The sequence below is a fragment of the Sphingobium sp. TomTYG75 genome (assembly GCF_054771635.1).
Genome location: NZ_BSRE01000001.1, coordinates 681,589 through 790,989 on the forward strand (window position 1 = coordinate 681,589; position 109,401 = coordinate 790,989).

Annotated in this window: 130 protein-coding genes, 1 tRNA gene and 5 pseudogenes (1 of these 136 only partly in view); 82 read left to right on the forward strand and 54 right to left on the reverse strand. The window is 58.9% G+C overall.

All coding sequences use genetic code 11. The annotated features are described in order from the left end of the window. The 5 genes from ACYU81_RS03265 to ACYU81_RS03285 form a co-directional block, all read left to right on the forward strand. Positions 1–868: the 3' portion of a protein kinase domain-containing protein gene (locus ACYU81_RS03265; RefSeq protein WP_460986322.1), read on the forward strand. It extends 833 nt beyond the left edge of the window; the window shows 868 of its 1,701 coding nt (coding positions 834–1,701); its start codon lies beyond the left edge, outside the window; the stop codon is at positions 866–868. Continuing rightward, the gene (locus tag ACYU81_RS03270; protein WP_460986323.1) at positions 868–1,878 is read left to right on the forward strand and encodes a type VI secretion system-associated FHA domain protein; all 1,011 of its coding nucleotides are present in this window, start codon (positions 868–870) and stop codon (positions 1,876–1,878) included. Before ACYU81_RS03265 ends, ACYU81_RS03270 begins: the two co-directional genes overlap by 1 nt. Then, complete coding sequence (locus ACYU81_RS03275; RefSeq protein WP_460986324.1) at positions 1,875–2,612, forward strand: PP2C family protein-serine/threonine phosphatase; 738 nt, start codon at positions 1,875–1,877, stop codon at positions 2,610–2,612. The genes ACYU81_RS03270 and ACYU81_RS03275 overlap by 4 nt, the downstream gene beginning before the upstream one ends. 534 nt (positions 2,613–3,146) lie before the next feature. Further along, the gene (locus ACYU81_RS03280) at positions 3,147–3,548 is read left to right on the forward strand and encodes a transposase (RefSeq protein WP_449473693.1); all 402 of its coding nucleotides are present in this window, start codon (positions 3,147–3,149) and stop codon (positions 3,546–3,548) included. 48 nt (positions 3,549–3,596) lie between these two features. Then, on the forward strand, positions 3,597–4,634 hold the full coding sequence (locus ACYU81_RS03285) for a tyrosine-type recombinase/integrase (protein ID WP_460986325.1): 1,038 nt from the start codon (positions 3,597–3,599) through the stop codon (positions 4,632–4,634). A 95-nt stretch (positions 4,635–4,729) separates the two neighbouring features. Here the strand turns inward: ACYU81_RS03285 and ACYU81_RS03290 are convergent, their stop codons facing one another. The 4 genes from ACYU81_RS03290 to ACYU81_RS03305 all read right to left on the reverse strand — a co-directional run bounded on the left by ACYU81_RS03290 (position 4,730) and on the right by ACYU81_RS03305 (position 7,880). Further along, positions 4,730–5,017: a HigA family addiction module antitoxin gene (locus ACYU81_RS03290; protein WP_449473697.1), complete on the reverse strand. Its 288-nt coding sequence runs from the start codon at positions 5,015–5,017 to the stop codon at positions 4,730–4,732. 13 nt (positions 5,018–5,030) lie between these two features. Continuing rightward, positions 5,031–5,282 (reverse strand): type II toxin-antitoxin system RelE/ParE family toxin, encoded by a 252-nt coding sequence (locus ACYU81_RS03295; protein ID WP_460986326.1) that lies wholly within the window; start codon positions 5,280–5,282, stop codon positions 5,031–5,033. Between the two features lie 62 nt (positions 5,283–5,344). After that, the gene (locus tag ACYU81_RS03300; RefSeq protein ID WP_460986327.1) at positions 5,345–6,856 is read right to left on the reverse strand and encodes an ArnT family glycosyltransferase; all 1,512 of its coding nucleotides are present in this window, start codon (positions 6,854–6,856) and stop codon (positions 5,345–5,347) included. A 103-nt stretch (positions 6,857–6,959) separates the two neighbouring features. Further along, positions 6,960–7,880 carry a class I SAM-dependent methyltransferase gene (locus ACYU81_RS03305; protein ID WP_460986328.1) on the reverse strand — a complete coding sequence of 307 codons (921 nt, stop codon included), beginning with the start codon at positions 7,878–7,880 and terminating at the stop codon, positions 6,960–6,962. A gap of 60 nt (positions 7,881–7,940) precedes the next feature. On the opposite strand from ACYU81_RS03305, the gene ACYU81_RS03310 reads away from it, so the two are divergent. The 9 genes from ACYU81_RS03310 to ACYU81_RS03350 are packed head-to-tail and all read left to right on the forward strand — an operon-like array spanning position 7,941 to position 17,326. After that, positions 7,941–8,789, forward strand: a complete 849-nt coding sequence (locus ACYU81_RS03310) for a transketolase (RefSeq protein WP_460986329.1) — start codon at positions 7,941–7,943, stop codon at positions 8,787–8,789. Next, entirely contained in the window at positions 8,782–9,645 is an 864-nt protein-coding gene (locus ACYU81_RS03315) for a transketolase family protein (RefSeq protein WP_460986330.1), read from the forward strand. The genes ACYU81_RS03310 and ACYU81_RS03315 overlap by 8 nt, the downstream gene beginning before the upstream one ends. A 37-nt stretch (positions 9,646–9,682) precedes the next feature. Then, positions 9,683–10,459, forward strand: coding sequence for a glucose-1-phosphate cytidylyltransferase (gene rfbF / locus ACYU81_RS03320; protein WP_460986331.1), 777 nt, complete (start codon positions 9,683–9,685; stop codon positions 10,457–10,459). After that, positions 10,441–11,535 carry a CDP-glucose 4,6-dehydratase gene (rfbG, locus tag ACYU81_RS03325; protein WP_460986332.1) on the forward strand — a complete coding sequence of 365 codons (1,095 nt, stop codon included), beginning with the start codon at positions 10,441–10,443 and terminating at the stop codon, positions 11,533–11,535. The genes rfbF and rfbG overlap by 19 nt, the downstream gene beginning before the upstream one ends. Then, positions 11,532–12,446, forward strand: a complete 915-nt coding sequence (locus ACYU81_RS03330; RefSeq protein ID WP_460986333.1) for an NAD-dependent epimerase/dehydratase family protein — start codon at positions 11,532–11,534, stop codon at positions 12,444–12,446. Before rfbG ends, ACYU81_RS03330 begins: the two co-directional genes overlap by 4 nt. Next, on the forward strand, positions 12,443–12,829 hold the full coding sequence (locus ACYU81_RS03335; RefSeq protein ID WP_460986334.1) for a GtrA family protein: 387 nt from the start codon (positions 12,443–12,445) through the stop codon (positions 12,827–12,829). The genes ACYU81_RS03330 and ACYU81_RS03335 overlap by 4 nt, the downstream gene beginning before the upstream one ends. Further along, complete coding sequence (locus ACYU81_RS03340; protein WP_460986335.1) at positions 12,826–13,842, forward strand: glycosyltransferase family 2 protein; 1,017 nt, start codon at positions 12,826–12,828, stop codon at positions 13,840–13,842. Before ACYU81_RS03335 ends, ACYU81_RS03340 begins: the two co-directional genes overlap by 4 nt. Then, positions 13,839–15,383: a hypothetical protein gene (locus tag ACYU81_RS03345; RefSeq protein WP_460986336.1), complete on the forward strand. Its 1,545-nt coding sequence runs from the start codon at positions 13,839–13,841 to the stop codon at positions 15,381–15,383. Before ACYU81_RS03340 ends, ACYU81_RS03345 begins: the two co-directional genes overlap by 4 nt. Continuing rightward, positions 15,383–17,326: a hypothetical protein gene (locus ACYU81_RS03350; RefSeq protein ID WP_460986338.1), complete on the forward strand. Its 1,944-nt coding sequence runs from the start codon at positions 15,383–15,385 to the stop codon at positions 17,324–17,326. Before ACYU81_RS03345 ends, ACYU81_RS03350 begins: the two co-directional genes overlap by 1 nt. Positions 17,327–17,578: 252 nt before the next feature. Here ACYU81_RS03350 and rlxS read toward each other — a convergent pair whose 3' ends face one another. The 6 genes from rlxS to ACYU81_RS03380 all read right to left on the reverse strand — a co-directional run bounded on the left by rlxS (position 17,579) and on the right by ACYU81_RS03380 (position 22,247). Continuing rightward, positions 17,579–19,543 (reverse strand): relaxase/mobilization nuclease RlxS, encoded by a 1,965-nt coding sequence (gene rlxS / locus ACYU81_RS03355; protein ID WP_460986339.1) that lies wholly within the window; start codon positions 19,541–19,543, stop codon positions 17,579–17,581. A gap of 251 nt (positions 19,544–19,794) precedes the next feature. Then, positions 19,795–20,154 (reverse strand): hypothetical protein, encoded by a 360-nt coding sequence (locus ACYU81_RS03360; protein WP_460986340.1) that lies wholly within the window; start codon positions 20,152–20,154, stop codon positions 19,795–19,797. A 232-nt stretch (positions 20,155–20,386) separates the two neighbouring features. Next, complete coding sequence (locus ACYU81_RS03365) at positions 20,387–20,992, reverse strand: lytic transglycosylase domain-containing protein (protein WP_460986341.1); 606 nt, start codon at positions 20,990–20,992, stop codon at positions 20,387–20,389. Next, a complete protein-coding gene (locus ACYU81_RS03370; protein WP_460986342.1) occupies positions 20,980–21,561 on the reverse strand; it encodes a S26 family signal peptidase in 582 nt (193 codons plus the stop codon). The genes ACYU81_RS03365 and ACYU81_RS03370 overlap by 13 nt, the downstream gene beginning before the upstream one ends. Further along, entirely contained in the window at positions 21,558–21,788 is a 231-nt protein-coding gene (locus ACYU81_RS03375) for a helix-turn-helix domain-containing protein (RefSeq protein WP_460986343.1), read from the reverse strand. The genes ACYU81_RS03370 and ACYU81_RS03375 overlap by 4 nt, the downstream gene beginning before the upstream one ends. 159 nt (positions 21,789–21,947) lie before the next feature. Further along, positions 21,948–22,247 carry a DUF736 domain-containing protein gene (locus tag ACYU81_RS03380; RefSeq protein ID WP_460986344.1) on the reverse strand — a complete coding sequence of 100 codons (300 nt, stop codon included), beginning with the start codon at positions 22,245–22,247 and terminating at the stop codon, positions 21,948–21,950. 646 nt (positions 22,248–22,893) lie between these two features. Here ACYU81_RS03380 and ACYU81_RS03385 point away from each other — a divergent pair. Genes ACYU81_RS03385 through ACYU81_RS03410 form a run of 6 tightly spaced genes read left to right on the forward strand, consistent with a single transcriptional unit; the run spans position 22,894 to position 33,222 of the window. Beyond that, positions 22,894–23,244 carry a hypothetical protein gene (locus tag ACYU81_RS03385; protein WP_460986345.1) on the forward strand — a complete coding sequence of 117 codons (351 nt, stop codon included), beginning with the start codon at positions 22,894–22,896 and terminating at the stop codon, positions 23,242–23,244. Further along, positions 23,244–23,954, forward strand: coding sequence for a cellulose synthase operon protein YhjQ/BcsQ (locus tag ACYU81_RS03390; RefSeq protein WP_460986346.1), 711 nt, complete (start codon positions 23,244–23,246; stop codon positions 23,952–23,954). Before ACYU81_RS03385 ends, ACYU81_RS03390 begins: the two co-directional genes overlap by 1 nt. After that, positions 23,951–28,306, forward strand: a complete 4,356-nt coding sequence (bcsA, locus tag ACYU81_RS03395; RefSeq protein ID WP_460986347.1) for a UDP-forming cellulose synthase catalytic subunit — start codon at positions 23,951–23,953, stop codon at positions 28,304–28,306. Before ACYU81_RS03390 ends, bcsA begins: the two co-directional genes overlap by 4 nt. A 14-nt stretch (positions 28,307–28,320) precedes the next feature. Then, the gene (locus ACYU81_RS03400) at positions 28,321–31,770 is read left to right on the forward strand and encodes a cellulose biosynthesis protein BcsC (RefSeq protein WP_460986348.1); all 3,450 of its coding nucleotides are present in this window, start codon (positions 28,321–28,323) and stop codon (positions 31,768–31,770) included. Further along, positions 31,767–32,231, forward strand: coding sequence for a cellulose biosynthesis protein BcsD (bcsD, locus tag ACYU81_RS03405; protein WP_460986349.1), 465 nt, complete (start codon positions 31,767–31,769; stop codon positions 32,229–32,231). The genes ACYU81_RS03400 and bcsD overlap by 4 nt, the downstream gene beginning before the upstream one ends. Continuing rightward, positions 32,221–33,222, forward strand: coding sequence for a glycosyl hydrolase family 8 (locus ACYU81_RS03410; protein ID WP_460986350.1), 1,002 nt, complete (start codon positions 32,221–32,223; stop codon positions 33,220–33,222). The genes bcsD and ACYU81_RS03410 overlap by 11 nt, the downstream gene beginning before the upstream one ends. A gap of 7 nt (positions 33,223–33,229) precedes the next feature. Here the strand turns inward: ACYU81_RS03410 and ACYU81_RS03415 are convergent, their stop codons facing one another. Both ACYU81_RS03415 and ACYU81_RS03420 read right to left on the reverse strand, forming a co-directional pair. Next, a complete protein-coding gene (locus tag ACYU81_RS03415; RefSeq protein ID WP_460986351.1) occupies positions 33,230–34,618 on the reverse strand; it encodes a diguanylate cyclase domain-containing protein in 1,389 nt (462 codons plus the stop codon). 129 nt (positions 34,619–34,747) lie between these two features. After that, the gene (locus ACYU81_RS03420) at positions 34,748–35,080 is read right to left on the reverse strand and encodes a hypothetical protein (RefSeq protein WP_460986352.1); all 333 of its coding nucleotides are present in this window, start codon (positions 35,078–35,080) and stop codon (positions 34,748–34,750) included. On the opposite strand from ACYU81_RS03420, the pseudogene trbF reads away from it, so the two are divergent. The 6 genes and pseudogenes from trbF to ACYU81_RS03450 all read left to right on the forward strand — a co-directional run bounded on the left by trbF (position 34,990) and on the right by ACYU81_RS03450 (position 39,183). Next, a pseudogene (gene trbF / locus ACYU81_RS03425) lies at positions 34,990–35,835 on the forward strand (conjugal transfer protein TrbF). The gene ACYU81_RS03420 and the pseudogene trbF sit on opposite strands and share 91 nt — an antisense overlap. Continuing rightward, on the forward strand, positions 35,832–36,680 hold the full coding sequence (trbG, locus tag ACYU81_RS03430; RefSeq protein WP_460986353.1) for a P-type conjugative transfer protein TrbG: 849 nt from the start codon (positions 35,832–35,834) through the stop codon (positions 36,678–36,680). The pseudogene trbF and the gene trbG overlap by 4 nt, the downstream one beginning before the upstream one ends. Continuing rightward, complete coding sequence (locus tag ACYU81_RS03435; protein WP_460986354.1) at positions 36,677–37,846, forward strand: TraB/TrbI/VirB10 family type IV secretion system protein; 1,170 nt, start codon at positions 36,677–36,679, stop codon at positions 37,844–37,846. The genes trbG and ACYU81_RS03435 overlap by 4 nt, the downstream gene beginning before the upstream one ends. A gap of 2 nt (positions 37,847–37,848) precedes the next feature. Beyond that, a complete protein-coding gene (locus ACYU81_RS03440) occupies positions 37,849–38,079 on the forward strand; it encodes a DUF2274 domain-containing protein (RefSeq protein ID WP_460986355.1) in 231 nt (76 codons plus the stop codon). 459 nt (positions 38,080–38,538) lie between these two features. Continuing rightward, a complete protein-coding gene (locus tag ACYU81_RS03445; protein ID WP_460986356.1) occupies positions 38,539–38,805 on the forward strand; it encodes a hypothetical protein in 267 nt (88 codons plus the stop codon). Between the two features lie 304 nt (positions 38,806–39,109). Continuing rightward, positions 39,110–39,183 (forward strand) — tRNA-Gly (locus tag ACYU81_RS03450). A gap of 24 nt (positions 39,184–39,207) precedes the next feature. Here ACYU81_RS03450 and ACYU81_RS03455 read toward each other — a convergent pair. From ACYU81_RS03455 to ACYU81_RS03575, 25 genes are all read right to left on the reverse strand, one after another. Beyond that, positions 39,208–40,428 (reverse strand): hypothetical protein, encoded by a 1,221-nt coding sequence (locus tag ACYU81_RS03455; protein WP_460986357.1) that lies wholly within the window; start codon positions 40,426–40,428, stop codon positions 39,208–39,210. Between the two features lie 152 nt (positions 40,429–40,580). After that, complete coding sequence (locus tag ACYU81_RS03460; RefSeq protein ID WP_460986358.1) at positions 40,581–40,772, reverse strand: hypothetical protein; 192 nt, start codon at positions 40,770–40,772, stop codon at positions 40,581–40,583. Next, positions 40,769–41,257 carry an HNH endonuclease signature motif containing protein gene (locus ACYU81_RS03465; protein WP_460986359.1) on the reverse strand — a complete coding sequence of 163 codons (489 nt, stop codon included), beginning with the start codon at positions 41,255–41,257 and terminating at the stop codon, positions 40,769–40,771. Before ACYU81_RS03465 ends, ACYU81_RS03460 begins: the two co-directional genes overlap by 4 nt. Next, a complete protein-coding gene (locus tag ACYU81_RS03470; RefSeq protein WP_460986360.1) occupies positions 41,247–41,561 on the reverse strand; it encodes a hypothetical protein in 315 nt (104 codons plus the stop codon). The genes ACYU81_RS03465 and ACYU81_RS03470 overlap by 11 nt, the downstream gene beginning before the upstream one ends. After that, positions 41,558–41,743: a hypothetical protein gene (locus ACYU81_RS03475; protein WP_460986361.1), complete on the reverse strand. Its 186-nt coding sequence runs from the start codon at positions 41,741–41,743 to the stop codon at positions 41,558–41,560. The genes ACYU81_RS03470 and ACYU81_RS03475 overlap by 4 nt, the downstream gene beginning before the upstream one ends. Further along, positions 41,740–41,988: a hypothetical protein gene (locus tag ACYU81_RS03480; RefSeq protein WP_460986362.1), complete on the reverse strand. Its 249-nt coding sequence runs from the start codon at positions 41,986–41,988 to the stop codon at positions 41,740–41,742. Before ACYU81_RS03480 ends, ACYU81_RS03475 begins: the two co-directional genes overlap by 4 nt. After that, positions 41,985–42,794, reverse strand: a complete 810-nt coding sequence (locus ACYU81_RS03485; RefSeq protein ID WP_460986363.1) for a hypothetical protein — start codon at positions 42,792–42,794, stop codon at positions 41,985–41,987. The genes ACYU81_RS03480 and ACYU81_RS03485 overlap by 4 nt, the downstream gene beginning before the upstream one ends. Before the next feature lie 282 nt (positions 42,795–43,076). After that, the gene (locus ACYU81_RS03490; RefSeq protein WP_460986364.1) at positions 43,077–43,289 is read right to left on the reverse strand and encodes a hypothetical protein; all 213 of its coding nucleotides are present in this window, start codon (positions 43,287–43,289) and stop codon (positions 43,077–43,079) included. Between the two features lie 67 nt (positions 43,290–43,356). Then, positions 43,357–43,560, reverse strand: coding sequence for a hypothetical protein (locus tag ACYU81_RS03495; protein WP_460986365.1), 204 nt, complete (start codon positions 43,558–43,560; stop codon positions 43,357–43,359). Next, complete coding sequence (locus ACYU81_RS03500) at positions 43,560–43,850, reverse strand: hypothetical protein (protein ID WP_460986366.1); 291 nt, start codon at positions 43,848–43,850, stop codon at positions 43,560–43,562. Before ACYU81_RS03500 ends, ACYU81_RS03495 begins: the two co-directional genes overlap by 1 nt. 13 nt (positions 43,851–43,863) lie before the next feature. Then, on the reverse strand, positions 43,864–44,262 hold the full coding sequence (locus tag ACYU81_RS03505) for a recombination protein NinB (RefSeq protein ID WP_460986367.1): 399 nt from the start codon (positions 44,260–44,262) through the stop codon (positions 43,864–43,866). Next, complete coding sequence (locus tag ACYU81_RS03510; RefSeq protein WP_460986368.1) at positions 44,255–44,593, reverse strand: DUF968 domain-containing protein; 339 nt, start codon at positions 44,591–44,593, stop codon at positions 44,255–44,257. Before ACYU81_RS03510 ends, ACYU81_RS03505 begins: the two co-directional genes overlap by 8 nt. After that, complete coding sequence (locus ACYU81_RS03515; protein ID WP_460986369.1) at positions 44,593–44,973, reverse strand: single-stranded DNA-binding protein; 381 nt, start codon at positions 44,971–44,973, stop codon at positions 44,593–44,595. The genes ACYU81_RS03510 and ACYU81_RS03515 overlap by 1 nt, the downstream gene beginning before the upstream one ends. Next, complete coding sequence (locus ACYU81_RS03520) at positions 44,970–45,593, reverse strand: RAD52 family DNA repair protein (RefSeq protein ID WP_460986370.1); 624 nt, start codon at positions 45,591–45,593, stop codon at positions 44,970–44,972. Before ACYU81_RS03520 ends, ACYU81_RS03515 begins: the two co-directional genes overlap by 4 nt. Continuing rightward, positions 45,590–46,225 (reverse strand): HNH endonuclease, encoded by a 636-nt coding sequence (locus tag ACYU81_RS03525; protein WP_460986371.1) that lies wholly within the window; start codon positions 46,223–46,225, stop codon positions 45,590–45,592. Before ACYU81_RS03525 ends, ACYU81_RS03520 begins: the two co-directional genes overlap by 4 nt. After that, positions 46,215–46,964: a hypothetical protein gene (locus ACYU81_RS03530; protein WP_460986372.1), complete on the reverse strand. Its 750-nt coding sequence runs from the start codon at positions 46,962–46,964 to the stop codon at positions 46,215–46,217. The genes ACYU81_RS03525 and ACYU81_RS03530 overlap by 11 nt, the downstream gene beginning before the upstream one ends. Further along, positions 46,951–47,133 (reverse strand): hypothetical protein, encoded by a 183-nt coding sequence (locus tag ACYU81_RS03535; RefSeq protein WP_460986373.1) that lies wholly within the window; start codon positions 47,131–47,133, stop codon positions 46,951–46,953. The genes ACYU81_RS03530 and ACYU81_RS03535 overlap by 14 nt, the downstream gene beginning before the upstream one ends. After that, the gene (locus tag ACYU81_RS03540; RefSeq protein WP_460986374.1) at positions 47,130–47,330 is read right to left on the reverse strand and encodes a hypothetical protein; all 201 of its coding nucleotides are present in this window, start codon (positions 47,328–47,330) and stop codon (positions 47,130–47,132) included. Before ACYU81_RS03540 ends, ACYU81_RS03535 begins: the two co-directional genes overlap by 4 nt. Then, positions 47,330–47,482, reverse strand: a complete 153-nt coding sequence (locus ACYU81_RS03545) for a hypothetical protein (RefSeq protein WP_460986375.1) — start codon at positions 47,480–47,482, stop codon at positions 47,330–47,332. Before ACYU81_RS03545 ends, ACYU81_RS03540 begins: the two co-directional genes overlap by 1 nt. Positions 47,483–47,642: 160 nt before the next feature. Beyond that, positions 47,643–47,843, reverse strand: a complete 201-nt coding sequence (locus ACYU81_RS03550) for a hypothetical protein (RefSeq protein WP_460986376.1) — start codon at positions 47,841–47,843, stop codon at positions 47,643–47,645. Beyond that, positions 47,840–48,280, reverse strand: a complete 441-nt coding sequence (locus ACYU81_RS03555; RefSeq protein WP_460986377.1) for a hypothetical protein — start codon at positions 48,278–48,280, stop codon at positions 47,840–47,842. The genes ACYU81_RS03550 and ACYU81_RS03555 overlap by 4 nt, the downstream gene beginning before the upstream one ends. A gap of 60 nt (positions 48,281–48,340) precedes the next feature. Continuing rightward, complete coding sequence (locus tag ACYU81_RS03560) at positions 48,341–49,153, reverse strand: hypothetical protein (protein ID WP_460986378.1); 813 nt, start codon at positions 49,151–49,153, stop codon at positions 48,341–48,343. Between the two features lie 370 nt (positions 49,154–49,523). Next, positions 49,524–49,991, reverse strand: a complete 468-nt coding sequence (locus ACYU81_RS03565) for a hypothetical protein (protein WP_460986379.1) — start codon at positions 49,989–49,991, stop codon at positions 49,524–49,526. 384 nt (positions 49,992–50,375) lie between these two features. Further along, positions 50,376–50,606 (reverse strand): hypothetical protein, encoded by a 231-nt coding sequence (locus ACYU81_RS03570; RefSeq protein WP_460986380.1) that lies wholly within the window; start codon positions 50,604–50,606, stop codon positions 50,376–50,378. Between the two features lie 8 nt (positions 50,607–50,614). Then, positions 50,615–51,277, reverse strand: a complete 663-nt coding sequence (locus tag ACYU81_RS03575; protein WP_460988103.1) for a LexA family protein — start codon at positions 51,275–51,277, stop codon at positions 50,615–50,617. A gap of 39 nt (positions 51,278–51,316) precedes the next feature. On the opposite strand from ACYU81_RS03575, the gene ACYU81_RS03580 reads away from it, so the two are divergent. The 16 genes from ACYU81_RS03580 to ACYU81_RS03655 all read left to right on the forward strand — a co-directional run bounded on the left by ACYU81_RS03580 (position 51,317) and on the right by ACYU81_RS03655 (position 58,306). Then, complete coding sequence (locus tag ACYU81_RS03580; RefSeq protein WP_460986381.1) at positions 51,317–51,559, forward strand: carph-isopro domain-containing protein; 243 nt, start codon at positions 51,317–51,319, stop codon at positions 51,557–51,559. Further along, complete coding sequence (locus ACYU81_RS03585) at positions 51,556–52,119, forward strand: GIY-YIG nuclease family protein (RefSeq protein WP_460986382.1); 564 nt, start codon at positions 51,556–51,558, stop codon at positions 52,117–52,119. Before ACYU81_RS03580 ends, ACYU81_RS03585 begins: the two co-directional genes overlap by 4 nt. Then, positions 52,116–52,244 (forward strand): hypothetical protein, encoded by a 129-nt coding sequence (locus ACYU81_RS03590; RefSeq protein WP_460986383.1) that lies wholly within the window; start codon positions 52,116–52,118, stop codon positions 52,242–52,244. The genes ACYU81_RS03585 and ACYU81_RS03590 overlap by 4 nt, the downstream gene beginning before the upstream one ends. 3 nt (positions 52,245–52,247) lie before the next feature. Continuing rightward, positions 52,248–52,478: a hypothetical protein gene (locus ACYU81_RS03595; protein ID WP_460986384.1), complete on the forward strand. Its 231-nt coding sequence runs from the start codon at positions 52,248–52,250 to the stop codon at positions 52,476–52,478. Further along, on the forward strand, positions 52,478–52,936 hold the full coding sequence (locus ACYU81_RS03600; protein ID WP_460986385.1) for a hypothetical protein: 459 nt from the start codon (positions 52,478–52,480) through the stop codon (positions 52,934–52,936). The genes ACYU81_RS03595 and ACYU81_RS03600 overlap by 1 nt, the downstream gene beginning before the upstream one ends. Then, positions 52,936–53,325, forward strand: coding sequence for a hypothetical protein (locus ACYU81_RS03605; RefSeq protein WP_460986386.1), 390 nt, complete (start codon positions 52,936–52,938; stop codon positions 53,323–53,325). Before ACYU81_RS03600 ends, ACYU81_RS03605 begins: the two co-directional genes overlap by 1 nt. 124 nt (positions 53,326–53,449) lie before the next feature. After that, positions 53,450–53,704, forward strand: coding sequence for a DUF2312 domain-containing protein (locus ACYU81_RS03610; protein WP_460986387.1), 255 nt, complete (start codon positions 53,450–53,452; stop codon positions 53,702–53,704). Next, complete coding sequence (locus ACYU81_RS03615) at positions 53,704–54,105, forward strand: RusA family crossover junction endodeoxyribonuclease (protein WP_460986388.1); 402 nt, start codon at positions 53,704–53,706, stop codon at positions 54,103–54,105. The genes ACYU81_RS03610 and ACYU81_RS03615 overlap by 1 nt, the downstream gene beginning before the upstream one ends. Beyond that, on the forward strand, positions 54,102–54,260 hold the full coding sequence (locus ACYU81_RS03620) for a hypothetical protein (protein WP_460986389.1): 159 nt from the start codon (positions 54,102–54,104) through the stop codon (positions 54,258–54,260). Before ACYU81_RS03615 ends, ACYU81_RS03620 begins: the two co-directional genes overlap by 4 nt. Next, positions 54,257–54,430, forward strand: a complete 174-nt coding sequence (locus ACYU81_RS03625; RefSeq protein ID WP_460986390.1) for a zinc finger domain-containing protein — start codon at positions 54,257–54,259, stop codon at positions 54,428–54,430. The genes ACYU81_RS03620 and ACYU81_RS03625 overlap by 4 nt, the downstream gene beginning before the upstream one ends. After that, entirely contained in the window at positions 54,427–55,230 is an 804-nt protein-coding gene (locus ACYU81_RS03630) for a hypothetical protein (protein WP_460986391.1), read from the forward strand. Before ACYU81_RS03625 ends, ACYU81_RS03630 begins: the two co-directional genes overlap by 4 nt. Then, complete coding sequence (locus ACYU81_RS03635; protein ID WP_460986392.1) at positions 55,196–55,927, forward strand: hypothetical protein; 732 nt, start codon at positions 55,196–55,198, stop codon at positions 55,925–55,927. The genes ACYU81_RS03630 and ACYU81_RS03635 overlap by 35 nt, the downstream gene beginning before the upstream one ends. Positions 55,928–56,006: 79 nt before the next feature. Then, positions 56,007–56,591: a hypothetical protein gene (locus ACYU81_RS03640; RefSeq protein ID WP_460986393.1), complete on the forward strand. Its 585-nt coding sequence runs from the start codon at positions 56,007–56,009 to the stop codon at positions 56,589–56,591. A 444-nt stretch (positions 56,592–57,035) separates the two neighbouring features. Continuing rightward, a complete protein-coding gene (locus tag ACYU81_RS03645) occupies positions 57,036–57,368 on the forward strand; it encodes a hypothetical protein (RefSeq protein ID WP_460986394.1) in 333 nt (110 codons plus the stop codon). Further along, the gene (locus tag ACYU81_RS03650; RefSeq protein WP_460986395.1) at positions 57,365–57,637 is read left to right on the forward strand and encodes a hypothetical protein; all 273 of its coding nucleotides are present in this window, start codon (positions 57,365–57,367) and stop codon (positions 57,635–57,637) included. The genes ACYU81_RS03645 and ACYU81_RS03650 overlap by 4 nt, the downstream gene beginning before the upstream one ends. A 120-nt stretch (positions 57,638–57,757) precedes the next feature. Next, a complete protein-coding gene (locus ACYU81_RS03655) occupies positions 57,758–58,306 on the forward strand; it encodes a hypothetical protein (protein WP_460986396.1) in 549 nt (182 codons plus the stop codon). 224 nt (positions 58,307–58,530) lie between these two features. Here the strand turns inward: ACYU81_RS03655 and ACYU81_RS03660 are convergent, their stop codons facing one another. After that, positions 58,531–58,875, reverse strand: coding sequence for a hypothetical protein (locus tag ACYU81_RS03660; RefSeq protein ID WP_460986397.1), 345 nt, complete (start codon positions 58,873–58,875; stop codon positions 58,531–58,533). On the opposite strand from ACYU81_RS03660, the gene ACYU81_RS03665 reads away from it, so the two are divergent. The 20 genes from ACYU81_RS03665 to ACYU81_RS03760 all read left to right on the forward strand — a co-directional run bounded on the left by ACYU81_RS03665 (position 58,850) and on the right by ACYU81_RS03760 (position 75,891). Further along, on the forward strand, positions 58,850–60,328 hold the full coding sequence (locus tag ACYU81_RS03665; RefSeq protein WP_460986398.1) for a terminase large subunit domain-containing protein: 1,479 nt from the start codon (positions 58,850–58,852) through the stop codon (positions 60,326–60,328). The two genes, ACYU81_RS03660 and ACYU81_RS03665, sit on opposite strands and share 26 nt — an antisense overlap. Then, positions 60,325–62,151, forward strand: coding sequence for a portal protein (locus ACYU81_RS03670; protein WP_460986399.1), 1,827 nt, complete (start codon positions 60,325–60,327; stop codon positions 62,149–62,151). Before ACYU81_RS03665 ends, ACYU81_RS03670 begins: the two co-directional genes overlap by 4 nt. 98 nt (positions 62,152–62,249) lie before the next feature. Next, positions 62,250–63,035, forward strand: a complete 786-nt coding sequence (locus ACYU81_RS03675) for a hypothetical protein (RefSeq protein ID WP_460986400.1) — start codon at positions 62,250–62,252, stop codon at positions 63,033–63,035. A gap of 51 nt (positions 63,036–63,086) precedes the next feature. After that, positions 63,087–64,130 carry a phage capsid family protein gene (locus ACYU81_RS03680; RefSeq protein WP_460986401.1) on the forward strand — a complete coding sequence of 348 codons (1,044 nt, stop codon included), beginning with the start codon at positions 63,087–63,089 and terminating at the stop codon, positions 64,128–64,130. A 53-nt stretch (positions 64,131–64,183) separates the two neighbouring features. Continuing rightward, on the forward strand, positions 64,184–64,360 hold the full coding sequence (locus ACYU81_RS03685) for a hypothetical protein (protein ID WP_460986402.1): 177 nt from the start codon (positions 64,184–64,186) through the stop codon (positions 64,358–64,360). Then, positions 64,350–64,955, forward strand: coding sequence for a phage adaptor protein (locus tag ACYU81_RS03690; RefSeq protein WP_460986403.1), 606 nt, complete (start codon positions 64,350–64,352; stop codon positions 64,953–64,955). Before ACYU81_RS03685 ends, ACYU81_RS03690 begins: the two co-directional genes overlap by 11 nt. After that, on the forward strand, positions 64,955–65,113 hold the full coding sequence (locus tag ACYU81_RS03695; RefSeq protein WP_460986404.1) for a hypothetical protein: 159 nt from the start codon (positions 64,955–64,957) through the stop codon (positions 65,111–65,113). The genes ACYU81_RS03690 and ACYU81_RS03695 overlap by 1 nt, the downstream gene beginning before the upstream one ends. After that, entirely contained in the window at positions 65,110–66,516 is a 1,407-nt protein-coding gene (locus ACYU81_RS03700; RefSeq protein WP_460986405.1) for a hypothetical protein, read from the forward strand. Before ACYU81_RS03695 ends, ACYU81_RS03700 begins: the two co-directional genes overlap by 4 nt. Further along, complete coding sequence (locus tag ACYU81_RS03705) at positions 66,513–66,713, forward strand: hypothetical protein (protein ID WP_460986406.1); 201 nt, start codon at positions 66,513–66,515, stop codon at positions 66,711–66,713. Before ACYU81_RS03700 ends, ACYU81_RS03705 begins: the two co-directional genes overlap by 4 nt. Next, positions 66,710–67,072, forward strand: coding sequence for a hypothetical protein (locus tag ACYU81_RS03710; RefSeq protein ID WP_460986407.1), 363 nt, complete (start codon positions 66,710–66,712; stop codon positions 67,070–67,072). The genes ACYU81_RS03705 and ACYU81_RS03710 overlap by 4 nt, the downstream gene beginning before the upstream one ends. A gap of 91 nt (positions 67,073–67,163) precedes the next feature. Continuing rightward, the gene (locus tag ACYU81_RS03715) at positions 67,164–67,754 is read left to right on the forward strand and encodes a hypothetical protein (RefSeq protein WP_460986408.1); all 591 of its coding nucleotides are present in this window, start codon (positions 67,164–67,166) and stop codon (positions 67,752–67,754) included. Beyond that, positions 67,754–68,743: a hypothetical protein gene (locus ACYU81_RS03720; RefSeq protein WP_460986409.1), complete on the forward strand. Its 990-nt coding sequence runs from the start codon at positions 67,754–67,756 to the stop codon at positions 68,741–68,743. The genes ACYU81_RS03715 and ACYU81_RS03720 overlap by 1 nt, the downstream gene beginning before the upstream one ends. Before the next feature lie 92 nt (positions 68,744–68,835). Next, the gene (locus tag ACYU81_RS03725; RefSeq protein WP_460986410.1) at positions 68,836–69,387 is read left to right on the forward strand and encodes a hypothetical protein; all 552 of its coding nucleotides are present in this window, start codon (positions 68,836–68,838) and stop codon (positions 69,385–69,387) included. A 3-nt stretch (positions 69,388–69,390) separates the two neighbouring features. Next, positions 69,391–71,001: a hypothetical protein gene (locus ACYU81_RS03730; RefSeq protein ID WP_460986411.1), complete on the forward strand. Its 1,611-nt coding sequence runs from the start codon at positions 69,391–69,393 to the stop codon at positions 70,999–71,001. Between the two features lie 197 nt (positions 71,002–71,198). After that, on the forward strand, positions 71,199–71,831 hold the full coding sequence (locus tag ACYU81_RS03735) for a gp53-like domain-containing protein (protein WP_460986412.1): 633 nt from the start codon (positions 71,199–71,201) through the stop codon (positions 71,829–71,831). Positions 71,832–71,887: 56 nt separating this feature from the next. Beyond that, positions 71,888–74,332, forward strand: coding sequence for a hypothetical protein (locus ACYU81_RS03740; protein ID WP_460986413.1), 2,445 nt, complete (start codon positions 71,888–71,890; stop codon positions 74,330–74,332). 169 nt (positions 74,333–74,501) lie between these two features. Continuing rightward, positions 74,502–74,696: a hypothetical protein gene (locus tag ACYU81_RS03745; protein ID WP_460986414.1), complete on the forward strand. Its 195-nt coding sequence runs from the start codon at positions 74,502–74,504 to the stop codon at positions 74,694–74,696. Next, positions 74,693–74,896, forward strand: coding sequence for a DUF7940 domain-containing protein (locus ACYU81_RS03750; protein WP_460986415.1), 204 nt, complete (start codon positions 74,693–74,695; stop codon positions 74,894–74,896). The genes ACYU81_RS03745 and ACYU81_RS03750 overlap by 4 nt, the downstream gene beginning before the upstream one ends. Next, a complete protein-coding gene (locus ACYU81_RS03755; RefSeq protein ID WP_460986416.1) occupies positions 74,889–75,350 on the forward strand; it encodes a lysozyme in 462 nt (153 codons plus the stop codon). Before ACYU81_RS03750 ends, ACYU81_RS03755 begins: the two co-directional genes overlap by 8 nt. A 52-nt stretch (positions 75,351–75,402) precedes the next feature. Next, positions 75,403–75,891: a hypothetical protein gene (locus ACYU81_RS03760; RefSeq protein ID WP_460986417.1), complete on the forward strand. Its 489-nt coding sequence runs from the start codon at positions 75,403–75,405 to the stop codon at positions 75,889–75,891. A 158-nt stretch (positions 75,892–76,049) separates the two neighbouring features. Here the strand turns inward: ACYU81_RS03760 and ACYU81_RS03765 are convergent, their stop codons facing one another. From ACYU81_RS03765 to ACYU81_RS03780, 4 genes are all read right to left on the reverse strand, one after another. After that, entirely contained in the window at positions 76,050–76,331 is a 282-nt protein-coding gene (locus tag ACYU81_RS03765) for a hypothetical protein (protein ID WP_460986418.1), read from the reverse strand. Positions 76,332–76,702: 371 nt separating this feature from the next. After that, positions 76,703–76,858, reverse strand: a complete 156-nt coding sequence (locus ACYU81_RS03770) for a hypothetical protein (RefSeq protein WP_460986419.1) — start codon at positions 76,856–76,858, stop codon at positions 76,703–76,705. Positions 76,859–77,116: 258 nt separating this feature from the next. Continuing rightward, the gene (locus tag ACYU81_RS03775; protein ID WP_460986421.1) at positions 77,117–77,434 is read right to left on the reverse strand and encodes a hypothetical protein; all 318 of its coding nucleotides are present in this window, start codon (positions 77,432–77,434) and stop codon (positions 77,117–77,119) included. A gap of 942 nt (positions 77,435–78,376) precedes the next feature. Then, positions 78,377–79,390 carry an IS110 family RNA-guided transposase gene (locus ACYU81_RS03780; RefSeq protein ID WP_449470744.1) on the reverse strand — a complete coding sequence of 338 codons (1,014 nt, stop codon included), beginning with the start codon at positions 79,388–79,390 and terminating at the stop codon, positions 78,377–78,379. A 103-nt stretch (positions 79,391–79,493) separates the two neighbouring features. Here ACYU81_RS03780 and ACYU81_RS03785 point away from each other — a divergent pair. Further along, positions 79,494–79,754 (forward strand): annotated as a pseudogene (locus ACYU81_RS03785) (IS5/IS1182 family transposase); the annotation flags it as partial. A gap of 131 nt (positions 79,755–79,885) precedes the next feature. Here the strand turns inward: ACYU81_RS03785 and ACYU81_RS03790 are convergent. Further along, positions 79,886–80,087 (reverse strand): annotated as a pseudogene (locus ACYU81_RS03790) (transposase); the annotation flags it as partial. Positions 80,088–80,204: 117 nt separating this feature from the next. Between ACYU81_RS03790 and ACYU81_RS03795 the strand changes: the two are divergent. Continuing rightward, complete coding sequence (locus ACYU81_RS03795; RefSeq protein WP_460986422.1) at positions 80,205–81,062, forward strand: sulfotransferase family 2 domain-containing protein; 858 nt, start codon at positions 80,205–80,207, stop codon at positions 81,060–81,062. A 198-nt stretch (positions 81,063–81,260) separates the two neighbouring features. After that, entirely contained in the window at positions 81,261–81,923 is a 663-nt protein-coding gene (locus ACYU81_RS03800) for an ABC transporter ATP-binding protein (RefSeq protein WP_460986423.1), read from the forward strand. Positions 81,924–81,970: 47 nt separating this feature from the next. Here ACYU81_RS03800 and ACYU81_RS03805 read toward each other — a convergent pair whose 3' ends face one another. Further along, entirely contained in the window at positions 81,971–82,783 is an 813-nt protein-coding gene (locus ACYU81_RS03805) for an ABC transporter permease (RefSeq protein WP_460986424.1), read from the reverse strand. 144 nt (positions 82,784–82,927) lie between these two features. Between ACYU81_RS03805 and ACYU81_RS03810 the strand changes: the two genes are divergently transcribed. The 5 genes from ACYU81_RS03810 to ACYU81_RS03830 are packed head-to-tail and all read left to right on the forward strand — an operon-like array spanning position 82,928 to position 88,392. Then, positions 82,928–83,869, forward strand: coding sequence for a glycosyltransferase family 2 protein (locus ACYU81_RS03810; protein ID WP_460986425.1), 942 nt, complete (start codon positions 82,928–82,930; stop codon positions 83,867–83,869). An 8-nt stretch (positions 83,870–83,877) separates the two neighbouring features. Then, a complete protein-coding gene (locus tag ACYU81_RS03815) occupies positions 83,878–84,960 on the forward strand; it encodes a glycosyltransferase (RefSeq protein WP_460986426.1) in 1,083 nt (360 codons plus the stop codon). Continuing rightward, a complete protein-coding gene (locus tag ACYU81_RS03820) occupies positions 84,957–85,793 on the forward strand; it encodes a hypothetical protein (protein ID WP_460986427.1) in 837 nt (278 codons plus the stop codon). Before ACYU81_RS03815 ends, ACYU81_RS03820 begins: the two co-directional genes overlap by 4 nt. Beyond that, positions 85,790–88,009 carry a glycosyltransferase gene (locus ACYU81_RS03825; protein ID WP_460986428.1) on the forward strand — a complete coding sequence of 740 codons (2,220 nt, stop codon included), beginning with the start codon at positions 85,790–85,792 and terminating at the stop codon, positions 88,007–88,009. The genes ACYU81_RS03820 and ACYU81_RS03825 overlap by 4 nt, the downstream gene beginning before the upstream one ends. After that, a complete protein-coding gene (locus ACYU81_RS03830; protein ID WP_460986429.1) occupies positions 88,006–88,392 on the forward strand; it encodes a hypothetical protein in 387 nt (128 codons plus the stop codon). The genes ACYU81_RS03825 and ACYU81_RS03830 overlap by 4 nt, the downstream gene beginning before the upstream one ends. A gap of 158 nt (positions 88,393–88,550) precedes the next feature. On the opposite strand, the gene ACYU81_RS03835 is transcribed toward ACYU81_RS03830, so the two are convergent. From ACYU81_RS03835 to ACYU81_RS03875, 9 genes and pseudogenes are all read right to left on the reverse strand, one after another. Continuing rightward, positions 88,551–88,937, reverse strand: a complete 387-nt coding sequence (locus ACYU81_RS03835; RefSeq protein WP_460986430.1) for a transposase — start codon at positions 88,935–88,937, stop codon at positions 88,551–88,553. Between the two features lie 28 nt (positions 88,938–88,965). Further along, positions 88,966–89,205: a transposase domain-containing protein gene (locus tag ACYU81_RS03840; protein WP_460988104.1), complete on the reverse strand. Its 240-nt coding sequence runs from the start codon at positions 89,203–89,205 to the stop codon at positions 88,966–88,968. After that, a pseudogene (locus ACYU81_RS03845) lies at positions 89,203–89,624 on the reverse strand (IS66 family transposase); the annotation flags it as partial. The gene ACYU81_RS03840 and the pseudogene ACYU81_RS03845, both read right to left, overlap by 3 nt. 137 nt (positions 89,625–89,761) lie before the next feature. Then, positions 89,762–90,376, reverse strand: a pseudogene (locus ACYU81_RS03850) (IS66 family transposase); the annotation flags it as partial. A 204-nt stretch (positions 90,377–90,580) separates the two neighbouring features. Next, positions 90,581–90,928, reverse strand: a complete 348-nt coding sequence (gene tnpB / locus ACYU81_RS03855; protein ID WP_460986431.1) for an IS66 family insertion sequence element accessory protein TnpB — start codon at positions 90,926–90,928, stop codon at positions 90,581–90,583. Then, positions 90,925–91,308, reverse strand: a complete 384-nt coding sequence (tnpA, locus tag ACYU81_RS03860; RefSeq protein ID WP_460986432.1) for an IS66-like element accessory protein TnpA — start codon at positions 91,306–91,308, stop codon at positions 90,925–90,927. Before tnpA ends, tnpB begins: the two co-directional genes overlap by 4 nt. Positions 91,309–91,746: 438 nt before the next feature. After that, positions 91,747–92,616: a class I mannose-6-phosphate isomerase gene (locus tag ACYU81_RS03865; protein ID WP_460986433.1), complete on the reverse strand. Its 870-nt coding sequence runs from the start codon at positions 92,614–92,616 to the stop codon at positions 91,747–91,749. A gap of 134 nt (positions 92,617–92,750) precedes the next feature. Further along, a complete protein-coding gene (locus ACYU81_RS03870) occupies positions 92,751–93,920 on the reverse strand; it encodes a lipopolysaccharide biosynthesis protein (protein ID WP_460986434.1) in 1,170 nt (389 codons plus the stop codon). A 154-nt stretch (positions 93,921–94,074) separates the two neighbouring features. Next, complete coding sequence (locus ACYU81_RS03875) at positions 94,075–95,238, reverse strand: hypothetical protein (RefSeq protein ID WP_460986435.1); 1,164 nt, start codon at positions 95,236–95,238, stop codon at positions 94,075–94,077. A 269-nt stretch (positions 95,239–95,507) separates the two neighbouring features. Here ACYU81_RS03875 and ACYU81_RS03880 point away from each other — a divergent pair, with 269 nt between their 5' ends. From ACYU81_RS03880 to ACYU81_RS03915, 8 genes are all read left to right on the forward strand, one after another. After that, positions 95,508–96,494, forward strand: coding sequence for a methyltransferase domain-containing protein (locus tag ACYU81_RS03880; protein WP_460986436.1), 987 nt, complete (start codon positions 95,508–95,510; stop codon positions 96,492–96,494). A 192-nt stretch (positions 96,495–96,686) separates the two neighbouring features. Then, a complete protein-coding gene (locus ACYU81_RS03885) occupies positions 96,687–97,247 on the forward strand; it encodes an SIS domain-containing protein (RefSeq protein ID WP_460986437.1) in 561 nt (186 codons plus the stop codon). A gap of 18 nt (positions 97,248–97,265) precedes the next feature. Then, entirely contained in the window at positions 97,266–98,246 is a 981-nt protein-coding gene (locus tag ACYU81_RS03890) for an NAD-dependent epimerase/dehydratase family protein (protein ID WP_460986438.1), read from the forward strand. Continuing rightward, positions 98,243–99,598 (forward strand): HAD-IIIA family hydrolase, encoded by a 1,356-nt coding sequence (locus ACYU81_RS03895; protein WP_460986439.1) that lies wholly within the window; start codon positions 98,243–98,245, stop codon positions 99,596–99,598. Before ACYU81_RS03890 ends, ACYU81_RS03895 begins: the two co-directional genes overlap by 4 nt. Positions 99,599–99,621: 23 nt before the next feature. Further along, entirely contained in the window at positions 99,622–100,575 is a 954-nt protein-coding gene (locus ACYU81_RS03900; protein ID WP_460986440.1) for a GHMP family kinase ATP-binding protein, read from the forward strand. A 40-nt stretch (positions 100,576–100,615) separates the two neighbouring features. After that, positions 100,616–101,311: a hypothetical protein gene (locus ACYU81_RS03905; protein WP_460986441.1), complete on the forward strand. Its 696-nt coding sequence runs from the start codon at positions 100,616–100,618 to the stop codon at positions 101,309–101,311. A gap of 130 nt (positions 101,312–101,441) precedes the next feature. Beyond that, positions 101,442–102,782 (forward strand): glycosyltransferase, encoded by a 1,341-nt coding sequence (locus ACYU81_RS03910; RefSeq protein WP_460986442.1) that lies wholly within the window; start codon positions 101,442–101,444, stop codon positions 102,780–102,782. Next, positions 102,779–103,678, forward strand: a complete 900-nt coding sequence (locus ACYU81_RS03915) for a glycosyltransferase (protein WP_460986443.1) — start codon at positions 102,779–102,781, stop codon at positions 103,676–103,678. The genes ACYU81_RS03910 and ACYU81_RS03915 overlap by 4 nt, the downstream gene beginning before the upstream one ends. Before the next feature lie 135 nt (positions 103,679–103,813). Here ACYU81_RS03915 and ACYU81_RS03920 read toward each other — a convergent pair whose 3' ends face one another. Further along, positions 103,814–104,674: an FkbM family methyltransferase gene (locus ACYU81_RS03920; protein ID WP_460986444.1), complete on the reverse strand. Its 861-nt coding sequence runs from the start codon at positions 104,672–104,674 to the stop codon at positions 103,814–103,816. A 201-nt stretch (positions 104,675–104,875) separates the two neighbouring features. On the opposite strand from ACYU81_RS03920, the gene ACYU81_RS03925 reads away from it, so the two are divergent. From ACYU81_RS03925 to ACYU81_RS03940, 4 genes are all read left to right on the forward strand, one after another. After that, positions 104,876–106,216 carry a glycosyltransferase gene (locus ACYU81_RS03925; protein WP_460986445.1) on the forward strand — a complete coding sequence of 447 codons (1,341 nt, stop codon included), beginning with the start codon at positions 104,876–104,878 and terminating at the stop codon, positions 106,214–106,216. Continuing rightward, on the forward strand, positions 106,213–106,698 hold the full coding sequence (locus tag ACYU81_RS03930) for a tetratricopeptide repeat protein (RefSeq protein ID WP_460986446.1): 486 nt from the start codon (positions 106,213–106,215) through the stop codon (positions 106,696–106,698). Before ACYU81_RS03925 ends, ACYU81_RS03930 begins: the two co-directional genes overlap by 4 nt. A gap of 254 nt (positions 106,699–106,952) precedes the next feature. Beyond that, on the forward strand, positions 106,953–108,014 hold the full coding sequence (locus ACYU81_RS03935; protein ID WP_460986447.1) for a polysaccharide biosynthesis/export family protein: 1,062 nt from the start codon (positions 106,953–106,955) through the stop codon (positions 108,012–108,014). A 55-nt stretch (positions 108,015–108,069) separates the two neighbouring features. Continuing rightward, positions 108,070–109,362 (forward strand): glycosyltransferase family 4 protein, encoded by a 1,293-nt coding sequence (locus tag ACYU81_RS03940; RefSeq protein ID WP_460986448.1) that lies wholly within the window; start codon positions 108,070–108,072, stop codon positions 109,360–109,362. Positions 109,363–109,401: the final 39 nt, after the last annotated feature.

Consider the following 109,401-nt stretch of genomic DNA (forward strand, 5'->3'; position numbering starts at 1 on the left):
GGCGACCGGCGATCTGGGCCAACGCCAGGAAGGATGGATGCAGCGCTACCGCATGCCGCTCCTGCTTGCCGCGTCGGTGCTGCTGGCAGTCGGGACCGGGGTAAACTTCGTGGTGCAACGGGAAAAGATGGTCATGCAGGACATGGCCCTAACCTCCGGCTCGTCCATCGCATCCTTCGTCGCCCGCAACGCGGCACTCCATGTGGCGGAAAATGCGGGTCGCCCCGCCGCTCAGCAGGATTGGGCGCCTTTGCAGGCATTCGCCGTGGCCGCCGCCAGCGACCCCAGCCTGCGCCAGCTCGTCATCGCCGACGAACGCAACATCATCCGCGCGTCCAGCAACTCCCGGCTGCTCGGCACCCGCTACCAACAGACGGCATCGGCCGAAGCGCCATTGCCTACCATCGCAGGCTCTGCGGTGACCCAGACACAGGGGGGCATCCGCTTCGTGCAGCCGGTACGCTATGCAGGGGTTCCGTTCGGCAAGGTGGATGTTGTAATCGAACGCGGCCCTCTCGATCAGGCGCAGCGCACCGCCAGCCTGCTCTTCGCCGGGTTCGCGGTCTTCGTGACGCTGGTCCTTGGCATATGCAGCGCGGCCAGCGTGCGCATCTGGAGCCGTCCGCTCCGTAGGCTGCAACGGGCGCTCGAGGATGTTACGGCTGGCAACCTGTCCTTCCGCATCTCGCACCGGCGCAAGGATGAAATTGGCGATCTGTTCGACGCGATGAACCGCATGGTCGCGTCCATGGCTGACCGGCAGAATTATGTCGCCACCGCCCTCGCTGACGCGGAGCATGCGATGCTGATGACCCGGATCGATCCTGTCGTGGCGGCCGATCCTGCCGGATTGAAAAGGAAGAGCTGATGTACATCTTCCGATTGTTCGACAAGGATGACGCGCTCACGCCGGTCGATGCCCGCTTTCTCACCGACGGCGTCCTCACTGTCGGACGCGACCCTGCTTCCGATTGGGTGATGATCGATCCCGACCGGGAAATTTCGCGATCGCATCTGACCATGCGGGTCGAAAATGGACGGCTTCTGCTTCATTGCACTGGTACGAACGGCGTCTTCGATGCCGCGACCGAGGATCGCTTGCCCATCGGCGAGGATATTCCGCTCACCTTGCCCCAGTCCATTCTGCTCGGCCGCTACCGCCTTGCCGCCGATTATGCGCCGCAAGCGTCTGCCGCCGGTTCTCCTGAAAACGGCACTCTTCTGATGATGCCGCCGCTCGGTCATTGCATCGACGTGCCCAGTGACTGGACCGATGCCCCAAATGTGGCACCGATCACGGCAGGCACTATGTTCGAAGCCTTTTGCGAAGGCGCAGGCATAGAGGCGGCACAATTTGGCGCCGAAGACCCGGCCGAAATCCTGCGGCGCGCAGGCGCCGTCTATCGCCAGATGGTGCTCGGCGTCGGCGATCTGCTTGCCGAACGGGATCGCGTGCGCGGCCAGTATCAGCTTGCCCAGACCATCATCACCAGCGCAGACAATAATCCGTTCAAATGGGCACCGACCCAGCGGCTGGCGATCGACCTGCTGCTCGCGAGCGAAGCGAGTTTCCTCTCAGGTCCAGACGCGCTCAACGCGTCCTTTCGCGATATCAAAAAGCATCTGGTCGCAACGTTCCGCGGATTTCAGCAAAGCCTAACCGCCGCCATCGACAGCTTTCACCCAGCCACTATCGTTTCTGCCACCCAAGGGCAGAGTTCACTGCTCAAGGGCCGCGCCACGCTCTGTTGGGAGGAAGCGTGTCGGCGTCATGCGGCTTTGGCTGCCGAGTTGACCGGCGAGTCAGGCGTCCTCAACGACGCCTTCGTCGCGGCATATGGCGAAACCAGCGCGCAGCAGCAAGGGCCCGACATATGAGCCCCCTGCACGCCATGGGCGGTCGCCTGCCCAACGACTCTTCCCGCCGCTCTTTCGCGCGCACTCATATCGGCAAGGTCCGGCTGCTCAACGAAGATCGCTATCTTGAAGCGCCGGAACACGGTCTCTGGGCGGTCGCGGACGGCATGGGAGGGCATGATGCAGGCGATGTTGCCGCGACAATGACCGTTCGCGCCCTCGCCGCCCTGTGCCAAAGCCCCACGCCGCTGGATACCGACGCCATTAGCCGGGCGCTACGATACGTCAACGCCGACATCCACGCACATATGACACAGCGTGGCCTGCGCGGCGGGTGCACCATCGCCGCGCTTTGGCTGAGCCAAGCCCATGCGCATATCTTTTGGGCGGGCGATAGCCGCGTCTATCGCTCTCGCAACGGCCATCTTGAACGGCTGACGCGCGACCACAGCGTGGTGCAGCAATTACTCGATGCGGGCGCGCTCAGTGCCGAACAGGCTGCGCGTCACCCGCAGACCAACGTTATCACACGCGCGCTCGGCGTGGATGAAGGGGTAGATATTGATCTATCCACCACGGACATACGCTCCGGAGATCGATTCCTCCTCTGTTCCGACGGCATCACAGGCGAACTGGATGATACGCAGCTTGCCGGATTTATGCGCGAGCAGCCTGCAGAAATCATGAAGATGATCATGACCGCCGCCCTGGCAGCAGGCGGCCGCGACAATCTAACGCTGATTATGGTGGGTTAGGGTGGGGTGAGTACCATTCTTCCATGACATCAATCTGACGATATCAACTGTCGCATTTTCGTACCATCTTACCTTGGCCCAAGCCCAAGACACATTGTTCCGCATTGCCCGACACACCTCATGGGGCATGACCAGACGCGGGCTCCGCTGCTGCGACGAGATCGAACTGCTACGCAGGAGCGGCTGCGTCCTAGCGCCTGCCACTTGCTTTAGGATGCAGTGTTTCAATATTGCCTCTCTCAACCCTGCCCTGCCCCGCCACACAGCTTGAAAGCTGTCCTTCGGACATGACAGGGTGGCTGAACGGCTACAAAGGTTCGTGGAGGCGGAGGCCCCACCTGCGCTGGATCGGATACTCCGCGTCGCAATCAGGTCGCGCCAAGGAATCTCCTCGACTGCAATGTCCAACATTTTCGTTTCACCCGTCGTCAAGCCGTATCGCTCCGGTGAGGGCCGCCTTGTGGCGATCGCCTGATATTTTGACATAGCACCGGTGCAAGCGCCGGTGTTCGCACCGATACTAAGGACGGTGCGATGAGCCAGATCACGGTAATTTCGGGGCCCGAGCGGCGCCGGGTGTGGAGCGACGAACAGAAGCGGCAGCTGGTGGCGGCGATTGCGGCTCCTGGGGCGAACGTGGCGGAGATTGCCCGCCGTGCGGATCTGCGGCCGAACCAGATTTACAGGTGGCGGCGGCAGATTTTGGGGCTGCAAAACGGTGCTGTGCCACGGCAGAGCAGGCAGTCTTGTCAGCAAGCAAAAGACGACACGCAGCCTCCGCCCCCCATAGAGCCCGCGATCCTCCGAAACAGACACAAGCCCCTTCGGGTCTCGCGACACTCTGCACCAGCCCGGCATAGCCACCGCCGTGCATGCACCGGAATGCGCCAGACCTTCACGAAACATGGCGTGCCCCACGTTCAGGAATGCGGATAAAATCCGTGCGGGGAAGGCGCAAAATCACATGCGACTGGAAAAGATCACATGCTCTCAATCCGTACCCGTGGAAAGAAAGGCATATACTACATCCGAGGCTCGGTTTCGCTTGGCGACAAGCATATCGAGGTCCAGGAGTTTAGCCTCAGGACAACCGATCGCGATGCGGCGGCCCATCTGATGGCGGAACATGAAACGAAGCTGCGCCACCAGCTCATGTTCGGTCCCGCTGCGCTTGTCGCTCAGGGAACCATCGCCGATGCCTTCGACAGCTATCTGTCAAAGGCCAAGCCTCCTTGCGCATCCGACATCCTGCGCATCGGCAAACTGAATGGCATCATCGGCGACTTCAGCCTGCGCGAACCCAAGCAGGCGTGGGAGCATTTTCGCCGCGCTTACCTGACCGGCCATGATCCGGGCGGTCAGGACCGCTACCGCTCGGTGTTTCAGGCAGCGATCAATGTCCATTACGATCTGCACGATCTTCCGCCGCTGCGGATCAAGGCAATCCCGTTCAACAATGAGCGGGTGCGCTTCCTTAGCAAGGAAGACCGAGACCGGCTGATCGCCGCCTATTCCCCTCACATCCAGCCGATCATCACTTTGCTGGCTTTCCAGGGTCCGCGGATCCAGACGGCATTGCAGATCCCGTGGGGCGTCGATGGAGTGGACATGAAGGAAAGATCCATCCGGCTCAACCACAGCAAAAACGCGGTCATCAAATCGGTGCCAATGCATTCCCGCGTGTTCGATGTGCTCCACCCGATCTGGGAAAAACGAGGACAGCCGACACAGGGCCATGTCTTCCTCAACCGGTTTGGCAAGCCTTATTCGGACACGCGCAAGGCGAATATCCCCGGCGGCAACCCGATCAGGAACCAGCATGCGACCGCCTGCACGCGCGCGGGGATCGAGGATTTCACCGTCCATGACTGGCGCCACCATTGGGCGTCCCACTGCGTGATGGCCGGGATAGACCTCATCACCATCATGAACATGGGCGGCTGGAAGTCACTGCGGATGGTCCAGCGCTATTCCAGCGTCAGCGTGGATCATATGTGGGGCTGCATCAATAATCTGAGCTGAAGGGAGCGGCCAAAAGGTAGAATCGGCGGCGAGAACCGACTCCACTTTTTCGCTTCACGCTGAAAAAAGCCCGCTCGGGACGGCGTGATAAAAGGTCAGGCTGCAAGCAGCGGCTGTATTTCCTTTATGTCCGCGGCGTCCGTCACCAGCAGGTCATGATGCGCCTGAAGGTTTAGCCAGAACGCAGCGGTCGTGCCCAGCGCCCGCGCCAGCCGCATAGCGGTATCAATGGTGACGGAAGTCTCCTCCGCACATAGGCGCTCGGTCCGCGTGCGGGGTACATGGATATGCTTTGCCAGCTTTCCCGCGCTAATACCCATTTCCTCCAAAAATTCATGCTTAAGGATTTCGCCGGGATGGACCGGCACTTGCAGCATGGTCATGAGCGTTCTCCTTTCAATGGTAGTCCACAATTTCAGCACTTTCCGGGCCATTGTCGAACCAAGTGAAACAGATACGCCACTGGTCATTGATCCGAATCGAATGTTGCCCTGCTTTGTCGCCGGAAAGAGCTTTTAATCGGTTGGCTGGTGGAGCACGGAGATCATCCAGCTTTATAGCAGCTTCCAACATAGCGACTTTGCGGACAGCAACCCGAAACAAATCGGAAGGGAAGCCCTTGCCCGCCTTACCAATTCCCTGCGGCACTGGATTTGGGTCACGGCAGCGGTAACCGAAATGTCAGACGAGTTCCCATTCACTTGGCCTGTTTAGGCATCCTTCCGACTTACTACACAGCCATCCTTCTCAACCACAATTGTCGTCAGTCGAGCCTTGAGGATCGGCGCAATCTCTGGATGACAGGTCGCGACAATCGTACCGGAGGGTGTGGAATCCAGACTATGCAGGTTGCCAGCCTGCTTCACAACACGCCCGCTTTCACTGGCGACCATCATATAGTAGCGCAGTTCAGGTGCATAATGGGGATCGTCGGGGATACTCCAGCCAGGCTCGATCGCCAGCACCGGCGCACGTTCGTGGGAAAGCGCTTCCAAAAGAGCGCCGTAGCGCGAACGGGGATAATGTTCACGTTCGAACAGCAATGTGTGATCAACATGAACTGCCCGCGCCACCCCAAATGTGAGCAGCAATGCTGACACTGTCGTGGCCAGCCAAAGCCTTTGCCGTGGTGCTGCTCCAGATTTAACTTGTGCACGTAAACGGCCAAGAATGGCGTGAACGGCAAGTGCGGTCGCGATGGCGATGAATGGGTATGCCGGCAGATAATAATGGCTGAGTTTTGTGCTCGTCATCGTGATTACGACAAGTTGCGCAAGGGCGATACACAAGGAAAAGATCAGAGCGAGGCGTACCCGTCCCTTTGCAACCGGCAACGCGAAGGGAGAAAGCAAAGCCGCCACGCCAAGGCTAAACAGTCCGCTGAAGAACGTGCCATCGACATAATACCAAGGCGGTCCGGCATGGTCATCCAGCGCCTCTTTGAAACGGCCGCTGACATCATTGTAAATCATGGCGTTCAGATAGCCAGGATTGGCCCGCTCGCGCAGGACTAGGAATAGCAGAATAGGAACGACCGCGAGGACTGCCCCAATGAGATAGTCTGAATTCTTGATCACCTTCTGGAAACGACGGGTAACCAACAAATAGAGCAGGAACCCGGCACCTGGAACTGCGCCTGCCACCGCTTTGGTCATGAGAGCGCCGGCCCCCATAATGCCAGCCAGCAGCAGCCAGACTCGAGGGGGACGCGATCGATGCGCTGCAAAAAAGAGCAGCATCAAATAACCAGTCGTAAAGAAGGTCAGCAGGGCGTCGTAATCCGCTGTTCGCGCGCCATGTTCTCCAAAAAAACTGATGCTTGCTGCAAGCGCGATGCCGCCAAAGGCGGCTATCATCGCAGAAGACGTGATCCGTTGCAGAAAAAGCATGACCAGCAAAACCGTGCCAATCGAGCTGAGGACGGATGGAAGCCGAAGCGCAAACTCCGCGCTTCCGAACAAAGCCATACTGCCCGTCATGAGCCAGACGAGCAGGGGCGGCTTGGTATTCCACAGATCCTGGTGGTAGTCATAGGTTGTCACCAGACTGAGACCACTATGCCGCATCTCCATGGCGCTGATGATGATGCGCCCTTCATCCCAGATAATCACCGGGATTGGTCTGCCTACGAGGTAAAAGAATATTGCGAATGTCGTGAGCAGCGCCGCTAAAAATCGCACATTCCATAACCACCGAGCGTTGATCCGGCTTCCGATCATCATCTTAAGCCCCACTAAAATCTGAAGATAAAGGAAGGAACCAGTCTAGCGAAAATCCTACAAACCACCGGGCCGCAAAAGATTGCCGAACCAAATAAGCTGGGGCTCAGGAACGCTTGAACCCCCAACTCATAAAATTGCCGACATTCACGGAGAGCCGCCGACGGTCCAGCCAGGAGCCGCGCAGCATCTGGGTGAGCACGCCCTTCAGTCCATCGGGCATCGGCACAAGCCGCAGCCAGTAGCTTGGGCGATAGCTGTTCCAGAAGCTCGTACCGCCGACATCGCCATAACCGTTGATCTGTAGGAGACGACGCGCGCTTTCCGCCGAGAAGAGCTGCATATGCTCAATATCGACGATGGGTGACCGTCGCCCCAGCAGGCGGTTGAGCATCCCGCGGCGGTCATGTGTGACTCCGACGAACACACCTCCCGGTTTCAGCAAGCGATAAGCCGAAGCTACAAGCGCGCCTGGGTCCTGCACATGCTCCAGTGTCATGAAGCAGCAGATGAGGTCGAAGCTGTCGGCAGCGAAATCCTCTTCTTCGAAAATGCCTTCGCGGATCCATGCCCTACGGTGTGCCGGTGCGGCAGCGATGGCGGCCTTGGATGGCTCTACCCCTACCAGTTCGGAAAAGTCGGCATTTTCAAGCCGTTCCAGAAAGGCTGCGGTTCCGGTCCCAATTTCCAGCGCAGCCCCCCGCCCCTTCAATCTTTCAAGCACCGGCCTTAGCGCGCGCGCATAGGCGTCGGCAGCGTCTTCAGCCTCGTCGGCGCTGTCATAATCAGCCTCGTGATAGCTCGCCGCCAACGAGGCGACGGTCGGCGGACGATCCACATAGGCCAGATCACATGATCGGCAGCGCACCATGGCGTGGCTCATATATTCCGGTACCTTGCGCGACGCGAAGCTCGACGCACTGACCCGGCTCTCGTCCCGCGTATCCGACAGAAAGGGTTCGGCCTGTTCGGGCCCGGCTCCACAGAGAGGGCAGTGGCGAGCGGCAACGATGGGTTCGTAATTCATGCAATCTGCCTAGTGCATCTTGGTTGAGCAAATGTTAACCATATCGGGGGAATGTGGGGCATGAAAGAAGCACAGCTGATTGCGGCGCGACCGTTTGAAACACTAACCCTGGCCGCGCGCATTCGTGGTCAGGCCCTGCGCATGGTCACGCGCGCTAAAGCATCTCATATCGGATCTGCCCTCTCGATCGCCGATATCATGGCAGTGCTCTACGGCAGAGCCTTGCACGTCCATCCGGCAGCCCCAAATCACCCGGAGCGCGACCGCTTCATCCTGTCGAAGGGCCATGCCTGTGTCGCGGTTTATGCCGCGCTGGCCGAAACCGGCTTCATCGATCCCGCGCTGCTTGAAACATACGGCACCGACGGATCGATGCTGATGGCGCATATCAGCCACAAGGTGCCGGGCGCTGAGTTTTCCACCGGTGCGCTGGGGCACGGCCTTCCGTTCGGGACCGGCAAGGCGCTTGCCGCCAAGCGTCGAGGAGAGGCCTGGCGCACGGTCGTTCTTACTAGCGACGGGGAATGGGGCGAAGGAAGCAACTGGGAAGCGGCGCTGTTTGCTGCGCATCATGGCCTCGACAACCTCATCTGCATCCTCGACTATAACAAGCTGCAGAGCCTGCGGTCAGTGGATGAAACGCTGCGGCTCGAACCGCTGCATTCGAAGTTCGAAGCGTTTGGCTGGGCCGTACAGGAAGTCGATGGGCACGATCATGAGGCGCTCACCGCTGCACTGGAGGGGCCACCGTGGGCGGTTGGCAAGCCGATGATGCTCATCTGCCATACCATCAAGGGCAAGGGCGTCAGCTTCATGGAGAACAAGGTGGAATGGCATTATCGCAACCCCACCCCCGAGCTACTGGAAGCGGCGCTGGCCGAAATCGAAGGGGAGAATGGCCGTGCGTGACGCCTTCATCGATGAGCTGACGACGCTCGCCGCGACGCACGACAATATCGCCCTCATCGTCGGCGACCTTGGCTTCAACGTGATCGAGCCCTTTGCTGATCGCTTCCCCGACCGTTTCCTCAATGCGGGCGTCGCGGAACAGAATATGACCGGCCTCGCCGCCGGCATGGCGAGCGAGGGCTATCACGTCTTTACCTATTCGATCGCTAATTTCCCGACCTTCCGCTGCGCCGAGCAGATCCGCAACGACGTCGATCATCATCGTCTGCCCGTGACGGTAGTAGCTGTCGGTGGAGGCGTATCCTATGGCGCGCTCGGCTATTCCCACCATGCCGTTCAGGACTATGCACTGATGCGCGCCATGCCCAACATGACAATCGCCGCACCCGGCGACCCGTTGGAGACGCGGGCATGCCTTCGTTGGCTGATCGACAATCCGAGGCCTTCCTATTTGCGGCTCGGCAAGGCTGGAGAGCCACGCTTCCACGACGGCATCCCCGAAATTGCGCCTGGGCGCTGGGTCAAGGTGCGTGACGGCGGCGAAGGCTCCGTTCTGCTCTCGACCGGCGCGGCTCTGGGCGCGGCCATCGGGCGGGCAGATGGCCGGGCCGTGTGGTCCCTTCCGCTGTGGAGCATGGCCGCGAAGGCGGACCAGCCTGCCCAGATCGCGCAGCATGCCCGCGTCACGACGCTGGAAGATCATCTCGTGGACGGCGGCTTTGGTTCATGGTTGATGGAATCGGTGGCGGGCACGGCTGCCGCCGCCTGCATCGAGCCGATCGCCCTGTCTGCGGAAATCTGCGACCTGGTGGCCAGCCAGTCCGCGCTCAATCGGATTGGCGGACTCGCTGCATAACTCTTTTTTAACTACGCCTGTTCATAGGATTTGACCCATGAAAGCGATCATCCTTGCAGGGGGCCTAGGCACCCGCCTCGCCGAAGAAACATCGGTCCGGCCCAAGCCCATGGTGGAAATCGGCGGCAAGCCGATCCTGTGGCACATCATGAAAATCTATGCCCAGCATGGCGTGGATGAGTTCATCGTGTGCCTCGGCTACAGGGGTTACATGATCAAGGAATATTTCTTCAACTACGCCCTCCACATGTCGGATGTGACGATCGACCTGCGGCGAGGCACGACCGACGTGCATCGCAACGCATGCGAGGATTGGAAGATTTCCCTGATCGACACTGGTGCGGAGACCATGACGGGCGGGCGGTTGCGTCAGGCGATGCAATATCTCGGCGATGACGAGGATTTCTGCCTGACCTATGGCGATGGCGTCAGCGATCTCAACGTCGGCGCGGCTATCGATTTCCATCGCTCGCATGGGCGCAAGGCGACCGTGACGGCGGTGCGTCCCGCCAGCCGCTATGGTCAGCTTGACCTCGAAGGGGACCGCGTCGCGGCCTTCGCTGAAAAGCCTCTGGATGAAGGCGGCTGGATCAATGGCGGCTTTTTCGTGCTTAATCGCTCCATCGGAAATTACCTGAGCAATTCCGACAGCTGCGTTTGGGAGCGCGAGCCACTGGAGCGTCTGGCGTCGGATGGCGAGCTCCGCTCCTTCTTCCACGATGGCTTTTGGCAGCCGATGGATACATTGCGCGACCGACAGATGCTTGAAGGCATGTGGGAACGGCAAGAGGCCCCATGGAAAACCTGGCACTAGAGCGCGCCAGCGCGGCGGCGCTTACGCCGAACGCCCGCTTCTGGGCTGGGCGACGGGTGCTCGTGACCGGCCATACCGGCTTCAAGGGGAGCTGGCTGCTTGGCCTGCTCAATATATTCGGTGCTCGCGTCACAGGCCTTTCGCTAGGGCCCGACACCACGCCCGCCATGTTCGACCTGATCGGCGGCGCTGACCTTTGCGATCATCATATCGCGGACATTCGCGATGCAGCCGCTGTTGAGACAATCATCACTCAAGCCGAGCCGGAGATCGTCCTGCATCTCGCCGCGCAGCCGCTGGTGCGCGCATCCTATGCCGATCCACTCGCCACTTATCAGACCAATGTCATGGGCACCGCCCATGTACTGGAGGCATGTCGCAAAACGCCGTCCATTCGCACGATCGTCTCCGTCACGACCGACAAATGCTATGCCAATGACGGCCGCATCGAAGGCTACCGCGAAGATGCGCCGCTCGGTGGCCATGACCCTTATTCCAACAGCAAGGCCTGCGCCGAACTGGTGAGCGCATGCTGGCGCGACAGCTTCCTTGCAGAGCGGGGCACTGGTCTCGCCACTGCTCGCGCCGGTAACGTCATTGGCGGCGGCGACTGGTCGGCCGACCGGCTGGTGCCGGATGCAATCCGTGCCTTCTCGGCGGGGCTAACGCTGGAGATCCGCAATCCGGAAGCCGTGCGCCCTTGGCAGCATGTGCTCGAGCCACTGGCGGGCTACCTGCTGTTGGCCGAAGCGCTGACCGACGATCCCGTCCGCTTCGCGCGGGGTTGGAATTTTGGCCCGGCGCCCGCCGACATGGCAAAGGTCCGCGACGTCATCGATCTTCTGGGCCGTCATTGGGGTGTAGCTCAGCCTTGGGCGGCGCAGCCCGGCGATCATCCGCACGAAGCTGCGATGCTGACGCTCGATTCCTCTGCCGCTGCTGGAGCGCTCGGTTGGCGGCCGCGCCTTACGCTTGATCGAGCACTCGCGCTGACAGCGGCCTGGTATCGCGCTGAGGACAAGCGCGCCATCACTCGCGCGCAGGCAGAGGCTTTCCTCGCCATGGCGCCAGCATGAGCCGGATATTCGTCACTGGTGCAAGTGGCTTCGTAGGCGCCGCCGTCGCCGATCTGGCCGCCCGCGAGGGCCATCAGGTCACGGCATTGGTGCGTAATCCCTCGTCTCCGCGCGCGGTGTCGTGGGCGGGGCGCTGTGAGATCGCCGTCGCCGACTTGTCCAATCGCGATGCCGTTCGCGCTGTGCTGTCAGAGGCGCGCCCCGATTACGTCATCCATTCTGCGTGGGAGGGCGTGGGCGGTCCCAATCGCGCCGGGGACATTCAGATCGATAATATCCGCACGACAGTCGATCTGCTCGACAGCGCTATCGCGGCAGGCACCCGTCGCTTCATCGGTATCGGCAGCCAGGCGGAATATGGCAGGCATGATCGTCGGATCGACGAAAACGCCGCAACTCAGCCCTTCCTCCTCTACGGTGCGGCCAAACTTTCCGCCTGCCATCTGACGCGCCAACGCGCAAGCGAGGCGGGCATTGGCTTCGCCTGGCTACGTCTCTTTTCGCCCTATGGTCCCGGCGACAATCCCAATTGGCTGATCCCGTCAGTGGCGGCCCAGATCCTTGCGGGCCAGGCGCCGCGCACCAGTGTGGGCACGCAAAAATGGGATTATCTGCACATCGCCGATTGCGCGCAGGGCATATTGGCGGCCGCCGTGACGGAGAGCGCGCAAGGGGTGTTCAACCTGTCGAGCGGTCGCGCGGTTACAGTCCGGTCGATCGTCGAGCGTATTCGCGACCTTGCCTGCCCCGGCCTTCCGCTGACCTTCGGCGAGATTCCCTTTGGCCCCAATCAAATCATGCATCTGGAAGGGGATTGCAGCCGCCTGACCGCCGCGACCAGCTGGACCCCCCACATCATGATCGAGGATGGTCTTGTCAGCGTGGTCGATTTCCTGAGGGAGGCCGCATGAACATGCCCGCCCTTGATCGCCGTTTCATCAGCTTCCTCGTCGCGGGCGGGATCAACACGCTGTTCGGCTACAGCGTCTACAGCGCCCAAGTGCTGATGGGCATCAAGCCTCACGTAGCGGTGACGGTCAGCACGATTGCAGGCGTCCTCTTCAACTTCCTGACGACGAGCGCCGTATTCCGCTCGCGTCAACTGCGCCGACTGCCGCGCTTCCTCATCGTTTACGGCTTCATGCTCAGCCTCAACATCCTGTTGCTCGAGGTTGCCATGCGTGCGGGCTTTGGACCGCTGCTCGCACAGGCCCTCGTCCTGCCGATCTTCACCCTAACATTCCTCGCCATGCGCCGCTTCGTGTTCGCGGCCTCGCCGGAGCAGACCTCATGAAGACAATCTCCATCGTGACGCCCTGCTTCAACGAGGCCGACAATGTCGAAGCGTGCCGCGATGCCGTCGCCGCGCTGTTCGCACCCGGCGCACCGCTGGCGGGCTACGCGCGTGAGCATATCTTCGCCGACAATGACAGCAGCGACGGTACGCAGGACATCCTGCGTCTGTTGGCGGCCAGCGACCCTTCGATGAAGGTCATCCTGAACGCACGCAATTACGGCCCCTTCCGCTCCAATTTCAATGCGCTTCGCGCCGCGACGGGCGATGCCATCGTCGTTTTCCTGCCCGCAGACCTTCAAGACCCGGCGGAAATGATCCCGGAGTTCGTAAAGCTGTGGGAAGGTGGTGTGGAAGTCGTGGCGGGCGCCCGCGTTAACCGTCAGGAAAGCCTCGCGCTTCGTACCTGCCGCGCGATCTTCTATCGCACAGTACGCAGTTTCAGTGACATCGACATCCCGGTGAATGTCGGCGAATTCCAGCTTCTTGACCGCAAGGTATGGGAAGCGGTCGTCAGCCATGACGATCACTATCCCTATATCCGCGGCATCATCGCTTCCGTGGGCTTCCGTCGCGTCATCGTACCCTATACTTGGGCCGCACGGCGATCGGGCATCTCCAAAAACAACCTGCCGCGATTGATTGACCAGGCACTGAACGGCATTTTCAGCTTCACCAATGTGCCGATGCGCCTGTGCACCTTCGCCGGTATCACCATGGCGCTGCTCTGCATGCTCTACGCGACGGCTTCGGTCTGCCTCTATTTCATCTGGCCCAATCTTGCCCCGCGCGGGATGATGACGCTGATCGTCGCCCTCTTCTTCCTGTCGGGCATTCAACTTGCCTTCATGGGGATATTGGGCGAATATGTGACGTCGATCCATGCGCAGGTTCGCAAACGGCCATTGGTCGTAGAGCGTGAACGACTCAATATGGAAGCTGTGTCGATGGACGCGGCTGCCGGCAACTCGGTGCACGACCTGCAGCAGCAAATCGGCGTGGAGGCTGCGTGACGCTGTCGCCAGCGCTGACGTCGGCGGCCAATCCCGGACGTTCTACATCAACAATATCCGTTCCGCTTCGCGCACTGGCGGCGATGCTCATTGCCTTGCTCGGCTTGGACAACGTGCTGCTCTTGGGCTTTCTCGGCCAGCCGTCCCTGCTGGTGACGGCGCTAGCTGTTGGTGGGCCAGCGCTACTTGGATTCCTGGCTTACCGAGCGACGCCAGGCGAGTGCCGCATCGACTTATCGACCGTCCTGATCTGTCTCCTGGTCGCTGCTATCCTACTGATGCTCGGCGGAGAAGGACGCCTCTTCTACGCTCCCACCGACTGGCAGGTTCGCGATGCGGTACTCGCCGACATGGGGAAGCATCGGTGGCCCTTCGATTACTGGCTGGAAGGCCGATCGCAAATATTGCGCGCGCCCATCGGCATGTATTTTCTCCCCGCTCTGCTCGGCGGTGCAAGTCAGGTCGCCCGCGACTGGATTTTGCTGACGCAGAACTGCGTGGTGCTCGGCCTTCTGTTCGCGCTTGGCTCAGTCCTGTTTCAAGGGCGCCGCGCACGGTGGATTGCCCTCACCATCTTTGTGGCGTTCAGCGGTCTCGACATTCTGGGCAGTCTCATCGAGCAATGGGCCACCGGCCATACGCGGTGGGACCATATCGAAGATTGGGCCGCAGGTTTTCAATATAGCGCCCATATCACTCAATTATTCTGGGTCCCGCAGCACGCTCTTGCTGGCTGGGCTGTCGCTCTCACCTATCTCCTGTGGCGCAGAAATCTTGTTCCGATCGGGATATTCGGCGCAACCTTGCCGCTCGTAGCATTATGGTCGCCGCTCATCCTGTTTGGGGCCGCACCTTTTGCGCTTTTCGCAGGGCTGCGGACAATTAGTTCTCGTTCGTGGAACCGGCTCGACCTATCGCTCTGCCTGATCGCGACCGCCATCGCAGTTCCGGCTCTTCTTTATCTGGTGACGGATTCGACGAGCGTGGGAGGCGGTCTGCGCCCTCCCAATGTGATCCTTTATATCGTGATCATGCTGCTGGAGGTTGTGCCTTTTCTCCTGCCGACCCTTTTCGACCGCAACAATCGCGTCGATCGGACGAGCCTCGCCATTGTGGCTGTATGCCTTTTCCTGATGCCAAATTGGGCCATCGGCATGTTCAACGATTTTCAAACCCGCGCATCCATCGTACCGCTGGCGATCCTGGCGGTGGCCTATGCCGACTGGGCAACGCGGATTGTAGGCTTGCGCGAGAAACTTAGCTTTTGCGTAATCATCGTCCTCGGCTCGGTAACCGGGGTTGTAGGCATTGCGAATGCCCTCCGCTTCGCCCCATCTCCAATACCACGTTGTTCGGTGACGGGCGTATGGGAACGCCAATCAACATTGCATTCTTCATACAGTTCTTATTTCGCGCCTAGTGGCTCGATACCCTTCAGGGTGATGCCCGTCGATCGCGTGAGATCCGTCGAGCGGGATCGATGCTGGGACCGCCCATGGCATACACCGGGGCCGCCCTTCCTCAAAGTGCAGGGCCGCTGATGACTTCATCGATAATGACATTGTCTGTATATGCGGCGCTGCTGTTTGCTGTGCTGCTGACGCCCTATTCAGCGTCGGCCTTTAGTTCGCAGGCAGATCGACAGCGCAGTGTGGAGTTGGCCAGTTGTGCGCTGCTCCTGATGGCAGCGTTAGCTTTAACGGCGTTCCGGCACGGGGCTTTCCCACTGATGGGCATATTTGTCCTGATCCCGCTTTTCGGCCTCGGGACCGTGGCACTTTTAGGCGGCATGACGGCCGTCCTACTCTTCGCCACCACCATCTGGTGGACGCAATCGTCTATATTCGGGTTCATCCCAACGATGATCGCCGCCCCGCTTGCTGTGGGAGCCGGCTTTCTGCCGCGCTGGAAACCACACGCTGTCGCGACGCAATCGGGACTGCTCCCAACGATGCTGCTATGCGGGGTCATCGGCATCGGCGCCGGGCTTCTGACCGCACCTTTCGAGTCGGCGGACACCATCTACCTCGCCTGGCATCATTGGGGCGCCTACCTGGCGCCGGTGGAAGCATGGCGAGGCGGTGGCGTGCCCTACCGGGATTTCCCAATACAATATGGGCTAGGGCCTACGGTCACTCTGATGGCAAGCTGCGGCCAGGATTGCTGGCGCGGCATGTATGAGGTGACCGTCGCCGCCAACGCTCTCTATTTTGCAACTCTTGCAGGAATCGTGATCGTCCTGACCGCGCGATCATCTATGGGCGTGCGCTGGCTGGCGCTACTGGCGATGTTTTGCGCAGCTTTCATGTGGACTGGCTTTCCGAGCAATTTCGCCGGGCCGGTGATCACGCCTTCAGTCGCCGGACTACGGTTCCTGTCAATTTCCACGCTGCTACTTCACATACTCTATGCCGAACAACGCAAAGTCCGCCGCGACTGGATCGGGCATACCATCTGGTTGATCGACCTCTTCTGGTCGCCTGAAGCGGCATTCTTCGGAACCTTGATCTGGTGGCCATATCTGGCATTGCGCGATGCCACCGCAGCAGATGGACGGCGCGGGGCAATCATTGCTCTCGTTCGAGGGGCCGTCCGAGGCGTGGCAGCTTTGGCGGCCGGAATCTGCGTCCTTGCGCTTACCCTCTGGCTGCTATCCGCCAAGGCGATCTCGTTGGAGGATTTCTTCGCCTATGTGCAGCATCCCCCAGGGGCGCTGCCCGTCAATCCTGTCGGGACTATCTGGATCGCGCTTGCGGCACTTGCGCTTGGCATCGCCGTGCTGGCGCGACAGGGCCTGTCAGGCAGGGCTCGCTCCCTCTATGCCTGCTTACTGGGTTTCCTGGCAGCGGGCACGTATTATATCAGCCGCAGTCACGACAATAACGTCCTCAACCTGTTCCCATTGTTGATTCCGGTGCTACTTGCCACTCTCGCCAATCTCAACAATGTCGGCGACACGGCGCGACGTTTCGGACGCGCCTTCATCCACACCTTACTCATCGCCATGGTCGCTTTCACAGTCACCTTCGACTTTAGACCTTGGCGAGAAGGCGCCTCCCGGGCCGGGGCGCTACATCTCGGACCATACCGGCTGATTGCGCGCTTTACCCCCGAAGCAAATGATCGCCCCGCGATATTGTCCGCTGATGCAATCGCTGGCCTGCGCTATCTCCGGGATCAGAAAGCCGAGGCTATCGCCCTATTCGATCACAACTACCTGATGGTTCGCTCCTCAGGTAGGGCATGGACCAGCGTGAACAACCTCGCCAACTTTGTGCCGCTGCCCCAGGCATCCATTGAACATTACATCCGCCGAAGCGCGGCTGCTTACCGTCGGCCCGGGTGGATTCTGGCAGACGCCGATCATCGGCATTGGGTGAACGCCTTCCGGGTGGCTTATGACGTGCAGCGAGAACAGTCGTTCGGCAGTTACCGGGCATATTATCTCGTGCCGCGCAGCACGGCAGCTACCAAGCCGCTTTAAGCCCATTTATCTTGGTTCGCGCTTGCTGCAGTGCACGTTTAAACTTCTATAGATGCGGCGTCACGATACGCATAAAGCAGCACCTCCGCTTACGCTTGCCATGGTAAGGAAGTCTTTCGCTACGGGTATATTAGTCGATTCTGGCCTTGAGCGGCTGCTCCGAGCCGTGACGGACGCGTGAATATTGGGTTTCCCATCTCATCTCTAATACCCGATCAATCCGCCAGTTCGGGAGTTCCATCCGCTATGGCGTCAGCTAATTGCAGGCCCCGATCGCCCCCGCCCGAACTGCCAGCTAATCCCGTCCGATCGCATGATCCCCGTAGCCGTCCTTCCAATGTTGCGTTCCAATACGTTTCGCCATGGCACAAGCGTGAAATCCCGCGCACGCTCGACCACCGCATACGGCCCATTCTCAAGGTCCAAACGCCGCCCAATGACACCCTCAACGCGCTCGCCCACATTGATCGACTCAAATCGCTTGCCAAGTTCTTTGCCAAGCCTGTCGACAACATCCCGAAGCTCGCGCAAGCGCAGTGCCTCCAATGCGCCGCGCCGCAACTGGAAAACCAGCCCATCGCCGTCGGCCAATTGCTGTTCGACGAGCCACTGACGCCTGGCCGACATTGCGTCGCGCACTTCGCGACCAAAGCCGACATCGCGAACCGCGCTCGGCGTACCTGATGCCAGTTCGCGATCGAGCCAGGTCGGCGCCTCCTTTGTCGGCAGGTCGGCGACAGGTGTTCGCGAGAGGATCAATACCGCCACAGGCCGGTCACGTTTCTGCCGCTGGGCATAGACCTCGGCACGGGCGAGGTGATCGTCGGGAATGACCCAACTCCCATCCTCTGATCGCTCCGGCCCGGCCCCCGCCCGCCGCATAGCTTCCAGCCGCCGGACATGGCTCGCGGCATAGGCCTCGCTCGCCTGAGCATCATGCGCCAAGTGAAGATCGACCGAATAGCGTCCACCGTGGGCGCGAGCGACAGCATCGACGGTACGATCCGCCTGCATCACGCTCGCCCTCGCCGGCTTTATCCGCACGGTCGCATTCTCTTGAACCGACGGCACGCCATCGCCCCGGCCAATGTCTATATAATGGACCCGGCCATCGACACCGTCGAGCATCGCATAATGACGGTCGCGATGCTCGTCGGAGAAGCCTCTATGGATCAATCGCCCGACAATCGGCTCGCGAAGCTCGGTCGTCACCATCTCTTCGACACCCGAGCGATCAAGGCGGAGTGCCGTCAACTCGCGCTGCATGAGGCGGATGATGTCGCCGCGCTCTCCCATGCGCCGCAGCGTGTCCTCCATTTCATCGACCAGCTGATAGCGCCCGCCGCCGATATCTTCGGCAAGTTCCATCGCCTTCAATTTGCGAAGCCGGCCGGCCGCCACCGATTGCTGGAAAGGGTCGTTGTCGGCGGGCGATACGATCCGATCGGCATCCATCCGCCGCAGCAGGCGACGATCGATCGCGGTCAACCGCTCCTGATTGACGTCGTGACGCAGGCGGGCCTCGATTTCGTGATCGGTTCGCGGCCCCAGGTCGAGCGTCACCAGTTCGGACGCGCGCTCGCGCAGGCCGTGTGAAATATATTCGCGGGCGATGATGAGATTATCGCCGCGATCATCGATGCCGCGCAGCACGATATGCGTGTGCGGTCGCTCGGTGTTGAAGTGATCCACCGCGACCCAGTCTAGCTTTGTGCCGAGGTCCTGTTCGACCTGCGTCATCAGTCGACGAACATAGAGCTTGAGGTCGGGATATTCGGCGCCGTCCTCGGCCGAGACGATGAAACGGAACTGGTGCCGGTCGCCGGCCGTGCGCTTGAGGAAATCGTCGCTGCTCGCGCAGTCGGTCGCCGGGCCGTAAAGCTCACCAGGCAAGCCCTCGCGCGTGACGCCATCGCGCTGGATGTAGCGCATATGGGCTTGGGCTGCCTGGCCAGCCTTGCCACCGAGCCGGATGAGGCTCGCCTTCACCACCGCGCGGCGGCCACGGAAACCGCCCAACCTGTCGCGACTGGCGAGAAGCCGTCCCTTGCTCGCGCCCCGGCCGATACGGCTGCCGTCAAAGCGCCGCGACCTTTTGCCTGTCTTGTTACCAGCCAGCCGCGTCGCCGCGAGGATGCGCCCGCCATATTTGACGGTGCGCTTGCCATCATTGCCCCGCATCCTGCCGAGCCTGGGCGTGAGGTCATCGTCAGACATGGTAACGCCGCCCCATCTCGCGGATTCGACCAGAAACTGGCGGATTACCGCCGTTCCCGCCCGTCCTGTCTCCCGAAGTCAGGGCGCGGCTTCGTGAAAAAAGGATGTGCAGACAAACACTTAAGCCGGGTCGCGAGACACTGCCTTTATCTTGTTTCCCCTTATCCCCTAGCGCCACCCATTTTCGGCTCGAAAATAGGGGAGAGACGACGCCGGTCCGACGCCGCCTCTTCCTGACGATCATGCTGCCGTCAACGCGCATCGGCCATTGCCTTCCGAGCAATATCGCGACTGTGGCAAATGCGCTTCGCAATCGTTCCATGCGGCATTCCCTCGCCATCCACGAGGATGATGGCCATGAACCAGCGGCCAGCCAGCCGACCCCAGATCGCGATCCGGTCGAGCTCCAGATCATCCTCGCCAAGGCCCTCATAGGAGCCCAGCCAACGCTCCTCGCCGCGCGCGTCCCAGAGGAAATCGCTCTCCTCCGCTTCCAGGAAGCGTTGCGCCAGTGCTTCTCCCGCACTGCGTCCCAGCTCGATTTCAAGTTCTGCTACCAGCGTTGCTACGACGCTGTCCGACGCCGTTCCGATACCCTGAACCATGCCCATGTTGACCTCCTTGCGCTTCGTCCTCACCATCGAGAACGGCGTCCGGGAGACGGGTGGCGGGGCGGCTGTCAGGGCCGCGGCGCGAAGCGCGGCGCCGCGAAGCGGACGTGGGGGGAACCGATTTGCGCAGCAAATTGGGGGGCGCCCGCGGGCCTTGATAGGCGCTCCGCCACCCGTCATGCTGGGTCTGTCGAGACGAGCCTCCACCCTCTCCTGGACATGCGACATCACCTCAATTCCCCTGCGACAGAGCGACAAAGATCGGGCTTGGCGATGGTGCGGCGGCGGCCGATGCCAATGCGCCGCCCTTTTGTATGGCGAACAGCGGCTCGACCGGTGGTGAGGCCGTCGCACTGACCACGCCAATCTGCCGCTCCGGCGCCACGCTTGCGAGATAGCCGATGGTCTCGCCTGGCAGCGGCCGACCGCCCGCAAGATGTTCGGCATAACGCCCAGGCCCGGCATTATAGGCGGCGAACAGGCCCGGATATCCGAACCGGTCGTACATTAGTCGCAAGTAAAAGGTGCCGGCAAGGATGTTGTCGCGGGGCTCGTCGGGATCGTTGCCAAGTCCGAGCCGGACGCGCATTTCCGTCCAGGTTGCAGGCATGAGTTGCATCAGTCCCATGGCGCCAGCGGAAGAGCGGATCGGGCGGCCGTTCCAGCGGGTCTGCCCACCGCTTTCGGCGCGCATGACCCGCTCGATCCAGGCGCTGGGGATGCCGAACCGCAGCGATGCCTCGCGGATATAAGGCTGCCATATGGCGACCGATTCAGCTTTGGCAGGCGTCGCTAGGGCGACCGCCAGCAGGATGATGGCGCGTTTCAACGGCGCCACAGGAGCGTCGCCTTCCCGATCACATCGTCGCCATCGGTCGGCCCGAAATAGCGGCCGTCGAAAGAGGCCGGACTGTCCATCAGTAGGAAAAGCTGTCGTCCCCGCAGCACCATGCAACCGCTCCACCAGGGCATCGGGAGACCAGCGGCATCAGCTGCACGGCGGCTCGCAATCCATCGCCCGTTGAGAAAGATGTCCTCGGCCAGCGCGCAGACCTTATCGCCCGCATAGGCCACGGCGCGCTTCACCAACGGCACGTTCATCGGGAGGTAGCGACGGGACGCAGCGAGCAGCCGATAGTGCTTGGGCACGCGAGCGATGACCATGTCACCCGGCTCCACCACGGCGCCGGGTTCTACCCTGTAGAGTCCGATCGGCGCGCTGGCGCTCGTATTCCAGACGAGGCGCGGCGTGGACGGAAGCGCGGCGGAAAGGAGGGGGATGAGAGTGCCAGCACCAACGCACAAGATGCGCCCGCGCAATCGAACGTGCCTCCGCTTTTCCGTCCGCAAGGTCTCACCCCAGGCAAGCAGCGGCGCATCGGCGGCAGGGCTTCGACGGCCGCTCACGCGCGCAGCTCCCGCGCCGAATGCTCGGCGGACCAGCTGTCCAGGTCATCGATATGATATTGGACGAAACGGCAATGGCGGCGGAAGACCGGCCCCTTGCCGTCGCGGCGCAGGCGTTTGAGCAGACGGCTCGAGATCTTGAGATAGGCAGCCGCCTGGTCTGTATTGAGGAAGGGCGAGCCGCGTTTCGCGCGGTTCGCACGGGCAATGTCATCGTCGCTGTCCATGGGGCGCACTCCTGTCTGTCGGGATCGCAACGGCGCGATCGCGGCACCCAGGATGCGGACAGGGACATCCCGGCATCAGTGTCGAAAACCACTCTCACACTTTCGACACCCGGGGAGAAAAGAGGCTCCGCGCCGAATCTGGCGCGGAACCTCGTCATGTCAGCGGGACCAGATGAGCTTGTGCTCGCCCTCGTCGCCCTGGGTGAGGGTCGCGTAGATGGGCGCGGGGAAGGACGGATCGTCGAGCTTGAGGCTCAGATATTCCGCGCCGGTCTCGCGCGCCGCCTTGGTCCAGCCCGCGCCGAACTCGACGCCACCGGCGCTGACGCGATGGTCCGGAGCCTTGTCATGCTCGCGCTCGACGGGCCGGATCGTGGCCTTGACGCGAAGGATGAGGGTGCGGATTTCGCCATTGTAGACGCCATCCTCGTTGCGGGTGAAGCTGCCGATCTGTGCCATGGAAAGTCTCCTTCTGCTTGCTCGAATGCCGCCCCATGCGGCCTCGATGGCAGTCGATGAGGTGATGGCACGGCGCCGCGCACCCCTGGGCCGAAGCGCCAGCGAAGGACGGCCGGAGCCGGTTTTCTTGCCTCGCGAGGAAGCCCGCAAGGGCGGGGAAGAAAGCCGACAAAGCCGTTGCGCGGACAAGCCGTGCCGGCGCCAGACCTGCCATGAAAGAGAGGCCGGTGCGGCATTGCCACCAGCACGCGAGGATCTTTGGACAGGATCGGAACGCAGGATTTCGCCCAGCGACGATCGATATCGGAGGCGATATCCAAGCCCTCCTTGACTCGGATGCCCCGGCTCTCCCCTAGCGCTCGACGAGCTTCCGGTTCAGCAACAGGACGGTCGCACAGGCCGGGCGACCATATTTGCCGGTGCCGCACACGTGGTCATGATGACGACGTCAGCGTCCGCTGGAGCAGACAGTTCACAAACAAGGCACTCCTGCCTGAGCGCCATTGTTCTACAATTGTACAGATAATCTTTAAATCGACAGAGTGGCCCGAATATTTAGTTGACCTTATTCATATTCCCCGCTTGATCGCAAAGGCCTTTTTAACCAACGATATATATCGCACGAAGGCATCAAAGGGGATTCTTTATGCGATCAGACGCCGCCAACCTGCTCGCCCGGCTCGGGCGCAGGGATTTCAGATACCGTGAATTCACCGACAATTTTGCGGATATGGAGCTCTGGCCCATATTCGAAGCCCTGCTGACAGACGATCGCGTTGTAGGCAAACCCGTTTCCGCGCTCGCAGCCCGCAGCGTCGAAGATGTGCTTCCCACAGTCAAGGCGGCACCAGCAAAACCGGCAGTGTCACAGTCGGACGCAGGTATTTTCGGCGGCTATTCTTCCAGTCGACAGAATACATCCTCAGACGAAACGAAAAACGACCTGCGGTCCTTTTTCCAGCGCATCTCCGACAATGATGAAGGGGGCCGCGCCTGATGCCCCTGATCCTCTGTCATTCCCCCAAAGGCGGAACCGGAACGAGTTTCATCGCGGCTCATCTCTCGATGCATCTCGCGCGGAAGGGGCATGATGTCGCCGCAATCGATTTTACCTATCAGGACACGCTCAAGCTGTTTTTCGGCCTGCTTCCAACGCAGGCACTTGCCGAATTTCATGGCGGTGGATCCGCCCTTGCAGTCGCGGGAGTAGAGCTTTTCTCCGCTTACCGCCTCAGCAGGGAGCCTGATTTCATCGAGGCGCTCCGTCATGGCAAATCGCCGTTCCGCTCGGGCAAGGTCTACGTTGCCGACGTTGCGGCGGGTGATCGGGAAACCAAGGATCTTTTGCTCCCACATACGGACCTGCATGTCTGCACGCTGCTACCGCAACCTGTCTCCCTTGCGGCGCTCAGCAAGGTACAGGCGGGTGTTCCTACCATCGAGTTGAGTAGTACCGCCTTCATCCTCAACCAGCTGGATGACACGCACCGCTTCTCGCGGCACACGCATATTTTCCTGCGCGAACTGGTCGGCGACCGGCTCGTGGGTACGGTGAGGCGAGACGAGGCCGTGAACGAGGCGGCCGCCATGTTCGAACCGATCAGCAAATATGCTCCCGCCAGTGCAGCTCTGGCCGATATCCGGGCAGTCGCCCAGCATATCGAGGCCAGGCTGGGGCTTAACGCCAATGCGGAACAGCTGTCATGAAGCTGCTGTCCTCGCCTATCGCCAAATGGGGCATCACAGTTTTCGCGGCCCTGCTGGTTCTGCTGGTTATCGGCGTGCCGCTGGACCTCCAGGCCCAATGGCTATTCAGTGGCATTACGATTGGCGGTGCGTTGATACTCGGCCGATCCCGCACGCGGAAAGCGACGCTTGCGCTCGGCCTCCTGTCGATCCTGGTGTCTACCCGTTACATGTTCTGGCGTACGACGCAGACGCTGGAATTCGGCACACCGCTGGAATTCCTGCTTGGCGCAGGCCTTTACCTCGCGGAAATCTACGCCTGGATCATCCTGCTGCTTGGCTTCCTGCAGACCAGCTGGCCGCTTCATCGCCCGGTCGTAGAGCTTCAGGGGGAACCTTCGCAATGGCCCACGATCGACGTCTTCATCCCAACCTATAATGAAAGTCTCGCCATCGTGCGTAACACGGTGTTCGCGGCGCTGGACATGGACTATCCCGCTGATCGCTTCAGGGTTTTCATTCTGGACGATGGTCGCCGACCCGAATTCCGCGCCTTTGCCCGGCAGGTCGGCTGCGGATATCTGACCCGGCCTGACAATCTGCACGCCAAGGCAGGCAATCTGAATGCCGCCATGAAGAAGACTGCGGGCGAACTGATAGCTGTGTTCGACTGCGACCATGTACCGACACGCGCTTTCCTGCAAATGACGGCCGGCTGGTTCCAGAAAGACTCCAGGCTCGCTCTCATGCAGACGCCGCACCATTTCTATTCCCCCGATCCGGCGCAGCGCAACCTGCGTACAGTAGAGGACCTCCCCGGTGAGGGAGACCTGTTTTATGGCAGTGTCCAGCAGGGTAACGATCTGTGGAACGCGGCCTTCTTTTGCGGTTCCTGCGCCATTATCAGGCGTGAGGCGCTCATGGAGACCAATGGGTTCGCTGGTGAAACAGTGACTGAGGATGCTCATACGGCGCTCAAGCTCCAGCGCATGGGGTGGAACACTGCCTTCATCAGTGCCCGCCTCTCCGCCGGTCTCGCGACCGAACGTCTGGTGCTGCATATCGGCCAGCGCATACGATGGGCACGCGGGATGACCCAGATCCTGCGGATCGAAAATCCACTGCTGGGGCCAGGCCTCAAATGGCAGCAACGGCTCTGTTATCTGAATGCGATGCTGCATTTCCAGTTTCCGCTGCCGCGCATCGTGTTCCTGACGAGTCCGCTCGCCTATCTCATCTTCGGGCAGAACATCATCCACGCCTCTGCATCGCTGATTTTCGCTTATGCAGCGCCCCACCTTTACTGTTCGATGGTCTCGGGTGCACGGTCGCAAGGCGGTGACCGGCGCCCGTTCTGGGGCGAAATCTATGAAACGATCCTTGCCTTCCATCTGGTGCCGGCAACTGTCTTCACGCTGTTCAATCCCCGCAAGGGCAAGTTCAACGTCACCGACAAGGGAAGCCTTCTGGATCGCACCTATTTCGATCTGGGGACGGTGAAACCTCACTTGCTCTGTATCGCGCTGATGCTCTTTGGCATCGCACTGGGCGCGGTGAAGCTGATTTTCTTTCCGCACCTTTTCAACATCCAGGCCGATACCCTGTTGTTGAACGGAGCATGGGCGCTATTCAGCCTCATTATCCTGCTGGCCGCTGTGTCCGTCGCTCGGGAGACAAAGCAGGCGCGCGAATTCATTCGCATCGAAACTCAGGTTCCGGTCACCATCTATGTCCAGGATGGGCATGTTTTTGATGCCGTCACAATCGACCTGTCGATGGGCGGCGCCGCCATACGCCTGCCGCAGGACATATCTTTGCGCGACCGGGTCGTCACGCACATCTCGCTGCCCATGGGTGACGAGAAGCTGACATTACCTGTCGATACCATTCGAATTGAACATGGGGAGGCGTTTCTGCGTTTTCAGCCGCTTGATATGACGCTGTCCCGGCATCTTGTCCGGGCCATTCTCGGCCGTGCCGATGCCTGGGAACCGGTCGCCCCGCAACCTCCGGTCTCTGGCCTCAGGTCCTTGTGGGACATCATCGTCGTCGATCTTACGACACTCAAACGGCTGTTTCGTCTGAACAGGACCGAACGCCGGAATGTGAAGCGCACGGCTGCAATGACCGGGTTAAAGGCTTCCGCCATCCTGCTGGCGACCGGCGCTCTCATGAGCGGCACACCGCAAGCGGCCAAAGCTGCTCCGACTCCCGCTCCCGCCGCAAGCGTGAGCACGGCGTCAGCGAGTGGAACCCGGCAGCAGCGGCTGACCTTCCGCGATCTTCAGGTAAAGTCGCCCATCCGCCTCGAAGGCACGAGGGGCGAAATCGGCATTCCTTTCGGCATGCGGCGTAGCGACGTGGTGACGAACGCCACATTGAGGCTGAGTCTGGCCTGGTCGCCGGCCATGATCGGCGACCTCAGCCAGTTGGTCGTCTTGCTGAACGGCGAGGTTGTGCAGGTGGTCCCGCTTCGCTCCAGTGATGCACGAGGGCAGATTCTGAACATCCCGGTCAACCCCGCACTGTTCCTGCCGGGCGACAACCGCCTCAACCTGCGCCTGCTCGGACATTACACGCGCGATTGCGAGGACCCGTTCCATAGTTCGCTATGGGCCAACATCAGCAATGTCCGCTCCTGGTTTGACCTTAGCGTCCAGAGCCTGCCGCTCACGCCCGACCTGTCACGTCTGCCAAGTCCCTTTTTCGACCGGAACGACAATCTGCCTCTCCGCCTACCCTTCGTATTCGCTGGCAGGCCCAGCAACGGCGAACTGGAAGCAGCCGCCAGCGCGGCGTCATGGTTTGGGGGACTGGCAAGCTATCGCGGCTTTTCATTCAAACCGATGTTCAATCAGCTTCCCCAGGGAAATGCCGTTGTCTTCCTGTTGGGCAATCGGCCCGTGGGGGGCGTAACCATGCAGGTCCGCGGGCCATCGGTTGCCGTCATCCGGAACCCGCGCGACACCTTTGGCAACCTCCTCCTAATCATGGGCCGCAACACGCAGGAACTGAAGCTTGCGGCGGCGGCCGTGGCCAGCGGGCGCGGAGTATTCGGCGGCTCACAGATGGCATTCGACAATGTGCGCATCCCTGCACATGGCCGTTATTCTGCTCCGCGCTGGATCAACACGAACCGGCCCGTCCGTCTGGGCGAGCTCACCGACGCTTATGCCTTGCAAGGTCTGGGGCTGCCGCCCGGGCCGCTCAGCGCGCGCTTCCGCATCGCGCCCGACCTTTTCTTCTGGCCTCGTCAGGGCGGCAGGCTGGACCTGCAATATCGTTACCCGACAGCAGACTGGCTGGACAAGCGGGGATCACGCCTCGATGTGTCGATCAACAATCAGTATCTGCGCACGCTGCCCCTCGCCGGTGGCGATTTGTGGGACCAGGTCTTTCGCGGTCGCGGGCCATCATCGCAGGACAGCAAGGCTTCGCTCGTGCTGCCGCGTTATAATCTGTTCGGCCAGAATGAGTTGGTGTTCGACTATAATCTGATCCTGGCGAACAAGAAGAAGTGCGAAGGCACATTGCCGGAAAATGTCCGCGTCAGCATCAGCCCGACCAGCACAATCGACTTCAGCCATGCCTATCATGCGCTGCAGATGCCCGACCTCGCGACGTTCGCGGGGGCGGGCTATCCCTTCACGATCCGGCCCGATCTGGCGGAAACGGCCGTTATAATGCCGCACGGGGCCACTGCTAGCACCATCGAGGCATTTTTGGCCATGATGGGCCGCTTTGCTGACTCGACCGGCCTCCCCGCTACCCGCGTCACGGTGATGGACAGGATCGACCCGATCGCCTTGGAGGGGAAGGACATATTGATAATTGGCGCCAGCAGTGTCGCGGGGTCGGGCCAATTGTTCGGCAACGCCCCGGTTCGCTTCAGCGATGGCGCACTCCAGGTGGCTGAGCGATCTCCATTCCAGAACGCCCAGAATTTCTTCTCGCTGGGCGACCGATCGAATCCTGAAGAAGCACAGCAGATCATCTATAACGCACACGGCTTTTCCGGCATTGTGGGCTTCCGCTCCCCGTTCGACAGCGACCGCAGTGTAGTCGCTTTGCTCGCGGACGACCCTAATGCCTTGCCGCAGCTGGTGAACGGCATGGCCGATACGAAGATCAATGCACAGATCCAGGGTGACCTTGCCGTCACCGATGGTGAAGGTATGACCAGCTTCGCGGTCGGACCTACCTATTGGGTGGGCTCCCTGCCCATCTGGATGCGTATCGCCTACTGGTTCAGCCTGCGACCGATCCTCATGGCGGCCAGCGGCCTGCTGCTGGCATTGCTTCTCGCAGGCCCTGCATATCTCTATTTCAATTCACAGGCCAAACGCCGCCTCGAAGGGGCTGACGAGGCATGACCGGAGCGATAACGATGCGAAAATTCCTTGTCGCTGCCCTGCTTGCATCAACCGTCACGCCCACCATCGCCGTTGCGGAGGTGCCCGGTGTCGCCGCGCTGATTCAACAGGGCCGCTATTGGCGGGCGAAGGGGCGAAATGACTTGGCAGACCAGGCCTTTCGCAGGGCGTTGGTACTCGATCCTGTCAATAGCGAAGCGAGACACGGGCTGAGTGGCGCGCAATCGCGCCCCGCCAGGCCCCCAGCGGCAAAAACCGGGGCCAAACTAGGGTCCCGACCTGCCCCGGAATTGACACGACCGGCGCAGGCCGCGCGATCCGCCCCGCCCCGCCCTGCCCCAGCCGACCGCGGCGGCGACGCCCGCGCCGCGGGTTTCAGGGCTTTGGACAAGGGTAATCTGGGCGAAGCCGCGACATCTTTCGAACGAGCCCTTGGCCGCAACAGCAACGATGCCGACGCGCTAGGCGGCCTCGGAATCGTACGACTGCGTCAGAACCGTTTTGCAGAGGCCCGCGACCTGCTTGAACAGGCTTCACGCCGGGGGACGCCGTCCAAATGGGTTGAGGCTCTCGCCTCATCGCGCTTCTATGCCGATTTGGGTGAAGCCCAGGCGGCCCTGTCCGAAGGACGGCTCGGGGAAGCGCAGGCAAAAGCCGAAGGGTTGGTCAGGTCTGGCTTTTCCGATCGACAGCCTGCTTTTGAGCTGCTCGCCAATATATACGAGCGGCAGGGGCGCTATGCCGATGCCGCAGATATTTTGAGACAGGCATCGGGCAGTGCTGGAAGTGAACAGTCCGAGCTTCGACTGAAGAGCCGGGCGGCACGCGGACGGGCGCTCGCTGCAATCGAGCGCGGTGACGAAGTCACTGCCGAACAGGAGTTTCAATCCGGCCTGCTCCTCGATCAAAATGATCCCTGGATCCGGTATGAATATGCGCATTTCATGATCGACCGCGGTCGGGTGTCAGACGCTGACGCCTTGTTGCGGTCACTATCGTCCTCATCCAGCCCGGACGCACTCTACGCAGCGGCTCTCCTCAATAATTCGCTCAAGCGCTTCAGCGCGGCCGAAGCATTGGTCGATCGCATCCCCGACGATCAGCGCACCTCGCAGATGCGGAACTTCGCCATGGGGTTGAAGGCGGATCAGGCCATCCAGAGGGCGCGGGATATCGGCGCGATGGGCCGTCAGGCCGAAGCACGCGCCGCACTGAATCAGTTAAGCGGAACGGCAGGATTGCCCGCGGCCAAACAAGCGGCGATCGCCGACGCGCTGTATGATCTGGGCGATACGAGCGGTGCAGCTCAACTCGCGGAGCAAGCGCTTTCCGGTGAGATCAGCGATGTAGAAGGCTATGAGCCTATTGTTCGCGTACTTGCCAAGACAGGACGGGATGACCTCGCCGCAGCTGCGCTGCAACGCGCCAGTCAGCTCGCTGGCGCGTCCACCGATGGTCAGCGCACACTCGCTCGTATCAACGGAGGCATGGCGGCGGCGCAGGCAGACCGGCTCAGGCTGGCGCAGCAATATGCACCTGCTTTCGACCTGCTCCAATCCGCCTGGAATGCAGCACCGGGAAATCGCGAAGTCCTGTCAGCGCTTGCGCGGCTTTATCAATCAGGTGGCATGCCGGCCCGTGCTGCCCAAAGCTATCAACTGATCCTGGCGCAGTCACCCAGGGATCGTGAAGCACAGCTGGGCCTGATCGAAACGGCGGGTGCTGCGGGTGACCGGGCGCTTGCCGCTCAAGCGGTCGAACGCGCGATCCAAACTTGGCCGGACGACCATGAAGTCTACATGGCCGCCGCGCGGATGGAACAGGCACGCGGGAATGAAAGCGGGGCAGTCCGCTATCTAAAACGCGCTCGGGAAATCTATGCCCGGCAGATGGGCGGCAGCAATGTCCAACTGACAGCCAGCAACCCCTTCGGAAGTATCGGTGGGACAAATGGCAACATGGGTAGCAATCCATTCCGTTCGCAGGCGTTTGCGCCCGCCCCTCCACCGGTCAATCCCTTTGCACTTGAAGGCGGCGCACGCCTGCCTTCCTATCAGGCCGCACCGGGCTATGCGGCAACTACGCCCCTGCCTGCAGGTGCTGCTGCGATCGGCGTTCCGGCAGCTTTTGACAATAATGGCTACGCCTCCAGCGCTCCGACGATGGCGCAAGGCGGAGTCATGGGAGATCCTGTCCTTGCCCGACTGGAATCCGACATCCGCAAGCTAGCGGGCGAGAGTGGTCCACGGGCCGACGTCGAAACCGGATACCGTCAACGTTCCGGCGAACCGGGGCTGAGCGAGCTGAAGGAAATCACCGGATCGGCAAGCATATCGACAGGCGTCGGTAATGGCCGCCTTTCGGTAAAGGCGGAGGCAGTGGTACTGGATGCCGGGCCACCCAGCGCGTCGGGCGCGGCACGCTTTGGCGGCAATGGAATAGCGGAGGCGGCAGCGATCGCCGGCCAGGTCGCCTCGCGCAATATCGGCGTTGATGCGCAACACGCTGCGGGCGTCGCCCTGTCGGCATCCTACAAGAGCCCGCTGGTGGAGCTGGAAGCCGGTGTTACTCCGCTTGGCTTCGGCAATACGAGAGCGACCTGGCGCGCTGCGGTCACGCCACGCTTTTCCTCCACGGCGTCGGCGAAGCTATGGTTTGAACGGCAGCCGGTAAAAGACAGCATCATTTCCTATGCAGGCGCCCGTAACCCGACGACCGATGCCAGGCTGGTCGAGGCGACAAGCGCGATCGTCATGGCCGCAGGCGCGCGCGACCCTGTAACCGGGCAGCGACTGCTGGATGTCCCCGGACTTTTCGGCCCCTACGGCATGGGAGAGCGATGGGGACAGGTCATGAAGACGGGCGGCGGCCTGTCCTTCAGCTACGACCGCAACGGCAACGGCTTTTATGGCGACGGCAGCTTTCACCGCTACCGCGGTGAAAATGTCCGTCGCAACTACGGCATCCAGCTGAACGCGGGCGGCTATATGCGTTTCTATCAGGGTGACAATTCATCCCTGACTGGCGGCATCAACGTCAATTATCAGGATTTTGATAACAACCAGAATTTCTTCACTTATGGCCATGGCGGCTATTTCAGCCCGCAAAGCTTCATCAGCGTCAGTTTCCCCGTGCGTTACGCCTATGACGACAGCCGTTGGGAAGTGAGGGGGAATTTCGCCCCAGGTTATCAAAGCTACGATCAGGAAGCCGCGAACCTCTATCCTACCAGCGACGCCGCGCAGGGGCTGCTTAACAATCTGAAACTCCTGAACAGTGATGTGCGTTCAACCTACGACGCCATCAGCAAAACCGGCTTTGCCCTCTCTGCCGACAGCGCCATTTACTATCGCGTAAGCCCTTCCATGCGAGTGGGGGGACAAATGGGAATCAATACGTTCGGCAACTATGATGAATTCCGGTCCTTGATCGGCATTCGCCAATCACTTGGAGGTGGGCAGTGAATAACGCCACGCGGCAACTGATGCCGGTTGGCAGTGCCTCGGCCGATCCAAAGGGCCTGGCGCTGCTCGTCGCTATGATTGCCGCCGAGATAGGGAGCACGGCGACGCCTGCTCAGGCCCATAACTTTTACCTGGCCGTCGGGCGGAAACTCGCCGCTGCAGAGCCGATGGAAGACGCAGCCGATCTGACCTTATTGGCGACACGCGTCAACAAGCTTTGGTCGGCGCTTGACTGGGGTCATGTCATTTTCTGCATGGAAGAGGAAGGCATAGCTATCCGGCATCAGGGCCTGCCACCTGCACTGGATGGCGATGTCGAAGGGCTGTGGGCTGAGATCATCTCTGCGGTGCTCGAAGGCGCTTATGACAGCTGGTTCCGGACACTCGGCAGCGGCGCGGCGCTGATGACCCGGCGGGTAGATTTCAATGGCGGCACACTGGATCTATGGCATGGCCGTTGATCGAAGGTTTTTTTCGCTTACTGCTTTGGCGGCGCTGACCATATCCTGCGCCAGAGCTGGCGGGCGACCGCCGTTGTCGAACAGCTTGTGGCCCCGTTTCAAATCCGCCTTCCTCGATCCGTCCGGCCGCGTCCTGGACAACGGCAATGGGGGAATCAGTCACAGCGAAGGCCAGGGCTATGGTCTATGGCTGGCGCTGACTGCGAATGATCGTGACGCCTTCGAGAAAATGCACCGTTGGACCGAAGCCACCCTCGCCAGGCGCGACGTGGCGCTCTACTCCTGGCGATACGATCCGCGCCAGGAAAATCCGGTGGCAGATCGTAACAATGCAACAGATGGCGACATCTTCATCGCCTGGGCTCTGGGCCGTGCAGGTGAACAGTGGCAGGACGCCGCTCTGACTGCACGAGCCGAGGAAATCAGGGCAGCCATTCTCTCTCATCTGGTCATCGAGCGATTTGGTCGGCGCCTTCTCCTGCCCGGCATCGACGGCTTTTCCTCACCCAATGTCGTGACGGTCAACCCCTCCTATTTCGTCTGGCCGGCATTCGACCAGTTCCGGCGGCTGGATGGTGAAGCCGTCTGGGGAGACGTGATCCGCGACAGTGAAAAGCTGCTGGCAGCGGCGCGCTTTGGCCGGCGCCGCCTACCCACGGACTGGATCGATGTAACCGCGAACGCGGCGATCGCGCCTGCGGCAGCCAAGCCGCCCCGGTTCGGCTTCGACGCTGTACGCCTGCCTCTTTATGCACAGGCGGGAGGCAGGCAGCAGCTGGTCAGGCCGATCATTGATTGTTGGCGGGGCTACGTCCGTGCTGGACGAGCCATTCCCGCCTGGATCGACATTCAAACGGGACAAGAGGCCGACTTCGCGCTCTCACCTGGGGGCATGACGATCGCCAACCGCGCGCTTGGAATGCCTGCGTCCCTGCCGTTGTCGACCGATTATTATGCAGCAGCGCTGCAGATGCTGTCGCAGTCACTTTGATGTTTTTCTACGCCACCGCCCGCCCAGCATTAGACACGTCCTCTGGCGTACAGAAATATAACTGGGCCTTGCCGCCTCGTTTGGAGCGGTAGAGCGCGGCGTCCGCACAGGCTGTCAGATGCTCAAGATCGAGCCCGTGACGAGGCGCCATCGCAATGCCGACGCTCACGGAAATCCGGATCTGCTCATCCATCAGCAGATAAGGCTCACTCAGTTGCCTGATAATACGGCGGCCGAGCATCTCTGCTTCGCTCTCATGCTGAACGCCTTCCTGGACGACAATGAATTCGTCACCGCCGATGCGTGCGACCGTGTCCACCGAGCGAACGATTGAGCGCAGCCGGGTAGAAACCTCGCGTAAAACGGCGTCACCCATGGGGTGGCCATAGCGGTCGTTGATAAGCTTAAAGCCATCAAGGTCGAGGAAATGGACGGCGAGTTGACTGTTTTCAAACGCAGCGGTGCTCATACTGTTCTGGAAACGCTCTCTCAGGAGCAGCCGGTTAGGCAGTCCGGTCAGCGCATCCTGCCGCACGAGATCAGCCAAATCATGTTTTGTCGTGAGATGCTCAACGTCCGATCGATACAGATGACGAACCGACTCAAGGCTGAGCAGCGTCACGACGGTGACCAGCAGCGCCTCTATCACGAAATATTCCGCGTGCATCGCACCGGCATCGCCAGCCCGAGCGTGCAAGGCAAGGGCGACGACAGTTGGGACAGTCGCAAGCAGCAGGCTGGTCACGCAAATGCGTGGCCTGCCACCTATCCGTGACACGAGCCCGGCGCCGAACGTAAAAATGAGGCTGACGACGACAAGATGGTTGAGCGGAATATGTGTACCGAGCACAGTCGCGCTAAGCGCGCCCAACAACCCAGCGAAAATGTAGCTTCCTGCTGCATAACGCCGTTCCCATTGCTTCACGCGATCGATGGTCAGGGTCGTTCCACACGCTTCCCGCTGATAGGCGGTGATGACGGCCAGGCGCGCGATTGTCACTACCACTGCAATCGCGGTTATAAACCCGATCGTGGCATCGTGATGTTCTATGAAAATTGTTGTTCCCGCCACACCGAATAGGACACCCATGCCGGCGATGGGCAGGCGCATGGCGAAGAGGGACTGCACGAGTTCGCAGTAGACAGCATCCGGGATTGGCAGGGTCATGAGCCGGTTGGAGAATGTCAGGACCCCTCTTCTCATCTTCACCATCCAGTCTGGCATCATCGTAAACCGTGTCAAATCCTGCTCCCGGCAAAAGAAGGGCTCACCACCCAACGCTCCAAAGCCGTAAAAAATGTCAAAACCCGCTTGACGGATCAGCCCATTTTTTTGAGCTTTTATCTTCTTTAGCGACAATGACGCAGTCGGACCAAATCCAAATCCGCCAGTCACTATGGCGCTGGCAAGCTGGTTCCATGCTCCACCCCCGCCAGCCTCCCAGCTCGTTCCGCTATCACCCACGCGACGCGCGATTTTTGGCCCGTTGGCGGGCGGAAGGTTCGCACCTCCCGCCCTACAGCTTCATGCGGCTTCTGCGAACGACTCCCCGCCCGCATCGGCTGTTGTCGTGGCAACAAGATCGCGTGCGGCAACGACTTTGCCATGGGCCGCAACTGTGCCCACCCCACCCCGTTCGGTGTAGGCGCTCGGTGGAAAAGCCATCCAGCGCGGCACCCAGCGCTCGACCTTGGCGCGCCCATCCGCCCCCGACAGATGGTCGGCAATGATCTGCTTCAAGGTCTTGACCTTCTCTTGGCCATTGGCTGTCGCGACCGTCTCGCCCGCGACCTCCGCGACCATATGGCCGAGCAGTTCACGGTCGCGCAGCAGGGAAAAGAGCGCCTTGTCGGCCACCCGAGACACCCTACCAGCGCGCGGGCCAGCTCTGAGACGAGCGGATCGGATCGGCCCGGGTCCAGGCGCGCAACTGGCGGCTGATAGCATTTGGCTGCCTGTTCCTGACTGCGGGCACCTCGGCGGCGCTTGCCTGGCAGTCGCTGCAGAGCCGGGTCGTCCCCTATGTCGTCGAGGTCGACCGGCTCGGCGAGGCTCGCGCGGTGCGGGCCGCCGATGTGGAGTATAGACCGACCGACCCGCAGGTCGCGTGGCACCTCGCGCGTTTCATCACCAACATCCGCTCGGTGTCGCTGGATCCCGTGCTGATGCGCCGGGACTGGCTCGAGGCCTATGATTTTGCGACAAGGCGCGGCGCGCAGTTTCTCGGTGAATATGCGCGCGCGGCCTCCCCCTTCGCCCATGTCGGCGAGCGAACCGTGTCGGTCCAGGTCACCAGCGTCGTGCGTGCCTCCGAAAGGTCGTTCCAGGTCAAATGGACCGAGAGTGTTTACGAGAGGGGCGCGCAGTCCGGGACTAGCCGCTGGACCGCGATCCTGACGATTACGACCAAGGCGCCCGCCAATGCCGACATGCTGCGAAGAAACCCGCTCGGCATCTATGTCGATGCGATCGACTGGAGCCGCGAACTCGACAGTGACACCAGGCCCGCGGCGCCACGGCCACCTCTCCGGTCCAGCCAATCCCTCGACTCGCCATTCCCGCCAGCACTGGCCTCATCCGCCATCCCAAACAGCCAGGAGTCCCAGCCATGAAGACCTGCTCCATCCTCCTGTCCGCCGTCATCCTTGCCGCCTCGCCGGCCGATGCGCAGACGGTATCTTCCCCCCTACAGAGCGTCGCCTCGGCCAATCGCAAGGCGACGGCTGAGCCGGCTACCCAGGGCTTCATCAATGCTATCCAGGTCTATCCCTTCGCCGACGGTGCTATCTTCCAAGCCTATGCGGCGCCCGGCTCCGTTACGGACATTGCCTTGCAGCCAGGCGAGACGCTGGTCGCGGTCGCCAGCGGCGACACGACGCGCTGGGTGATTGGCGACACCACTTCCGGAGGGGAGGGCAGCGGTGACGGCGAGGCCAAGCGCACGCACATCCTCGTGAAGCCTTTCTCCGCCGGGCTCACGAACAACCTCGTCATCATGACCAGCCGCCGGACCTATCATCTGCGCCTTGCAAGCACGGCCGCGACGGCGATGGCAGGCATAAGCTGGACCTACCCGCAGGATGACCTCATCGCATTGAAGCGGCAGTCAGACGCCGCGCGCGCCGCAGCTCCCGTCGCCTCCGGCCTCAACGTCGCGCAGCTTCATTTCGACTATGCGATTTCGGGCGACCGACCGCGGTGGCGGCCATTGCGCGCCTTCGACGATGGCCGCCAGACCTATATCGAATTTCCACCGACGCTCGCCCAGGGCGATGCGCCGCCCCTCTTTCTCCTTAGCCCGGACGGCAAGGCTGAACTCGTCAACTACCGCCTGCACGAGCGCTATTATGTCGTCGATCGGCTGTTCGACGCGGCGGAACTACGGCTGGGCCTTAAAAAGCAGGAGATCGTGCGCATCACCCGCATCGAGAACCGCAAGCGCGGGAAGGGCGCATGACCGCGGCCGACACGCCCGTCCAGCCAATTCCGCCACCAACAAAGGTCGATCCGGAGACCCTGGTCCTGCGGACGCAACCGATGAAAGCGATCCGTTTCCGCCGCGGCGCCATCATAGGCATTGCGGCCCTGGGATCGGCCAGCCTGATAGGTGTCGCGTGGATGGCCCTCAAGCCCCAGGTGTTCCGGCAAGTGGCCCAGGAGAGCGAGCTTTCCAAGCCATCGGCGGACCCGGGCGATGCGCTGTCCGGCTTTCCGGCAGGCTATGGCGATGCCCCAAGACTGGGACCGCCCCTCCCGGGCGATCTCGGGCGGCCCATCCTGCGCGCCCGGCAACAGCATATGGACGCCGACGATGCATCGGGCGGCGGTCGTTCCACCGCTGACGCTGCAGAAGCCGCGAGGCTCGCAAAGCTGGCGGAACTGAAGGCAGCTCGAGAGTCTGCCATTCTCGTCCAGATGCCGGCAATGCCACCCGCAGGCGTTGCACCGGATACCGGGACGCCGGCAGTTCCCCAGGATCGCAAGGCGGCATTCGCGGGATGTGCCGCTACTGGCAGCGACCTGAACACATCCGTGTTGGCGCCGCCACCATCACCCTATCTCCTGGCGGCTGGGAGCATCATTCCCGGGGGCCTGATCACTGGCCTCAGCTCCGACCGGCCTGGGCTCGTCATGGCGCAGGTGACGCAGAATGTATTCGACAGCGCCACCGGTCAGATCCTGCTCGTGCCGCAGGGCGCCCGTCTCGTCGGAAAATATGACAGCGTCGTCGCCTTTGGCCAGCGACGCGCGCTCGTGATCTGGCAGCGGCTCATGCTGCCGGATGGAAGTTCGCTCCGCCTCGACAATTTTCCGGCAACCGACGCGGCTGGGTATGCGGGGCTTGCCGACAAGGTGGATTTCCATAGCTGGTCGCTGCTCAAGGGCGTCGCGATCGCAACCCTTCTTGGCGTTGGTTCAGAACTGACGATCGACGGCGAAAGCGACTTCGTCGAGGGGATCCGCCAATCAACGCAGCAGAGCGTATCGCGCGCCGGTGACCAGATCACATCGCGCGACCTCGACATCCAGCCGACAATCACGGTGCGGCCCGGAACGCCGGTAGGCCTGCTCGTTAGCCGCGACCTCATCCTAGCACCGTGGCGCGGGTCTATAGGAGAATAGGCATGGCAGAGCTGAAACTGGCCAAGCTGCCCGATAGGACGCCGGTCAAGCTGGCGATCACGATCACGCCGGACCTTCAGAATGCCCTGCGCGACTATGCCGCGATCTACGCGCAGGCCTATGGCACCAAGGAGCCGGTGGTCGAACTCATACCCGCGATGCTGGCTGCCTTCCTGGAGAGCGATCGCAACTTCATCAGAGCCCGTGGCGCCGCGGTGCGGGAACTGGGATGAAAGATAAAAAGGTAAGGCCGCCTGCTGGGCTGAGGACGGCATCGCCCATCGATTGCGCGTCCTCGCAGAAGCACTCACCTCTCCAGCTCGGGCGTATGAGCCCAATCGATGAAGACCATGACGAGGCGCAAATGCAGCGGCTCGCTATTAGCGAAGGGGCCGCTCTTTTAAGCCCGAACGACATCCTCTCACGGCTCAACATGACGAGCGCGGAGCCAGCAAAATGGATGCGACGGACGTTTAAAAAGTACCGAGTGCCTTACGTTCACTTATGTGGCCAGGTCCGCGCGACGGAGGCGCAATATCAGTTGCTATTGGGAAGAGTAAGCTGTTCTCCATCGGCCGAAGTGGGGAGACCTGTATCCACTACATCCAAGGTTGAGTTGCGGAAGGCGACGAAGACTTCGGCATCAAGGCGTTCGGTTCACGAACGCGTGACGCAGATGCTGCGTCGAACTGATGGAGGAACCTAAGCTCGATGCGGGATCAGCTGTTGGTTTGCGCCTCACCGCCCGCCGCGAATATTGCGGACGCCATAAAATGTTGTTTGTCGAAGCGAAGGACAATCCGCCCTGCAATATCCCATCAGCCGACAATCTCGATTGGGTGAAGTTGATGTCTTTCATGAACATTGACAGCGCTCATCTCGGTGCGCAGCTCCAACATCAAACCTGCTCTGCAAGTGCGGCGTCCACCATCAGCCGCCGCCCTCTTCTTCGGCGCTAACAGCAGGTTTGGCGGAGAGAGCAGCAGCCAAAGCGGATCGTGGGCCTCAGGCTGCGTTTCTAAAGCACATGGTGCGATGGCTACGGAATATTGCTAGCATCATCAACAATCAACATCTCGCCATTCCCCAATCGCGCAATTGAAAGGCACCAAGGATGTCAGGGAACTTTAGGGTGCCTAATGGACTATGGCGAGCAGCATCATACGGCTGGGCGGCGTGTTTTGCAGACCTGAGCGCGTAATGGATACCCCGTTTTTATGTTGACGGATGCCTCATATTAGTGGCAGGGCGCGAGGCCTGCGGGCGGGTATAGCTCAATGGTAGAGCACTAGCCTTCCAAGCTTGTGATGCGGGTTCGATCCCCGCTACCCGCTCCACCGCAGATTTTAGCCATTTCTTCCTCATTTTACCAGCGCCAAATTGGGGATTTCTGCGGTAACTTTGCGGTAGAACGCGCCGGGAGCAAGGGCCTCGATTTCATCGATCACGGCTTCGGTTGCCGCTAAAGCCAGCCCCAGATTGGCGGGGTCGGGGATTGCGTAAATATCGCTGATGGCAAACGCGGAGTGGCCGAGCATAATTTCCCCCTGCCGCCAGTTCGCCTCGCCAATACGGCGGCGCACGATGGTAGCGATTGAACGGCGGATCAACTTTGGTCCTGCCTGCCCATTGCTCGGCAATCCTAGCGCCGCGCGCATCCTGTCCCATGATGACCTTATAGTCGCGGCTTGTATCCAGTTCTCGCCCATGGCGTCGAGATGCCCGATCATTTGCCTGACAACCGGCACCATCGGAAGGCGCTTGTTTGTTCGCTGTCGGCGGGTTGGGTTCAGGTCGATAACGCGCGGGCCGGGGTGCCACTGGTCGTGCTTGATCGCCAGCACGGTTTCAGGGCGCGCCCATGTCGCAACAGCCATGCGGAGATAGGCCAGTAGCGTTGCGCGGTCTTTCACGCGCAGATCGCGCAGGACTTGCGATTTCTCTTGCGGGTGCAGGCAATAGTTGAACATGCGAGCAAGGTCAGCCACATCCACCCGGAATGTCGGCGTGCGGGCTACATCGATTTGCTGGCGCGCTTTGAACGCGGCTTTTTGACCTGGCGTCGCATTGATCGCGGCGGCGAATTGCATAACGCTGCCTTCGACATGGGCAAGCGACCGTTCGCGCAGCACCTTGCCTTTGGGTGACATGACCGGGCGGGCCAGCGCCCATGTGCGGAAACGGTCGATCCAACCCTCGTCAACTTCGGCGCAGACAGTATCCGCCTTGGTTTCTGCCAGATAATCTATGACATGCGATAGCCGGTGTCGGGCGGCCTCGTGCCCTGCCCGCCCCTCCAAAAGCAGGAGGTAATCGGCTATAGCGGTGGTTGCGAGCGGCGACTTTTCATGGTCCCATGGCCGGTGGCAGGTCGGGCAAATGCGGCGACCAGAATGTGTGAGATAGAGGCGGTCAAGCGCTATCCTGCCTTGCCCGACATCTGCCGTGCGCGCGCTAGTGCTTCGCTCGCGCTTTCGCTCGGTGTCGTACCAGACGATTTCAAGGTTGGCGCGCCCCTCCCGTCGATAGAGGGCATATTCGCCCCGTTGATAGAGCGGCTTCTGGCGTGTCGTGCGCGGCATTGGTTCCTCTGATATTCTGCGGCCGCCTTCTTCAGGGTGTCATAGGCGCCGCTTGAAACTAGCAGGTCCAGGTCATCGGGTGAAAGCTGGATGCCCTTGTGCTGGTCGATGCGCCTGGAGAGGCGACGGTCTAAATCTGGCAGCAGTCCCATCTACCCCTCCTGATCGCCGTGGAGGGCGGAGGCGCACCCGGCATAGATCGCGTCAGCCAGAGCGATTGCAGCCCTTTTATCCATGACGATTAGCTCCTCGCTGCCGTCCGGCGCTATCTGCTTGATGTAGACCAGATTACCGCAAGTCAGTTCGACGCTCGCGTAATTTCCGCCGTCTATTGTGCGTCTCATCCCCTCGGCTCCTCGATAGTGGAAAGTGCGGCTCTTTTCCCGGCTCTATATTGTCTAAGCCACGCGCTCTGGCATGGGCGACAAATCCGCCTCCCCTTCCTATTTGTTCGGGTGTTCTTTTCATTGTATGGATGGCCAGCTTTGCATTGCTCCTGCTTTGCATTTTGCGCAGGAGCGCCCGTGCCGCGCAGACTGTTCACGCCCGATGTTACTGCTTCCAGATGGTGAGGGTTTACACAGCATGGGTTACGGCAAAGATGGTCAATAACCATTCCTTCCGGAATCGGTCCTTTGTGGATTATGTATGACACTCGGTGCGCCCTTATATTCTTATTCATGATCGAGAAATTGCCATAGCCGCTTATCGAGCTACGATGCTGCGGCTTCTCTCGATACCGCGTCCATTCCCAGCAATCATCGTTGCCGCGCTTGTCCACAGCCTTCCAAAAGCGCGCCTCATCTGATGGTGAAATATTAGTCATCATCGACCTCTCCCTCTACCGGGATGGGTGCGGCTACAGTTTCTGGCGGGGTGGATATGGCATCCAGCAAGTCACAGGCGAATTCGTAGGACATGGAGACGTTGCCGCCAATGCCTTCCGGGCCAAGCGCTTCAATTGAGTGGCGCAGGCGTTCGGCTATATCGCTCACCCTACCATGCGATGGGGTGCGGGAGAGGATGGCGGCCAATTCGGAAGCGAACGTGTCCCGGTTTTCGGTGGGATACCAGATGATACAGAGCCGTTCCTCGATCAGGCTCATGATCTTTTCCAACTCATGGGTCATCATTCACCTCTCTTTGGCTGCTTGGTGGCTCGCCATTCCCAAATGCCCAGCGCCAAGGTTGCAGGGCCTAAAACTCCGCCCATCAGCCACGATGGAACGCCGTCGATGGGGTCGTTGCGATTCAATCGCCAAGCGCCAATCAGGCCGACTGCGAACCACACGAGAAAAGCAATCTGCTCACTCATGCCCCTTCCCCTTGTGCGGTGGACAGGAATGCCCGCGTGTCATGGAACGGCGATTGCCCTTGCTGGCCGCACGACCATTCCACCCAGCATTTCAGCAGCGCCAGGGCATCCGCAGGGGCAGGCTTGGCCGGGGGTGATGCTGGCTGGGGCGCGCCTAACTCGTCGGACCGCACGAAGGTGTCGCACAATTCAGTGGCGTTCGCTTTGGGTAGCCCGCAGTCGCGGCAAACCAGTTCCTCGCTCACGCCCCCTTCTCCATCTGCCCGCTATTGGAGAGGGCGAATACCTCCCACGCCAAATCGCGGACCCACTGATCCATGCCGTGAGGGATACGCTTTTCGATCAGTATAGTTACCGCCTCCCGCAACGCTGCGTCCGGTGCGCTTGGGGTAACGATCCCGTCGACCAGATAGCGCACCATCGCTTCGGCTTGCGTATAGTCGAACAGGTTCGTCCCTGTGGGCTGGTTACGGTATTCGTTTCGCTGGCCGGGGTTGCCGATCGGATTAAAACCGATCCCGCCATCCGGATTAAAATTGTCAGGCAGCTTCCAGCCAAGGAAGCGGTTGACCATGTGCTTGATCTGGTCGTCGGTCATTGTAGGTTCTCCGGTGGAAGGCGCAGCGGCCTTGTGCTTTTCCCAAGCGGCATCAATCATCGCTTGCTCATCGGCGGTTAGGTCGCCTTCCCATTCTTCGTCCGGTGCGCTTGGGGTGGGTAACGGGAGGGCGGCTATGATCTCATCGGCTTTGGCGCGCAGTTCTATGGCGAGCCACGAAGCATATTCGGCTTGGAAGCAATATTCAGCAGCCATGTCCTCGCTGCACGTTTCACTCCGAAACAGCGACATGGGCGCCTCGCTCTCCGCCACCTTCGCACAAGCCTCCACAATAGCCCGCGCATCGGTGGCAGCGGTCGCAACCGTAGTGGAGGCAAGGGCTTCCTTGGCGATAATCGCGATGCCCGCGAGCGCGGTGTGATCGGTTATATCGCTGCGGAAGCAGTTCGCCTTGATCTGCTCCAGCGCCTCTCTCAGCTTATCGTTCGTCATTGCTCTATATCCTTGGGTTCGCGCTGGCAGGGGACAAGTCCGGCCATGTCAGAGCGGCAAGCGGGACATTCGCACTCGTCCGTAACAAGGCGCTCATCATTGCGGTGGCGGGCTTTGTAGCGCTCGTATGCATCGTCCAGGCGGTCGAGGAAGCTCATTCGGTGGGCACCTTTTCCCAACCTTTAGGCGTCTGGCGCCATTCTCCAGGGCGATGCACGGTGCGCTCTATCTGCTTCCAGTCGCGGCTTTGACGGCAGCGTTCACGCTCGGATTGGCGGGGGTTCATGCGCCCAACACTGGATTGCCCAGCGCCTCCTCTTCAGCCAACGTCCGCACAAATTCCAAGCGATAGATGCCGGCGCCGACTGCCTGCGATTTGGGAAGCTCAAACGTCCAAGTGATCGTGTCACCCTTGAACATGTCGCGGTTCTCGTCGGCCATGTTCTGATGCGGGTAGAAGTCGGCGGTCACCGATTTGGCTAGTATCTCTGCCATCGGGAAATTCCTTTCCCCTGCCCTTTTCTCTCCGCTGGGCAGGGATTGGCTGCGGTGCCGTTGGGGGTTAGGCTGCTCGTTCGCGGATTTGCCCGCTGTCGATCGCCTTCTGAAACTGGCCTTCGATCCGCCTCGTGATTGCCGATCTTGTGGACTGCGGAATGTAGCCGTGCAGGAACAGCAGAGAGGCGGCAGCATCGAGGCGTTGCGCCCATGTCTGATCGGTCCAATCGATTGCAGGCCCGATCAGCTTTTCAATCGGCATGGCCATCACGCCGCCCTCCTCTGCTTCCGCCTGTCCCGTGCCGCTCGCCACTTCTCCGCATCAGCCTTGTTCGCCTCTGCTTCGGCGCGGGCGGTGGCGAGGTCGCCAAGCGCATGGTTCAACCGGTTCTGAAGGCTGTTGGCGTGGGCGTTGCGATCTATAACCGCTTCACGGTGGCGCCTGATGATCCGCTCCTGCTCTTCATGGCGCGCCGCATAATTGGCAACGATCCGCTCATGCTCGGCCTTGCTGACCATCTCTTCCTTCGGCTTCCGCCAGTTTGTGAATAATGACATGGTGGTTGATCCCCTATGCTGCGGCGGTGATTTCGTCTGACAGCGGGATTTCCTTCTCCGCTGCGAACGAAAAGATTGCTTCTATGAGGTCGGAAAATTCAGCCTTGCCGAGACGCGAGGATTTGTAGCCCATCGGCACAACTCCACTGCCGTCCAGCGTCGGCTCAAAGGTGCATTTGAACCCGGCTTCATGCATAAACAGCGCCTTCCAGGTGTCGGTATCCAGCAACCGGCCATCGGGCTTTGCGCGGCTGATCTGGCTCAACAGGCTCCACATGAGCGCGTTCTGGTCCTGCGTGCGCTTGGCCTCCTTGATGTTGAGGATCGCGCCTTGCGGGGCTTGCTCAATCAGCTGGTGGGCTTGCGCCCGCTTGAACGGGCTGTTCAGTATGACGGTTTGCCCGCTAGCCATTGCGCTTTGCCTCCATGATCTCCATCCGGCGCGGCGAGGCTTGGGCGAATTCTTCCGCCAGCGTCCGCATGTTGATGCTGTGAAACCGCTCGAATGATTGCTCACCCATCTGGTGCTGCCGTGCGTGGCATTCATGGCAGAGTGAGATGGTCCAAAAGTCGCTTGGCTTCTGACCCATGCCCGCGCCGGTCCCGATCCGCACATGCGCTACCTCGATCGCAGCGGTGGACCCGCAAGCGCAGCACGCATGATTGCGAACGAAGCTGCAATGGGCTTGTGAACGCCACCGGCTAGAACGCTTGGCGGGTTTCGGAATCCGGCGCGGAAGCATCAGAAAGGCACCTCATCGTCCAGCGGTTCGTCGCGGTAGGACTGCTGGTTGCCGCCGCCGCTTGACCGCTGGCCCCCATCTGCCTGCCGCCCGCCCTGCAACGTCACATGATCGGCGCGGCACTGGAGATAGGTCTTGCCGTCATGCTCGCGGGTGCCAACTTCGCCGACGACCGTAACTTTCGTGCCCTTAACGAGCAGTTCGGCCAGCTTGTCCGCGCCCTTCCCCCAACGGGTCACATCCCACCATGTGGTCTGCTTGTTATCGCCGTATCCGGTGTTGACGGCGACCGAGAAGGAACAAAGTGTCTGCCCGCTCTGCGTCGTCTTGAACGTAGCGTCTTTCCCGGTTGTCCCTGCGAGGGTGATAATCTGTGTCATGCTGCTTCTTTCTGTGCGTTCTGCGCAATGCGCTTCTGAAGATTGCGAAGGGTTGCCTCCCCCTGCGCGGCTGTCAGCTCATCGAGAGCGGAAACCTTGAAGCCCTCGACAATGGACTGGACGCTTACGCCGGATGGTCCGATTGCCTGCTTGATCGCGGCCAACGTGGCTTCGGTGATGGTGGGCGGCGGCGCATCCTGCACATTGCTCTGCGTCTTGTCGTAAAGAGCCAGGCCGAATGGATTGCCGAAGGTCATGAAGGCGCGTTTCATCGCGTCGGTCTCAGCTTCCTTCAGCGCGCTCTCGTGCGCCTGCCCAACGTCTTTATCGATACCCTGCCCAAAGCCGGAACCCTCCCGGACGAGATTGCCGACGGTGATCCGAACGCGGGCCAGATAGTCCACGCGCATCTTGCCGTTCACGTCGCGGGGCTCGCCAAGCTGGCGCAGTTCGATCGTTTCCCGCTGCCAGCCATCGAAACCGAATATCCGATTAGCCTCCGCAATTGCGTGCCAACCTTCGATATACGAGACTTGGGAGCCGCCTTGCTGGCGCTTGGCAACATGGTCGCGGTTGAGCGGCGCACTGAGGGCCGCGTTCTGTTCAGGGGTGAATGTCATGCGACGTGCTTCCATTTTGTACGGTTGACGATGCGCTCTATGGTGGACGGGCTGACCGAGTAATCGCGACTGATACGGCGGCAGGAATCCCCTTGTTCGGCGCGAAGTCTGATCAGGCGAACATCAACCTCCGACACTTTAGCTGAAGGATGCGCCTCGCCGCACGGCAGTGGGTTTCTATCCGGCTTGGCCGCATAGACGGCGCGATGTTTAGCCAGGACAGCTTCGCGATTGCGTTCATAAGCCGCCTTCGAGCGCAGCCGGTCGCACACTAAGCACTGGTTCATGCCCTCTGGTGTTTTTCGCCCGTGTTCAGCAAAAGGATGCCCGCGTTTGCAATGGGTCTTTGGCTTTGATCCAGTTATCCCTCGGCGGGTGTTCTCTCCGCTTGTTACTGGTTCTAGATGTTCTGGGTTCACGCAGTCGCGAACGCGGCATAGATGGTCTATGAGTAGGCCGTCCGGAATAGGACCGACAAACGCCTCATAGGCCAAGCGATGCGAGCGACCCTTCCGCTTTTCGAAGCAGCCCATCCCGTAGCCGTCGCGGTCAAGTGTCAGTTGCCAATGCCAGCAACCGTTTCCGTCCATAGACACACGTTCCATTATGTATTTTTGGAAGTCAGGCCGCACGGCGGTGCTCCTTCACGCTCACACCTGGGATCGCACGTTTGCCGGAATGAACGTCCTTGTTTGCCTGCTCCAGCAGCCAAGCCTTCAGCAATTCCGGCTGCGCCTGCTTGTAGTGCTTCAGCGCCTCCACCGGATCGACCAGTTCGGCAATCCAGTAGGACCGCAACCCGATGGCCCGACCTCCGCCTGACGCATGGGCCTTCGCCTTGTCGGCCTTGTTCGCGGCGCGCTCGGCAGCGTCGGCTTCCTTGCGGGCCAGTTCGACACGTTCGATCGCTTCCAGGTTGGCGGACGCGGCTTCACGTTCTGCCTTCAGCGCGGCTTGGCGTTTTGCTTCCGCCTCCTGCCGCGCCTTCTCGGCTTCGGCGCGCTGATCAGCTTCCAGTTTCTCCAACCACGGAACCAGCGCCTTCTTGGCCGTGTCGATAATCAGGGCGCACTTGCCCTTTTTGTCGTCTGTCAGCGGGGTCCATTTTGCCTGGACAGCCGCCTTGCCTTCATCGAAGGGTTTGGCCTCCGCCTTACGCATCGCGTCGGCATCGTTGCGAGCCTTGCGGGCTTCATCGATCAGCTTGCCAACAATGTCGGCGGTCGCCTGATTTTCGATTGGCTCGCCATCAAGAAAGCCTTGGGCGGTTTCCATCAGGTCAAGAATATGGATTTGCATCGCCTCAAACGGGTTCGGCTCCGGAGGATTGTTTCCTCCAATCACCGCACGTGGATTTTCAGTGATGTCCATGAAAAACCTCCCGGTTGCGGGCGTCACGAAGTTCGCCGCGTAGGATTTCGTTCTCTTGCCGGAGCAAGTCGTTCTCAGCTTCGAGCCAGTAGCGTTCGTCAAGCCAGCGTTCGTAACCGGCCCACAGATCGCTTTCGGCCCCAGCGGTAACCGCCTGATGCGCACTCATTGCAGCACCTCGGCCAGATCGCGGGGGTTTATGTCCAACTGCTCCAAGGCGAGCATGAGGCGGTTCTTCCGGCCTTCCGATGCCCAATAGAGGTCATCAGCCATGTGATCGTCATCTATGCGGGCTTCAGCGCGCAGTTTGGCGATTTTGTCTGCTATGATGGCGTCGGCCATGAGTTGGGGTAGATCGGTCTGCATCAGTCGATCCTTTTCAATTCCGGCCGCTGCGTCCGCATGGCCTTGTCGATCAGCACGAAGTCTTTGGCGGCTTGGCGGGCATAATGCGGGGCCATCCAGCTATAGGTGGCGGGGTCGGCACCATCGGGCCGCTTGATGCGCTCGGCTTTCATGGCTGGGCCTTGGCGCGGTGGGCGGCCCGCTTTTCATTGCGAGCGCGGATGGCGCAGTCGGCATGTTGCGTCCGCCAGCGCCCAACGCTGCGCTCAAAGTGGCCTGCACCAGCTTCGACGGTCTTGCCGCAGCGGTAGCAGGGGCCAGCGTATTGGTTCCTCACGAGACCAGCCCACCCATAACGCAGCCCATCAGGAAGCAGCAGGCCAGCGTGACGATGTTCTGCCAGTCAGAGGGTGTAATCACCGGCTGCGGCTTGTTGCGCTCCGCTTCGTTGCGCTCGAATTGCGCCACATCGGCGTAAACGTCATCCCATGCCTCGGTAGCGGCGTTGCTGTTCAGGGTGCGGGGGCGGGTCATGATGACGCTCCCGTGGCTTTGATGGCATTGGGACCGACGATGCGCTTTACGCCATTGGGAGAAATGACCGGCAAGCCAGCCTCGCGAGCAGCCTTCAAAGCGCCCGAATACTGCTTCGCCCCTTCCGGCTTATCGAACTGCCAGTCGCCAAGCGTCAGCAGCACATCGACGACCTTAACAGCCGCCGCAGTATCGCCATCAACGGCAGCGATAGCGTATCCAGTTGGGATGTGATGGATAACCCAAACGTCCTCTCCGGCCAGATATGCCAAGTCCATGCCGAACGGGTGCTTGATATAGCCGGGGATCAGCTTCCCGCCCTCGGTGGTCGCGGTCAGAATTGCGCCAGCGGTCCATTCAACGTTCTGACCATGGCCAGCTATGTCTTTGGAGAATTGCCCCCCCGTCTGCCCATCTGATTTCTGAAGAGCGGTCATGCTCGTCTCCTTGAAACTGATTTCATCCTCGGCGCGGAACTGGCCCGCGCTCCGGTTAAATTAGGCTGTGACAGCGCACATGCGGGTGATCAGAGCGGAAGCCGATGCCTGCAATTCAGTGACGGTTGGTTTGATGGCGTCCCATGCGGCGTCCCATGCGGCGTCCCATGCGGCGGCCCCTGCGGCGGCCCGTGCGGCGTCCCCTGCGGCGGCCCCTGCGGCGGCCCGTGCGGCGTCCCCTGCGGCGGCCCGTGCGGCGTCCCATGCGGCGTCCCCTGCGGCGTCCCATGCGGCGGCCCGTGCGGCGTCCCCTGCGGCGTCCCCTGCGGCGGCCCGTGCGGCGGCCCGTGCGGCGTCCCCTGCGGCGGCCCGTGCGGCGGCCCGTGCGGCGGCCCCTGCGGCGTCCCGTGCGGCGGCCGCATCCTTCCTGATGGCCTTCAGAGGCTCCATGATCGGAGGAAAGCCAGCGGTGGAGGTAATCTCCGGCAGTTTGGCGAGCGTGTCAGCCTGATCATTCAGGCCAGCCAGACGCAGCCATGCCGGGGTGTGAACACGGATCAGCCAGTCCGTTGCCATGATGGCGCGGCGCTGCTCAACTTCTGGCGTGGAGCGGGTGCCGACTGTCTTGGTGATCAGCGGCAGGATGAGACGGTTACGGTCCTCGTCGTTCAGCGTGTCGTTCCAAGACACCATGAAGGCGGTGATGACGGGGCAGGCGCAAGCCGGATGGTCTGACCATGGTTCGCCGGTGATGTAGGCAACCGCTTCCATGGCACAGTGAGCATCAGCGTTCGCATCATGTGCGCCGCTCGACAGGCCGCGCTCCATGACCTTGGCCAGCCTTGTTTCGTCTATGGTGACGACTTCACTCATGCTCTGTAGCTCCCTCGCTTGTTGCGATGCCCTGGTGTCGGGCTGTGGGAGTGTTCTATGCGATTATCGCACGTCTAGCAACAGCATTATTTCGATTATCGCATTTTATTTAAGTTTGGGCCGAGGGCGTTTGCGTTCGGTGGCGCGAATCGCACGCCGAATCAGCACACAAAAAAGCCCCACCTCCGCATGGGAGGCAGGGCCAGGTTGGGTCGCACTACAGGCTAAGCCTGCGCGGGCAAAATGCCATCGAGCGAGTGATTCGCCTTGTTAAAATCGGACATGCCCCGCATCCGGGGAGGCGAGGCTGGGCAAAATAAAACCCCGCCGGGTTAGGGCGGGGTGATAGGCGCTTGGAGTGCGGAGACCTTTAACTGGCTGCGAGATAGCCAAGCTTCGACAGAATCGTCATGGCCGCAACGGTTAGGCTTGCTCCGATCGCTAAGGCCGAAACGATGAAGCCCTTGCCAGCCTTGGAAACCTTTAGAACCGCGACGTCTGTCTTGAGCGTGCCTACGTCCGTCCTGACCGATTTCATGTCAACCTTGATGTCTTTCACATCGTCCACGAGCGTGGAAAGGGTGGTTGAGATTACCTTCAACTCGCCCATGAACTGCGCAAACTTAGATTCCGTACGCGCCTCTACGGCTTCCAGCTTGGCGTTCAGGATCTGCTCTGTGACTTCCATCGGCTTCCCTGCTGATGCTTGGCGCACCTCATGTGGAGGCTGCGGCATAGTTGATGCGCCGCCCTGAGTATATGCCATTCCTTGAGAAATGGTAGACCCAGCAAGGGCGAAGGTCACGCCTATGCGCGTTGCAGAGGTCTTAGGCGGCATTCTCTTCAACCGTCATGAGCTTGGACAGGATGTCGGCGAAGTCGCTATCTTCTTCAGGCGCTGATTCGGGGTCTATGCTTTTCTTTGCTGGTGGCTTGCCCATTCCGCGCTATTTCCCCCTCGTAACTTTCGCGAAGTGCCTTGCCCACCGAGCGCCATGCGCCGTTTACACTTGCGTCAATCTGCCGCGCGCGCTGATATTTCGCGCCCCCAAAGAAACATACTGGCGCGGCAAAGCCTTCCACGAAACTTCGCAGAAAGGCATGGCTGCGATATGTCTTCTTTGCCATGTGCCGTCCTTTGTTAGATGCGGCCATGATAGGCCGACTTCGTAAACGATTTACGCTATATGGGGTTGCAAGCGCAATAGAGAACCATTCTCACCTACCCCATCCCCCTACAAAACACCGTCACCGCTGGGGTGATGCTGCCGAATATACTGGTCGCGCCATGCTTGGCTGGCACCGGGTAGTGATCCACGCGCTCGACGGTCAGGATCAGAATATCGTCGCCGTTCGGGAGGTGTAGCCGGTCGCCATGCTGCGGGATTGCGGCAAGCTGGTGATAGCCATAGGCCGTGTCGTCATCGACCACGATGCTGGCGAGGATGGTCATTGGCGCGATTATCGCAGTTTTTCTGCTTTCCAGATGATGCGACCGATCACCTGAACGTGGTCTCTGCCAAGGTGGATCACGTTATGCGCTGGGTTAGATGAGCATGGCTCAAGCCGCGCCGGGTTGCTGCGAAACACCTTGACGGTCGATTCGCCGTTCCCGTTTCGCATGAGATAAAGCCCGCGCTCGACCAGATCCAAGTCGGTCGGATCGACAATGATGTGCGCGCCGTTCGGGGCAATCAAATCAATGCTATCGCCGTCAACCAGAACGACAAACGCTTCCGCTGGGACCATGGGATCGGGACAGGGCATATGGGATAATGGCTGCTCTATAGCTTCCTGCCAAGCCCCTGCTGATGCTTGGCCGATCACCGGCAACGTCCTGATAACAGGGGAGCCGATAGCGTCAATGTGGAGCAGCATCGCAAGCACCTGGGCTTCGTTAGCCTTGAGCGCGCGCTTTCCGGTAAGCAGCTTTGAAACGGCAGATGCGTCGATCCCCAAGGCGCGGGCAACATCGCCCTGCTTGAGACCCATCTCTGCCATGCGCTGCCTGATAAGCTCCATATCCATACTCTCAATGAGCCGAAACTTCGCCCGAAAACAAACTCTACTTTCGCACTCACTGACTGCGCCCCCGCAAATATTTCTGCCTTTATCGCATATCATAGCTTGCAAGTCCCGTGCGATAATCGCATAACAGCGAATATGGCAAACACTATAAAGAGTATCTTCGAGCAAATAGGGGGGGCCACGAAAGTGGCGCGCCTGCTGGACGCTCCGGTGACAACCGTGTGGGCTTGGCAAAGGGCTGGACGCATCCCGCCTTCACGCCTTGCCCATCTGCGCCTTGCCGCAAAGGCGAATGGGCTGGAAGTCCCTGCGCTGGCGGCCATGGGTGGCGACCTCGATCAGGGCCGCGCGAAGAAGCGCAAGGCGGCCACGGCATGAGCGAGCGCACCGTCTATTTCATCAAGCCGATAGGTATGGATGGCCCGATCAAGATCGGATGCAGCCGCTCGCCGGACGGTCGCTGTGAGGCGTTGGCCAACTGGTCGCCTTTTGCGCTTGAGGTTGTCGCTGAAATAAAAGGCGGCTTTGATCTTGAGCGCCGCTTCCACGCCGCATTCGCCGCCACGCATGAGCGGCGCGAGTGGTTTGCTTCCTCGCCGGAATTGAGCGCGGCCATCGTCGCCATCAACGCGGGAACGTTTAATATATCGACGCTTCCCGGCCCCGCATTCTTGGCGCACAAAAACAAAGGGCGGTCGCCCACCCGGACGCCGACGCAGCGCAGGGCCTTGAGCCTTAGCCTTCGCACCACTCATCTTGAGCGCCGGTCTGGGCATGAATCCCGCATAAGGACAACCGGAATAGTCCAGTGCGGAGATGCGCTCGCCATCTCGTATGTGGAGGCATTTCTGTCCGACCCAATCCGGTGGGGCGTCCCAATGCCGTACCTGTGGGCGCGTGAGGCCGCAAAGAAATTTGCGAAGGCCAGCGCAGCATGAGCGCCCGCATCCGTCGCAAGTGGCAACCGTTCTTCTGGCCCCACTTCGCCATCAGCCTGATCCGCCTCTGGTGGTTCAATCGCAAAGCCCGCAAGGCTCGCGCGCGTCGTTTGGCGGAGGGCTGATCTATGCCGGGGGCGGATCACACGGAAAAGGACGGGGCGAGCCGTGAAGCCCGCCCCGCCAGGTTCGCCACTGGCAGCGGGTCGCTGACTGCCAATGACGTAACCACCAAAATCCGCGCGCTGTTCGATGCCATGGGCGGCAAGCCGATGATCGTCCGCTTTACCGACGACCGGGCTGCTGTCCTTTCGGCGCACACGCTTGAGTTCATCCCCGTTCATGAGAGGCAGTTCTAATGGTGCGACGCAACCAAGTCTGTCGTTACGAGCCAGTATCGAAAGACAAGTTTAAAACGAAGTTGGCCGCCGCCTGGGGCCGCGTCTGGCCGACCATCGGCAAGGGCGTGATGGCCGATCGCATGTCATCGGACACCAAGACGATAGACCGCGCTGTGACGGCTGCGAACCTTCCTGAGGCGCACACGATCTTCAACAGCCTGTGCGCCGATCCGACCGCGCTTGATGAAGTACTGGCGGAGTACGGCTTCAAGCTGGTGCCGCTACACACCGACGCGGCCAACGATTTCGATACGCTGGCCGACGCCGCCGACCTTCACGACGAGCATATGAACGCCATGCGCGATGGCGTCCGCAACCACACGGAAACGCTGCGCATTGCTGACAAGGCCCGTCCTGTTGTCCGCAAGTATCAAGCAATTATCAGCGAGGCTGAACGCCTCCGGGCTGGCGCATAATGGACATACAGACCGCATCGGCCGACTTCGACAAGAAGTTGCTTGCCCACCTCACCAACATGATCGGCAAGCCCACGCCCACAAGCCGGGAGCTTGCGGCGGCCCTTGATGTCGGCCGTGGCACGATCGAAGCGAGCTTCTACCGCCTGGTCAGGCAGGGCCTCGTTTCTGCCAGCGGGACCGGCAATTATCGCACGATCAGCATTAAGGGCGTCGGCGATACCCTGCCCCGCTTGAGCAAGGCGGATCGCGTTGCGGCGAACGTCGAGTTTGAGCCGGTGCGGATCGAGGCGACTTCCTGCCCAAGGTGCGGTGCTAGGAATTGCCAGCGTCATAGCGCCGCTTTCCTGACCACCAGCGTCATTCCGGCATGGAGGGCGGTGACATGATCCGCCTCATCCGCCAGTGGGCCGCGCGCCGTCGCCTCGCCCAGCTTCGCAAAGCCAACATCGCCCGCCTTCAGGCCGCACCTAAGCGGGATTGCTGGGGCAGGTTCATTAAGGGAAAGACCGCATGAGCGACAACATTGCTGCCGACAAATTGCGCCTTCACGTTGAAGCGATCGAGCGCTTGGAATCTGAAGAGAAGGGCCTGAAGGACGACAAGCGCGACCGCTACCTCACACTGAAGAGTGAAGGCTTCGATCCCAAGGTCGTCCGCAAGCTCGTCGCCATGCGCAAGAAAGACCCGAACGACCGGACCACCGAAGAGGCCGTGCTGGCTACCTACATGGCCGCGCTCAATATGCAGACGGGCTTCGACTTCTGATGCTCGCCTTCACCGTCCCCGGCCCACCAGTGGCGAAAGGTCGCGCCCGCGTCGGCATGATCGCTGGCAAGGCGCGCATGTTCACTCCTTCCGCCACTGTGGCATATGAGGGCCTGATCGCCCTCGCCGCTGAAAAGGCAATGGATGGTGCCGAGCCCTATCTAGGCCCGGTCAGCCTGTCGGTGACGGCGACGTTCGCGATCCCGGCAAGCTGGACCGGCAAGAAGAAGGCTGCCGCCCTATGGCACACTGGCCGCCCTGATGGAGACAATCTCCTGAAGGCGGTTGGTGACGGCCTCAACGGCATAGCTTTCAAGGATGACAGCCAGGTCGCATCGGCCCGGATCATCAAATGCTACGGCGCGGTTCCCGGCCTCACTGTCGAAGTGGAGGCACTATGAGCCGCTACTCAGGCCAAGCCTACCTCTCCCCCTCTAGCGGGATAGATGATCGCGGCGTCTCTGACATGCCTGAGCGCGTCAGGGCTGCTCGTGATGGGTCCAACCGTCTGCTGGCTGCGATGCTGCGCTATTATGAGCGGAGGCGGGCTGCGTGAGCCGGAATATCCAGCCCATGAAGGACAGCCGCCGCCGTGCCGCCGTGCATGTCATGTGTCCGACCTGCGGCTCGCTGCCGGGGTTCCTCTGCCATGGCACGCGCAACAATGTTCGATCAGCCATCCATCGCGACCGCTACGCAGCGGCTAAGGGGGAATTGCCAGCGTGACAGGCTACTTCCTCATGCATCGCGGTTGGCAGGAAAATCCCATCTTCGATCGGGAGGAATACTCGCGCCGTGACGCATGGGTGTGGCTGATTGAGAACGCCACGTGGAAGCCATCACGCACACGCGTCAAGGGTGAGATGATTGACCTTGACCGGGGCGAACTGTGCTTCGCTCAGCGGTTCCTTGCCGAGAAATGGCAGTGGTCCAAGAGCCGCGTTGACCGCTTTCTCAAGCTGCTTGCTGCTGAAGGCATGATCGAAGTGCGATCGAAAAACGGGGCAACGTCGGACCATGCAGCGGGGCAAGGTCAAAGCATCATAAGCGTATGTAATTACGACAAATATCAAGCGCCGGAAGGATTGGACCGGGGCAACGACGAGCCGGATAGCGGGGCAACGCCGGGGCAACAGCGGACCAAAGAAGAAACAGGGAAACATACTTCGGAAGATAAATCTTCCTCAGTGGTGATGTTAGCGCGCCCGACCAATTCAAAAGGCTCTCGCATTCCTGCCAACTGGCAGCCGTCCCCACTGCCCGCAACCGTTGCAGCCCTGACGGCCCAGTGGCCACCTGGCCGGGAGGAGCGGGAGCTTGAGGGCTTCCGGGATTACTGGGTGACGCGGATGAAAGACGCGGCCCGAAGCAACTGGGACAAGGTTTGGCACAACCGGATCCGCGATCAGCACGACAGAATTTTGAGGGAAAACCGCAATGGGACAGGAAATTACAATCCAGCAGGGCGGCCAAGTGTCTCCGACGCTCTCCATGCCGCGCGCAGTCGCCTCGGCTATAACGGATAACCGCTTCAGCCTGCGGGAATGGACGACCGCAACCGGGCTGTCCCGCCTGAGCGATGACGACAAGCTGCGGATCCCGACGCTGGCCGACCGGGCGCAGGAAACCCTAACGCCGGTCAATCACGGATGGCTCGAAAAGCGGCTCTCCACGATGTATCTGGCGATGGCCCACGACCGCGACCCGGACAAGGCGACGGCTTGGCTGCACGAGTTCATCCGCCTGCTGGCCGATCTGCCGCAGGACATAGTGGCCCACTCGGTTGATGAGGCGGTCAAGAAGTCCGAACGCGGCTTCCTGCCGAGCATCGGGGCTATCCGTGCCATTGCGGATCCTATGGTTGAGGAACGGCAGCAAAAGGTTCGCCGGTTGCGCATGATGGCTGACGCAATCCTTGCTCCCAAGGTCCAGATTGAACAGCAGCCGTTCGAGCGTTGCCCCGGCGATGAAGCGACGAAGATCATGGATGACGCCGGAATTAGCCGCGTGGATCCAGTGAAGCCGCGCCCGATCAGTGCCGACCGCCTGAGAGGGCCGAAGTCCATAACGGTTGAGGATTATGTGCAGCTTGGCCTGACGCGGGCAGCGGCAGAAGCGGCAGTCGCGGAAATTCGGAAAGCTGGACCGGAAGCAGAGCCTAAGCGCGCCCGTCCATCCGGATCCATTGGCTCGCATCTGCCCAGCATTGAGGCAGGCGCATGACCCGTATGGAAAGAACATGGGGGAGGATGGCGTGAGCGGTTCCGTCGCTGAAGAGCGGATCAGGGCGAAGGCGGAAGCGTTGCTGCGCCAATTGTTCCCTGACGCCCGCATCATCCATGAGTTGGTTTTGCGCCAAGGCGGGGTGCGGATCGACATTGCGGCGGTTCGGCCCGGATACATTGCGGCACTAGAAATTAAATCGGAGCGTGACGTTCTTACCCGGCTACCGAACCAAGTGAAGGCCGCAATGGAAGTTACCGACCTGTTTGGGGTCTGTGTCGCGGCGAAACATGCGGACAAGATCGGCAAGTTCTATGATGACGGCGCGAAGGTGAAACTACCTTGGGGCGCTCAACTTCTGGTAGAGGCGGATAACGGTTTCGATCTAAAACCATATGATGCTTTTCACCATGAAGGCGGCTGGCGTCACCGGGTAGGCCCCCGCCTATGCAATCCGGCTGATCGCCTTGAGATGCTTTGGGCTGAAGAACTGAAGCTGATTTCACAAAGGCCGAAACTGTCGCGTCAACCCGCGAAGACGCACATCTGCGAGTCAATGACAGGACGGCAAATTCGGGAGGCGGTTTGTGCGACCCTCCGCGCCAGACCATTTCCACGCGCAGACCCGGCGATACCGTTCCCCGCGTTGGTTCAGGCAGCATGACATGCACACCCAACATAACAAGGGCCGCAACCCCTACGAGGGCAACGACAGCCCTCCGCTCATCGACGTCAAATACCGCTCAGGCGTCATTGCCCGCTGCGTCCGTCCAGATCAGCGACGGTGGAAGCCATGGCCTACGGGGCCGGATGCTTGGGATATTATCAGTTTCCAGCTTTCGACGGGCAAAGATTACGAACTCATATTTCCAGCATGAAGGGATCAACTGATGGAACGGTTCAAGGAGCGTCTTGCAATCAGGATCGCTTGGCTGATGCCGCGTTGGCTAGTGATGTGGTGCGCAATCCGCGTCGGCGCCCACGCAACAACCGGCCAATGGGGAAGCCAGGTTGTCCCTGACCTGAAGTTCATGGATGCGCTCCAACGCTGGGATCACAAGCCATGCTCGCATTTGGAGATGACCGGCGCATCACAAGGAGGTGAGGAATGAGCTTGTTTAGCGACCGTTCATGGCAAGAGCATTTAGCTGGCATCCGCAACAAAACCCCCTCCCGGGACTTCACGCCATGCGAGCGGACGGTGAGGATGTGCATTGAGGCGATCGTAGTGAACGCCGCCCCTAAACAAATGATGGACAGCGTTTATTCAGGCGCACTCTCTGACGCGAAAGGTGCCCTGCAAGCCCTCCTGCCCGACCCTGCAAAGACGCTGGTGGAGAAGTGGGAGGAAACCGGCTGTCATATCCCCAAAGGGCGCACAGCTTATGAAGCCTTCGCGCAATTTCTCATCGACACCGGCAGGATCAGGAGCGGGGAATGAGTGGCGGTGTGGGAGGAATGTTCTCGCCTGCATGGTTCCGCGCGCTGATCATCATTGCACAAAAGATCATGCCTGGTGTGAAGCGCGACCACCCCAACGATGACCAGACGTGGCTTTTGGCAAAGGCGCTGTCTCAGGCCTACAGCATCCAGAAGCGGGAAGCGGACGAGCGCAAGGAGCAGGCCGCGCAACGGCGGGAAAGCGAAAGCCAATCCCGGCGCCGAATAGAATCCGGCATATCAACCGGCAAAAGCGGCGATGGAGATTAGGGGAATGAATATGCCCAACACTGCGATTTAAGCCACCACCAGGCAACGATGCGGAAATTTTGGATTAGGCCATAGGGCCGGGTTTGGAAATGGCCTCACGGGGCGGAATGGGGATTGAGCATGGCAAGGCGCAATAAGCAACTGATCGATAACCGTGGCAGATTGCAACGCATTCTTGATGCGGAGGCAGCGGCCAATGACGCGGCACCTGTCGTCAACCCGTTCACAGCCATCCACGGGAATTACAAGGTGCTGTCGAAATATGGGGATGCACGAAAGGCCATGGTCAATCGCGGTGGAACGCCGGTAGCACGCTGGATCGAAAGCGGGGCGTTGTCCGATAGCCAGATGGCCGCGATCAATCATTGCGAACGGCTATGGGGCAAGCTGAACGGCAAGAGCCTCACGCAAGACCTCAACAAGATCAGCGGCATCGGTGGCGGCGATGGCTGGGCAGAACAGGAGGCGTTGGACGACCTCAAGCGCATCAAGGGTTATTTCCCGATGAAATGGTGGACGGTGTTTGAATGTGTCTGCCGTTTCGATGAGCCTGCGGGGTTCGCGGGATCGGCACTGACAGCCCTGCGCAACGACCAGGTGGCAGCGGCGAGAACGACCGTGCAGTTCGTGGCGGACATTATCGCGATGAATGAGCGATTGAGCTACTAGGCTATTGACGCCATCCCCCTCGCAAGCTATGCAAATGATCAATGGGTCGTATTGCGACCGACGAAGGGCTGGCTCTAACGGGTTGGCCCTTTTCGCATTTCCAGCATTGTGGAGGAGCGCGTACTCCTTGTCCCGACAATGGCGGCGGGATCAATGGCAATGCTGCGTGGGAACACGTCAACGCCGTCGCGCTCCGGGGCTGGAAGTGCCCTCATTGACAGCGGTTAAGCATCGCAGCGCCATATTATATTAGCGGAGTTTTCCTCATGCCCGAAAAAACGGGAGAGAAACGCGCAAACATGCCACCCGTCGAACATCAGTTCAAACCGGGTAATTCTGGCCGCCCGAAAGGCGCGCGAAACAAGTTGGGTGAAGACTTTATCAAAGCGCTTCAGGAGGACTTTGAGGCGCACGGTGTTAAAGCCGTCCAGTCTGTCCGCACGGAGAAGCCTGACCAATATTTGAAGGTCATTGCCAGCCTGTTGCCGAAGGAACATCGGATCAGTGTCGATGACCAGTTTAGCGAGATGACGGATGACGAGCTTGCAGAGCGCATCCGCCAGCTTCACGCCACAATCGCTCCGTTCCTCGATAGCGGAACTGGAGGCGTTGACGAAGCTGGCGAAAGCGCGGCAGTCGCGAACATCGCTACTCGCGTTCACTGAGTTCACCAACCCGGCTTATGCAAGGGCCAGGCATCACGCGCTGATAGCGTCCAAACTGGAGGCGGTTGAGCGCGGCGAGATAGATCGGCTGATGATCTTCATGCCGCCTCGCCACGGCAAGTCAGAACTGGCGTCCAAGCGTTTCCCGGCATGGTGTTTGGGGCGCGATCCAAAGCGGCAGATTATCGCAGCGAGTTATAACAGCGACCTCGCCAACGACTTCGGGCGCAATGTCCGCAACATCGTGGCAGAGCCTGAATTTGGACAGGTGTTCCCATCGGTAAGCCTCGCACCTGATAGTCAGGCGGCGAACCGGATGAACACGAACCATGGTGGCGCTTATGTTGCTGCTGGCGTTGGAACAGCGGTAACGGGTCGCGGCGCGCATATCGCACTGATCGATGACCCGTTGAAGGATCGTGAGGAAGCTGACAGCGAGCGTCGGCGCGAACTGGTTTGGGACTGGTATCGTTCCACGCTGTTTACGCGGTTGATGCCGGGTGGCGCTATCGTGCTGATCCAGACGCGCTGGCATGAGGACGACTTGGCCGGTCGTTTGCTGGAGCAGGATGGTAGGATTGAGGATGGTGGCCAGTGGCACGTCCTTGAATTGCCAGCGATCGATGAGGAAGGTTTGGCCCTTTGGCCGGAATGGTATCCGGTGCCAGTGCTGGAGCGGATCAAGGCTACGGTCGGCGCGCGTGAGTGGTCCGCCCTCTACCAGCAAAGGCCACAGCCCGATGAAGGAACATACTTCCGAAGGGAATGGTTCGCAGAGTGGGATACCCTCCCGGCTGTTCGATATTATGGGACAAGCGACTACGCTGTCACGGACGGAGGTGGTGACTTCACGGTCCACTGTGTTTGGGCCATTGGTCCTGACGGAAACGTCTATCGAGTGGAACGATGGTCCGGTCAGACTTCGAGTGACGTATGGATCGAGCGAAAGCTTGATCTGATCGCAAAATACAAACCGCTGGCGTGGTTTGGCGAGGGTGGCGTGATCCAGAAGGCCGTTGAGCCAATGCTCAAGCGACGTATGCGGGAGCGCAACGTCTACTGCCGCATTGAATGGCTCTCCAGTGTGGCCGACAAGCCGACGCGGGCTAGATCGTTTCAGGCGATGGCAGCCAGTGGGCGCGTCAAGTTCGAGAAGGGCGCGGATCTCAGTGAGTTCCTGGTGTTCCCCGCTGGCAAGCATGACGATGAAGTTGACACGGCATCGCTGATTGGTCGGGCAATCGATCAGGCGCACCCGGCAATTGTTAAAGAAGAACAACCCAAGAAACAGCGCGACCGTTGGGACGCCGCTTTCGCCCGTGATGAAGGGGATGAGGATTCATGGAAAGTGGCATGACCGCTGAACATGACGTGCGCCCCTTTGTGCGCCGTTTCGAGGAAGCTGAGAACAGCGGGAGTGATGCGCGGGAAGCCTCCGAGCGCGACCGTGATTATTATGACGGCAAGCAGCTTACTGATACCGAGATCAAAGCGCTCAAGAAGCGCGGGCAACCGCCTGTCGTGTTCAACCGCATCCAGCGCAAGGTCAATTACCTCAAGGGCCTAGAAGCGCAGATGCGCAAAGACCCTAAAGCGTTCCCGCGCGAGCCCGGTGATGATGGATCGGCGCAGGCAGCAACCGACGCCCTGCGCTATGTCTGTGATGATCAGGATTGGGACGCTAAACGCTCGGATGCGTTTGAGAATATCATAGTCGAAGGCACGGCTGCCGTCTTTGTGGGCCTGGCGCAGGCGCGTGATGCAATTGATCCGGCTATCGTGCAGATCCCTTGGGACCGCTTCTACTTTGACCCCTATTCACGCCGTGTGGATTTCTCAGACGCGTCTTACATGGGCATCGTCACATGGATGGACATGGACGAGGCAAAGCGCAAATTTCCGGGCCGTGATGACTATATCGACGCGACATGGAGTCAGGCGCAGGCGAGCCAGACTTATGACGATCGGCCCAAGTGGAATATCTGGGCCGATTATGGCCGCAAGCGCGTTCGGGTAAACGAGGAATATTATCTCGAGGGCGGGCAATGGACCTATTGTGTTTACACGCAATCGGGATTCCTGGTGGACCCGCAGGCATCGCCCTATCTCGACGTTGACGGTCAACCGGAATGTCCAATCAAGGCGACCAGCGCCTATGTGGACCGCGATAACAACCGCTACGGCGAAGTGCGGGCGATGATCAGCCCGCAGGACGAGGTGAACAAGCGCCGGTCGAAGGGCTTGCACCTGATCAATTCGCGGCAGACCCGCATCAGCCGATCGTCGGGGATGAGCGCATCGGAGGTGAAGCGGGAGCTTGCCAAGCCTGATGGCGTGATCTTCGGCGAACAGGGCGATATCGAAGTATTGCAGACCGGCGACATGGCTGCGGCTAACTTTCAGATGTTGCAGGAAGCCAAGGCAGAGATTGACTTGCTCGGGCCTAACGCTGCCCTTGCGGGCAAGAATGAAAATGACGCATCGGGCCGCGCGCTACTGGCGCAGCAGCAGGGCGGCATGATTGAGGTGGCCTTGCTGATGGACCGGCTGCGGCAACTGTCATTGGCTGTCTATCGCACGGTTTGGGCGCGTATCAAGCAGGCATGGAAGGGCCCGCGCTGGCTGCGGGTCACGGCAGACGACCGCAATCTGCGCTTCGTGGGCCTTAATACGCCCCGCTCGATGCTCGACGTTGCCAAGGAGCGCCTGGGCGATGATCCGCAGGCGGAGCAGAAGCTGGCGCTACTCGCAAGCGATCCAATGGCGCAGATGCCCGTCGATATTCAGAACAATGTCGCGGAAATGGACATCGATATCGTCATTGACGAGGGCATGGACACGCCGACTGTTCAGGCGGAGCAGTTCGACATGCTGACCAAGATGCTGCCGAGTATGGCGCAGTTACCGCCTGACGCGGTGGAACTGCTGATCACGGCATCGTCGCTGCGGGATAAGGACAAGCTGCTGGCTGTCGTCGAGAAGATGAAGCAGCAGGCAGCGCAACCCGACCCGGCGCAGCAGGCCGCGCAACAGTTGCAGATGGCTGATGCGCAAGCTGAGATTGAAAAGAAGCGCTCTGAGGCGGTCGAGAACATAGCCAGCGCCGAAGCGAAGCGCGCGGGCATTGTTACCGACATGGTAGGTACGCAACAGCAGGCCACCGAACCGCTGGGATACTGAGGCAAAAGAAATTGCTGACCGTCCTCGCAAGGGGATGGTTCGCCATGCGTGCCGCCGACGCTGACGGGCGACTTCAAAGGGACGACGCCTAACGGTCGATGCGGGACGACGCCGAAGCGGTCGAATGTGAGGGCATCATGGAAAACGGGACACCACTGGACGATATTCTGGGCAGCGAAAACGAACTGCAGATCGAGCAAAGCCAGGAAGGGCAACTGCGCGACGAGCAGGGACGGTTTGTAGCACCAGAGACGGGCGAACCGCAGGAAACTGCACCGCAGGAGGGGCCGCCGCCTTCCGAACCAGAGCAGTCTCATATCCCGATAGCAGCCCTCAAGGACGAACGGGCCAAGCGCCAGGCAATCGAAGAGAATAACCGACAACTTGCCGAACGCTTGCAGCAGTATGACGCCTATTTTGCCCAGCAGGCCCAAGGCCAGCAGCAGGACCAGGACCCGCTGGAGATTATTGCCCAGCAGGTCATGAGCCGGTTGCAGCCTCAAACCGAAATGCAAATGCTGACCATGCGTGTGGATATGGCCGAACAGGTCGCGCGCACGAAATGGGCCGACTATGATGAGAAGGTCGAGCATTTCAAGGAAGCGGTGAAATCCAACCCCTTCCTCCTTCAGGAGCTTAAGGCATCGGCGAATCCGGCAGAATATGCCTACACCGCTGCCAATCGCATCCTGGAGGCCAAGAGCTACGGAGAAGCGGGACCGTCGCGTGAAGCGATGGAAGCGAAAATCCGGCAGGAACTCATGGCGGAACTCGGCCTAGACAAGCCCCAAGTCCCTACCTCTCTGGTTACATCGCAGTCGAGAGGAACGCGCGCGGCTCCTGCATTCGCAGGACCAACGCCGCTCGATCAAATCCTCGGCTGAACACCTCTCCCGCGTCGTGAGACGCCATAGCCCTTAGATGGATTTTTCACCATGACTCTGACTACCACGACCGCCAACCTGAAAGAACAGGTATGGGATAATGACTTCTTCACCTCCTATGTCCGCGCCAACCGCTTCAAGCGCTACATGGGATCGTCGGAAAACTCGATCATCCAGCTCAAGGAGCAGCTTGGCTCCAAGGCCGGTGACCGCATCCACCTTGCGCTGATTTCCGAACTGACCGGCGCAGGACAGACCGGCAACGGCCTGCTGGAAGGCAACGAAGAAGCGCTGGGGCAGTATGAATTCCCCATCGCCGTCTCGACCATCCGCCACGCTGTCGCCGTCACCGACAATGAGCAGCAGTATACCGGCATCGAATTGCGCGATGCTGGCCGTGAACAGCTCAAGAACTGGGCAATGAAGAAGCTGCGCAATGACATCATCACCGCGCTGGGGTCCAAGACCGGCGCGGCTTATGGCTCGGCATCGGAAGCCGTCAAGGATGCGTGGCTGGCCGCCAACGCTGATCGCGTCATGTTCGGCGACGGTTCGGTCGGCGGCTTCACTGACCACTCGGCTGACCTCGCCCTTGTGACCGCTTCGATGAAGCTGACCAAGGAAGTGGTTTCCAAGGCCAAGGGCAAGGCTGAAGTCGCTTCGCCGATCATCCGTCCGGTTACGGTCGGTGAGGACAGTGAAAACTACGTGATGTTCGTCGGCTCTGGCGCTTTCCGCGACCTCAAGACGGACCTCGCAACCAGCCTCCAGAATGCGCAGGAGCGCGGCGACGGCAACCCGCTGTGGCGTGACGGTGACCTGATGTGGGATGGCGTTGTCATCCGTAAAATTCAGGAAATCGCCACCATCGGCACGGTCGGCGCAACGTCTGCCCGCCTGGAACCCTACTTCCTGTGCGGCGCGCAGGCATTGGGCGTTGCATGGGCCAAGCGCACCAAGACGACCACGGACGTTCGCGACTATGGCTTCGTCAAGGGTGTGGGCATCCACGAAATGCGTGGCGTCGAGAAGGTCGTGTTCAACAGCAAGGACCACGGCGTTTTCAGCGGCTATGTCGGCGCCCTGGCCGTCTGAGCGAATGGAGGGGAGGGTTAACGCCCTCCCCTTTCCTTTAAGGAGGTGACGCCATGCTGCTGAAGTTCATCGGCGAATATACCAACGGGCGCAAGACGATCACGCTCTTTGGCCACACCTTCGATGGCCACCGCGCCGAAGCGGTTGGCGCTGATGTTTTTGAGCGCCTGAAAGACCATCCTGAATTTGAGGTTGTCGCTTCTCGGAAGAAGAAAACCGATGGCGATTGACAGCTACGATACACTGGTCGCGGCCATTGTGGACCGGATGAACGACGCGGCGATGGAAAGCTATGCGCCAGAGTTCATCCAACTGGCCGAGGCATCCTTTAACCGCCGCCTCAACACCCTGGATATGGAAGGCTCGGCAACGATCACCGCCGACGCCTCTATCCCGGTTCCGTCTGATTACAACGGAGCCATGTCGCTGCGGATCGACGATTACGCACCGCTAGCCCAGCTTTCCGCCGATGACTTCCAGACCAAGTGGGCCGAAGCCAATCCGGGCCGACCGATGAATTTCGGCATATTCGGCGGGCAAATCAACCTCGGCCCCGCGCCGGACACGACCTACACGGTCACGATGACCTATTTGCGGCGGCTGACCCCGCTGACGGCGACCGCGACCACAAACTGGCTGCTGGAGCAAAACCCGGACCTGTATCTCTACGCCTCGCTTGTGGAAGCTGAAACACGCGGCTGGAACAATGAGCAGGCCGTGATGATGAATAGCAAGGTCGAGGGTATCCTTGCGGAAATCAACATGAACGACGCGCGCAGGCGCCGGGGTAATCTCACTGATACGGTTGAGGGGATCTATTTCTGATGCCCTGGGTCGCCGTAAACCCCGCAGCGCAGCAATGGGCGCTCACCGCGAACGAGCGCACCTATTACGCCTCCTATTACGCCGTCGATGATTATGTCGAGGACGAGGAGTGGACGCTGGCGCAAGAGGCCAGCAACGTCTGGGTGCCAGTGTCGTGAAGTTAGGCCCTTGGCTCCCCGATCAGCCCAACTATGGCCACGACGGCCTTGTCCATGCGCGCAATGTCTTTGCCACGCCCTTGGGCTACGAGCCGGTCAAAGCCTATTCAGCGATCACCACGGCGCTTGCTTCCACCTATCAGGGCGGGCGGGCGTTCATCGGCATAGACGGCACTGTGGCGCTACTGGCTGGCACGGCGGCGGGGCTGTATCGCTGGACCGGCACCGCTTGGGACTTGGAACATAGCGACACATTCACCAACCCATGGCAGTTCGCGCAGTTCGGCGACAAGGTAATCGGCGTGCAGGGCGCGGAGCCTGTTGAATATGACATTGCGGCGGGAACGGCTGGGCTGTTGGGCGGCACGCCTCCGAACGGCAAGTTCATTACCACGGTTAAGGATTTTGTCGTCATTTCCGGCGTGGATAGCGCCAACTCGACGGTTTACTGGTCTGCGATCAACAATAGCGAAAGCTGGACGCCGGGAACGGATCAGTCGGACTTCCAGGTCATCCCCGATGGCGGCGAAGTCACCGGCCTTGCGGGCGGCGAATATCTGCTGATCTTCCAGCGCGATCAAATCTGGCGCGGGCAATATGTCGGCGTTCCCTTCATCTTCCAGTTCGACAAGATCAGTCAGGGCGTGGGTTGCATCGCCCCCAAGAGCATCGTTCAGGTGGGGCGGACGGTCTATTTCGTCAGCCAGCGCGGCTTCATGGCGTTCACTGACGGCGATATAAAGATGATCGGCGCTAACAAGGTGGATACGACCTTCTTTGCGCAATACTCCGTTGCCGACATTGAAAGCAGCGTATCGGTCGCGGTCGATCCCATCCGCAAGCTGGTCATCTGGGCCATGCCGCGACGTCTGTGGTGCTACAATTGGGAACTGGACCGCTGGACCGACATTGAAGGCAGCTTTTTTGCCGTCTCGACCGGGGCGGCGGCAAGCTACACGCTGGACGATATTGACGCGCTTTATCCTGGTGGGATCGAGACGGTTCCGGGCAGCTTTGACGACCCTATATGGCAGGGTGGCGACCCCTTCCTGCTGATCGCGGCGGACGATGGCACATTGGGCAGCTTCGGCGCATCCACGACGCTGGAGGCGCTTATATCGCCCGCATTGATGGACATAGGCAAGGGCCGGGACATTCGCATCCGCTCGGTGCGGCTGGATACGGATGCGGTTTCAGGCGTGCGGCTGGAGATTGAGGCAAGAAAGCGGCTGGGCGACAGTTCGACCGTCTATCTGAGCAACAGCATCCGCGCCAATGGCGACATGCCGATACGGGCTTCGGGACGTTACGTGCAACCGCGTCTGATCTTTCAGGAGGATGCGGAATGGTCCTTCATCAATGGTTTTGATTTCGTGCAGGCAGCGGCGGGAGGCAGGCAATGAGCGTTCCCTCCGTCTGGGGCAACATGGCCGACTGGATGCGCATGGTGGCGCGGGATTTGAACCCGCTCACGCAAGGCTATCTGTTTATCCAGTTGGATGACGCCCCAGCCAGCCCGACCGAAGGCTTTGTCTATTACGATCGCACGCTGCACAAGGCGCGCTGCTATGACGGCACAAGCTGGCAGAATTTCTGGTGATGCCGCCCCGCTACCTCCGCTTCCGTGAACAGTTCGCGGAGGTGCTGGATGAGAGAACGCACAGCATCGAGTGGCTCGACGCTCAGGTTTATTCGGGCCTCATGGCCTGCTGGGGCAATGACAAAGCCTGCCTCCTGACCTCCATCAAGCAATTCCCGACCGGCGCTTTCGAGGTGCATGTCGAGGTGGCGGCGGGGGATTTGGACACGCTGCGAAGTGAAGTCATCAAGGACGTGGAAGCGTGGGCTGCGAAGATCGGCGCGCTTTGGACAACGATTGAAAGCCGCCTTGCATGGATGCGGCTCATGAAAGCGGACGGATACCACGTCCATCAAGTCACATTGCGGAAGGTAGCGTAAGATGGGCCTATCAGGCGGCAGCAGCAGCACGTCCTTGAGCGGAAGCGCGCAAAAATGGGCGACCCCTTTCGCAAAAACAGGCGCGTCGAGCGTGCAGGACGTTTTTAACCAGCAGCAGCCCGGCCTCGCCGCCATCACTAATACGGTGCAGGGAACCATCCCCGGCCTATCCGGCAATCAGGCGGGCTGGAACCCGGCTGTCGGCCAATCTCAGGGCTATTATGGCGATGTGCTGGCGGGCAAGTATCTGGACCCGTCCACTAATCCGGCGCTCCAAGGCATGATCGACAAGACGGGCCGTGACGTAACCAATCAGGTCAATTCGCAGTTCTCACTGGCGGGGCGTTACGGCTCTGACGCTCATGGCGGCGCATTGACGCGGGGATTGGCTGACGCTGAGAACAACTTGCTTTATCAGAATTACGGTGCTGAACGCGCCAATCAGGGGCAGGCGGCAGGCGCGGTCAACGATGCCAGCAATCAATCGCTGGCGGCGCTGCTACAGGCTGCGGGCGTGGGCGCTGAGTTGCCATATACCGGCACGAACAACCTTTCGTCGGCATTGTCCGCGCTGTTTGGCGGTGGGACGCAGACCAGCAAGACGAGTGGCGGCATCGGTGGCATATTGGGCGGCGTCGGCGGGCTTTTGTCGGGCGGTGGCGCGCTGGGTATGCGTGCGTAATGGGCTTCGGGGACTGGCTCGCGCAGGGCGGCTTTCAAGTCACCGGCGGAAAGCGCGATCCTAACAGCAGGCTTGGCCGCGCCAACCCGAAATCATGGCACAATCAGGGCGCTCTCTACGATCAGGGATACGGCGCTTTCGACGTTCGCCCACGCAAAGACATGACGTTCGACCAGTTCCGCCAAAAGGCTGAGGCCGACGGCTGGAACGTCCGCGAAGCCATAGATGAAGTCAAAAACCCCTCGCGTCACGCTACCGGCCCGCATTGGCACATGGCCGTTGACGGCAGAAAGGAACAGCAGCCCATGGCGACCAGCCTATCCAGCCTGATGCAGAATAACCCGGCAGCCATGTCCCCGCGTCAGTTTTTGCAGCGGCCAATGGAAGACCCGCAGATGCAGTTGTCCCAAGCGCCATCTTTGGCCTCCTATCTGCAAGCGCCGTTGACCAATGAAGCAATCCAGCCCGCGCAGATGCCCAATCCGTCCGCTGGCTTTGTCGATATGGCCCCCCTCCCCGGCGTGAAGCCCTCCACCTTCGGGCGTGGCGGCAAGGGTTGGGAGATCATGGGAATCATCGGTGACGCGCTACAGGCGGCGGGCGGTGGACGGCCCACATTCATGCCCGCACAGATGGAACAACAGCAGCTTGAGACGCAAGGGCGGCAGCGGTTGGCTGAGAGGCAGGCGGATCGACAGGCCGCGCTTCAGGACTGGATGTATCAGCAGCAGTATAAGGCGACCAATCCGGGGCCGGAAGAACTGCCGGGGGACGCCAAGTTGCTCAACTGGTATAGCAGCCTTCCCGACGCGAAAAAAGCGCAATACGCCGCGTTCAAGGACGTGCAAAGCCCCCTCGCGGTTTCCGGCCCTGATGGCAGGGTTACTCGCGTCCCGCGCGGCTTTGGTAGCCCGCAAGCCCAAACGCAAAACATCGATGGCCGCAACTTCGTGAACGTGAACGGCCAGTGGATGGAGGTAACGGAATAATGGCGCTTCGTCCCGTAAGTGACCCTTCCCTTTTGGCGCGCCTGAATGGCGGGTCACCTAAGCCCGTGCAGATCTCTGGCCCAGACCCAAAGTTGCCCGGACAGGTGCAGGGGCAAGGCCTTAATAACCGCCAGACGCAGCAGGAAATCGAACGGCAGGGACAGTTGACCCCGTGGCAAATCCGCGCGACCAAGGCGCAGGCGTTGAAGGCTGAGAGGGACTTGGCGGAGAAACCATCTGGCGATCCCCGCACCCCTCGCCTCCAGGCGCTTCAAGCCCAGCTTGAAAGGGTCGCGCAGCTTTACAAGACGGGACCGGGCGCGACTAAGGGCCTGTCCGGCCTGATGGACTATGCGCCTACCCCGGCCAATAAGCAGTTCGACACGGCGGCGGCTGGCCTTGGTGAATTGGGAATGTCGGCCTTTCGCGTCCCCGGCATGGGTTCGCAGTCCGACGCTGAATTGAAGGCGTTTATCAGCGCCAACACCCCATCTTCATCTGATTACGACGCCTCGATTGAGGAAAAGATGAGGAACATCCGCAATCGGCTAAACCATGAGATGCGCGGTGCGATGCCGCAGCGGCAGGCAGGCGGCGGAAAGCAGCAACCCAAGGTCATCGACTTTAACGATCTGCCGGAGTAGCTGATGCCTGATGTTCGCCTGCCCGATGGCACTATCGTTCGCAATGTTCCCGAAGGAACGACGCGCGCCCAGCTTATGGCCCGCGTTGGTAAGGCGCAGCCCAAGCAAGACAACCGCCCGACATCTTTCTGGCGGGGTGTTGGTGAAGGGATCATGGAACCGCTCAATAATGCGGCCCGCGCTCTGGAATATGGGCTGGACAAGGTTGGTCTTGCCGAACCACTGCAACAGGCTGGGGCCGCGCTTGGCATGGCTCCATCGGTTGACGCGGCGGAAGCCACGCAGCGCAGGAACGCGGCAACCGCCCCTACCCGTGGCTCAGGAATGGGCCGCTTTGTCGGCAATGTCGCTGGCACTCTCCCGACCGCAGCAATCCCAGGCGGCATTCTGGCGCAAGGGGCGGCTTCCGGCGCGCTACTGACAAAGGGGCGTGATCCATCCACCATCGCGCGTGACGCCCTGATCGGCGCTATTGCTGGCAAGGTTGGCGACAAGGCTATGAAGGGCGCGGCTGCGGCTGTCAGCCCTCGCGTTGCGCCTGCTGTCCAAAGGCTGAAGGCTGCGGGCGTTCGCCTGACGCCGGGGCAGATTTTGGGAGCGAAGGACAACACGGTCGGGCGCATCATCAAGTCGGTCGAGGACAAGGCTAGTAGCGTTCCCGTCCTTGGCGATCTTATCTCCAACGCCCGTCGCCGTAGCATTGAGGACTTCAACAGGGCAGCCATGGACGAGCCTTTGAAGTCTATCGGGCAAAAGCTGCCCGCAAGTGCTGGCATGGGGCATGACGCCATTTCAGCCATAGAGGGCCAGTTGGGCGCGGCTTATGACGATGTTCTGCCTCGCCTTTCGGTAGGGGCTGATAGCCAGTTTATGGACGACCTCGCCCGGGTGGCGTCGGAGTCCGATACCCTGCTGCCGGAACGTGCTGCACAGTTCAGGCGCATTATGGAAAGCGATGTAGGAAAGAATTTCGCGCCAGACGGCGGCCTGACAGGCGAGGGTCTGAAGGCTATCGAAAGCCGCCTGGGTAAGCGCATCCGCACTTATGGCAAGGGCGTTGATCCAGACGCCTCCGACATGGCTGACCTTATCAGGCAAGTGCAAGCCAATGTCCGCGAAATGGCGGCTCGCCAGAACCCAACTGAAGCGGCGCGCCTGCGGGCGATCAATGAAGGTTACGCCAAGTTCACGCGCGTTCAGAATGCCGCGTCCAAGGCCAATGAGGGGGTATTTACGCCCGGTCAGTTGCGGACTGCAACGCGGATTATGGACACGTCAGGCCGTAAAGGCGCGTCAGCTCGCGGGGATGCCCTGTTGCAGTCGCTTGCGGAGGACGCGCAATCCATCCTGCCTTCATCCGTGCCTGACAGCGGCACGCCGGGCCGCCTTGCTGCTCTGCTGGGCGGCTTGGGGGGTGTCGGTTATATCGAGCCAACTGCCGCAATCGCGGGTAGCGCTGCGATGCTTCCCTATACGAAAATGGGCGGCAAGGCGGCTGATTGGCTTCTTACGGGGCGGCAGGGGCCAGTAGCTACCAGCCTTGCGGACTTGCTACGCCTTGCGGCTCCGATAGGCGCGGGCAGCGCGGTGGCAGCGCCCAATAACCTTCCCTGAATTATACAGGGCGACTTTCGAGTAACGGCGGATTTGCTTTTTCAGCCACGGCCATGAGGCGATGATCGCGCCGTTGGTCATGCCGACCAAGATAATCTGCAACGTATTGTCACCCATCCGTCCAACCTAACCCAAAACCCCAACCCTAACAACAGGCTCCTTCGCGGGGCCTTTTTTTGTGCGCGGAGAGCATAAGCATGGCGTCCATTTTTGACTTCAGCAGCACGGCTGGATCGAACACTTCTTGCGACGGCGTTAACATCAGCGACGGAATGTCGGCCAAAAATGTTGACAACGCCATCCGCAGCCTGATGGCCATCATCCGCCAGACCTTCTCCAGCACGCTACAATCCTTCCTCTCCGGGGCGTCTGCGCTGGGGGTCAGTTCAGGCGGTACAGGGGCGACTACGGCGGCGGATGCGCGGACAAATCTCGGGCTTGGCAGCGCGGCGACCGAAAGCACGGTGCCGGTCGCCAAGGGTGGGACGGGGGCTACCACGGCGGCTTCAGCTTTCGCGAACATCGCAGTAGCCGCCTCCAGCCTGTCCGCGAATGGTTATATCAAGCTGCAAAATGGCCTCATCATCCAATGGGGCAAAGGCGCGATCCAGTCCAACACCGACAACCCAGCCGACGCGCAGACGATAACCTTCCCCATTGCGTTCCCAACCGCGGTATTCTCGGTCGTGTTGTCAACTGAATCGTCGGCAAATGTCGATGGCGGGTGGCAGGCCTATAGCGTTGGCTTGAGTAGCTTCAGGGCATATTTCAACAAATTTGAGGCGGGGTCTGGCACAGGAGCGCCCTACTGGATCGCGGTGGGCAACTGATGGCGACCGACATCACCCTTCGCCAGACCAAGGGCGCGCCGCTCACCCATGACGAAATGGATGCCAATTTCGCCAACCTGAAAGAGACGGCGGACCTTGCCTATGATGCTTCCGTTGCGATTGGGGGTAAGGCGAACGCTGCGGCTTTGGGGACGGATGACGCCGCAACCGATCTAGGCACCACCCCCGGCACCATCCTCTCCGACAATGGAACGGCCAAGGATTGGTTTGGGGAGAGTGAGACGGCGATTGAGGCGCGGCCCACCTCCACCTCCCTCGCCGCGTCCGATGGTTCTGCGCTGGGCTTCCTTCAGGCTGGAACCGGCGCGGTTGCTCGAACGGCACGGGACAAGCAGCGCGAGCGCGTCACGCCGCAGGACTTCGGGGCCAAGGGCGATCATGTTCTGAACTATGTAGTCGGTTCGATGGCGGCGGGCGGAAATGTGTTGACGCTCAACTCCGCCCTGCCCGTAGGTATTGCGCCTGGGATGCGCATCTTCGTGGATGGCGCTGGTCCTGGCGGTGAACAGTTGATTGCGGGAATCACCAATGTAAACGCCGGTCGAACCGTCATCACGCTGGACAGTAATGCGGTTCGGGCGATTACCAACAAGAACCTGCCTCTGCGCTATGGCACGGATGACTATGCCGCGATTCAAACCTGTTTCGATTATTGCTTCCAGACGGGCAGCGCCTGCCATATCCCTGACGCCACTTATCTGGTCACGAACACGCTGGTATGGAAACAGCCTGTCGGGTCGTTGACAGCGAACATCCGGGAAGCGCCGATCAATCGCCTGGACGTATCCACCGGGGCCGTCATCAAATGGGCAAGTGCGACGGGCGCGGGCAAGGCAGTCATCCGCTTTGGAGTCAAGGATGATTATGACCAGTTCTTGCGCAACGGCTATATTGCCGGTGGTGCCTATGATTGCTCCCTTGTCGCGGATGTAGGCGTGGATGTGCCGTTCGCCATCCAGACCAGCATCAGCGGGATGGAGATCATTGATATCAAACTCCGCGGCTGGAAGATTGGGGATATGGCCAGTCCTAGCACCAGCGGGGGCGTCCGCGTCGACAACTGCCGGATCAATCGCAGCACGCTCACTCGGCAGTTGACCATCACAAACATCAGCAAGGCGACCGAGGCGGTAGTCACGGTCGCTGACTATAACTGGGATGATGACCGAGTGGTTGCCATTTATGGTGCGTCGGGCATGACAGAGGTCAATAATAAATTCTACAAGATCAAACGCCTTACGCAAAATACCTTCAAGCTGGTTGGCACGGACAGCACGGGCTGGGGAACATTTACCGGGACGGCCCTAGTAGCAGCCTGCATGCCGTCCATGCGAGTGTCTTGGGCTGTTTCAAACATAACCCAAGCCAGCCCGGCTGTTGTGACGCTGACGCAGGCGCCGGTCGAAGCAGACGGCACCAAGGTCGAGTTTCATGCTCTTGAGGGCATGAATAATCTTGAGGCGGCGACGGCTTACATCAAGGCAGTTGCGGGCCAGCCCACCAAGTATGAGCTTTACACCGACGCTGGCTTGACAACCCCGCTTAATAGCACGGCCTACACCACGTACACCGGCAACGGCTTCATGACGGCCTATGTCGATCCGAACACGATGGAAACCGGCATTCATTACGAGAACGGTCCGGACAACAAGACATCGCACAACATCTTCAGGGGTGTTCGGATCGGTGTCGGCGGGATGGCGGTCAACTCGGCCGGGTGGGGCGGCACCCATACCGACAACCATTTCCACAATTTCAATCTCGATGGCTCCATGTATGCCCACTATATCGGTGGGGGTAAGAACCGGATCATCGCGCCCTACATCGATGGGCCGACGAAATACGGCTTCATCTGGGAAGGGCCTCTTAACGATGTGCTGGCGATTCAGCATTATCATAATCCTAGCGGGATATGGCTGGCTCGTGACAACTACCCGATCACCCATCGAACGGTGAACAGTGGTTGCAGCGTTCGCACTTGGGGCGGCGTGCTGGAAGGTGGGGCGTCTCAGCGCATCTTCGCGGATCATATTGGGGCGGGAACCTTCTATCCAAACCGCACGGTCCTGCAGTATGTCTCGCACTACCCTGACGACGAACTGACGCCAAGGAGCGACCCGCGCTTCTACGGCCCAATTCAGCCATTGATCGACCCCGCCTCTGGATGGGCGATCGACAGCACCAGTATGAGTAAGCAGATTGCACAGTCGGGGACTTTCGACATCCAGACTGGATCGGGCGTGATTTCAATAACCGAGACGCAGGCGACCGGCTATGGAGCCCTGCTTGTGGCCGGTAATGCTGGCATTGCCATTGTCGGTAATAACGCAACTGCCAACGCTCTGTTTAAAAACACGCTGTCTCCGGCCAGCGGCGAAATTGGCTTGGCTGTCACGGGTAATAAAATTCGCGTCACCAATAATTATGGCAGCACTATTACCATTTGCGTCGGCGGATTCAGAACCCGCAACATAATCTGATGGGCCAGGCCGAGCGATCATCAATCAACGGCGAAAACGCCAAGGGTCGGGGCAACCCGCGATGAATAGCGCAACAACAGCGGGGTCGAGCGGTATGGATTTGTTAGGTGCGGACGGGGGGAGCCTCGCCGCTGCCTTCGCCTCGGGGTGTGTTGCAACATGGGGGTTCGTGCAGATGGTGCTTATCGGCCCCCTCAAAAAGCAGATCACGGAATTAAAGGACGAGTGCAAGGAACGCGACGACAGGCAGGCAAACCGGATCAGCCAGCTTGAGACGCTGCTGTTGCTGCATGGGTCTGGCCCGCTGCGGCAGGAATTGCAGGCGGCGCTTTCGGAAGAGCGGGTGTTGGGGGATAGGGCGTGAAGCTGATTGACGATTGGAAAACCGTATTCAAGCGCTGGTCCGTCCAGATCACCGCGCTCATGGTAGCGGTGCAAACCGTATGGGCGACCATGCCCACGGAGGCGCGGCAACTGTTCCCCGGCCCTGAATATGTCGGCATGGGGTTAGGGCTGGCTGCCCTGATCGCCACCATCGTGAAGCAGGGGAAAACCGATGAATAAGAAGCAAGCCGCTGGCGGCGGGATTGCTGCTGCGCTGATGCTGGCTGTCCCGCTGGTCGCCAAATGGGAAGGCAAGCGGAACGATCCGTATTTTGACCTGATCGGCAAGGCTACAGTTTGCTACGGCGAAACCCGCGTCGAGATGCGCCGCTATTCGGACGCCGAATGCACCGACATGCTCAACAAGGCGGTCAAGGGCTTTGCGGAGCCGGTGGCACGCTGCACGCCCATGATCGCGGACAGGCCCTACCAGTTGGCCGCTGCCACGTCGCTGGCCTATAATATCGGCATCGGGGCTTATTGTCGCTCCACCGCTGATCGCCGCTTCGACGCTGGCGACATGAAGGGCGGTTGCAAGGCGCTGGGCCGCTGGAACATGGCTGGTGGTCGCGTCGTGCAGGGTCTGGTCAACCGGAGGGCAGATGAAGTTCGTCTCTGCCTGACGGGACTGTGATGTTCCTCTGGCTCCCCTGGCTCATCTTCTACGGATGCACATGGGAGGAAGTATGAACCTTTTGCCATTCACCGTAGGCGTCCTGCGGCAGCACTGGAAGCTGATAGCCCTTGCCCTGCTACTCGCGACCATCGGCATCCAGCAATTGCGCGTGACGGGGCTTAAATCGTCCCTACGCGCAGAGAAGGCCGCCCATGCCACCACGATAGCCAATTACAGGCAGGCGCAGGCTGATGCTGCCCTTGCGGCGCTACAGGCCAAACAGGAGAAGGAAGCTGAATATGCGAAAGCCGCTCAAGACGCCGATGCTGGCTATATCGCTCTGCGCAGTCGCTATGACAGCCTCTTGCGGGCCAAAGCCTCTGGTGGTGCATCTAGCGGAGCCAGTGTCGCCGCCAAGGATAACGGTTCCAGCGTTCCTGAAGTCACCGCCGCCGTGCCTGTCGCCGTTTTCGCCATGCCAGAAACCGACTGGCTGAAACTGCCGGGGCTACAGGCTTATGCGGACCAATGCCATGTTTGGGCGCTATCTCTGGAATGATGGGTGACGCGGCGCATCTAGCGTCATGTCGTTTAAGCAGGCCTCCGCTTCGCCCTGCCCGCGCACCATCGTCTTCCGGGTCATCACCTTTCGTCATAGACGGAAGCCTATCCGGTCGAGTTCCACCTTCTACCACGCGCAGGGGAGAGAGGGAATCCCTAGATCGCCTTCCAGTATAGCCCGGATATGTCCATGACAGGGTGCTGATCAGCCAATATGAACCGCGATGGCTCTGGCCATTCCTTGCGCAGGAACAGGTATTCGGCGGAACGGTCGAAGCCATTCGTATATCGCGCCAGGAATAGGTTGGCTACGATCCGGTATCCGCCTGCCGCGATCTCATCCTCTGTCCAATACTCCTCCGACTGCTCGACCGCTATGGCATAGGGATTGCGCCATCTGGTGAGATAGGCCAGCGCATCGGACAAAGGGTTGCTCATCCCCTCACACTCCACCAAACAATCCCCACAGTCAACAGCCCCAGCATGGCAAGGCCGCTGAGAGGCTGGCGGGTTGGCCCTTTCATGGGTGCTCCAGATGCGGGCTACCGTTTGCGCGGCACCATGCCAGCGCTGCTGCCTTCTCGCGTTCTTCCCTGACGTTCGCATCCACCTGTTTACCGATACGCTCCAGGGTGGCCTTGAGGCGGGCGGATACAATCGGGCAAGGCTCACTCGCTGTCATGATGATGGTCCTCAATTCCACTTACCCTTGATGAGCGATAGAAGTCCGATTGCAGCAAGAGCGATGATCACCAGGAAAAGCGGACCGCCAATCCCGTAGGCGCAGATTGCGTTCTCCCCGCAGATTCTCACCCTCCCCTCCCTGTCTCAGGGGTGGAGAGGCGGGCCTTCATTTCCTCGAACAATGCCATGGTCGCGTTGTGCCGCTCTATGTCCCGCTGTTCAACGGCGGCAAGATGCTCCCTGAATTTTCGCATCAACCGCTCCACACCAGTTTCAGCCATGCTTCACCTCCTTAGGTGGGGATAGGCGGGAGAGAGCGGCAGCGGTAGCCTCCAATGCTTGAGCGAGGGAGGCTGCGAGCCGGAACGCGCAATCCAAGGCATCCTCTGCCCGTCGTTCAGTGCTGTAACGCCCCCACAAAATATCATCTCGTTGTTGCTCCCCCACGCTATCGAACCAACTCCTTAGGGCCTTGGCGTTGGCCCGCAGCGTTTCTACTTCGGGGATAGAGTTTGCGGGTTGTGCTAAATCAATCTCACTCATGCCGACACCCTTCTGTCGCTTGGTTGGTGGGCTGGCGTGCTGACATCGATCGCATACACCAGCACCGGGTCAGGCCCAAAATGTGGATGGCTGATCGTGCGGATAATCTCGCCGCGATACTGGCGTGTCAGCCGGGTCTCACCTTCGATGCCGCCGCCCTTGGGATAGCCGCGTGTCAGGACGACGCGATCATATGACCGGCTGCGAAGGCGCTTGATCCAGTAGCCCGTGACAAGCCGGTATTCTTCCAACTTCTCGCCGCTCGCTATCTGGTCGAAATAGACGCCCTTCAATGGTAGGGTTAGGTCAGTCATACGAAACTCATCCTTTCGCGTGATAGGGCCGGGTGCGATTTGCCGTCGCTTTCCGGCCCGTTTTGGTTGCGGTAAAACTGCGGTAACGATGCCGCATGTTCACCAATGAATCGGGCTTTGTTCTTGGAATGAACCGCAGGATAGTGCGCCATTTTCCGCAGAAAACCGTCACTTCCCTAGCCTTCCAAGCTTGTGATGCGGGTTCGATCCCCGCTACCCGCTCCAGCAGCCCGCCAGAAATTCGCTATCCTCTCCTGCTTGGACTTGATGGGGTCGTCTAATCGCAGCCTCTTTTGCAAGCAGATTTTGAGCTGATCGTATGCCGGGTTCAGGGTCGTCTTCGCGGTCAGCATGAGCTGCCGCACGGTGGGTCTTCGGCGGACGGAACTTTCCAATGTGGACGGCGCACTCGGTAGAAGCCGGTGCATCCCATCAAGCGGAATGGTTCAGCCTTTCGGCCTGTCTACGCGGTCGTAGCCGCTGGCCCTGATGGGTATTCGCGAACCGGTCTGAACTGATGCGGTGGATGCCTCCCTTCGCCCGGCATCGTATGATGCTGACTAGCGCCATGGTGGCGCGCGAAGGAGGAGCATATGTCGGACGCACACATGCTGGCGATCGATCTGGCAAAGCGGAGCTTCCAGGTCTGCGCGACCGATCAGGCAGGGTCGTGTGTGGATGCCTCCCAGATTGCAAGGTGATTTTCTGACTTTGCTCGGCAGAGCGCTTCATCGGTCGTGTGTCAGGCCTCTGGTGTGGCTTGCTGACGCCACGGGCCGTTATGCAGTTCGAACGATCCGGGCCACATCGGCTCAGCGAGCTTGGTTCGCTCTCGCCCCGGGACTGGTTAGCCGCACCGTGAACATTGAAGTCCTTGCCACATAATATCAGTCGATCTCCTTGCCGGGACCAAGGCCCCGAGCGCTATGGCAGTTACGCCATTCACGCCAAACGGTAGTCTTCCTCGCGTGTCATCATCGCCCAGATTGTCCGCGCCATTTTGTTCGCCAGCGCGACGGCAACCACCATCCGCGGTCTGCGGGCCATCAGCCGTCCCAGCCAGTTGTCGGGGAGAACGCCTTTGCGAACAATCCATCGAATCCTGCTCATCGCACCGACAACGAGAAGCTTGCGAATGTCGCTTTGTCCCATTTTGCTCATGGACCCGAGCCGCGCCTTCCCACCCGTCGATCGCTGCTTCGGTACCAGGCCGAGCCATGCCGCAAAGTTTCTGCCGCTGCCAAATGTGCGCAGGTCTGGCGCGAAGGCCATGATCGCGCCGGCGGTCACTGGTCCGACACCCGGTACCGTGCAGAGGCGGCGAAGCTCGGCGCTGACCGTTATAGCCTCTCGTAATCTGAACGAAAGTTCGTCGATTTTGGCAGAGAGGGCGTCGATGTGCTCCAGGTAAAGGCGTGCGATATCCCGGATACTGGCAGGCACGTCGATGTTATCGTTGTCCACCGTCGCGCGGATATCTTTCAGGTGAGGAACGCCTTGGGGGAATACCAGACCGAATTCGGCCAGGTGCCCTCGCAGGGCATTGATGGTCTGCGTACGCTGACTGACAAAACATTGGTGGGTTCGGTAGGCAACCGCCCGCGCTTGATGTTCCGCACTCTTTACCGCCACGAAATGCAGGTTCGGGCGCACAGCTGCTTCGGCAATGGCCGCCGCATCTGCCGCGTCGTTTTTCTGCCTCTTCACGAACGGTTTTACATAGATCGGTGGGATCAACCGAACCTCATGACCTTCTGCGCCCGCAAACCGGCCCCAGAAGTGGCTCGTCGCGCAAGCCTCCATCGCGACGATGCAGCGAGGCTGACCCTTGAGCAAAGCCTCCAGTTTGGACCGAGAGACCGTCCGATTATATAGAACCGACCCTGCTTGATCGGTCGCGCAGACCTGGAAGCTCCGCTTTGCCAGATCGATCGCCAGCATGTGTGCGTCCGACATATGCTCCTCCTTCGCGCGCCACCATGGCGCTAGTCAGCATCATACGATGCCGGGCGAAGGGAGGCATCCACCGCATCAGTTCAATCGAAGAAGAACGAGTACGGATCGGGGCATGTTCACCAGCAGCATCCACCAGAAGCGATTGCCCCGGCGGCCGCTGCCCGAGCGCACAGCCAGGGTCAATACAAAGCGGTCAAAGATCCGCGCTGCGGTCGAACACGTCTTTATCGGGCAAAAGCACCGCATGGGACTCATCGTCCGCACCATCGGCATCGCTCGCGCCAAGATCAAGAGCGGCATGGCCAACCTGGTCTATAACTTCCAGCACCTCGCATGGCTCGAAGGCCGCGCTGTGCCTTCATGACCTGAAATCGGCTTGCAAAGCGCGGCCGATACGAAAACCGCACCGCCAAGATCGCCGAAAAACCGCCCTTCGTCAAACTCGCGCGCCTTGCTACGTCATCACAGCGAAATCATCCGGTTCTTCGAGGTGTCCAGCTTCTTCGGCCGGGCGTTCTTCTCCTCGAGCGTCCGTAGGCGCCGCGCCTCGGACACCTCCAGCCCGCCATACTTCGATTTCCACTTGTAGAACGTTGCCGAGCTGATCCCGTGGCGGCGGCACACATCCGCCGTCGTCCGCTTCCTGCTCCTTCAAGATCGCGATGATTTGCGCCTCGGTGAAACGGCTCTTCCTCATGCGTCTGCTCCTCTGTGGGCAGGCTCTACATCAGAACGAGGGAACTTTCGGGGGGCAGGTCAATCTTTGCACAAACGATGGCAGTGACCCATCTTATGTGGCAATGAACGCCGCCATATGAAAACTCCCCTTGCATTCATGCATATACCTAAGTCAGCAGGAACGGCGCTCACAAACGCTTTATTCCGCTTGGAGCCCTATCAAGACGAAGTACACGGATGGGATAGAAGCCTGCTGGGCGCCTATAACGAATTTGACACATGGAATCAGGGAAGAAGACCGTGGCTTTTCCTATCACCTGAAGAAATATCTGGAGGAAAAAAGTTCGTCTCCGGCCACATTGGGTATTCCAGCATAAAAAAACGCTACCCTGATGCTCACACATTTACGATCATAAGAAACCCCTTTTCTAGGCTCCTATCACTCTGGACGTTTTGGAGAGCAAAGCCAAATGGCCTTGAAAGTGACATAGGTACCTATGCAACGCATGTTTATTCCGCGCGGCAACCTTTGAAATTGTTTCTGACAAATAAGTCCGTTGCGCCGCAGACAGATAATGTCGTCGCCCGAATGCTGCTATGGCCACATCCATTGATACCAAATGACAGTTTTATTGATAGTAAGTGGGTGGATCAAATTATTGATCAGTCGCTATCAAAATTATCTGAATTTGATTTCGTAGATATATATGAAAACCGCGGATGGCTAGATAATTTTCATATCTGGCTCGGAAGTTATTTTGAAATATATAAAGAAAATGAAACCGAAATTGTACCTCATCCTTACCAATCTTGCATGAAAACAGAAATTACATCTGAAACTTTGGAGTTTATGGAAGATAGAACAAGAATAGATAAAGCCATCTGGCATGAAATAGGATCTAAAATATTAGGTCACGCAGCCATGGAAAACCTAAAAGAATCAATTGAATTAGATTCTATCAAAAAGTTCGCCAAGATATTATCAGGTGAATAAATGAATCCGATTTAAGCGCACGGTCTACGCGGATTTGATCACGCGATACAGCGTTTGTTTAATCGCCTTTCTAAATAAATTTCTCCAAACGGGCACGCGAGCCTAGTTCCTTCGAGCCTTGCCAATCGCTCAAGGCGCACTTAAGTTAACGGCGAATGTGTATCGTTTATTTTCGCTCCAGTATGTCGGAAGTGTGGAATGATCCGATTTGAGAACGTCTCTAAAATCTATCAGGGGCATGGACTCCGCAAGGTGGTCCACAACAATTTGAATTTCCAGATCGACAGGGGCGTGAGCATCGGCATCTGCGGCGCCAACGGTGCCGGCAAATCGACCTTGCTGCGAATGATCGCGGGCGTCGAATATCCCAGTTCCGGCAGGATCGTGAAGCGGATGTCGACATCATGGCCAATCGGCTATGCCAGCTGCTTCCAGCCCAAGATGACTGGCGCCGACAATGTGCGGTTCATTGCCCGCATTTATGGACGGAACACTGCCGAAATGCTCGCATATGTCGAGGATTTCGCGCGTTTGGGCCCCTATTTGGATCAACCAGTGTCGACATATTCAGCGGGCATGGTGGCGCGGCTTGCGTTCGGTACTTCGCTGGCAATCAAATTCGATTGTTATTTGGTCGACGAGGTTACCGGTGCAGGCGACGCGCGCTTTCGTCGTCGGTCGGAAGAGGAGTTAATCGAGCGTCGCAACAATGCCTCCCTGATCATGACCTCGCACGATCCTGCAATGCTTCAGCGATATTGCACGCGGGGGGCAGTCCTTTTTGGGGGCGTGCTGACTTTATACGACACGGTCGCCGAGGCTTGCGATGTACACCAGTCCCTGCAGATGCAAGCAGCATAGAACTAGTTTCAGCTGACTTAGAGTATGCCGATCGGTAACGCCTGACTTCAGTTTACCTGCAGTCGCCGCCGAACGCGCCGCAATCCCAGGAGGCCCCAATAGTTCGCGGCCGCTGCAAAGGCCAGCGTATATTCGATGTGGAAATAATGGTCAGTCATGACTTCGAACTGGCCATAGCGCGCAACCTCGAAGACCGTCATAAGCGGATTCCACGCCATATATTCGCGGCCCCAGGCAGGCAGTACGCTCATTGTGAAGAAGGCGCCGCTCAGTGGGATCATAAAATAGGAAAATGGATGTACCAAGCGGCTGAGAAAGTGGCTTTGGTAGGTGTAGGCCGCGATGATCATAGACAGACCCATGGTGAGCCAACACATCATGAAAATAGCAAGAAATAGATAAAGAGGACGCGCTGGAAAGTCAGCCACACCAAAACATATGCCTGCTCCAAGAAGAATAAAAAATGACCCAATCGTTCCTAACATTTCCGCCAAACTATTGCCGACGACAATATCAAATGGCTTTATCATGTTATGGTACAACAAGTAGCTGTAGTAGTCGAGCATATGTTCGGAGCGATTGAAGACATTCCGAAAGATGATAAATATGTTGTATCCGACTAGTGTGAAGGCGAACACCTGCACACCCTTGATGTGGATGCCAGTCTTGCCAAAGGCATGAAGAACGCTGATTACTGTAGCCAGCATCATCGGTTCACCGATGATCCAAAGATAGCCGATATTCTGTCGACCAAACCGGCTCTGCAATTCCCTGAGCATCAGGGCACCGATAACGCCGAACTGTGTCTGCAGCCCCTGCCGGAATGAGGCCTGCCCAAAATCGTCCACAAAACCAGACATATCGTAGATGCGCTTCGCTTAAAAACAGAGTGTCACATTTGCGATATCCGATCATGCAGAGACTGTCCATCGTCCGCCCTACTCCGCGATTCAATCGACTTGCACACCACCGCCTCTGAGTCTACGCACCTAGACGGAGCAAACATGCACGGTCCCCTCATTTCGATCATCCTGCCAGCATATAATGCGAGGACCACTCTCGGTGCAGCGATCCTGGGGGTTGTGAACCAGTTCTATAAAAATTGGGAACTGCTGGTTGTCGATGACGGGTCGGCGCAAGACATCCGGCAGGAGATTGCCCAGTTCGGCGATTCACGGATCAAGCATCTGCGCCTACCCGAAAATCGGGGACTAGCGTCAGCCCTCAATGCCGGACTGGATGAAGCGCGGGGGCGCTACATTGCGCGGATGGATGCTGATGACGTTATGGAGACGTGGCGCCTTCATGAGCAGTTGCAGTTCCTGCTGATCGAAGGGCTGTCATTCTGCGGGACAGGCGCGCAGAAATTTGGCGTCGAGAGCGGACTCATCATTTCACCGTTAACCGGTGACGACGTGGTCGACAGCTTTTTCATTGGCAATCCGTTCGTGCACCCGACAGTTTTATTCGATCGCGGCAGGCTCGGTAGTGAATTGCGCTATAATCCGGCATTCCGATGCGAGGAAGACTACGAACTCTGGTCTCGCATCGCGTCCCGGTCGAACTGTGGAAATTTTCCGCGCCCGACCATTAAATACCGTGTCACCCTGGCCAATAATGCGAACGATCCAACTAAGCGCAGACTGAATCGTTTGGCGCTTGATCGTTTCGCTGCCCGCATGGGGCTCGGAAACGACGGCCCTACGGCTGAACTCAACGAGTTCCAGATGAGCGGCTTTATCGATCAACCCGCATTCGATCGCCTCCGCACCTACGGCGTTCATGCTCGCGACCGTGGATGGCCGTGCCTTGGTTTCCTTCAGGAACCGCTGCTGCAGCACCAGCGCTATGACGGCTTTTTGTCATGGCTTGTGGACCATCAGAGACGAAGCGTGCAGATGGCGGCATCGGTCGACCATTGGTCGGAATGGCTGCCTCTCTCGTGACTGACATAATGAAGGATCATGATAACAAGCCCCTTCCGCAACTTCTGGAGGACAATCTTCGTCAAAATCGAAAACATGTGCTACGCGACATTCTCGGATTTGCGCGAGATCGCGCGATTTTGCGCATCTTCAGGAAAAGGCTAAGAAAGCTCGCGCGGGAATGTCCGAACAGGGCGGGGGCCATCAACGCCGTTCACTTCATCGCAAAGCAGAGGGAAATCGAAAGCTTTCCTTTTTATGCAGCTATGGCAGTCCTGTCAGCGCAAGCGAGCCATCCAAATGCCATGTTGGTTGTCTTCGGCGCCAACGAGCCAAAGGGCCAGTTCTGGGATTTGGTGCGTGCACATGCGCGCTTTGTCATTGTCCCGGCCTTCAAATGGTTCGGCCCGGCATCTATAATGTCCGGTACACAGAGGCTAAACCTCGTCCGCCTTCTCGCGCTGCTCGAAATTGGCGGCATCGCGATGGATTGCGACATGCTGACATTGCGGAACATGGATGATCTTGCGGCTTGGCCATTTGTTATGGGGACGCAGGCCGCTATTCCGGGGACCAGAAGCACTTTCGGCCACGCCACTCTTGCGGGCCTGCCCAACAATCAATTCACCGCCGCCTGGCTTGACGCTTATAAGAGCTTCGATGCCAACGGAGGGGACGTAAGCGAGGCGCTTTTTGCATCAGAACTCCCCATGCATCTTTATGCGTCGAACCCGTCGCAGGCGCATATCTTACCCCATTATCGATGGTTCTTTCCACTCTGGCATCGCGTGCAAGATTACCTCTTCAATGAACAGCGATCCGATGCCTTCTTGGAATTGACGTCGGATCAATATGTCCTTCCCCTCTGGAGCGATGTCATTGGGAATGCGCTTGAAGCTTGGCATCCTAACATGCTGATGGAGCGCCGCTGTGTATACGCAACGCTCTGTCTGAGAGTGTTGGCCACCCTGCCCGATCAGGTTGCACGAGAGGTGCGCGATCAATTGGGCTGGGCAGAGCAAATGCATGCGGTCGCCAAGGCAGGCGCCATCACCTTGTCTAATGAAAAAGCTAACATGATGGTATCGGGGAAAGGAGGCAACGAACTATGAGCCAGATCAACAAATGGCTGAAGGCGATTGTTGCGCATCCCGCAATGCTCTCGACAGCCTTGGGCAATAAGGGCATGCTTGCAGCGCCGTCGATGCGCGGTTCCGATCTTCGTTTTCACGATCTGCGATCGCGCTTGGCAACGAAGTCTGACGATGTCGTTCGTCGTACCCTGCGCCTCATTCTTTTGCGCGCGCGTGCCAGCGCCAATGCTGAGCAGTCTGTGGGTATAATGCGTAGTCTTCCGCTGTTAGCGCCCAAGCGCACACTGGCAGTGGAAATCAGCTTCAAGGCCGCCCGCTTGGATCTCGAGTTTCAGCGACTTGCCAAGGAAGGCAATGCAGCGCGCGATAATGGAAACTGGTCGCGGGGCATTTCGGCTTATGAACGCGCACTGACATTTTATCCCTTGCATAGCGGATATCGTATTCAACTCAGTCACTGCTTGAAAGAGGATGGGCAGTTCGAGCGCGCAGAGATCGGCTATCGCGACGCGCTGGCACTGGGAGCTTCCGTGGCCGATGTTTGGCCGCACTTGGAATATTCGGTACATTATGGCGGCGGCGCGATGCGCATCTATTCGCCGGATGTTCTGGTTGAGCTCGAAAGATTTCCAAATAATACCGCCGCCTTGGATCTCTCCCATTCTGACGATCTAAAGTCTCTGGCGTGGCTTTTCTGGGAGCAGACGGAATTCAGTCTCGCCTGGACGGTTCGCATGTTGCGCACTGCACCCCGCCGCACGCAAATCATCGAGCATTTGATGAACGACCCGCTATTTTCCCGCGCCAATCGGTCCCTTCTGGCTCTGATCGGCCGAGGAGCCCTAGTATGAAGGACGAAATGCCTTCAGTCTCGATCATCATCAATACGTTGGGGCGTGCGGACCTGCTGGGCGACTGCCTGCGGGGAATGACTGGGCTGGAATGGCCGAACCTGGAAGTCATTGTCGTCAATGGTCCATCGGATGATCACACCGATGAAATTCTCGAACATTGGGCACATCGTATCAAGATCGGGCGTTGCCCGGAGGCAAACCTCGCCAAGTCGCGCAACATCGGCCTTTCGCTCGCGGCGGGAGAGATCATCGCATTTCTGGACGATGATGCTGTACCCCATCCCTCCTGGCTTGCCGCTCTAGTCCAACTCTATAATAATCCGGAAGTTGGCGCGGTCGGCGGACACACTATCGGACGACTGGGGTCCATATATCAGGCGAGAACGACCCTTTGCGATCGCTTCGGTGACCCCTTTTTCGTCAGTGCACATCTTGATCTGTCTCCGTTCTGCCGACCGGAGAGTTGGATATATCCGTCCATGCTAGGCACAAATTCCTCGGTACGCCGGTCGGCGATCGAAGGGATCGGCGGCTTTGACGAGACGTTTTCTTATTATCTTGATGAAACCGACATCTGCGTACGGCTGATCGACGCAGGATGGAAGATCGAATATGCACCGGATGCGCTGGTCTGGCATCAATTCGCCTCCAGCGCATTACGCTCCTCCAACATGACGCATCGATCGGTCCATGCAATCGTGCGCAGCCACAGCTATTTCATCAACAGGCATGGTACATCGAACTGGACACCGGAAGTTGCCAAGGATGCGGCCGACCGGCTTCAGGTACTCCGAAAGCAATGGCTCGGCGGCAATCGGGCTTCGCTCAAGGAAGGAGGAATCGACTCCCGGCATCACGCGAAACTGGACCGTGAAGTGCACGTCGCCCTGGAGGAAGGGTTCAGGTTGGCGCAGGTCAACGCGGCAAACATGGCTGGCCCCTGGCGACGTGAGGCCGTACCGCCGTTCCTCCCCTTTGCAACAGCGATACAGCGCAAGTTGACCGTCGCATTCATATGCCGACATTTCAGCGACGAAAATGAATCCGGAATTCCCCGTTGGACAAAGCTCGTTGCGAAAGGCCTCGCCGATCGGGGGCACCAAGTCCATGTGGTCATGGAAGCGAGGGATTCCGAAATTCGGATCCGCTACAAAAATGGCTACTGGCGACATGAGATTCGATCCAATGCATCGGATCACCGCTGGATTTCTGAACGTTTCGGCCTTCCACCTGATCAAGCGCAATGGGCTGCGAGCGTTTACCAGCATGCTGCGGTGCTGAAATCCTTCAATCTCGATCTTCTCTCCTTTCCAATCTGGGATCTGGAAGGCGTAGCCTGTCTCGATCTGCCTAGCGTGGAGGTTTGTGTGAGCCTGCATACATCCTATGGCCTGAGTGCCAAGTTCAATAAGGAGTGGGCCTCACAGCCCCTGCTTCGTGATGCAATCGTGACACGGATGATCGCCGCCGAGAATCTCGTCTTGCGGCAGGCTTCGCATCTACTCGCCAATAGTCGATCGATCGTTGCCGAATTGAACCGCCAGTCCGGAACGTCACTGGATGACCGAGTGCGTTATGCTGTGCATGGGGTCGACATCGGGAAGGCGCCGTGTTTTGAGGACAAGCAGAGCGGTCTCGTATTGTTCGTTGGCAGGTTCGAACGGCGCAAGGGTATCGACATCGCCCTCTCGGCTTTCGTGAAGGCCACTGAAGAGGACTCGAATCTGCGGGGCATCTTCGTTGGTGGAGAGAAGCTCGAAGGCGTCGTGAGCACCGCGACGTTGGCCCGTGCCCAACCCTTGATCGATACGGGGCGCCTTGAACTTCGTGGCGTTGTTACTCGTGAAGACTTGGATCAACTGTATCGTGCCGCCGATATCGCGTTGTTGCCCAGTCGGTACGAATCCTTCGGGCTGGTCGCGGCTGAGGCTCTGGCAGCGGGTTGCGCCGTGTTGGGCCTCGACGTCGGCGGCATTGCAGAGGTTGTGACATCGGGCACAAACGGCGTGCTCGTCCCCGATAATGAAGATGCGGCGGAGGCGCTTGCCATGGCCATGAACCGCACACGCGCCGATGAGGCTGCTTTGCGTTCAATGCAGCATGCGGCGCGCACGGCAGCGGAAGAACATTTTTCCACACAGCTAATGGTCCAGAACGTAGAGGCGGCATTTCTTGCGTTTACGGGTGTCGAGTCAAACGAAGCGCAGGCATGACGGCTATGCTGGACATCGATCAAATGATCACCGCGATCCATGTTGTGACTGGTCAATGGCTATCCGGCAAGGATGCCGAAGATTTGGCTAAACTCGTGGGAACACGCGAGGAGTTGCTCGCCCACGGCATTCTCGACTTGGCTTGGTTAGAGGAACACTCCGCAGCGAAGCGGCTATTCTTTGCGCTCAGGCAATCTAACTCGATGCCGGCCGAGCCCCTGCTGGGCATCGATGGGCCCCCTCCGCCCATGCCAGAAACTGGGCCGGATAGGGACGAACTGCTCACTCTTGTTAGGCAGTTCGCCGAAGATCCGACAGAAGTTAATCCGCTTACGACCCTGATGCGGCTGGGTGCAGCTACAGACAATGCACGATCATCCTGACCGTAATTTGGCAGATGTCGCCGTTCATGACATGGTGAAAGCGTTACGGCCGACGATATTATGAGACCTGTGCGCGGATGGGTGTAGTGCTCTGAAAATGCATTGGATTTGTGAAGTTTGATCCTGCCTGCCTCTGGTTCGGCCGGGCCGGGCAAATTTCATGCTGGGACTGCGAGGATATTCATGGTGCGCTTGAGGTTGTAGGCGATGGCGGTGAGATGGACTTGGGCGGCGGCTTTGGCGAGACCTCGCCATCGCATCCGACGAAGGCCGTAACAGCGCTTCCAGGTTCCGAAGATCTTCTCGATCCGGCCACGCACACGATGGATCGGCTGATTCCATTCATGGAGCTTGCGCAGGATTTCCTGTTCGTCGCGGCCCCACATGCCGGTGGCGACGATCCGGGGAACGCTGCCTTTCGCACGGACCGCGTCACAGAAATGATTGCCGCGATAGGCGCTGTCGGCAAACACCTCGCCGGGATGGTCGGGCAATGCTTCAGGACCTGCCTTGCCGTCATTGATATTGGCGGATGTGATCGACACTTCGTAAGCGTGGGCTGGAGGTCGCAGATCAGGCGGCTTGTGCGATCGGTTGCTGATCTGGCCGCCAGTTCCCCGGCATGAGTTCATCCCAGCGAGCAGCAGGCCAGTCGCCCGCGATCTTGGCGATGACATCGGCGATATAGGCCTGTGGCTCGAGGCCATTGAGCTTTGCGGTCTCGATGACGGAATAGATGGCGGCGGCGCGATCGCCGCCCGCCTTTGAACCGGCGAACAGCCAGTTTTTACGGCCCAAGGCCACACAGCGCATGGCGCGCTCCGCAATGTTGTTGTCAATCTCCAGGCGCCCATCGTCGAGGAAGCGCGTCAGCGCGACCCAGCGTTTGCGGCCATAGGCGATCGCCTTGGCCATCTCGGACTTGGGCGAGAGGCGGCGCAGGGCATCATCAAGTGCCTGCCGCAGATCATCGATCAATGGCTGGGTGCGGTCCTGCCGGCTTCGTCGTCGGATCTCGGGTTGCTGGCCCGAACTTCTGCCTCGATCTCGTAAAGCTGGCCGATGCGTTCCAGCAAATCAGTGGTGAGCGACGTCGGCTTGGTGGCGTGGATGTCGAATATCTTGCGCCGGAAATGCGCCCAGCAAGCAACCTCGGTGACGCGGTTCGTGTCGTAGAGCTTGTCATAGCCGGCATAACCATCGGCCTGCAGATAGCCGCTGAAGCTGGCCAGCTGCCGCTGGGGATGCGCGCCGGTGCGGTCGGTGGTGAACTCATACCAGACGAGCGACGTTGGGTCGTGGCGCCGGAACTGCGATCATCGACGGCGTAGGCCCAGAGCCTGCCGGTCGCGGTCTTGCCCCGGCCCGGATCGAGCATGGGAACCGGCGTATCGTCGGTATGGATCTTCGCGGCGGTCAGGCCGACCTCGCGGATACGACTGATGATCGGATCGAGCAGCACGGATGCCTGTCCCACCCAGCCTGCCAGCGTCGAGCGGTCGATCTCGATCCCCTGCGCAGCCATTATCTCGGCCTGGCGGTAAAGCGGCAGGTGATGGTCGAACTTGGAGACGACGACATGGGCCAGCGTGCCAAAGGTCGCCTTGCCCCGGGCAATGGCTTTTACCGGCGCGGGCGCCTGAACGATCTTCTCGCAGGACCGGCAGCTATACTTGGGCCGGATGGTCCGAACGACACGCCATTGCACCGGCACGGCATCGAGCATCTCATCGCTATCCTGCCCCAGCGGGCGAAGCGCGCCGCCGCAGTCGGGGCAGGCGCAGGTACCTTGCTCGGGCTCGATCCGCCGTTCCTCCCGCGGTAGATGGGCAGGCAGCGCGCGAACAGGCGCTGACCGATCAACGGCTGCTGGATCGCCTCGACGCGCGGCGGCGACAATGGCCTCACCTTCCAGTTCCTCAAGCGCCAATTCAAGCTGTGCGATCTGGGTATCGAGCTTCTCGGACGACTTGCCGAACTGCATCCGCTTTAGGCGCGCAATCTGCACGCGCAGTGTGTCGATCAGGATATCGCGGGCAGAAATATCGGCGTGGGCGGCCGCCAAAGCAGCTTCGAGCTCGGCGATCCGAGCGTCTTTATCAGCGGTGGAAAGGCCTGCGTCCGACACCGCGATCCTATAGCGCAACAGCCTCCCCGATGCCAGTAAAAGTGCCAGAAAATGGGCGTTTTAGCCCGCGAGTGATGGGGTAAAAGTGCGTTCCGGCCGCCGCCAGTCGATACCTTCCAAAAGCATGGAAAGCTGGGCCGCCGTCATCACCACCGACCCGGTCCTGGTCGATGGCCACACGAACCGGCCCCGGTCCATCCGCTTGGAGAAAAGGCACATGCCCTGACCGTCATACCAGAGCAGCTTCACCAGATCGCCGCGCTTCCCTCGAAAGGCGAACAGCGCGCCGGAATGCGGGCTTTGCTCCAGAACTTGCTGCGTCATCACAGCAAGGCCGTCAAAACCCTTGCGCATGTCCGTCGCCCCGCAGGCCAGGAATATCCGCGTTGAAGGCGGCAACGGGATCATCGCGTCAGGATACCGATCACCCGGGACAAGGCATCGGCGTCGACAGTGGCATCTACAGTCACCCGGATGCCCGATGGCAGATCGATGCCGATCGAACTGCTCCTGGGCGGGGCAACCGATGGAGCGGGCAACGCTGGCGGCTCGCTGATTTGCACCTCCGCAAATGCCGGATCGGCGAACTTGCGCACCCCGGTCAGTTCGCCCGACATCGCCTGCCGCCGCCAAGTGTAGATCGATCCGCTGCCAACATCATGACGTTCGCAGGCCGTGCGCACGCAGCCATCCGGGCCGAACGCATCCCTCAACACCGCCAGCTTCTGCTCCACCGTCCAGCGCCGTCGGCCCGACACGCGGCTGACGACCTCAATCCGACTACTCATACGACCACTCGTATGAGCGCTTGCTGCACCGCTCGCTGAATCCTCAATCTCGTCCGACATCGGCCACCCCGCTCAAAGAGCGGCAATCATCCCGGCGGATGCCCAGCGTGCAAGGCGGCCGTCAGACCACGCTTACCTCCATAGTACTGACCCGTTTCTTGAACTTGATTAATTCTTGAGATATGCGGGTCGCCCATTCAATGGGCGATCTCATGAGCGGGCGAGGGGACTTGCCCGCTGCCATGGATGAGAGCGGCGCAGGCCGCGGGTTGGACAAGCCGCGCGGGAAGGTCGGCTGTCCCTGTTACCCCCTCCCAAGTCACTCAGTTCAGAAGGCCTCGTGCCGACTGGACTGCTGAGCGCACTTATGGACGTAATCGAGGATAATGCCAACTGATGCACGCATTTCCGTTCAGTGGCACCTTGACGCCAACGGAGTCAGTTCCCGACCACTATAGCCTCGTTGGTATCGCTATTGTTACGACTGTTGCCGGACTGCATTAACGTGGGTCGAGTGATCAGGGCGCTCATTTCTTTTGCGATCGAGAATGTCGCACCGCCCTCTATCAGCCAGCATTCGCCGGACCGCCAAGGTTGCTCATCAATTGTCCCGTAGCCAGCCAGTGGAATGAACCACAGTATATCTCCTTCCAACTTTCGGCGGGTATGGGATGCTCCCTGTATAATATCGAGAGTGAAAGGTGCTCCGGAGCCAACCAGTTGTTCTTCCGCCGTCACCGGAATGACGCGGTTTGGCATAGCATAGGGCTCCGCTATGCTGACTTCGATTCCCATCTCCAGATGAAGTTCGCGCTGACGTCCATAATCATAGAGCCGGAAGGTTACATCACTATTCTGCTGAACTTCGACCAGCGAAACGCCTCCACCGATGGCATGAACCGTTCCTGCCGGTATATAGTAGAAACTGCCGGGCATTACGGGCTTCCATTCTATCAGGGCTTCGATGCTTCCATCAAGAGCCGCCTCTCGTAACTCGTCGCGTGTCAAATTCTGAATAGTGCCGATACCCAGTTTCGCATCTGCTGCCGCATCAAGCACATACCAGCATTCAGATTTCCCTCCCGACAAGCCATATTGCCGGGCTTGTTTATCGTTGGGGTGGACTTGAACCGATAGTTTTTCGCTGGTGAAAATATACTTGACCAACAAAGGCAGGCTCATCTCCCGCTCAGGAGAAAACCAGATTTCACCGATCCGGCCCACACCGTTTATTCTCATGTGCGATGGGATATCGGTTCGGCCCCACGGCTTTTCTACAGCCTGGGCAATAAGTCGCTGTATCGTCATACCTCCCTTATGCCGACTCCATTCATGGGCACAAGAGGAAGCATTCTGTGAATGTTCCAGGCTGGACGGCTTCGAATCTAAGGCCGCGACTCCGAACTTCTCTCATCAAACCGTTTAGGGCGCACGGAAAGCTGTTAACCCATGCTATGTTCGCGCACGCCTGCTACCAAAAGCCACCCGATTGCATAGGCGATTAACAAGGAGAAGAAGACCGTGGCTACCTTTTTGCCGCGTTGTGGAAATTCCGATTTAACAGGCAGGTTGGGATCGACAACCCGCGTGAGATAGAGCTGTTGCTTAAGCGCTTCGGAACGCGCCTGTTCATATGCGGAGGCGGCCACCGTGTAGCGTTGCGACGCGAATTCTTTACGGATAACCAAATCTTCATAGTTACCCAAACTTGAAGCAATGGAAGAACCCGATCCGGCTAAACGGGATGACTGCCCTGCCAATTGGGCCTCAAGGGCACTTACCTGTGCAGCTTGCGCACGATATTGCGGGCTGGATTTGCTCAGAAAGCGCGCCATGCTCGCAAGCTTGGACCGGGCCGAAACTACATTACCTTCGACATCGGTCACGAGGCCCAACTGTGCCTTGCCACTCCCCGCAGGGTCAATGTCGCCTTCAGTCCGACGAAATGCCGTCAGCCGTGTCTGTGCTTGGCTTAAAGCCTCTTCCGCAAGCGCCAACTCACGCCTAGAGTCGGCGATCTGGTTTTGGAATGTGCGCTTGTTCAGCTCGTTGATTCGCGCTTCACCCATGAAAAGTAGCTTGTTAGCGAGCGCGTACGAATCTTTCGGCGTAAATGCCCGCACCGCGAGATGGGTCACTCCAGTCTCTTGATCGGCAGCGATCATGACATGCTTGCGATAATAGGTCAGCAACGATTCAGGGCGTGGCGCGGCAGATCTCAGTCGACTTAATATGTCGACACCGGGCAAGTTGAAGCGCTCAACGAGACGATCTTCTTTGCGCAGTCGCGCCACGGCGTCATGCGAAAGCAGATATTCGTAAACCAGCGTAGCTTCCGATTGGGCTTGCGAGGCACCGACACCTATGCCGAAAATCTGCCCCAAGCCGCTTATGTTCTTGGACGAGCCCTCTGCTCGGCGCACCACAAAGCTTGCGGTCGATTCATACTGGTTGGAGGCAACCAGATAATAATAAGCGGCAGTTAAAAAGGTAGGCAGCAGCACAAGCAACACGAACCAGCGATAGCGCAGCAATCGTTGCATGAACCATTTTTTCCTACCATACCGAGCATTTTTCTCGGTCAGACCATCGAGCCTGAAGATGCCGTGCATTTTCCGCTTCATCCATTTCGAAAAACGGGAGGCAGTGCCCGCCGTTCGCTGTTCGCATCCATACGCATGAATTGCGAACTGCGCCCTATCAAGGGGACTACGCACTACGCAATGAAAATTTCGATCCTGCCGACCCGCGATCAGCAGGCCGGGCCTAGCGGCTAATCAGCATGGCGAAAGGGCGAGCCGTGCTGTTGGCTGCCAACATGCCCGAACCGCCGAGTGGCACGCGAAGCTGGGCGACGTCGCAACCATGGCCGATGATCTTCAGGGCGGCCTGCTGCAGCATGTGGCGGCCAGGCAGTCTTCCGGCCTGCTCCGCGATATCTTCGAAACCGGATGACGAGACATCATAGTCGAAGAAGACCGCAATCATTCCGTTCCGGCGAACAGGCCTTATCGCATTGAGAATGGCGTTGGGTAAGGTCACGGATTCCGTATCCATTCTGGACGGAAGTGTGGCGATCATGAAATCAAACGGCCCCTTAACCATGGCACCGTCTTGCACGGATGCAAGGACGCCGTGTGCAGCAACCACATCCGTAAGCCTCTCGAAATCCTGCGAAATTGCTCCGCAAGCACCGTGAGCTAGGAAGCCATAGCTCTGAAGGGCTTTGTATGCGATGGCATGACGCCACTTGTCGACCGGATCGGTCAGTGCAGCGATAGCAGCTGGGGCTTCGCTCCAAAAGCGCCCTTTCCGCAATTGCCCCTTGGTGAAAGGCTGAGAACACGGGAAATCGATCTCGGGCTCGTCCGCGACGATGATGGACGAAGCAGAAACAGTATTGCGATTTCCGAACCGCGTATGCTCAAGATCTTCGCTGGCGTAGGTGTCCGCGTCGTCGTCCTCGAATTCCTCGACCTCAATCTTAATTCCTTCCACATTCAGGTCTGATGGCTCGGTGTATCGGCAGAAAATCGCGTAACTCACGCCTGGCAGCACCGCGACACGCAAGGGAATCTCTATATCGCCGGCAACGTCTTCCAGTGAAATGCGCGCGCCTGCAACTAGGATGGCGTCCATTCCAGAATTCGGTCGGTAACCGTTGATCCGCAATTCGATCTCGCCACAGGTCGCCCGGGCATTGACAAGGCGCACATGGAAAACGACCGATCCGGGCGCGAACTCCTGATAAAGGGTATGAAAGCAATAGGAGGGGTCGGGACCGTTGTCACTGCCGCCAAAGCCGCGAATTGCACTCGCGTAATTAGGCCAGAACGAAAATGGATTAAGGACCCTCATTAACATACCTTCTTGAGCGATCGCGAGTCCGATCGTTGCTGCAAAAGGCACACGCCATTCGTATTCGGCCATCAGAATGCTGCGCGCCCTTTTGATATCATGTAACGTCAAATTGGCGGCACGAAAAGCCTACGTGGAGCGCCAGCAGGTCGGACCCATTGCCTGATGATAATTGCCAACGGTTCGGCGCGCATGGTTGATGTCAGAGCGCTATTTGGAAGGGGTGCGCCCTTGCAATTGGGGGCAAAGGCAGGCGGCTTGCGTGGCATGCTGCTATAGGCTAGTGCCAAGATCAAATGCTGTTATCTTCACGCAAGACATCGAATTGGCGAAACAGATCGATGAATTCACTGATAAATACTTTGGCTAAACGTGTTCTCAAATTCAACAAGTCGGCAAACCTTCGCAAGAACGAACCCGACAATGATGACGTCCATATGGTCCCCGTACCCTATATGGCGCCCCTTTGGCTCCTCTCTCCGCCCAAGTCGTCATCTGTTCCTTGGACTTGGGGGCTTCCGAACTTGGAGTCCCCCGTTTCCCAACTGTGCACAAGCAACCAGATGGAGGGAGATTTCTACAACCAACTGTGCATTAGCACGGCTGTCCAACCAGAAGCGCACCGAAAGGTCTGGGAGTTCATTTATGTCAAAGCCGTCTTTGACTATTATGGCTTGCTGAACCCAGGAAAGCGTCTGCTGGGTTTTGGCATCGGCCAGGAACCACTGCCGTCCGCCTTTGCTGGCCGCGGCGTCGCGGTACTCGCAACGGATGCCCCGAGCGAGACGATTGCCAATATGGGCTGGGATACGACGAATCAGCATGCGTCGGGCCTCGATCAGCTTTATCGGTGGGAAATCGTTTCCAAGGAGGATTTCGAGCGTCTCGTTGCGTTCGAGCCGCTGGATATGAACGCCATTCCGGCACATCTTACCGATTTCGACGGCTGCTGGTCCGCTTGTGCGCTAGAGCATCTGGGCAGCATCGACCACGGCCTCGATTTCATCGAGAACAGTCTGCGAACGCTGAAACCGGGTGGCGTCGCGGTGCACACAACCGAATTCAACCTCTCTTCCAATGCAGAGACCTTCGATCAGGATCATCTCGCGATTTATCGCCGCCAGGACTTTGAGCGCCTTGTGGAGCGGTTGGTCGATCAGGGGCATTTTGTGGCACCGCTCAACCTCCATCCGGGAACAACGGCTATCGACGAGCACATTGACCTTCCACCCTACGCCCTCCCCCATCTCAAGCTTGAAGTGGCCGGCTTTGTTACGACATCCTTCGGTCTCATTGTCGTGAAGGATGGGCTCTCCGCGGGCGCATGAGCCGTTACGACTGAGCAATCGGCACCTCGTGCGCCTGCGAAGCAGCGTTGGACTATTGTCAATCACGAGCAATGCTGGAGCGGTGCGAATTCATCACTGGGGCATGATGGTTGCCTTGCAACAGCTGCGTCCTATCGTTAGGGTAAGTGACATATTTTCAACTGCCGTTGGTAAATTTTGGGAGCTTTTCTTGTGACAGCAAGTGTCAGTGAGTTCTACCTTAATAAGCTCGGAGTTGCGCTTAACAATCTGGATCGCGCAGAAATCGACAAAGGTGTAGAAATGGTGCGCGATGCCTGGGATCGGGGCGCTCAAATCATTACATTGGGTAATGGCGGTAGTTCGATGACTGCGCTCCATTTTATCACCGATTGGAACAAGATGGTTTACCTCAAGCACGGTAAACCGTTCCGCGGCCGGAGCTTGGTGGATAATATGGGCCTGTTGATGGCTTATGGAAATGATATTTCTTTTGAGGATATCTTCATCGAACAGCTGAAAAACGTGATGCAAGCCGGCGATCTGGTGATCGCCATTTCCGGCAGCGGTAATTCGGAAAACGTGATCCGCGCCGTGGACTATGCGAATGACAATGGTGGTGTGACGCTGGGCCTAGCTGGCTACTCTGGCGGGCGCCTTCGGGAAAAGGCGCAGCATTGCGTGTGGGCCGCAGTAAATGACATGCAATTGTGTGAAGACGCCCATGCGATCTTCGGTCATATTGTTATGCAATCCATGTGTGACTGTCTTTAAGGTCGGAACGTTCCTAACATGTCATCTATAATAACGCATGTCATTACAGGCGGTGCCGGTTTTGTGGCTGTCAACCTCGCAAAGTCGCTTCTCGATCGAGGCGACCGTGTCCTGCTGATCGACAATTTGTCCCGGGGCCGTCGTGAATTCGTGGAGCGGCTCGGCGGCACGAACCGCGTGGCCTTTGGGAAGGCGGATATCAGCGATGGCGATGCTCTAGCGACTGTGCTGGATACGGTGGAAGGTGGTCCCGCTGAAGTGTGGCATCTATGTGCCAATTCGGATATCCCTGCAGGCGTAAACGATCCCAATGTGGATCTCAAAGACACATTTCTGGTGACCCATGAATTGCTGGCCCAGATGCGCATGCGCGGTTGGAAACGGCTTCACTTCGCGTCGACTTCTGCAGTTTATGGCGATCATGGCCTCAACATCCTGTCTGAAAATACCATTTGCGAACCTATTTCCAATTATGGCGCAATGAAGCTCGCTTCGGAGGCGGCCATTAGGGCTGCAACCGAATCCTTTCTTGATCGGGCTAGCGTTTTCCGCTTTCCTAATGTGGTCGGCGTTCCTGCCACTCATGGCGTCATCTTGGATTTTCTGCACAAACTGCGCCGAACGCCAGACGTCCTGGATGTTTTGGGAAATGGCACACAGCGCAAAATCTATCTCCACGTCAGCGATCTGGTTAGCGCGATGCTCTGGATTTATGACCATGGACCGGAGGGCTGGTCCGTGCACAATATCGGCCCCAAGGATGAAGGCATAAGCGTGCGCGAAATCGCCGAGTTGACGCGAGATCATGCAGCGCCCTACGCTAGCTTAGCTTTCGGCACGGAAGGCCGTGGCTGGGTCGGCGACGTGCCGCGCTTTCGCTATGACGTGTCGAGGCTCGACACTTTAGGCTGGACCGCTTCCATGTCATCGAACGGCGCAGTGAAGCGCGCAATCGCGGAAATTGCAGTCCAAGAGGGCATGGATACGCCGTCGCGATGACCGCCTTGCGCCAAGCAGTCATACTCGCAGGCGGGCAAGGAACACGCCTAGCTTCTCGCTTGGGCGGCGCACCCAAGCCATTGGTGGATGTCGACGGTATGCCGTTGCTGAAGAGGCAACTGCATACCCTTGCCGAGCACGGCTTCACCCACGTCCTCATGCTGGTCAACTATCGGGCTGACGCGATAGAGGAATTTTGCGCTTCCAACGATATTGCGGGCATTCAAGTCGATGTCGTGCAGGATAGTGGAGGGGCACGGGGAACGGCCGGTGCAGTTTGGGATGCTGCGCATCTGCTCCATGATCGTTTCCTCGTGGTCTATGGCGACACGTTGTTCGATGTGAATCTGGATCGCTTCTGGAAGGCGCATGTCAGGGCGCATGAAGAGCGGCGGATCCAGGGATCGTTGTTCCTCCATCCCAACGATCATCCCCATGATTCTGACTTGGTCGAGATGGACGAGGTCGGCATGATTCGGGCCTTTCATCCCAAGCCGCACGCCGAGAACGCCTTTCATCGCAATATGGTCAATGCGGCCTTATACGTACTCGACAAGTCGATCCTGAGTGCGCTGCAACTAGAGGATGGTATAGTCGATTTCGGCAAAGACTTGTTCCCGCGCGCGCTCAGCGCCGGCATCGCTTTACAAGGCTACGCCACTTTCGAATACATCAAGGATATCGGCACCCCTGACCGTCTTGACCGCGCGGTTGCCGATTTGCGTTCCGGGAAAATCGCCCGCAGTCGGCTCGACACGCCTCAGCGCGCCGTGTTCCTTGATCGCGACGGAACGCTCAATATTCCCAATGGTCACATCGCGACCCCCGAGGCGCTGACCTTGATTGACGGCGTGGGAGAAGCGGTCGCTCGGCTCAATCGTGCGGAATATCGATGCGTGCTAATTACCAATCAGCCGGTTCTGGCGCGAGGGGAAGTGACGCTAGAAGGACTTGAAGCGATCCATGCCAAGCTGGAAACGGAACTGGGACGTGGCGCCGCCTTTCTCGACGGTAGCTATGTGTGCCCCCATTATCCGGAATCCGGTTTTCCCGGCGAAGTTCCCGAGTTGAAGGTCGTTTGCGACTGCCGCAAACCGGCGCCTGGACTGCTACAGCGAGCAATTGCCGATCTGTCGATCGACCCAGCACAATCCTGGATGATTGGAGATAGCGAGGCGGATGTCGGTGCTGCCCGTGCGGTCGGCGTTTCCAGTATCCTGGTGCGAACTGGCGGAACTGACAGCGCGAACTTCTCATTTGGGCCGGATGTGGAAGTCGAGAATCTGGCTGCCGCCGTTGACTTCATACTGAACCACGATGCCATTTCCTCCAAGAGTATGACATCCTCATGATCATTAGCAGAACCCCTCTACGGATGAGCTTTGTAGGGGGCGGCAGCGATCTGCCCCAATTTTATCGGGAATATGGCGGCGCAGTTCTGAGCACGGCGATCGACAAATATATTTTCGTCACCGCTAACAGAAAATTCGACCAAGGTGTGCGCTTGGCCTATTCAGTCACTGAAGAGGTAAGTCATGTCGGCGAACTCCAGCACGCCCTTGCACGACAGGCCATGCATTATCTGGGCGTGGGTGGCGGAATTGAGCTGACGACAGTTGCCGATATTCCCTCCAAGGGTACCGGACTCGGTTCTTCCAGTTCCTTTGCCGTCGGCCTGCTCAACGTCCTGCACGGTTTTATGGATCGCTTCGCGACGGCGCGGAAGTTGGCGGACGAGGCCTGTCATATCGAGATTAATCTGCTTGGCGAGCCGATTGGGAAGCAGGATCAATATGCTGCGGCCTATGGAGGCCTAAAACTTTACGAATTCCATCCGGACGATACGGTCACTGTCTCGCCGATCATTATGGCCAGGGAGCGCCGCAACGAACTCGCGCGTCGTATTATCATGTTCTATACTGGCGTGACCCGATCTGCCTCTGCCATCCTCGCTGATCAAGCAAAGGTCATTTCCAGTGATCAGGACAAGATTCTGAACATGAAGCGTATGGTCGAATTGACCTACGTGCTGCGAGACGCCCTGCACCAGGGCGATCTGCATAGCTTCGGTGAAATTCTCCATGAAAATTGGGAACTGAAGAAGACGATGGCACGGGGTGTCAGCAACGCTGGTATAGATGCTGCCTATGAACTGGCTCGAGCCGCCGGCGCGACGGGCGGAAAGATCCTTGGTGCCGGCGCTGGTGGATTTCTCATCTTCTATGCGCAGGAGGATCGACATGAAGCCATTGCAAAGGCCCTGGCTCCCATGCGGAGAATAGATTTTTCCTTCGAAGACGCCGGCAGTCAAATCATCTTTGCAGAATGAATTCGTCCACTATTTTAAAATTTATCTAGAGAGAGGCCCAATGCCCTATCAACTTCCGAAAAATCTGAAAGATTTCGGTAATAAAATTTCATCTCAAACCGATGAAGATGGCATTATCGAGGCAATTTTCAATCACATTCCGCCCCGATCAAAATATTTTGTCGAGTTTGGAATCGGACCGAACTGGCTGGATCATGATTATGTACATGGCTTAGAAGGAAATTGTGTTCATCTCCGTGATGATTTGGGTTGGAAGGGCCTTTTCATGGATGGAGGCAACCATCCAGAAAAGTACGATATCAAAAGGGAGTTCATCAAAGCAACAGAAATTAATGGCCTTTTCCGGAAGTACGGCGTCCCTCAAGATGTTGATATAATTTCAATTGATGTAGACGGACAAGATTTTTGGATCATGATGGCTATAGACTATAAGCCAGCATTATTTATAGTTGAATATAATCCAAATTTCTATCAAATTCATCAAACCCTTACAGTTCCATTCGATGAGTATTTCCGATGGGATGGAACAAAGCATTATGGTTGTAGCCTTGGGGCTTTAATTAAACTCGCCGGAGACAAAGGTTATAAATTGGTCTATGCGAATGGTGTAAATGCTTTCTTTGTCAAAGAAGACCTTATCGAAAACGTCGATGATTTCATAGATTCTGATCTTAATTGTGTTCTCGACCAGCACATGCACGATCATCTTGCTCGGAGATGGGAGGTTTTACGTTAATTTGCGTAGTTGTTTCTGGATTTATTTTATCGGATTTATCGTGGTAACAGGAAAGTCATGAATATCGCTACTATGCACGACAATGCATAGTAGCATGAGAATTTGCGACGCCTAAAATCAGAGGACAAGAATGCGGCTTAACCGTAAGCTCTTCAGGCCACTTCTACAGCAGGCCGATGCGGCACGCGATCAGCGGCGATGGAACTCCGCTATCGAGGCTTACCGCCGCTATCTGTTTTTCGCACCCCGGCATGCGCCGATCTGGGTACAGCTAGGCAACTGTCTGAAGGAAGCGGGTGAGTTGGAGCGTGCGCGCGCAGCTTATGGGCGTGCACGGACCCTTATGCCCGACAACGCGGATATCTATCTTCAGATGGGTCATCTGGCCAAGCTGGACGACCGTCAGAACGACGCCATCGAGGCGTTCCAACGGGCGGTCGATATAGATCCGCATTATGGTGACGCCGCTACAGAATTGAAGCGCTTGGGCGGTCGTCATCCTATGAAGAGCGTCTTGGTTAGTCCTGATCGGGATCGCGCATTGAACATAGCCGACGCGCGTCGAGATCGTGACCGCGTTGCACGATCGGCCGATGCAATCGCGGCCTTTCTGGCGAAGCTGCCGCCCCCCCAACGAGCGGATGGCTTGATCCCGCAGATGTTGCACTTCGTCTTCGGATTCAAGCAAAAAGGGGATATCCCCTATTATGGCTATATGGCTATCAAGTCTGCCCTGCATTTCAACCCCGGTTGGCGGGCCTATTACTATACCATACACGAACCATCTGGCGAAAATTGGGATCGCATAAAAGATAAGGTGACGGTTATCACGCTGGACGATTTTGATTATTACGGAAACGCGCGCCTCCATCACTATGCGCACAAGGCCGATATCATAAGAATGCTTGTGCTGAAGAAATGCGGCGGCGCCTATCTCGACATAGATACCATAACACGCCGATCTTATGAAGATCTGCGCCATCACGATTTCGTGATGGGTGTGCAGGCGGCTGGATCCGATTCCTCGTCAGGCCTTTGTAACGCCGTCATGTTTGGCAAGCCGGAAGCACGCTTCATCTGCCGGTGGCTGGAAGAGTATGACTATTTCCGCTCGAAGGGGCGCGATGATCTGTGGGACTATCATTCAGTGAAGCTCCCGGTCTCGCTGTCGGCTGCCCATCCCGAGGAGATCACTATACTTGACTATCGCGCCTTCTTCTTTCCGCTTTGGACAACCATTGACCGTGCGCTGTTCTCCGAAACCAGCGGCATGTTCCGCGAGGATTTCGAACCGGCTTATTGCTTCCATCTCTGGAACGGCGCGGTCGGCGGCTGGCTCGAGGAGATTGATGATATTTATATTCGGCAATCTCGGTCCCTTTACGCGGAGATAGCGCGGGAAGTGGAGGGAATCGAGCATGTCCCTCTTGATGCAAAGATTCCCCAGACCCGAGTAGGAGAAAAGGCATGAAGCCTCCCCTCGTTTCCCTCGTCATGCCGACGATGAATTCGGAGCGCTTCATTCGGGAAACGCTTCATAGCTTGGTCGACCAGAAATATAGTAATTTCGAACTGATCGTTGTAGATGGCGGATCGACCGACGATACATTGAATATCGTCCAGCAATATTCGGAAGGTGATATCCGGACTATAGAACTGGCGCCAGGGCTCGGAATAGCCAAGGCTCTCAACGTTGGCATCGAAGCTGCGCGGGGCGAGTTTATCGCACGCATGGATGCCGATGACGTCGCCTACAAATGGCGCATCCACGATCAGGTCTCCTTTCTGTCTACCAATCCGGAAATTGATCTCATCGGAACCGGTGTTGATGCCTTTTGGGACCATGAGGGCGTTTTCCGCAGCCCCAAGGAGCATCAGGACATTCAGGACGAGTTCCTGGTGAACAACCCTTTCTTTCATCCCACGATCATGTTCCGGCGGTCTCTCGCGGATTCCGGATTGTTTCGCTACGACGAGACGCATGCCTTCGAGGAGGACTATGAACTGTGGGGCCGCCTCATCCCGAAGGTGAAGTGCGCAAACATGGATCAGAGTTCGATCCGTTATCGCATCCGGGCGAACAGCACGCAATGGGATCCGCGCAAATATCGTTTCAAGCACCGTGCTCTTGAGGGCTTCTGCGCGTCGATTGGCATAGAGGACGAGACTTTGATTGACGGCCTCGCCGAGTTCCAGTGCGGCGGCTATATCCGGCAAAACCACTATCTCGCAATGCGCGATCATGCCCGTTCGGCGAATGAACGGAAACTGCCGCGCCTCGGCTGGCTACATGAGGCCTTGCTGCGCGAGAGCAATTATGCAGCTTTTACGGCTTGGTTTCGCGCTGCTAAAGGCTGGCCGGCCTGAACGTCTCGCAAGAAGGCCCCAACTGCCCCCTCTTCCATGGCGACTTACGCCACAAAGAGGGGGCATTCATCCCCGCTACGAATCCAGCTTTTTCCGAACGAAAAAGCCGACTTGCTAACGCTCGTCTTGTTTGTTCTACGCAATTGCACTCTTATCATAGTGCCACTGAACAAAGGGGTCGCCAATCAGATGGCTGACGCGATCTAAGCGTTCGTCAAGGGGAGCGATCAATATGTCGATATGAGCCGGAAAACAGGGATGTAAACACCCTTCTACAGCTTCATGCAATACCTGCTGGTCGATTGGCCTTAGTGCCCCGCCGTCATATGGGTAGAGGTCGAATACTGGACGATTGAATGCAAAGATACTGTCTACGAGCCTGTGCGCAGCTTTCAGTCCCAGCGATTCCGGCTGGAATTCGATCAACATAGCCATGGCGTTTCCTGCAGAGGCAAATGTTTCCCCGGCCCCCATGAAAACGAGCGGCTCGGCGCCTTGAACATCAATTTTCACCAAATCCGGGACAAAATCCTTATTGGAAAGGAAAGTATCCAACTTCACAACGTCGATATCAATTACATCTCGATCCTCGTCCGAGGAGAGTCGGTGATCTCCATGATTGTCCTTACTTAAAAATAATTGAGCCTTCCCGTCGGCCGCACCCACAGCGCAAGGCCACGATTTTATATTGTGAAATCCATTGGCATCCGCGTTCATCTGTAGCTTAGAAAAATTGCTGGGTTCAGGTTCGAATGCATGCACCTCTGCTCGACCTTCAGAAACAGCAGATGCTATGCAAGAATACCAACCGATGTTTGCTCCGATGTCTAGAAATTTCGGGATTTGGCTAAGCATTTTAATGAATATTTGAGTGGTCCAAGGCTCGTAATCGGGCGTTTCCTTGGAGCTTTTATAGTACAAGTCAACTTTGTCATCGAATGACAGTTGAAATCCCGGAACGTTGTCAATTTTCACATCAATCAAGTCTTCAATCATCACACAATCCCTGAAAATCATGGCAATATTTCTAAACTTACAGGCGAAATAAAAATGAGTACATGGCCGCTAACGCACGCCGACCCTGCTCCGTCTCCGGCGGCATCAGCCGTCAGGCTACCGGTCAAAATGCGTGACCACAACCAGTATTAAATTTCGCCGGTGCTTTGGTTTGCAGCCCTCGCCTGCTAGTGATCACCCATGGCACCCCTCATCGACGTCACTTCCCTGCTGTTGCGGCGCAATATGCCAGTCATGACAGGCATTGATCGCGTCGAATATGCGACCACCAACTGGGCGCTTGAGGCATGGCGATCGGAAGCGCTTGCACCTGTCTTCCTCATCAACACCCGGCAAGTACGCGGCGTCCTGCCGCCCCGAAGGATGGAGCGCTTGCTGGCCTCGAGCCGGCATGTCCGATCCCTTGAGGACCGACCCGGTCCGAACCTGGTACGGCTGTTCGCTTGCCTAGCGGAGCCTCCTATCGCGGGCAGCCATAAGGGTGCCGTTCGGTTGGGCAAGGCTCCAGGCAGCAGTAAGGTCCGATCAACATCATGGGCGACGACGATCGAAGGATTTTTGGGCCGGCGCCCTACTTCTTTCATGCGATCAGGTGTGCCGCTCCAATATGTTCACTTGTCCCATTACGGCCTGCAGTGGCCAGAGCGATTCGACTGGATCCTGACTGACAATGTCGATGCAACCTTCTTCGTCCACGATTTGATCCCGATCGACTTTCCGATCTATTGCAGCGTCAGCGCACACCAGAGCCACAAGCGCAAGCTTGAGACCATCGCCCGGATTGCAACCCGGATTGCTGTGAATTCGGACGATACCGGCTATCGTCTGCGCGCCTATCTTCGCGCCGAAGGCCTGCGAATCCCGTCGATCGAGACAATCAGGCTTGGAAACGGCCCACTCGCAGGCAATGCGGCGGTGCCCCATTCACCGGCCACCGCGCGACCGCCAGAGTTGAAGTCATATTATGTGTGCGGCGGCACCCTTGAAGGACGCAAAAACATCCCGCTCATTCTCGAAGTCTGGCGTATGCTCGCGAACCGGTGCGCGATGGAAGATATGCCTCGTCTGGTGTTGGCTGGAGAACGCGGATGGTCCGCCGAGAGCCTGTTTCGAGATCTCGACGAGATGCGTGATCTATCGTCTCTTGTCATTGAGGTGAACGGTCTGAACGACGCTGAAATGCAAATGCTTGTGGATCACGCCGAGGCTGTGATCACACCTTCTTTTGCGGAAGGATATAGCCTTGTTCCGGCACAGGCCATGAGCCGAGGCAAAATGGCGTTCATGTCCGACATTACAGCCCACCGGGAACTGGCGAGAGGCCAGGAAGAACTCGCCTGCTTCTTTGACCCCCTGCGGCCCGAAGAGCTGCTTGAACTGATCCGCCGCCCACGTCAAGCGCGTCATCGTCCTCTTGTCCAGCGGAACTGGTGCGACTTCGCTCGGGACATTCTCGTCGGCGGGGACAAGCCCTCAGCATATTCTAAAGAAATGGGATCCGTACAAGGTACAGTGCGATGAAATGGTTCAAGGCCGGCCGCCATTTGGCTAGGGGCGACAATGCCCGCGACAATCGGAACTGGCGGGCGGCGGCTCGCTCTTATGAGCGTTTCCTGCGCCGTCGACCGGACAATGCAGCGATTTGGGTACAACTCGGGCACATGTACAAGGAAAGTGGGCGGTACGCATCGGCCGCCAAGGCTTATCAGAAAGCGCTGAACCTCGCACCCGAGGATGCGGACATCCACCTCCAGATCGGTCATCTGAATAAGCTGACCGGTAATATGCGCCTCGCCCTGCTCGCCTTTCGTCGCGCTCTCGCTATTGATCCGACCCTTGCCTCCGCACGAAGAGAAGTCGGACATTCTGGCGCAGAACATGCTTCGTTGGGCGGAGGCGATGAGCTGATGGTATTGAAAACGCAACTCCGGGAAGTCACAAGCCGCCTGATCTTGGTTGAACAGGCAGTGGAGGAAATTATGAAATCCAGCGATCGTCACTGAATCACTTTTCGGCTCTCCCAAACATTACTTCAGCTAGGCAGTTGCGCCGAGGCACGCTTTTTTATGTTGCTCTCGACGTCAAGCGTTGGCAATGAATGCCGCCTGTCTCGTCAGCACCGCAGGAGGGGCTGGCATAGCTCGGATACCCGCTCTTGATCACCTCCACTTCTGCCCTTACGCGCAAGGCTTCTCTCCTGTCGAGTGCAGCCTTCTGCCTAGCTGCAATATCGCTTTCCGGATGCTCGACCCTGCCGATGAGCGGACCAACGGCAAACAGAATCGAACATTTGGCGAAGGCCGACACGAATGTCATCGGCTTTCGAATCGAGAATATCTCGCCCGAGGCGATTGCGGCCTTAGACGCTGCTTCCCCGGTTGCCGAGGGTGCGTTGAGTTTCCTCAACGCCAGCGGGCGGCCTGAGCGCTCGGACATCATTCGGCCGGGTGATATGTTGAATATCTCGATTTTCGAGGTCGGCTTCACTCTGTTCGGAAGCGCGGTAACAGCGCTCGACACGAAGCTGGAGAATACACCCGGCAATGCGCAGCGCATCGGTATTCGCGTGGATGATGATGGCAATATAACTCTGCCTTATATCGGCAAGCTGATCGTCGCAGGATTGACGCCAGAACAAGTACAGGCCCACATTGAGATCCGGCTTAGCGGATTGTCTCAAAACCCGCAGGCGCTGGTCATCATTACCGACAGTATACAGAACAGCGTTTATGTAAGCGGAGCGGTTGCGCGGCCTGGACGGTTCCGGCTTGAGCCCGGCCAAGAGCGTATTCTCGATCTGGTTACGCTCGCTGGAGGCCCCACGGCGGAAACGGACAATATCGAACTGCACGTCGTGCGTGAACAGCGCGCGGCTGACATTCGCCTAGGTGAGCTTCACGCGGAGGACGAAGACAATATTTCTCTCGCTCCCGGGGACCGAATTGAGCTGATCAACAGGCCTCGGAGCTATACCGTGTTCGGAGCTTCCGATCACGTTTCGCAAGTGCCCTTCGGCATCGGTAGGGTTTCCCTTGCGGAAGCGCTCGCGCGGGCAGGCGGGCCATCTGACAATCGTGCTGATCCGAAGGGCGTGTTCCTCTTCCGGTATCTCAAAAAGCCTGAAGGCGCGGACGATCCTGTAATCTATCGCGTCAATCTGATGGATCCACAGAATTACTTCCTGGCTCAGCGCCTGACCATGCGGGACAAGGATTTGATCTACTTCTCGAACGCGCCGGCGAACATCCCGGCGAAGTTCATTTCCATTCTCAACCAGCTCATCAGTCCGGTTGTCACTGCGCGAATTTTGACGCAGTGACAATGTCATCGACCGCTCGCTAATCCGGCGGTCCAGTTCCGACCGCGGAGACGGAATGCGCATAGCAATCGACGGTTTCAATCTTGCACTTCCCCGCGGGACAGGCGTTGCGACCTATGGTTTTGGTTTGGCACGCGCCCTTCAAAACATGGGGCATGTCGTCGACGGCGTCTTTGGTCTCAATGCCGGCCGCTCGGCCGAAACCCGCGAACTTCTCTTCTTTGATGCCTTCGGTCGAGGACAGCCGTTCGGCAAGCCCGAGAAACGTCGCTTCATCGGGCGCGCGATGCTGCGCACGCTTTTGCCAATCAATCTGTCAGAAGTTCTGCTCACGGACAAAGTGGAAAAGCGCGATTTCCAGTATCGGCTTCCGCATTTCGATCGAGTCTATACCTATCCCTATCTGTTCGAGCTCGCTTTTACGCGTTTCAGACTGACGCGTTCCTTCCTAACCATCAAGCTTCCGCAGACCCCCGCCATCATGCATTGGACCTACCCCGTTCCCCTGCGTGTGCAGGGCGCACGGAACATATACACTGTGCACGATCTGGTTCCGTTGCGGATGCCGCACACGACACTTGATGACAAACAGACCTATTACGACTTGGTCAAGCAATGCGTGATGGACGGTCATCATGTCTGCACTGTTTCCGAAGCCAGCCGGCAGGACATCTTGGCACAATTTCTGGTTACGCCGGATAAATTGACAAATACCTATCAGACTGCGCCAATGCCTGCGGAGATCGCCCAATCCGGCACGGAAGACGACGCCAAGATCATTGCCGAGCTGTTCCAGCTCAAGCCTCGCAGCTATTTCCTGTTCTTCGGCGCCATCGACCCGAAGAAGAATGTCGATCGAATACTAGAGGCCTATCTTAAATCGGGCAGCAGCCTGCCTCTGGTCATGGTGCTTGGCAGAGACTGGGGACTGGGGTATCGACGGCGGCGTAAATCTTCGCAGAGCGATATTTTCGAACATCATGATGATCAAAAGATCATTCAACTGGAATATCTTCCTCGGCCGATGTTGTTCCGGCTGATCCGGATGGCGCGTGCTGTAGTTTTCCCGTCTTTGTATGAGGGCTTCGGCTTGCCGGCGTTGGAAGCCATTCAACTCGGCACACCGGTCCTGACATCGAACCTCAGTTCATTGCCGGAGGTCGTTGGGAATGCAGGGTTGCAGGTAGACCCATATAGTACTGACGAGATTGCGCAGGGCTTCATCAAATTGGAAACCGATGAAAACCTGTATCGGCAGATACTTTCTGCTGCCCCAGCTCAGATATCAAAATTCTCCGACGAGGCTTATCTTGATAGGCTGACACAAATGTACTCCCGAATCGTGTAGACAATCTCCAATCGCACGCATGACCGACCGCGGGAGGCA

Bases quoted from the DNA above. Each gene is read 5' to 3' on its own strand.
- ACYU81_RS03270 (WP_460986323.1), top strand. From the start codon at position 868: ATGTACATCTTCCGATTGTTCGACAAGGATGACGCGCTCACGCCGGTC.
- ACYU81_RS03275 (WP_460986324.1), top strand. From the start codon at position 1,875: ATGAGCCCCCTGCACGCCATGGGCGGTCGCCTGCCCAACGACTCTTCC.
- ACYU81_RS03280 (WP_449473693.1), top strand. From the start codon at position 3,147: ATGAGCCAGATCACGGTAATTTCGGGGCCCGAGCGGCGCCGGGTGTGG.
- ACYU81_RS03285 (WP_460986325.1), top strand. From the start codon at position 3,597: ATGCTCTCAATCCGTACCCGTGGAAAGAAAGGCATATACTACATCCGA.
- ACYU81_RS03290 (WP_449473697.1), bottom strand. From the start codon at position 5,017: ATGACCATGCTGCAAGTGCCGGTCCATCCCGGCGAAATCCTTAAGCAT.
- ACYU81_RS03300 (WP_460986327.1), bottom strand. From the start codon at position 6,856: ATGATGATCGGAAGCCGGATCAACGCTCGGTGGTTATGGAATGTGCGA.
- ACYU81_RS03305 (WP_460986328.1), bottom strand. From the start codon at position 7,880: ATGAATTACGAACCCATCGTTGCCGCTCGCCACTGCCCTCTCTGTGGA.
- ACYU81_RS03310 (WP_460986329.1), top strand. From the start codon at position 7,941: ATGAAAGAAGCACAGCTGATTGCGGCGCGACCGTTTGAAACACTAACC.
- rfbF (WP_460986331.1), top strand. From the start codon at position 9,683: ATGAAAGCGATCATCCTTGCAGGGGGCCTAGGCACCCGCCTCGCCGAA.
- rfbG (WP_460986332.1), top strand. From the start codon at position 10,441: ATGGAAAACCTGGCACTAGAGCGCGCCAGCGCGGCGGCGCTTACGCCG.
- ACYU81_RS03330 (WP_460986333.1), top strand. From the start codon at position 11,532: ATGAGCCGGATATTCGTCACTGGTGCAAGTGGCTTCGTAGGCGCCGCC.
- ACYU81_RS03335 (WP_460986334.1), top strand. From the start codon at position 12,443: ATGAACATGCCCGCCCTTGATCGCCGTTTCATCAGCTTCCTCGTCGCG.
- ACYU81_RS03340 (WP_460986335.1), top strand. From the start codon at position 12,826: ATGAAGACAATCTCCATCGTGACGCCCTGCTTCAACGAGGCCGACAAT.
- ACYU81_RS03350 (WP_460986338.1), top strand. From the start codon at position 15,383: ATGACTTCATCGATAATGACATTGTCTGTATATGCGGCGCTGCTGTTT.
- rlxS (WP_460986339.1), bottom strand. From the start codon at position 19,543: ATGTCTGACGATGACCTCACGCCCAGGCTCGGCAGGATGCGGGGCAAT.
- ACYU81_RS03360 (WP_460986340.1), bottom strand. From the start codon at position 20,154: ATGGGCATGGTTCAGGGTATCGGAACGGCGTCGGACAGCGTCGTAGCA.
- ACYU81_RS03375 (WP_460986343.1), bottom strand. From the start codon at position 21,788: ATGGACAGCGACGATGACATTGCCCGTGCGAACCGCGCGAAACGCGGC.
- ACYU81_RS03380 (WP_460986344.1), bottom strand. From the start codon at position 22,247: ATGGCACAGATCGGCAGCTTCACCCGCAACGAGGATGGCGTCTACAAT.
- ACYU81_RS03385 (WP_460986345.1), top strand. From the start codon at position 22,894: ATGCGATCAGACGCCGCCAACCTGCTCGCCCGGCTCGGGCGCAGGGAT.
- ACYU81_RS03390 (WP_460986346.1), top strand. From the start codon at position 23,244: ATGCCCCTGATCCTCTGTCATTCCCCCAAAGGCGGAACCGGAACGAGT.
- bcsA (WP_460986347.1), top strand. From the start codon at position 23,951: ATGAAGCTGCTGTCCTCGCCTATCGCCAAATGGGGCATCACAGTTTTC.
- ACYU81_RS03400 (WP_460986348.1), top strand. From the start codon at position 28,321: ATGCGAAAATTCCTTGTCGCTGCCCTGCTTGCATCAACCGTCACGCCC.
- ACYU81_RS03410 (WP_460986350.1), top strand. From the start codon at position 32,221: ATGGCCGTTGATCGAAGGTTTTTTTCGCTTACTGCTTTGGCGGCGCTG.
- trbG (WP_460986353.1), top strand. From the start codon at position 35,832: ATGAAGACCTGCTCCATCCTCCTGTCCGCCGTCATCCTTGCCGCCTCG.
- ACYU81_RS03435 (WP_460986354.1), top strand. From the start codon at position 36,677: ATGACCGCGGCCGACACGCCCGTCCAGCCAATTCCGCCACCAACAAAG.
- ACYU81_RS03440 (WP_460986355.1), top strand. From the start codon at position 37,849: ATGGCAGAGCTGAAACTGGCCAAGCTGCCCGATAGGACGCCGGTCAAG.
- ACYU81_RS03445 (WP_460986356.1), top strand. From the start codon at position 38,539: ATGGAGGAACCTAAGCTCGATGCGGGATCAGCTGTTGGTTTGCGCCTC.
- ACYU81_RS03455 (WP_460986357.1), bottom strand. From the start codon at position 40,428: ATGCCGCGCACGACACGCCAGAAGCCGCTCTATCAACGGGGCGAATAT.
- ACYU81_RS03460 (WP_460986358.1), bottom strand. From the start codon at position 40,772: ATGAGACGCACAATAGACGGCGGAAATTACGCGAGCGTCGAACTGACT.
- ACYU81_RS03465 (WP_460986359.1), bottom strand. From the start codon at position 41,257: ATGATGACTAATATTTCACCATCAGATGAGGCGCGCTTTTGGAAGGCT.
- ACYU81_RS03470 (WP_460986360.1), bottom strand. From the start codon at position 41,561: ATGATGACCCATGAGTTGGAAAAGATCATGAGCCTGATCGAGGAACGG.
- ACYU81_RS03475 (WP_460986361.1), bottom strand. From the start codon at position 41,743: ATGAGTGAGCAGATTGCTTTTCTCGTGTGGTTCGCAGTCGGCCTGATT.
- ACYU81_RS03485 (WP_460986363.1), bottom strand. From the start codon at position 42,794: ATGACGAACGATAAGCTGAGAGAGGCGCTGGAGCAGATCAAGGCGAAC.
- ACYU81_RS03490 (WP_460986364.1), bottom strand. From the start codon at position 43,289: ATGGCAGAGATACTAGCCAAATCGGTGACCGCCGACTTCTACCCGCAT.
- ACYU81_RS03495 (WP_460986365.1), bottom strand. From the start codon at position 43,560: ATGGCCATGCCGATTGAAAAGCTGATCGGGCCTGCAATCGATTGGACC.
- ACYU81_RS03500 (WP_460986366.1), bottom strand. From the start codon at position 43,850: ATGTCATTATTCACAAACTGGCGGAAGCCGAAGGAAGAGATGGTCAGC.
- ACYU81_RS03505 (WP_460986367.1), bottom strand. From the start codon at position 44,262: ATGGCTAGCGGGCAAACCGTCATACTGAACAGCCCGTTCAAGCGGGCG.
- ACYU81_RS03510 (WP_460986368.1), bottom strand. From the start codon at position 44,593: ATGCTTCCGCGCCGGATTCCGAAACCCGCCAAGCGTTCTAGCCGGTGG.
- ACYU81_RS03515 (WP_460986369.1), bottom strand. From the start codon at position 44,973: ATGACACAGATTATCACCCTCGCAGGGACAACCGGGAAAGACGCTACG.
- ACYU81_RS03520 (WP_460986370.1), bottom strand. From the start codon at position 45,593: ATGACATTCACCCCTGAACAGAACGCGGCCCTCAGTGCGCCGCTCAAC.
- ACYU81_RS03530 (WP_460986372.1), bottom strand. From the start codon at position 46,964: ATGGACATCACTGAAAATCCACGTGCGGTGATTGGAGGAAACAATCCT.
- ACYU81_RS03535 (WP_460986373.1), bottom strand. From the start codon at position 47,133: ATGAGTGCGCATCAGGCGGTTACCGCTGGGGCCGAAAGCGATCTGTGG.
- ACYU81_RS03540 (WP_460986374.1), bottom strand. From the start codon at position 47,330: ATGCAGACCGATCTACCCCAACTCATGGCCGACGCCATCATAGCAGAC.
- ACYU81_RS03545 (WP_460986375.1), bottom strand. From the start codon at position 47,482: ATGAAAGCCGAGCGCATCAAGCGGCCCGATGGTGCCGACCCCGCCACC.
- ACYU81_RS03550 (WP_460986376.1), bottom strand. From the start codon at position 47,843: ATGACCCGCCCCCGCACCCTGAACAGCAACGCCGCTACCGAGGCATGG.
- ACYU81_RS03555 (WP_460986377.1), bottom strand. From the start codon at position 48,280: ATGACCGCTCTTCAGAAATCAGATGGGCAGACGGGGGGGCAATTCTCC.
- ACYU81_RS03560 (WP_460986378.1), bottom strand. From the start codon at position 49,153: ATGAGTGAAGTCGTCACCATAGACGAAACAAGGCTGGCCAAGGTCATG.
- ACYU81_RS03565 (WP_460986379.1), bottom strand. From the start codon at position 49,991: ATGCCGCCTAAGACCTCTGCAACGCGCATAGGCGTGACCTTCGCCCTT.
- ACYU81_RS03570 (WP_460986380.1), bottom strand. From the start codon at position 50,606: ATGACCATCCTCGCCAGCATCGTGGTCGATGACGACACGGCCTATGGC.
- ACYU81_RS03575 (WP_460988103.1), bottom strand. From the start codon at position 51,277: ATGATATGCGATAAAGGCAGAAATATTTGCGGGGGCGCAGTCAGTGAG.
- ACYU81_RS03580 (WP_460986381.1), top strand. From the start codon at position 51,317: ATGGCAAACACTATAAAGAGTATCTTCGAGCAAATAGGGGGGGCCACG.
- ACYU81_RS03585 (WP_460986382.1), top strand. From the start codon at position 51,556: ATGAGCGAGCGCACCGTCTATTTCATCAAGCCGATAGGTATGGATGGC.
- ACYU81_RS03590 (WP_460986383.1), top strand. From the start codon at position 52,116: ATGAGCGCCCGCATCCGTCGCAAGTGGCAACCGTTCTTCTGGCCCCAC.
- ACYU81_RS03595 (WP_460986384.1), top strand. From the start codon at position 52,248: ATGCCGGGGGCGGATCACACGGAAAAGGACGGGGCGAGCCGTGAAGCC.
- ACYU81_RS03600 (WP_460986385.1), top strand. From the start codon at position 52,478: ATGGTGCGACGCAACCAAGTCTGTCGTTACGAGCCAGTATCGAAAGAC.
- ACYU81_RS03605 (WP_460986386.1), top strand. From the start codon at position 52,936: ATGGACATACAGACCGCATCGGCCGACTTCGACAAGAAGTTGCTTGCC.
- ACYU81_RS03610 (WP_460986387.1), top strand. From the start codon at position 53,450: ATGAGCGACAACATTGCTGCCGACAAATTGCGCCTTCACGTTGAAGCG.
- ACYU81_RS03615 (WP_460986388.1), top strand. From the start codon at position 53,704: ATGCTCGCCTTCACCGTCCCCGGCCCACCAGTGGCGAAAGGTCGCGCC.
- ACYU81_RS03620 (WP_460986389.1), top strand. From the start codon at position 54,102: ATGAGCCGCTACTCAGGCCAAGCCTACCTCTCCCCCTCTAGCGGGATA.
- ACYU81_RS03635 (WP_460986392.1), top strand. From the start codon at position 55,196: ATGCCGCGCGCAGTCGCCTCGGCTATAACGGATAACCGCTTCAGCCTG.
- ACYU81_RS03645 (WP_460986394.1), top strand. From the start codon at position 57,036: ATGAGCTTGTTTAGCGACCGTTCATGGCAAGAGCATTTAGCTGGCATC.
- ACYU81_RS03650 (WP_460986395.1), top strand. From the start codon at position 57,365: ATGAGTGGCGGTGTGGGAGGAATGTTCTCGCCTGCATGGTTCCGCGCG.
- ACYU81_RS03655 (WP_460986396.1), top strand. From the start codon at position 57,758: ATGGCAAGGCGCAATAAGCAACTGATCGATAACCGTGGCAGATTGCAA.
- ACYU81_RS03670 (WP_460986399.1), top strand. From the start codon at position 60,325: ATGACCGCTGAACATGACGTGCGCCCCTTTGTGCGCCGTTTCGAGGAA.
- ACYU81_RS03675 (WP_460986400.1), top strand. From the start codon at position 62,250: ATGCGGGACGACGCCGAAGCGGTCGAATGTGAGGGCATCATGGAAAAC.
- ACYU81_RS03680 (WP_460986401.1), top strand. From the start codon at position 63,087: ATGACTCTGACTACCACGACCGCCAACCTGAAAGAACAGGTATGGGAT.
- ACYU81_RS03685 (WP_460986402.1), top strand. From the start codon at position 64,184: ATGCTGCTGAAGTTCATCGGCGAATATACCAACGGGCGCAAGACGATC.
- ACYU81_RS03690 (WP_460986403.1), top strand. From the start codon at position 64,350: ATGGCGATTGACAGCTACGATACACTGGTCGCGGCCATTGTGGACCGG.
- ACYU81_RS03695 (WP_460986404.1), top strand. From the start codon at position 64,955: ATGCCCTGGGTCGCCGTAAACCCCGCAGCGCAGCAATGGGCGCTCACC.
- ACYU81_RS03705 (WP_460986406.1), top strand. From the start codon at position 66,513: ATGAGCGTTCCCTCCGTCTGGGGCAACATGGCCGACTGGATGCGCATG.
- ACYU81_RS03720 (WP_460986409.1), top strand. From the start codon at position 67,754: ATGGGCTTCGGGGACTGGCTCGCGCAGGGCGGCTTTCAAGTCACCGGC.
- ACYU81_RS03730 (WP_460986411.1), top strand. From the start codon at position 69,391: ATGCCTGATGTTCGCCTGCCCGATGGCACTATCGTTCGCAATGTTCCC.
- ACYU81_RS03735 (WP_460986412.1), top strand. From the start codon at position 71,199: ATGGCGTCCATTTTTGACTTCAGCAGCACGGCTGGATCGAACACTTCT.
- ACYU81_RS03740 (WP_460986413.1), top strand. From the start codon at position 71,888: ATGGATGCCAATTTCGCCAACCTGAAAGAGACGGCGGACCTTGCCTAT.
- ACYU81_RS03755 (WP_460986416.1), top strand. From the start codon at position 74,889: ATGAATAAGAAGCAAGCCGCTGGCGGCGGGATTGCTGCTGCGCTGATG.
- ACYU81_RS03760 (WP_460986417.1), top strand. From the start codon at position 75,403: ATGAACCTTTTGCCATTCACCGTAGGCGTCCTGCGGCAGCACTGGAAG.
- ACYU81_RS03765 (WP_460986418.1), bottom strand. From the start codon at position 76,331: ATGAGCAACCCTTTGTCCGATGCGCTGGCCTATCTCACCAGATGGCGC.
- ACYU81_RS03770 (WP_460986419.1), bottom strand. From the start codon at position 76,858: ATGGCTGAAACTGGTGTGGAGCGGTTGATGCGAAAATTCAGGGAGCAT.
- ACYU81_RS03775 (WP_460986421.1), bottom strand. From the start codon at position 77,434: ATGACTGACCTAACCCTACCATTGAAGGGCGTCTATTTCGACCAGATA.
- ACYU81_RS03780 (WP_449470744.1), bottom strand. From the start codon at position 79,390: ATGTCGGACGCACACATGCTGGCGATCGATCTGGCAAAGCGGAGCTTC.
- ACYU81_RS03795 (WP_460986422.1), top strand. From the start codon at position 80,205: ATGAAAACTCCCCTTGCATTCATGCATATACCTAAGTCAGCAGGAACG.
- ACYU81_RS03800 (WP_460986423.1), top strand. From the start codon at position 81,261: ATGATCCGATTTGAGAACGTCTCTAAAATCTATCAGGGGCATGGACTC.
- ACYU81_RS03805 (WP_460986424.1), bottom strand. From the start codon at position 82,783: ATGTCTGGTTTTGTGGACGATTTTGGGCAGGCCTCATTCCGGCAGGGG.
- ACYU81_RS03810 (WP_460986425.1), top strand. From the start codon at position 82,928: ATGCACGGTCCCCTCATTTCGATCATCCTGCCAGCATATAATGCGAGG.
- ACYU81_RS03815 (WP_460986426.1), top strand. From the start codon at position 83,878: ATGAAGGATCATGATAACAAGCCCCTTCCGCAACTTCTGGAGGACAAT.
- ACYU81_RS03820 (WP_460986427.1), top strand. From the start codon at position 84,957: ATGAGCCAGATCAACAAATGGCTGAAGGCGATTGTTGCGCATCCCGCA.
- ACYU81_RS03825 (WP_460986428.1), top strand. From the start codon at position 85,790: ATGAAGGACGAAATGCCTTCAGTCTCGATCATCATCAATACGTTGGGG.
- ACYU81_RS03830 (WP_460986429.1), top strand. From the start codon at position 88,006: ATGACGGCTATGCTGGACATCGATCAAATGATCACCGCGATCCATGTT.
- ACYU81_RS03840 (WP_460988104.1), bottom strand. From the start codon at position 89,205: ATGCGCTGTGTGGCCTTGGGCCGTAAAAACTGGCTGTTCGCCGGTTCA.
- tnpB (WP_460986431.1), bottom strand. From the start codon at position 90,928: ATGATCCCGTTGCCGCCTTCAACGCGGATATTCCTGGCCTGCGGGGCG.
- tnpA (WP_460986432.1), bottom strand. From the start codon at position 91,308: ATGAGTAGTCGGATTGAGGTCGTCAGCCGCGTGTCGGGCCGACGGCGC.
- ACYU81_RS03865 (WP_460986433.1), bottom strand. From the start codon at position 92,616: ATGACGATACAGCGACTTATTGCCCAGGCTGTAGAAAAGCCGTGGGGC.
- ACYU81_RS03870 (WP_460986434.1), bottom strand. From the start codon at position 93,920: ATGCACGGCATCTTCAGGCTCGATGGTCTGACCGAGAAAAATGCTCGG.
- ACYU81_RS03875 (WP_460986435.1), bottom strand. From the start codon at position 95,238: ATGGCCGAATACGAATGGCGTGTGCCTTTTGCAGCAACGATCGGACTC.
- ACYU81_RS03880 (WP_460986436.1), top strand. From the start codon at position 95,508: ATGAATTCACTGATAAATACTTTGGCTAAACGTGTTCTCAAATTCAAC.
- ACYU81_RS03890 (WP_460986438.1), top strand. From the start codon at position 97,266: ATGTCATCTATAATAACGCATGTCATTACAGGCGGTGCCGGTTTTGTG.
- ACYU81_RS03895 (WP_460986439.1), top strand. From the start codon at position 98,243: ATGACCGCCTTGCGCCAAGCAGTCATACTCGCAGGCGGGCAAGGAACA.
- ACYU81_RS03900 (WP_460986440.1), top strand. From the start codon at position 99,622: ATGAGCTTTGTAGGGGGCGGCAGCGATCTGCCCCAATTTTATCGGGAA.
- ACYU81_RS03905 (WP_460986441.1), top strand. From the start codon at position 100,616: ATGCCCTATCAACTTCCGAAAAATCTGAAAGATTTCGGTAATAAAATT.
- ACYU81_RS03910 (WP_460986442.1), top strand. From the start codon at position 101,442: ATGCGGCTTAACCGTAAGCTCTTCAGGCCACTTCTACAGCAGGCCGAT.
- ACYU81_RS03915 (WP_460986443.1), top strand. From the start codon at position 102,779: ATGAAGCCTCCCCTCGTTTCCCTCGTCATGCCGACGATGAATTCGGAG.
- ACYU81_RS03920 (WP_460986444.1), bottom strand. From the start codon at position 104,674: ATGATTGAAGACTTGATTGATGTGAAAATTGACAACGTTCCGGGATTT.
- ACYU81_RS03925 (WP_460986445.1), top strand. From the start codon at position 104,876: ATGGCACCCCTCATCGACGTCACTTCCCTGCTGTTGCGGCGCAATATG.
- ACYU81_RS03930 (WP_460986446.1), top strand. From the start codon at position 106,213: ATGAAATGGTTCAAGGCCGGCCGCCATTTGGCTAGGGGCGACAATGCC.
- ACYU81_RS03935 (WP_460986447.1), top strand. From the start codon at position 106,953: ATGAGCGGACCAACGGCAAACAGAATCGAACATTTGGCGAAGGCCGAC.
- ACYU81_RS03940 (WP_460986448.1), top strand. From the start codon at position 108,070: ATGCGCATAGCAATCGACGGTTTCAATCTTGCACTTCCCCGCGGGACA.